The sequence below is a fragment of the Streptomyces sp. NPDC058470 genome (assembly GCF_042721055.1).
GTDB lineage: Bacteria > Actinomycetota > Actinomycetes > Streptomycetales > Streptomycetaceae > Streptomyces.
The window spans coordinates 1-115,343 of sequence record NZ_JBHXMF010000025.1 but is presented as its reverse complement, the minus strand read 5'-3'; the positions used below and the strand labels follow the sequence as shown (position 1 = coordinate 115,343).

Annotated in this window: 90 protein-coding genes, 3 tRNA genes, 3 pseudogenes and 1 riboswitch (1 of these 97 running past the window's edge); of the genes and pseudogenes, 45 read left to right on the top strand and 51 right to left on the bottom strand. The window is 70.3% G+C overall.

Going from position 1 to position 115,343, the window contains the following annotated elements:
• The 4 genes from ACFWP7_RS20075 to ACFWP7_RS20060 all read left to right on the top strand — a co-directional run.
• A protein-coding gene (locus ACFWP7_RS20075) for a YbhN family protein (protein WP_384382882.1) crosses the window boundary here: on the top strand, positions 1-524 show its 3' portion. The gene continues 463 nt to the left of window position 1, outside the view; only the last 524 of its 987 coding nucleotides appear in the window; its start codon lies beyond the left edge, outside the window; the stop codon is at positions 522-524.
• A 74-nt stretch (positions 525-598) separates the two neighbouring features.
• Complete coding sequence (locus ACFWP7_RS20070) at positions 599-1,375, top strand: crotonase/enoyl-CoA hydratase family protein (protein WP_384382881.1); 777 nt, start codon at positions 599-601, stop codon at positions 1,373-1,375.
• 375 nt (positions 1,376-1,750) lie between these two features.
• Positions 1,751-2,896, top strand: coding sequence for a mechanosensitive ion channel family protein (locus tag ACFWP7_RS20065; protein ID WP_384382880.1), 1,146 nt, complete (start codon positions 1,751-1,753; stop codon positions 2,894-2,896).
• 290 nt (positions 2,897-3,186) lie between these two features.
• A complete protein-coding gene (locus tag ACFWP7_RS20060) occupies positions 3,187-5,406 on the top strand; it encodes an NADP-dependent isocitrate dehydrogenase (protein WP_384382879.1) in 2,220 nt (739 codons plus the stop codon).
• A 458-nt stretch (positions 5,407-5,864) separates the two neighbouring features.
• Here the strand turns inward: ACFWP7_RS20060 and ACFWP7_RS20055 are convergent, their stop codons facing one another.
• On the bottom strand, positions 5,865-6,038 hold the full coding sequence (locus tag ACFWP7_RS20055; RefSeq protein WP_384382878.1) for a hypothetical protein: 174 nt from the start codon (positions 6,036-6,038) through the stop codon (positions 5,865-5,867).
• Between the two features lie 8 nt (positions 6,039-6,046).
• On the opposite strand from ACFWP7_RS20055, the gene ACFWP7_RS20050 reads away from it, so the two are divergent.
• On the top strand, positions 6,047-6,289 hold the full coding sequence (locus ACFWP7_RS20050) for a hypothetical protein (RefSeq protein WP_384382877.1): 243 nt from the start codon (positions 6,047-6,049) through the stop codon (positions 6,287-6,289).
• A gap of 59 nt (positions 6,290-6,348) precedes the next feature.
• Here ACFWP7_RS20050 and ACFWP7_RS20045 read toward each other — a convergent pair.
• The 5 genes from ACFWP7_RS20045 to ACFWP7_RS20025 all read right to left on the bottom strand — a co-directional run bounded on the left by ACFWP7_RS20045 (position 6,349) and on the right by ACFWP7_RS20025 (position 11,525).
• Positions 6,349-6,422: transfer RNA gene (locus ACFWP7_RS20045), tRNA-Pro, on the bottom strand.
• Positions 6,423-6,585: 163 nt separating this feature from the next.
• The gene (locus tag ACFWP7_RS20040; protein WP_384382876.1) at positions 6,586-7,353 is read right to left on the bottom strand and encodes an NPP1 family protein; all 768 of its coding nucleotides are present in this window, start codon (positions 7,351-7,353) and stop codon (positions 6,586-6,588) included.
• A gap of 474 nt (positions 7,354-7,827) precedes the next feature.
• A complete protein-coding gene (locus ACFWP7_RS20035) occupies positions 7,828-8,910 on the bottom strand; it encodes a maleylacetate reductase (RefSeq protein WP_384382875.1) in 1,083 nt (360 codons plus the stop codon).
• Positions 8,907-9,770, bottom strand: a complete 864-nt coding sequence (locus ACFWP7_RS20030; protein WP_384382874.1) for an intradiol ring-cleavage dioxygenase — start codon at positions 9,768-9,770, stop codon at positions 8,907-8,909. The genes ACFWP7_RS20035 and ACFWP7_RS20030 overlap by 4 nt, the downstream gene beginning before the upstream one ends.
• An 18-nt stretch (positions 9,771-9,788) precedes the next feature.
• A complete protein-coding gene (locus ACFWP7_RS20025) occupies positions 9,789-11,525 on the bottom strand; it encodes an FAD-dependent oxidoreductase (RefSeq protein WP_384382873.1) in 1,737 nt (578 codons plus the stop codon).
• A gap of 335 nt (positions 11,526-11,860) precedes the next feature.
• Between ACFWP7_RS20025 and ACFWP7_RS20020 the strand changes: the two genes are divergently transcribed.
• Positions 11,861-13,102 (top strand): glycoside hydrolase family 71/99-like protein, encoded by a 1,242-nt coding sequence (locus ACFWP7_RS20020; RefSeq protein WP_384382872.1) that lies wholly within the window; start codon positions 11,861-11,863, stop codon positions 13,100-13,102.
• 57 nt (positions 13,103-13,159) lie between these two features.
• Here ACFWP7_RS20020 and ACFWP7_RS20015 read toward each other — a convergent pair whose 3' ends face one another.
• The 6 genes from ACFWP7_RS20015 to ACFWP7_RS19990 all read right to left on the bottom strand — a co-directional run bounded on the left by ACFWP7_RS20015 (position 13,160) and on the right by ACFWP7_RS19990 (position 22,595).
• The gene (locus ACFWP7_RS20015; RefSeq protein WP_384382871.1) at positions 13,160-15,373 is read right to left on the bottom strand and encodes an ROK family protein; all 2,214 of its coding nucleotides are present in this window, start codon (positions 15,371-15,373) and stop codon (positions 13,160-13,162) included.
• Positions 15,366-18,407: an alpha-mannosidase gene (locus ACFWP7_RS20010; RefSeq protein ID WP_384382870.1), complete on the bottom strand. Its 3,042-nt coding sequence runs from the start codon at positions 18,405-18,407 to the stop codon at positions 15,366-15,368. Before ACFWP7_RS20010 ends, ACFWP7_RS20015 begins: the two co-directional genes overlap by 8 nt.
• 221 nt (positions 18,408-18,628) lie before the next feature.
• Positions 18,629-19,708 carry a Gfo/Idh/MocA family protein gene (locus ACFWP7_RS20005; protein ID WP_384382869.1) on the bottom strand — a complete coding sequence of 360 codons (1,080 nt, stop codon included), beginning with the start codon at positions 19,706-19,708 and terminating at the stop codon, positions 18,629-18,631.
• Positions 19,693-20,379 (bottom strand): ThuA domain-containing protein, encoded by a 687-nt coding sequence (locus ACFWP7_RS20000; protein ID WP_384382868.1) that lies wholly within the window; start codon positions 20,377-20,379, stop codon positions 19,693-19,695. Before ACFWP7_RS20000 ends, ACFWP7_RS20005 begins: the two co-directional genes overlap by 16 nt.
• Complete coding sequence (locus ACFWP7_RS19995; protein WP_384382867.1) at positions 20,376-21,671, bottom strand: enolase C-terminal domain-like protein; 1,296 nt, start codon at positions 21,669-21,671, stop codon at positions 20,376-20,378. The genes ACFWP7_RS20000 and ACFWP7_RS19995 overlap by 4 nt, the downstream gene beginning before the upstream one ends.
• 138 nt (positions 21,672-21,809) lie before the next feature.
• On the bottom strand, positions 21,810-22,595 hold the full coding sequence (locus ACFWP7_RS19990) for an IclR family transcriptional regulator (protein WP_384382866.1): 786 nt from the start codon (positions 22,593-22,595) through the stop codon (positions 21,810-21,812).
• 162 nt (positions 22,596-22,757) lie between these two features.
• On the opposite strand from ACFWP7_RS19990, the gene ACFWP7_RS19985 reads away from it, so the two are divergent.
• Genes ACFWP7_RS19985 through ACFWP7_RS19965 form a run of 5 tightly spaced genes read left to right on the top strand, consistent with a single transcriptional unit; the run spans position 22,758 to position 27,960 of the window.
• Entirely contained in the window at positions 22,758-24,146 is a 1,389-nt protein-coding gene (locus ACFWP7_RS19985; RefSeq protein ID WP_384382865.1) for an ABC transporter substrate-binding protein, read from the top strand.
• Positions 24,143-25,138 carry a carbohydrate ABC transporter permease gene (locus tag ACFWP7_RS19980; RefSeq protein WP_384382864.1) on the top strand — a complete coding sequence of 332 codons (996 nt, stop codon included), beginning with the start codon at positions 24,143-24,145 and terminating at the stop codon, positions 25,136-25,138. Before ACFWP7_RS19985 ends, ACFWP7_RS19980 begins: the two co-directional genes overlap by 4 nt.
• Positions 25,135-26,004 carry a carbohydrate ABC transporter permease gene (locus ACFWP7_RS19975; RefSeq protein WP_384382863.1) on the top strand — a complete coding sequence of 290 codons (870 nt, stop codon included), beginning with the start codon at positions 25,135-25,137 and terminating at the stop codon, positions 26,002-26,004. Before ACFWP7_RS19980 ends, ACFWP7_RS19975 begins: the two co-directional genes overlap by 4 nt.
• The gene (locus ACFWP7_RS19970; RefSeq protein ID WP_384382862.1) at positions 26,004-26,852 is read left to right on the top strand and encodes an NAD-dependent epimerase/dehydratase family protein; all 849 of its coding nucleotides are present in this window, start codon (positions 26,004-26,006) and stop codon (positions 26,850-26,852) included. Before ACFWP7_RS19975 ends, ACFWP7_RS19970 begins: the two co-directional genes overlap by 1 nt.
• A 1-nt stretch (position 26,853) precedes the next feature.
• Complete coding sequence (locus ACFWP7_RS19965; protein WP_384382861.1) at positions 26,854-27,960, top strand: glycoside hydrolase family 99 protein; 1,107 nt, start codon at positions 26,854-26,856, stop codon at positions 27,958-27,960.
• Between the two features lie 46 nt (positions 27,961-28,006).
• On the opposite strand, the gene ACFWP7_RS19960 is transcribed toward ACFWP7_RS19965, so the two are convergent.
• A complete protein-coding gene (locus ACFWP7_RS19960) occupies positions 28,007-29,059 on the bottom strand; it encodes a right-handed parallel beta-helix repeat-containing protein (protein ID WP_384382860.1) in 1,053 nt (350 codons plus the stop codon).
• A 363-nt stretch (positions 29,060-29,422) separates the two neighbouring features.
• Positions 29,423-29,887, bottom strand: coding sequence for a MarR family winged helix-turn-helix transcriptional regulator (locus ACFWP7_RS19955; protein WP_384382859.1), 465 nt, complete (start codon positions 29,885-29,887; stop codon positions 29,423-29,425).
• A 168-nt stretch (positions 29,888-30,055) separates the two neighbouring features.
• Between ACFWP7_RS19955 and ACFWP7_RS19950 the strand changes: the two genes are divergently transcribed.
• Together ACFWP7_RS19950 and ACFWP7_RS19945 are read left to right on the top strand one after the other, a co-directional pair.
• Positions 30,056-30,247, top strand: coding sequence for a ferredoxin (locus ACFWP7_RS19950; protein WP_384382858.1), 192 nt, complete (start codon positions 30,056-30,058; stop codon positions 30,245-30,247).
• A 43-nt stretch (positions 30,248-30,290) separates the two neighbouring features.
• Entirely contained in the window at positions 30,291-31,508 is a 1,218-nt protein-coding gene (locus tag ACFWP7_RS19945) for a cytochrome P450 (RefSeq protein ID WP_384382857.1), read from the top strand.
• Between the two features lie 69 nt (positions 31,509-31,577).
• On the opposite strand, the gene ACFWP7_RS19940 is transcribed toward ACFWP7_RS19945, so the two are convergent.
• The 3 genes from ACFWP7_RS19940 to ACFWP7_RS19930 form a co-directional block, all read right to left on the bottom strand.
• Complete coding sequence (locus tag ACFWP7_RS19940; protein WP_384382856.1) at positions 31,578-35,870, bottom strand: discoidin domain-containing protein; 4,293 nt, start codon at positions 35,868-35,870, stop codon at positions 31,578-31,580.
• Positions 35,871-36,110: 240 nt separating this feature from the next.
• Positions 36,111-38,324: an MMPL family transporter gene (locus ACFWP7_RS19935; protein ID WP_384382855.1), complete on the bottom strand. Its 2,214-nt coding sequence runs from the start codon at positions 38,322-38,324 to the stop codon at positions 36,111-36,113.
• A gap of 165 nt (positions 38,325-38,489) precedes the next feature.
• On the bottom strand, positions 38,490-40,097 hold the full coding sequence (locus ACFWP7_RS19930; protein ID WP_384382854.1) for an MFS transporter: 1,608 nt from the start codon (positions 40,095-40,097) through the stop codon (positions 38,490-38,492).
• 377 nt (positions 40,098-40,474) lie between these two features.
• Here ACFWP7_RS19930 and ACFWP7_RS19925 point away from each other — a divergent pair, with 377 nt between their 5' ends.
• Both ACFWP7_RS19925 and ACFWP7_RS19920 read left to right on the top strand, forming a co-directional pair.
• Positions 40,475-41,209, top strand: a complete 735-nt coding sequence (locus ACFWP7_RS19925) for a DUF2993 domain-containing protein (RefSeq protein ID WP_384382853.1) — start codon at positions 40,475-40,477, stop codon at positions 41,207-41,209.
• Positions 41,210-41,458: 249 nt separating this feature from the next.
• Positions 41,459-42,133 (top strand): TetR/AcrR family transcriptional regulator, encoded by a 675-nt coding sequence (locus ACFWP7_RS19920; protein WP_384382852.1) that lies wholly within the window; start codon positions 41,459-41,461, stop codon positions 42,131-42,133.
• Between the two features lie 128 nt (positions 42,134-42,261).
• Here the strand turns inward: ACFWP7_RS19920 and ACFWP7_RS19915 are convergent, their stop codons facing one another.
• Both ACFWP7_RS19915 and ACFWP7_RS19910 read right to left on the bottom strand, forming a co-directional pair.
• Positions 42,262-42,477, bottom strand: coding sequence for a hypothetical protein (locus ACFWP7_RS19915; protein WP_384382851.1), 216 nt, complete (start codon positions 42,475-42,477; stop codon positions 42,262-42,264).
• Positions 42,474-43,232, bottom strand: coding sequence for a dienelactone hydrolase family protein (locus tag ACFWP7_RS19910; protein ID WP_384382850.1), 759 nt, complete (start codon positions 43,230-43,232; stop codon positions 42,474-42,476). Before ACFWP7_RS19910 ends, ACFWP7_RS19915 begins: the two co-directional genes overlap by 4 nt.
• Before the next feature lie 161 nt (positions 43,233-43,393).
• On the opposite strand from ACFWP7_RS19910, the gene ACFWP7_RS19905 reads away from it, so the two are divergent.
• The 6 genes from ACFWP7_RS19905 (at position 43,394) to meaB (ending at position 52,945) form a co-directional block, all read left to right on the top strand.
• A complete protein-coding gene (locus tag ACFWP7_RS19905) occupies positions 43,394-44,293 on the top strand; it encodes a helix-turn-helix domain-containing protein (protein WP_384382849.1) in 900 nt (299 codons plus the stop codon).
• A 298-nt stretch (positions 44,294-44,591) separates the two neighbouring features.
• Complete coding sequence (locus tag ACFWP7_RS19900; protein WP_384382848.1) at positions 44,592-46,442, top strand: protein kinase; 1,851 nt, start codon at positions 44,592-44,594, stop codon at positions 46,440-46,442.
• 91 nt (positions 46,443-46,533) lie between these two features.
• The gene (locus ACFWP7_RS19895) at positions 46,534-47,853 is read left to right on the top strand and encodes a lanthionine synthetase LanC family protein (RefSeq protein WP_384382847.1); all 1,320 of its coding nucleotides are present in this window, start codon (positions 46,534-46,536) and stop codon (positions 47,851-47,853) included.
• 144 nt (positions 47,854-47,997) lie between these two features.
• A complete protein-coding gene (locus ACFWP7_RS19890; RefSeq protein ID WP_384382846.1) occupies positions 47,998-49,806 on the top strand; it encodes a methylmalonyl-CoA mutase family protein in 1,809 nt (602 codons plus the stop codon).
• The gene (gene scpA / locus ACFWP7_RS19885) at positions 49,806-51,968 is read left to right on the top strand and encodes a methylmalonyl-CoA mutase (protein ID WP_384382845.1); all 2,163 of its coding nucleotides are present in this window, start codon (positions 49,806-49,808) and stop codon (positions 51,966-51,968) included. The genes ACFWP7_RS19890 and scpA overlap by 1 nt, the downstream gene beginning before the upstream one ends.
• Entirely contained in the window at positions 51,965-52,945 is a 981-nt protein-coding gene (gene meaB / locus ACFWP7_RS19880; RefSeq protein WP_384382844.1) for a methylmalonyl Co-A mutase-associated GTPase MeaB, read from the top strand. Before scpA ends, meaB begins: the two co-directional genes overlap by 4 nt.
• A 176-nt stretch (positions 52,946-53,121) precedes the next feature.
• Here meaB and ACFWP7_RS19875 read toward each other — a convergent pair whose 3' ends face one another.
• The 5 genes from ACFWP7_RS19875 to ACFWP7_RS19855 form a co-directional block, all read right to left on the bottom strand.
• Entirely contained in the window at positions 53,122-53,880 is a 759-nt protein-coding gene (locus ACFWP7_RS19875) for a CbtA family protein (RefSeq protein WP_384382843.1), read from the bottom strand.
• Between the two features lie 20 nt (positions 53,881-53,900).
• A complete protein-coding gene (locus ACFWP7_RS19870; protein ID WP_384382842.1) occupies positions 53,901-54,122 on the bottom strand; it encodes a CbtB domain-containing protein in 222 nt (73 codons plus the stop codon).
• 35 nt (positions 54,123-54,157) lie between these two features.
• A riboswitch (cobalamin riboswitch) is annotated at positions 54,158-54,299 on the bottom strand.
• A gap of 150 nt (positions 54,300-54,449) precedes the next feature.
• The gene (locus tag ACFWP7_RS19865; protein ID WP_384382841.1) at positions 54,450-55,289 is read right to left on the bottom strand and encodes a hypothetical protein; all 840 of its coding nucleotides are present in this window, start codon (positions 55,287-55,289) and stop codon (positions 54,450-54,452) included.
• A gap of 112 nt (positions 55,290-55,401) precedes the next feature.
• Positions 55,402-55,878, bottom strand: a complete 477-nt coding sequence (locus ACFWP7_RS19860; protein ID WP_384382840.1) for a hypothetical protein — start codon at positions 55,876-55,878, stop codon at positions 55,402-55,404.
• A 211-nt stretch (positions 55,879-56,089) separates the two neighbouring features.
• A tRNA-Pro gene (locus tag ACFWP7_RS19855) sits at positions 56,090-56,163 on the bottom strand.
• Between the two features lie 100 nt (positions 56,164-56,263).
• On the opposite strand from ACFWP7_RS19855, the gene ACFWP7_RS19850 reads away from it, so the two are divergent.
• The 3 genes from ACFWP7_RS19850 to ACFWP7_RS19840 all read left to right on the top strand — a co-directional run bounded on the left by ACFWP7_RS19850 (position 56,264) and on the right by ACFWP7_RS19840 (position 59,799).
• Positions 56,264-56,788 carry a DUF309 domain-containing protein gene (locus tag ACFWP7_RS19850; RefSeq protein WP_384382839.1) on the top strand — a complete coding sequence of 175 codons (525 nt, stop codon included), beginning with the start codon at positions 56,264-56,266 and terminating at the stop codon, positions 56,786-56,788.
• A 70-nt stretch (positions 56,789-56,858) separates the two neighbouring features.
• On the top strand, positions 56,859-57,629 hold the full coding sequence (gene cobF, locus ACFWP7_RS19845) for a precorrin-6A synthase (deacetylating) (RefSeq protein WP_384382838.1): 771 nt from the start codon (positions 56,859-56,861) through the stop codon (positions 57,627-57,629).
• Between the two features lie 82 nt (positions 57,630-57,711).
• On the top strand, positions 57,712-59,799 hold the full coding sequence (locus ACFWP7_RS19840) for an MDR family MFS transporter (protein WP_384382837.1): 2,088 nt from the start codon (positions 57,712-57,714) through the stop codon (positions 59,797-59,799).
• 8 nt (positions 59,800-59,807) lie between these two features.
• Here the strand turns inward: ACFWP7_RS19840 and ACFWP7_RS19835 are convergent, their stop codons facing one another.
• Both ACFWP7_RS19835 and ACFWP7_RS19830 read right to left on the bottom strand, forming a co-directional pair.
• Positions 59,808-60,554: a cobalt-precorrin-6A reductase gene (locus ACFWP7_RS19835; protein ID WP_384382836.1), complete on the bottom strand. Its 747-nt coding sequence runs from the start codon at positions 60,552-60,554 to the stop codon at positions 59,808-59,810.
• Between the two features lie 74 nt (positions 60,555-60,628).
• Positions 60,629-60,895 (bottom strand): annotated as a pseudogene (locus ACFWP7_RS19830) (amidohydrolase family protein); the annotation flags it as partial.
• On the opposite strand from ACFWP7_RS19830, the pseudogene ACFWP7_RS19825 reads away from it, so the two are divergent.
• Both ACFWP7_RS19825 and ACFWP7_RS19820 read left to right on the top strand, forming a co-directional pair.
• Positions 60,835-61,245 (top strand): annotated as a pseudogene (locus ACFWP7_RS19825) (hypothetical protein); the annotation flags it as partial. The pseudogenes ACFWP7_RS19830 and ACFWP7_RS19825 sit on opposite strands and share 61 nt — an antisense overlap.
• Before the next feature lie 28 nt (positions 61,246-61,273).
• Positions 61,274-62,401 carry an NAD(P)-dependent alcohol dehydrogenase gene (locus ACFWP7_RS19820; RefSeq protein WP_384382835.1) on the top strand — a complete coding sequence of 376 codons (1,128 nt, stop codon included), beginning with the start codon at positions 61,274-61,276 and terminating at the stop codon, positions 62,399-62,401.
• Positions 62,402-62,594: 193 nt separating this feature from the next.
• On the opposite strand, the gene ACFWP7_RS19815 is transcribed toward ACFWP7_RS19820, so the two are convergent.
• Together ACFWP7_RS19815 and ACFWP7_RS19810 are read right to left on the bottom strand one after the other, a co-directional pair.
• Positions 62,595-63,368, bottom strand: coding sequence for a sulfite exporter TauE/SafE family protein (locus ACFWP7_RS19815; RefSeq protein WP_384382887.1), 774 nt, complete (start codon positions 63,366-63,368; stop codon positions 62,595-62,597).
• 193 nt (positions 63,369-63,561) lie between these two features.
• Entirely contained in the window at positions 63,562-64,119 is a 558-nt protein-coding gene (locus ACFWP7_RS19810; RefSeq protein ID WP_384382834.1) for a MarR family winged helix-turn-helix transcriptional regulator, read from the bottom strand.
• 193 nt (positions 64,120-64,312) lie between these two features.
• Between ACFWP7_RS19810 and ACFWP7_RS19805 the strand changes: the two genes are divergently transcribed.
• The gene (locus ACFWP7_RS19805; RefSeq protein WP_384382833.1) at positions 64,313-64,864 is read left to right on the top strand and encodes a YceI family protein; all 552 of its coding nucleotides are present in this window, start codon (positions 64,313-64,315) and stop codon (positions 64,862-64,864) included.
• Positions 64,865-65,004: 140 nt separating this feature from the next.
• A complete protein-coding gene (locus ACFWP7_RS19800; protein ID WP_384382832.1) occupies positions 65,005-65,541 on the top strand; it encodes an NUDIX hydrolase family protein in 537 nt (178 codons plus the stop codon).
• A 52-nt stretch (positions 65,542-65,593) separates the two neighbouring features.
• On the opposite strand, the gene ACFWP7_RS19795 is transcribed toward ACFWP7_RS19800, so the two are convergent.
• Both ACFWP7_RS19795 and ACFWP7_RS19790 read right to left on the bottom strand, forming a co-directional pair.
• Entirely contained in the window at positions 65,594-67,408 is a 1,815-nt protein-coding gene (locus ACFWP7_RS19795) for an ABC transporter ATP-binding protein (protein WP_384382831.1), read from the bottom strand.
• A gap of 488 nt (positions 67,409-67,896) precedes the next feature.
• Positions 67,897-69,234 (bottom strand): hypothetical protein, encoded by a 1,338-nt coding sequence (locus tag ACFWP7_RS19790; RefSeq protein WP_384382830.1) that lies wholly within the window; start codon positions 69,232-69,234, stop codon positions 67,897-67,899.
• A 114-nt stretch (positions 69,235-69,348) separates the two neighbouring features.
• On the opposite strand from ACFWP7_RS19790, the gene ACFWP7_RS19785 reads away from it, so the two are divergent.
• The gene (locus tag ACFWP7_RS19785; protein WP_384382829.1) at positions 69,349-70,581 is read left to right on the top strand and encodes a molybdopterin-dependent oxidoreductase; all 1,233 of its coding nucleotides are present in this window, start codon (positions 69,349-69,351) and stop codon (positions 70,579-70,581) included.
• Positions 70,582-70,915: 334 nt separating this feature from the next.
• On the opposite strand, the gene ACFWP7_RS19780 is transcribed toward ACFWP7_RS19785, so the two are convergent.
• Genes ACFWP7_RS19780 through ACFWP7_RS19770 form a run of 3 tightly spaced genes read right to left on the bottom strand, consistent with a single transcriptional unit; the run spans position 70,916 to position 73,127 of the window.
• Positions 70,916-71,740 carry a class I SAM-dependent methyltransferase gene (locus ACFWP7_RS19780; RefSeq protein WP_384382828.1) on the bottom strand — a complete coding sequence of 275 codons (825 nt, stop codon included), beginning with the start codon at positions 71,738-71,740 and terminating at the stop codon, positions 70,916-70,918.
• 38 nt (positions 71,741-71,778) lie between these two features.
• Entirely contained in the window at positions 71,779-72,396 is a 618-nt protein-coding gene (locus ACFWP7_RS19775) for a DUF2064 domain-containing protein (protein WP_384382827.1), read from the bottom strand.
• Positions 72,393-73,127, bottom strand: coding sequence for a glycosyltransferase family 2 protein (locus tag ACFWP7_RS19770; RefSeq protein WP_384382826.1), 735 nt, complete (start codon positions 73,125-73,127; stop codon positions 72,393-72,395). The genes ACFWP7_RS19775 and ACFWP7_RS19770 overlap by 4 nt, the downstream gene beginning before the upstream one ends.
• Before the next feature lie 111 nt (positions 73,128-73,238).
• Here ACFWP7_RS19770 and ACFWP7_RS19765 point away from each other — a divergent pair, with 111 nt between their 5' ends.
• Complete coding sequence (locus tag ACFWP7_RS19765; protein WP_384382825.1) at positions 73,239-74,012, top strand: response regulator transcription factor; 774 nt, start codon at positions 73,239-73,241, stop codon at positions 74,010-74,012.
• A gap of 191 nt (positions 74,013-74,203) precedes the next feature.
• Positions 74,204-75,316, top strand: coding sequence for a sensor histidine kinase (locus ACFWP7_RS19760; RefSeq protein ID WP_384382824.1), 1,113 nt, complete (start codon positions 74,204-74,206; stop codon positions 75,314-75,316).
• 21 nt (positions 75,317-75,337) lie between these two features.
• Here the strand turns inward: ACFWP7_RS19760 and ACFWP7_RS19755 are convergent, their stop codons facing one another.
• Positions 75,338-76,333, bottom strand: coding sequence for an NAD-dependent epimerase/dehydratase family protein (locus ACFWP7_RS19755; protein WP_384382823.1), 996 nt, complete (start codon positions 76,331-76,333; stop codon positions 75,338-75,340).
• Positions 76,334-76,834: 501 nt separating this feature from the next.
• Here ACFWP7_RS19755 and ACFWP7_RS19750 point away from each other — a divergent pair.
• From ACFWP7_RS19750 to ACFWP7_RS19740, 3 genes are all read left to right on the top strand, one after another.
• Positions 76,835-79,675 (top strand): carbohydrate-binding protein, encoded by a 2,841-nt coding sequence (locus ACFWP7_RS19750; RefSeq protein ID WP_384382822.1) that lies wholly within the window; start codon positions 76,835-76,837, stop codon positions 79,673-79,675.
• A 2-nt stretch (positions 79,676-79,677) separates the two neighbouring features.
• Positions 79,678-81,840 carry a ThuA domain-containing protein gene (locus ACFWP7_RS19745; RefSeq protein ID WP_384382821.1) on the top strand — a complete coding sequence of 721 codons (2,163 nt, stop codon included), beginning with the start codon at positions 79,678-79,680 and terminating at the stop codon, positions 81,838-81,840.
• Positions 81,841-82,121: 281 nt separating this feature from the next.
• Entirely contained in the window at positions 82,122-82,394 is a 273-nt protein-coding gene (locus ACFWP7_RS19740; RefSeq protein ID WP_384382820.1) for a hypothetical protein, read from the top strand.
• 43 nt (positions 82,395-82,437) lie between these two features.
• Here ACFWP7_RS19740 and ACFWP7_RS19735 read toward each other — a convergent pair whose 3' ends face one another.
• Positions 82,438-85,188 carry a carbohydrate-binding protein gene (locus ACFWP7_RS19735; RefSeq protein ID WP_384382819.1) on the bottom strand — a complete coding sequence of 917 codons (2,751 nt, stop codon included), beginning with the start codon at positions 85,186-85,188 and terminating at the stop codon, positions 82,438-82,440.
• A 602-nt stretch (positions 85,189-85,790) separates the two neighbouring features.
• Between ACFWP7_RS19735 and ACFWP7_RS19730 the strand changes: the two genes are divergently transcribed.
• Positions 85,791-86,006, top strand: coding sequence for a hypothetical protein (locus ACFWP7_RS19730; RefSeq protein WP_384382818.1), 216 nt, complete (start codon positions 85,791-85,793; stop codon positions 86,004-86,006).
• Between the two features lie 269 nt (positions 86,007-86,275).
• Positions 86,276-87,159, top strand: a pseudogene (locus ACFWP7_RS19725) (GAF and ANTAR domain-containing protein); the annotation flags it as partial.
• A gap of 110 nt (positions 87,160-87,269) precedes the next feature.
• Here ACFWP7_RS19725 and ACFWP7_RS19720 read toward each other — a convergent pair.
• The 3 genes from ACFWP7_RS19720 to ACFWP7_RS19710 all read right to left on the bottom strand — a co-directional run bounded on the left by ACFWP7_RS19720 (position 87,270) and on the right by ACFWP7_RS19710 (position 92,108).
• Positions 87,270-88,103 carry a DUF1206 domain-containing protein gene (locus ACFWP7_RS19720; RefSeq protein WP_384382817.1) on the bottom strand — a complete coding sequence of 278 codons (834 nt, stop codon included), beginning with the start codon at positions 88,101-88,103 and terminating at the stop codon, positions 87,270-87,272.
• 213 nt (positions 88,104-88,316) lie between these two features.
• The gene (locus tag ACFWP7_RS19715) at positions 88,317-89,177 is read right to left on the bottom strand and encodes a ribonuclease BN (protein WP_384382816.1); all 861 of its coding nucleotides are present in this window, start codon (positions 89,175-89,177) and stop codon (positions 88,317-88,319) included.
• Positions 89,178-91,238: 2,061 nt separating this feature from the next.
• On the bottom strand, positions 91,239-92,108 hold the full coding sequence (locus ACFWP7_RS19710) for a UbiA family prenyltransferase (protein ID WP_384382815.1): 870 nt from the start codon (positions 92,106-92,108) through the stop codon (positions 91,239-91,241).
• Positions 92,109-92,258: 150 nt separating this feature from the next.
• Here ACFWP7_RS19710 and ACFWP7_RS19705 point away from each other — a divergent pair, with 150 nt between their 5' ends.
• From ACFWP7_RS19705 to ACFWP7_RS19695, 3 genes are read left to right on the top strand one after another with little or no spacing between them, the layout of a single operon-like run.
• The gene (locus ACFWP7_RS19705; RefSeq protein WP_384382814.1) at positions 92,259-93,317 is read left to right on the top strand and encodes a type III polyketide synthase; all 1,059 of its coding nucleotides are present in this window, start codon (positions 92,259-92,261) and stop codon (positions 93,315-93,317) included.
• Positions 93,318-93,362: 45 nt separating this feature from the next.
• Complete coding sequence (locus ACFWP7_RS19700; protein ID WP_384382813.1) at positions 93,363-93,902, top strand: isoprenylcysteine carboxyl methyltransferase family protein; 540 nt, start codon at positions 93,363-93,365, stop codon at positions 93,900-93,902.
• Positions 93,899-94,912: an NAD(P)/FAD-dependent oxidoreductase gene (locus tag ACFWP7_RS19695; protein ID WP_384382812.1), complete on the top strand. Its 1,014-nt coding sequence runs from the start codon at positions 93,899-93,901 to the stop codon at positions 94,910-94,912. The genes ACFWP7_RS19700 and ACFWP7_RS19695 overlap by 4 nt, the downstream gene beginning before the upstream one ends.
• An 82-nt stretch (positions 94,913-94,994) precedes the next feature.
• On the opposite strand, the gene ACFWP7_RS19690 is transcribed toward ACFWP7_RS19695, so the two are convergent.
• Positions 94,995-95,579, bottom strand: coding sequence for a TetR family transcriptional regulator (locus tag ACFWP7_RS19690; RefSeq protein WP_384382811.1), 585 nt, complete (start codon positions 95,577-95,579; stop codon positions 94,995-94,997).
• A 178-nt stretch (positions 95,580-95,757) separates the two neighbouring features.
• Between ACFWP7_RS19690 and ACFWP7_RS19685 the strand changes: the two genes are divergently transcribed.
• Both ACFWP7_RS19685 and ACFWP7_RS19680 read left to right on the top strand, forming a co-directional pair.
• Positions 95,758-97,050 carry an alpha/beta hydrolase gene (locus ACFWP7_RS19685; protein ID WP_384382810.1) on the top strand — a complete coding sequence of 431 codons (1,293 nt, stop codon included), beginning with the start codon at positions 95,758-95,760 and terminating at the stop codon, positions 97,048-97,050.
• A gap of 120 nt (positions 97,051-97,170) precedes the next feature.
• Positions 97,171-98,754 carry an MFS transporter gene (locus ACFWP7_RS19680; protein WP_384382809.1) on the top strand — a complete coding sequence of 528 codons (1,584 nt, stop codon included), beginning with the start codon at positions 97,171-97,173 and terminating at the stop codon, positions 98,752-98,754.
• Between the two features lie 246 nt (positions 98,755-99,000).
• On the opposite strand, the gene ACFWP7_RS19675 is transcribed toward ACFWP7_RS19680, so the two are convergent.
• A tRNA-Pro gene (locus ACFWP7_RS19675) sits at positions 99,001-99,074 on the bottom strand.
• Between the two features lie 153 nt (positions 99,075-99,227).
• On the opposite strand from ACFWP7_RS19675, the gene ACFWP7_RS19670 reads away from it, so the two are divergent.
• Both ACFWP7_RS19670 and ACFWP7_RS19665 read left to right on the top strand, forming a co-directional pair.
• Positions 99,228-99,929 (top strand): transketolase, encoded by a 702-nt coding sequence (locus ACFWP7_RS19670; protein WP_384382808.1) that lies wholly within the window; start codon positions 99,228-99,230, stop codon positions 99,927-99,929.
• Positions 99,930-99,982: 53 nt separating this feature from the next.
• A complete protein-coding gene (locus tag ACFWP7_RS19665) occupies positions 99,983-100,894 on the top strand; it encodes a transketolase family protein (RefSeq protein WP_384382807.1) in 912 nt (303 codons plus the stop codon).
• A gap of 456 nt (positions 100,895-101,350) precedes the next feature.
• Here ACFWP7_RS19665 and ACFWP7_RS19660 read toward each other — a convergent pair whose 3' ends face one another.
• From ACFWP7_RS19660 to ACFWP7_RS19610, 11 genes are all read right to left on the bottom strand, one after another.
• Complete coding sequence (locus tag ACFWP7_RS19660) at positions 101,351-102,730, bottom strand: MFS transporter (protein WP_384382806.1); 1,380 nt, start codon at positions 102,728-102,730, stop codon at positions 101,351-101,353.
• A gap of 108 nt (positions 102,731-102,838) precedes the next feature.
• Positions 102,839-103,198, bottom strand: coding sequence for an MmcQ/YjbR family DNA-binding protein (locus ACFWP7_RS19655; RefSeq protein WP_384382805.1), 360 nt, complete (start codon positions 103,196-103,198; stop codon positions 102,839-102,841).
• Positions 103,199-103,411: 213 nt separating this feature from the next.
• Positions 103,412-104,314, bottom strand: a complete 903-nt coding sequence (locus ACFWP7_RS19650; RefSeq protein ID WP_384382804.1) for a LysR family transcriptional regulator — start codon at positions 104,312-104,314, stop codon at positions 103,412-103,414.
• Positions 104,315-104,383: 69 nt separating this feature from the next.
• Positions 104,384-105,577: a glycine C-acetyltransferase gene (locus ACFWP7_RS19645; RefSeq protein WP_384382886.1), complete on the bottom strand. Its 1,194-nt coding sequence runs from the start codon at positions 105,575-105,577 to the stop codon at positions 104,384-104,386.
• Between the two features lie 203 nt (positions 105,578-105,780).
• Positions 105,781-106,809, bottom strand: coding sequence for an L-threonine 3-dehydrogenase (gene tdh / locus ACFWP7_RS19640; RefSeq protein ID WP_384382803.1), 1,029 nt, complete (start codon positions 106,807-106,809; stop codon positions 105,781-105,783).
• A 164-nt stretch (positions 106,810-106,973) separates the two neighbouring features.
• Entirely contained in the window at positions 106,974-107,591 is a 618-nt protein-coding gene (locus ACFWP7_RS19635; RefSeq protein WP_384382802.1) for a GAF domain-containing protein, read from the bottom strand.
• Between the two features lie 52 nt (positions 107,592-107,643).
• Positions 107,644-108,243 (bottom strand): ATP/GTP-binding protein, encoded by a 600-nt coding sequence (locus ACFWP7_RS19630; protein ID WP_384382801.1) that lies wholly within the window; start codon positions 108,241-108,243, stop codon positions 107,644-107,646.
• Positions 108,221-108,592 carry a DUF742 domain-containing protein gene (locus ACFWP7_RS19625; RefSeq protein ID WP_384382800.1) on the bottom strand — a complete coding sequence of 124 codons (372 nt, stop codon included), beginning with the start codon at positions 108,590-108,592 and terminating at the stop codon, positions 108,221-108,223. Before ACFWP7_RS19625 ends, ACFWP7_RS19630 begins: the two co-directional genes overlap by 23 nt.
• A 2-nt stretch (positions 108,593-108,594) precedes the next feature.
• Complete coding sequence (locus ACFWP7_RS19620; RefSeq protein ID WP_266835426.1) at positions 108,595-109,029, bottom strand: roadblock/LC7 domain-containing protein; 435 nt, start codon at positions 109,027-109,029, stop codon at positions 108,595-108,597.
• Positions 109,030-109,109: 80 nt separating this feature from the next.
• Entirely contained in the window at positions 109,110-111,389 is a 2,280-nt protein-coding gene (locus tag ACFWP7_RS19615) for an ATP-binding protein (RefSeq protein ID WP_384382799.1), read from the bottom strand.
• Positions 111,390-111,782: 393 nt separating this feature from the next.
• Positions 111,783-113,018: an MBL fold metallo-hydrolase gene (locus ACFWP7_RS19610; protein ID WP_384382798.1), complete on the bottom strand. Its 1,236-nt coding sequence runs from the start codon at positions 113,016-113,018 to the stop codon at positions 111,783-111,785.
• Positions 113,019-113,359: 341 nt separating this feature from the next.
• Between ACFWP7_RS19610 and ACFWP7_RS19605 the strand changes: the two genes are divergently transcribed.
• Positions 113,360-114,538 (top strand): Glu/Leu/Phe/Val dehydrogenase dimerization domain-containing protein, encoded by a 1,179-nt coding sequence (locus ACFWP7_RS19605; RefSeq protein WP_384382797.1) that lies wholly within the window; start codon positions 113,360-113,362, stop codon positions 114,536-114,538.
• 83 nt (positions 114,539-114,621) lie between these two features.
• Entirely contained in the window at positions 114,622-115,242 is a 621-nt protein-coding gene (locus ACFWP7_RS19600; protein WP_384382796.1) for a TetR/AcrR family transcriptional regulator, read from the top strand.
• Positions 115,243-115,343: the final 101 nt, after the last annotated feature.

The following is a 115,343-nucleotide window of genomic DNA, read 5'->3' as shown; positions in this document are numbered from 1 at the left end:
TCGCCTTCCCTGGCGCGCTGCGGCTCGGCGGTCTCCTTCCCGACGGTGCGGTCGCTCCGTTGCTGCTCGGCGGCGCCGTGATGCTGTGCGTCGCTGCGCCGGCTCTTCTGCTGGTACGGCGGCTGCGTGCGGCCGTCTTCACCTTCCTGCGTACCGCGCTCGGCGAGGCGCGTTCGGTGCACACCCGGCCGATGCGCGCGCTGGCCCTGTGGGGCGGTTCGCTCGCCTTCCCCACGCTCCAGGCGGCCGGACTGGTCGCCGTGGGAATGGCGTTGGGGCTGCCGGTGCCGCCCGCGCACATGGTGGTCGCCTATCTCGCGGCGACGGTCGCGGTCGCGCTGGTGCCGACACCGGGTGGGGTCGGCTCGGTGGAGGCCGCGCTGATCATCGCGCTGGTCGCGGCGGGCGGCCCGGTCGCCGTGGCGACGGCGGTGGTGCTGGCGTACCGGATCATCACGGTGTGGGTGCCGTTGCTGCCCGGGGCACTGACGTTGGGGGCGCTGGTCCGTCTGAAGGTGATCTGAGCTCACGCATCCTGTGCGCGGTCGCGAACCCGGGGATAGCCTCGAAGGACAGCAGTCCGGGGAAGGGGTCAGCGATGCCGGTCCGGACCGAACGACAGGGTTACGTCACCACGGTCGTCCTCTCGCGTCCCGAGGCGCGCAACGCGGTGGACGGGCCGACTGCCGCCGAACTCGCGGACGCCTTCCGGACGTTCGAGGCCGACGAGTCGGCGCGGGTTGCGGTGCTGTGGGGCGAGGGCGGCACGTTCTGCGCGGGCGCCGACCTCAAGGCCATCGGCAGCGAGCAGGGCAACCGGGTCGCCGAGGACGGTGACGGGCCGATGGGCCCGACCCGGCTGCGCCTGTCCAAGCCGGTGATCGCGGCGGTCGCGGGGCACGCGGTGGCCGGAGGCCTGGAGCTGGCGCTCTGGTGCGATCTGCGGGTCGCCGAGGAGGACGCGGTCTTCGGGGTCTTCTGCCGCCGCTGGGGAGTACCGCTCATCGACGGCGGTACGGTACGGCTCCCCCGGCTCATCGGTGCCGGCCACGCGATGGACATGATCCTCACCGGCCGTCCGGTGCCGGCCTCCGAGGCCTTCCAGATGGGGCTCGCCAACCGTCTCGTACCGACCGGCCGTGCCCGCGCGGCTGCCGAGGAACTGGCCGCCGACATCGCCGACTTCCCCCAGGAATGCCTGCGCGTCGACCGCGCCGCCGTCCTGGACCAGGACGGCCTGGTCGAGGCCGCGGCGATGCGTGTCGAACTCCGGCGCGGCATGGGCGTGTTGGCCGAGGGTCTGGAGGGCGCGGCGCGCTTCGCGTCGGGAGCGGGGCGGCATGGCGCGTTCGGTGAGTCCGGCGCGGTCCGGTGAGTCGTGAAAGCACGGGCTCCGTCCGGTGAGTTGTGAATGCACCGGCGCGGTCCACTGGGTCGTGAACACGCCAGCGCGGTCCGGTCAGTCGTGAACACAGCAGTGCCGTCCCTGCGTTGCGAACACAGCAGTGCCATCTCTGAGTTGTGAACACAGCAGTGGGTCCGCCGAGTTGTGAACTCGGTGGGTTGCGAGCCGGATCTCACCACGACTGGTGAGGGGCATACCCGCTGATGCGGCAGGATGAGCGCTCGCCCCGGATGACGAACACCAGTCCGGGCATGATCGCGCATTCCCGGATTCGAGCAGGTGGCAAGTGACAACACAGCACATCCGGCCCACGGGCCTTCCCTCCGGCCACAAGGGAGAACGCCGATGAACCGCTCCCTCACCCTGGACGACTGGATGCTCGCCGGAATCGCCGTGGCCGCGGGCCTCATCGCGGCGTTCCTGTCGCGCATGCTGCTGCGCTGGCTCGGCAAGCACGCGCTGCGCACCAACTGGAGCGGCGACGACCTCATCGTCGCCGCCCTGCGAACCCTCGTACCCGCGGCGGCTGTTGCCGGCGGAATCGCGTCGGCGGCGGCGGTGCTCCCGCTGACCTCGTCGGTCGGGCACAACGTCAACCGGACCCTGACCGTGCTCCTGATCCTGGTCTCGACCATCGCCGCGGCCCGGTTCATCGCCGGCCTCGTCCGGTCACTGGCCCAGTCCCGGTCGGGCGTCGCCGGGTCGGCCACCATCTTCGTCAACATCACCCGGGTCGTGGTGCTGGCGATGGGCTTTCTCATCATGCTCCAGACGCTGGGCATCTCCATAGCCCCGCTGCTCACCGCCCTGGGCGTGGGCGGTCTTGCGGTCGCGCTGGCTCTCCAGGACACCCTCGCCAACCTCTTCGCGGGCGTGCACATCCTCGCCTCGAAGACGATCCAGCCCGGCGACTACATCCGCCTCAGCAGCGGTGAGGAGGGCTATGTCGTCGACATCAACTGGCGCAACACCACGGTCCGTCAGCTCTCCAACAACCTGGTCATCATCCCCAACGCCCAGCTCGCGGGCACCAACATGACCAACTTCAACCGCCCCGAGCAGCAGATGACGCTCCTCGTCCAGGTGGGCGTCGGCTACGACAGCGACCTGGACCACGTCGAGCGCGCGACCACCGAGGTCGTCGCCGAGGTGATGAGGGAGATCACCGGTGCCCTCCCCGACCACGAACCCGCGGTCCGCTTCCACACCTTCGGTGACTCCCGCATCAGTTTCACCGTGATCCTCGGCGTGGGCGAGTTCAGCGACCAGTACCGGATCAAGCACGAGTTCATCAAGCGCCTGCACAAGCGGTACCGGGAGGAAGGGATCCGGATCCCGGCGCCGACCCGGAGCGTGGCTTTGCACCCGGCGGGAGCGGCGCTGCCCGAGTCGGCGCTCATCGAGGCGGTCATGCCGCAGCAGGCGGGCATTCCGCAGCAGCGGGAGGGGAGCATCTCGGTGCAGCAGCCTCCTACGGCTTCTCGGGGCTGACCAGGTCGACGACGCTCGGGTGGGGGTGGCGGCTGGGCCATGAGGTTTCGCCCCCTCCGCCCCTTCCCGTCCCTTGTTCCTGGAGGGGGCTACCGCCCCCAGACCCCCGCTTCGGCCTGGACGGCCTCGTCCTCAAACGCCGGACAGGCTGAAAAGCTCCAGCTGGGCCAGCAGGAATTCAGCCCTCAGACCTTCGCGGAGCGGGGCGAACGCAGACCCCTGTCGAGCCCGGGTCGCTCAGGAGATATCTTGATGTCGAGCAATGTTGCAGACGTGGAGCGGAGCACCCGGTGACTGACTCGACCATCATTTACACGCACACTGACGAGGCCCCGGCCCTGGCGACGTATTCGTTCCTGCCGGTGGTCCAGGCGTACGCCTCGCAGGCGGGTGTCACTGTGGAGACCCGTGACATCTCGCTGGCCGGGCGCATCATCGCCCTCTTCCCCGAGTTCCTGGAGGAGGGTCAGCGCATCCCCGACGCGCTCGCGGAGCTCGGTGAGCTGGCGAAGACGCCCGGGGCGAACATCATCAAGCTGCCGAACGTCTCGGCCTCGGTCCCCCAGCTCAAGGCGGCGGTCGTCGAGCTGCAGGGGCAGGGCTACGCGCTTCCGGACTACCCGGAGGACCCGAAGTCGGACGAGGAGCGCGACATCCGCGCCCGTTACGACAAGGTCAAGGGCAGTGCCGTGAACCCGGTGCTGCGCGAGGGCAACTCCGACCGCCGCGCCCCCGCGTCGGTCAAGAACTACGCGAAGACCCACCCGCACCGCATGGGCAAGTGGTCGTCCGAGTCGAAGACGAACGTCGCGACCATGGGCGTCGACGACTTCCGCTCCACCGAGAAGTCCGCGGTGATCTCCACGCCGGGCTCGCTCCGTATCGAGCTGACCGGTGACGACGGCTCCACCACCGTGCTGCGTGAGTCCGTACCCGTGCTCGCGGACGAGGTCGTGGACGCGTCCGTCCTGCACGTCGCGCCACTGCGCGAGTTCCTCACGGCGCAGATCGCCCGCGCCAAGGCCGAGGGCGTGCTGTTCTCGGTGCACCTCAAGGCCACGATGATGAAGGTCTCGGACCCGATCATCTTCGGTCACGTCGTGCGTGCCTTCTTCCCGAAGACGTTCGCGAAGTACGGCGAGACCTTCGCCGCCGCCGGTCTGACCCCGAACGACGGTCTGGGCGGCATCTTCAAGGGCGTGGAGTCGCTGCCCGAGGCCGCCGAGATCAAGGCGTCCTTCGACGCCGAGCTCGCCGAGGGCCCGGAGCTGGCGATGGTCGACTCCGACAAGGGCATCACCAACCTGCACGTGCCGTCCGACGTGATCGTCGACGCGTCCATGCCGGCGATGATCCGCACCTCCGGCCACATGTGGGGGCCGGACGGCCAGGAACAGGACACCCTCGCGGTCCTGCCGGACAGCAGCTACTCCGGTGTCTACCAGGTCGTCCTCGACGACTGCCGCGCCAACGGCGCCTTCGACCCGGCCACGATGGGCACGGTCCCGAACGTCGGTCTGATGGCGCAGAAGGCCGAGGAGTACGGCAGCCACGACAAGACCTTCGAGATCGCGACCACCGGTACGGTCCGTCTCGTCGACGAGGCCGGGAACGTCGTCCTGGAGCAGACCGTCGCCGCCGGCGACATCTTCCGCGCCTGCCAGACCAAGGACGCCCCGATCAAGGACTGGGTGAAGCTGGCCGTCACCCGCGCCCGCGCCACCGGTGACCCGACGGTGTTCTGGCTGGACGAGACCCGCGCACACGACGCGGTGATCATCGAGAAGGTCAAGCGGTACCTTCCGGAGCACGACACCGAGGGCCTGGACATCCGCATCCTGTCTCCCCAGGAGGCGACCAAGCTCTCCGTGGAGCGCATCCGCCGCGGCGAGAACACGATCTCCGTCACCGGCAACGTCCTGCGCGACTACCTGACCGACCTGTTCCCGATCCTGGAGCTGGGCACCAGCGCCAAGATGCTGTCGATCGTCCCGTTGATGGCGGGTGGCGGCCTCTTCGAGACGGGCGCGGGCGGCTCCGCGCCGAAGCACGTGCAGCAGCTGGTCAAGGAGAACTACCTGCGCTGGGACAGCCTGGGCGAGTTCCTCGCGCTGGCGTCCAGCTTTGAGCACCTCGCGACGACCACGGGCAACGCACGCGCCCAGGTCCTCGCCGACACCCTCGACCGTGCGACGGCGACCTTCCTCAACGAGGACAAGTCGCCGACCCGCCGCGTCGGCGGCATCGACAACCGCGGCAGTCACTTCTTCCTGTCCCTGTACTGGGCGCAGGAGCTGGCGCAGCAGACGGACGACGCGGACCTCGCCAAGGTCTTCGGCCCGCTCGCCGAGACGCTGAGCGCGCAGGAGCAGACGATCGTCGACGAGCTGAACGCGGTCCAGGGCTCCCCCGCCGACATCGGCGGCTACTACCAGCCCGACCCCGCCAAGGCCGCCACGATCATGCGCCCGTCGGCCACCTGGAACGACACGCTCGCGACCCTCGCCTGACGCACCGTCCGCGGACCCCGGTCCGCGACCTGAGCCGCCCCGGCCGGATCCTTCCGGCCGGGGCGGTGCCGTTCCGGCACCCACGGGCCACACCCCGAAGCAAAGAGACGTCCTCCACGCAAGTGCGTCAGCTGCCGTACGGCGGCGCCGGCTCGGGTCCGAGCTGCGAAGCGCGCGTGAGCATGCGGGCAGGAAGACCGAGGAGGTCGCAGCCCAAGCCCACCTCGACTGCTCGAGTCCGGACTTGACGCCGGCCACGTCCGTGTAGCCGCCGAGCAACAGGCACGGGGCCTGGCGCACCGGTTCGGCGGACGGCGGCTGCGCTCCGGCACCGAGCAGGCGGCGCTCCTGACCGCGGAATCGTCGCGGTCAGGACAGCTGGACCCGCACCCTGCGCCGGGCGGCCGCCGCCACCGAGATGCCGATGAGTCCGGTGCCGACGACGGCCAGGGTGCGGTTCACGACACGGCCCCCGTGGTGGCCGCCGTTGCCGCCGTCGGTTCGGTCCGCAGGCCCGCGGTGACGGCCGCGGCCGGCCGGTCCGGGCCCGCCCCGATCCGGTCCGGCGTCAAGGTGCTGATCGACAGCCGCAGTTGGCGGGACCCGGTGCCGACGCCGTAGAAGTGGTGCACACGCGCCGATGCTGCGCCCGACCGGCACCAGCAGCGCGACGGCCGCCGCTCTCCCCGCCATTCCGGGATCGGTGCCCACGGCGGACATCCGCGCGACGCAGCTCACGCCGCTGGGCACGGGGCATTCCTGTCCGCACTGCGGCCGGCACCCGACCGTCGTCAACTTCCTGCTCGCCGACCACGAGTCCACCGCGGAGGCCGACACCGCCTACGACCGGGGCACGGCCGAACTTCCACCGCCCACCGGCTGAGCGGCCGGCATGGGAAAAGGGCCCCCACAGGCTCTCGCCCGCGAAGACCCTTCGCACCGTCGGGACGACAGGATTTGAACCTGCGACCCCTTGACCCCCAGTCAAGTGCGCTACCAAGCTGCGCCACGTCCCGATGCGTTTCACCCGGAGTCACCCCCGTGTTTACGCAGGTAGACCCTACCTCACGCGCGTGGCCGGACTCACACTGGCGGTCACCGTCCCGTCGCACAGGGGAGGGTCACGGGGCTGAGGCCGGGGAGCGACGATGTGCCGGGCGCCCCCCGGGGTTCAGTTCGTCAGGCGTTGGGGTCGAACGCGATCCCGTCAGGCTTCGCCAGGTCGAGGTGGTAGTTGAAGTTGCCGTCCTTGAGGCCGAAGACGGCGCTGCCGAAGTTGTAGGCGTTCAGCTTGTCGCGCAGACCGGCCGGGTAGCCGTCCCAGCCGACCAGGCGGGGGAACTGCCAGGTTTGCTGGTGGTTCTCCGGTGGCTCGTCGCCGGAGGTCGCGGGGCGGAAGCAGTGCGTGCTGATTCCGTCCTTGTGGTAGACGATCTTGGGGTGCGTTCCGTCCCAGCGGATCTGGTCGCTGCTGTAGGTGTTGAAGTCGCCGTGGGCGGAGGTGGAGACGTACTTGGCAACGTTGTCCTGCACCCACACGACGACGTGCTCCCAGTCGTTGCGGTGCCCGCCGAGGCTGCTGCCGGCCACCGCCTGATCCTTCTCGAAGTAGAGGCCGTACATGATCGCGCACCAGCCGTTGTTGCACTTCTCCCGCGAGTACCCGTTGGTGTTGGCCAGGTCCCATGAGTCGCGGCACGAGCCGTTGAGCGCACCGGCCGGGTTGAGGCCGGGGTTGATGGTCCCGTCGGGACCGATGGCGGGGGTCGGGTAGCAGCCGTCCGTGTCGTAGTCGTAGGCCGGCTGGAACGTCTGCTCCAGCCCGTTCGCGTTGGCCGGCAGGGCCGACGGCGGGTCGGCGAGGGCGATGCCCGGAAAGGCAACGACCAGCGCCACGGCGCTGCCGAAGATGAGGGAGACCTTGCCGATGCGCGACTTTACTTTCACTGCGTCCTCCTGATCGACCGCGGTGTGGGGGCAGTTCGGGGCGGTCTATTGGCATGCCCAGGTCATCCTTTCGGGGCGTGCCCGAAAACGCCAGAGTCAGGAGGTGTCCGAGTGATGAAAGGTCAGCCAATCCATGTCGACCGATCAGGCGGAAGAGGAGCCGGGGTCGCCCCGCAGCCGGCGTGAGTACGAGAACCGATGCGGCGAGCGCGGGCAGGCCGGGCGCTTGCGCCAACTCCCCCGGACATGGCCTTGGTTGAAGGACCACCGTTGACCGCGTCAAGACAGGCCGGTCAAAACAGACCGCGTCAAGACAGACCGCGCCGAGACAGGGCGTGTCGACGGACTCGGACCGGCTCACGCCATGCATCGTGCGCGAGCCCTGCCCTGCCCTGCCCGGTCACTTGCTGCCGCCGCGGTAAGGAACCGCGTGCTGCCCCCGGGACAGCGGTCGACCGCCCTCCTCGGCGCCCCCTAGAAGGCGTCGCTCCGTGGCTCCCAGCCTTCGTACGCCGCGGTCAGCAGGCCGAGTACCCCGCTCGCGGTGACCTCGCGGGGGTTGGGATACGCCGTCGTCGTGGCCTGTGCGGCGGCGACCGCCAAGTCGGCCTCCTTCAGGCCGAGTTCGGCGAGCGAGCAGGGAGCCCCGAGGTTTCCGGCCAGGTCGTGGAGGGCGCGGGGGACGTCGTCGGTGCCCAGGGCGCGGGACAGGGCGGCGATCGCGTCGGGGGCGGCGGACGCGTTGTACGCGAGAACGTACGGGAGGACCACCGTGTGGGTCTCGGCGTGCGGCAGGCCGAAGGTGCCGCCGAGTACATGGCACAGCTTGTGGTGCAGGCCCATGGTGGTGGCGCCGAGGCAGGCTCCGCAGAGCCAGGCGCCGTAGAGGGCGCGGCCACGCGCGTCGAGGTCGCCGGGGGCGGCGGCCACCCTGGGAAGGGCCCCTGCCATCGCCCGTACGCCCTCCTCGGCCATGAGGGAGACGAGGGGCGAGGCGTCGGGCGCGTACAGGGCTTCGGCGGCGTGCGCGAGCGCGTTGACTCCGCTGGTGACGCTGAGGGGGACGGGCAGCCCGAGGGTGAGTTCGGGGTCGTAGACGACGCTTCGGGGCTGGACGACGGCGTCACGTCCGGTGCGTTTGGCGCCGTGTTCGGTGAGGCCCCAGACGGGGGTCATCTCGGAGCCGGAGTAGGTGGAGGGCACGGCGATCAGCGGCAGTCCGGTGCGTAGCGCGATCGCCTTGCCGAGGCCGATCGAGGAGCCGCCGCCGACCGCGACACAGCCGTCGGCGCCGAGGGCCCGCGCCACCTCGACCGCCCGGTCGGCGACCGCCACGGGTACGTGCATACGGGCCTCGGCGTGCAGCCCCGCACAGGAGTCGCCCAGCGCGTCGGCGACCGCCCGCGCGACCTCCGAGCCCCGGCTCCCGCAGACCACGAGCACCCTGCGCAGTCCGAGCCGGGCGACCTCGCCCGGTGTCGCGCTCACCGCAGCGCCGGGCCGGAAGACGACCCGCCCGGGCCGGCTCTCGTAGGAGAAGTCGAGCGCGGTGGTCATGCCGCCTCCAGTACGAGGTCGAAGTGCGCGTACCGGAAGGGGTTCGGGACGCCGAACTTCCGTGCCAGGGACGGGTCGTCGGTCTCGGCGAAGTCCTGGATCAGGCTCTCCTTGACGGCGAACACCGCGTCGGAGTCCAGGTACGCGCTGCCCGCCACGAACATGTGCGTGGTGACCGGGTCGTGGCCCGCGGCCGAGGCGATGAAGTGGATGTGGGCAGGGCGGTAGGGATGGCGGTCGGTCGCTTTCAGGAGCTCGCCGACCGGGCCGTCCGTCGGGATCGGGTACGGGCTCGGTACGCAGGTGCGGAACCAGAAACGGCCTTCGACGTCCGCCGTGAAGAGCCCCCGTCCGTTGCCGGCCGGCTGGATGTCCGGCCGCTGCACGTCGTAGAAGCCCTCGGGGTCGGCCTGCCAGACGTCCAGAACGGCGCCGGGCAGCGGGGTGCCGTCCGCCGACAGCACCCGGCCGCTGACCACGCTCGGCTCGCCGCTGCCCACCAGGTCGATGTTCGCGCCGAGTTCACGGACCGGCGACTGGGTCATGTGGAAGGGGCCGAGGACGGTCGACTCGGTCGCACCAGGATCGCGGTGACCGTTGACGGTCTCCACGAGCATCGAGACGCCGAGCACGTCCGACAGGAGGATGAACTCCTGCCGGGTGTCCGTGCACATCTGCCCGGTCGCGGTGAGGAACCCGATGGCCCGTTCCCACTCCTGCATCGTCGGCTCCGTCTCGCGGACGAAGGCGTGGAGGTGGCGGGTGAGCGCGGTCAGCAGCTCGCGCAGCCGGGGGTCGGCGGTTCGCCGGAAGCTGTCGACGACCTCGTCGGTGAGATCGGTCGTGTATTCGGTGCTCATTTCACTCTCCTGGTCCCGTCAGGCATGTCCGAGGATCCGTCGCAGCGCCGCCGCCAGCAACTCCTCGGCGGCGTCGGAGGCCGCCGGGCGCCGGAAGGCGACAAATCCGTCAGGTCGTACGAGCAGGGCGCCGGCGTCGGCGATCTCGCTCAGCCGCGCCCAGTCCCCGTAAGGGTCCTCGTACTCCTGGCCGGGACCGATGACGACGGTGGCGACCGCGACGTCGAGCGCCCCGGCCGCGCGCAGCCAGCCCTCGCCGCCGATGCCCGTGACCAGGGTGAAGCGGCCCCGGCCGACCGTGTCGAGGGTGGACAGGGTGCGGGTCCCGGAGGTGATCCAGGCGTGCGGGAGCTTGGCGCCGGGGCGGGAGGAGGGCTGGTGGTGGAGCTCCGGGTCGCGCGCGAAGCCGGGATCCGCCGAGCCGTCGGGGACGATCGCGTCGGAGGCGTAGCGCTGGTTGAGGTCGACGCCGTGCGCGTTGAACTCGTACACCTTGAAGGCGATCGCCTCGCGCAGTGCCTGCCGTTGCTTGGCGGCTGCCTCGGTGGCGTCCTTGCGGGCGGCGATGTTGGCCCAGAGCTGTTCGGGGGTCTGCGGGGAGAGCCCGTCGAGGGCCTCGAAGATGGGGGCGGTCTCGCCGATGGACTTGTTGGCGCGGGTGACGATCTGTCTGCCGATCGGGGCGCGCTCGGCGGTGTACGTGTCGAGCAGCTTCGGTGCCGCCGTGCCGTCGAGGACCACCTTGAGCTTCCAGGCCAGGTTGTAGGCATCCTGGATCGAGGTGTTGGAGCCGAGGCCGTTGGACGGCGGGTGGCGGTGGGTGGCGTCGCCGGCGCAGAAGACGCGGCCGTTGGAGTACGTCTCGGCGTACATCTCGTTGACCGTCCACGCCGAGGACGACTTGATGGTCACCGGGATCTCGTCGTCGCCCACGAGCTGCCGGACGACCGACTCCGCGTACTCGGTGGTCAGGTCGGGGGCGCCCGCGGTGACGTCGTACCCCCAGACGATCATCCACTCGTTCCAGGGGCGGACGTTGCGCACCAGGCCCGCGCCGATGCCGCCGACGGTGGCGCCGGGGGCCAGCACCCAGTAGAGGGTGGAGGGCCGGTGCGCGGTGTACTGGGCCAGATCGGCGTCGAAGACGACGTTGATGCTGCCCGCGACACCCATCTGGCCGCCCATCGGCAGGCCCGCGTCCTCGGCCACCTTGGAGCGGCCGCCGTCGGCGCCGATCAGGTACTTGGCGCGGATCTCGTACGTGTCTCCGCGCAGCCGGTCGCGGACGGTGGCCGTCACCCCGTCGGCGTCCTGGGTGTGCGAGAGGTACTCGGTCTCGAAGCGCAAGGAGGTGCCGCGCGCGACCGCCGCGTTGACCAGTACCGGTTCCATCAGGTGCTGCGGCATGTCGCACATGCGGGTGGGGCTGGCGAGTTCGTGCGCGGCCTGGACGAGCGGGTCGTTGCCCCAGGAGCGGACCCGGCCCAGTTCCTCGCCGGCGAGGCTGGTGCAGAAGGTCGTGTTGCCCATCAGGTGCTGCGGGGTGGCCTGTGCGATGACGTCCCTCTCCACGCCGAGGTCGCGGAGCACTTCCATCGTGCGCTGGTTGGTGATGTGCGCGCGGGGGGTGTCGGAGAGGCGGGCGTAGCGGGTCGCGACGATGTTGGGTACGCCGTACGTGCTCAGGGCCAGCGCGGCCGCGGCACCCGCGGGGCCGCTCCCGATGATGAGTACTTCGGTCTCGACGGTCTGCACAGGAAGGCTCCTGAGGGTGTGAACGAGCACCTGCCACTCTTGATCATGCGGTGTGCGGTGGGGGTTCGGGTGTCTCATTGCGAGACATTCACGCTACCCGGGGCAGGGGCCGGGGCCCGGCAGTCGGGGTCGTGGTCGGGCCCGGCGTACATCATGGTTCGTAGCCGATGAATCCGTTCCGAGGGCGCTTCACAATTCGGTGGAATCGGAAGTCGGAAAATAAGAGGCCTGACAAATCAATTGTCGGGCCCCCTCGATATATTCACTTCCGGCAGCTTGTAGCGGAGTGCGGAATTCCCCTACTTTCGGAGAACCCCCACAAGGAGGAATTCTCCGTGAGCATCACAAGACGAACTCTTCTCGGTACTGCGCTCGCCGCCACGGCGGGAGTCGGTACAGGCGCATTCCAGCAGGCGGTCGCCGCGCCGGCCGCGAGCCCGCCGGGCGACGTCGTCGGCAAGATATCCGTCGGTTATCAGGGCTGGTTCGCCTGTAAAGGCGACGGCGCCCCGATCGACGGCTGGTGGCACTGGAGCCAGGACATGAGCCGTCCGCCGTCGTTGTCCAACACGACCATCAAGTCGTGGCCCGACATGCGCGAGTACAGTCGCGGGTTCGCCACCGACTATCCGAATTTGACCGGCGGCGCGGCCGCGACCCTGTTCACCTCGTGGGACCAGCAGACGGTCGACACGCACTTCCGCTGGATGCGGGAGAACGCGATCGACACCGCCGCGCTGCAACGGTTCAACCCGTTCGGCTCGGAAGGTCCGACGCGGGACGCGATGGCGCAGAAGGTGCGGCAGGCCGCGGAGGCCAACGGCCGCAAGTTCTACATCATGTACGACGTCACGAGCTGGACGTCCATGCAGTCCCAGATCAAGGAGGACTGGACGTCGAAGATGCAGGCGCATACGTCGTCGGGTTCCTATGCGCGGCAGAACGGAAAGCCGGTCGTGTGTATTTGGGGCTTCGGCTTCAACGACTCGGGGCGCCCCTTCGAGCCGGCTCCCTGTCTGGACGTCGTCAACTGGTTCAAGGCCCAGGGCTGTTACGTCATCGGAGGCGTGCCCACGCACTGGCGCACCGGCACCGAGGACTCGCGCGCCGGGTTCTCGGACGTGTATCACGCGTTCAACATGATCTCGCCGTGGATGGTGGGCCGGATCTCCAGCGCCGCCCAGTCCGACCAGTTCTTCACCAGCGTCAACACACCCGACCAGGCGGACTGCAACGCCCATGGCATCGACTACCAGCCGTGTGTGATGCCGGGCGACCTCCAGGAACGCCATCGCGCGCATGGCGACTTCATGTGGCGGCAGTTCTACAACATGGTCCGCGTCGGCGCGCAGGGCATCTACATCTCGATGTATGACGAGTTCAACGAGGGCAACCAGATCGCCAAGACCGCCGAGACCGGCGCCTCCGTACCCGCCGGTTCGGGCATCTGGGCCCTGGACGAGGACGGCACGCGCTGCTCCGCGGACTACTACCTGCGGCTGACGGGCGACGGCGGCCGCATGTTGAAGCAGGAGATCGGGCTGACCGCCACACGGCCCACAGCGCCAACCCTGTGAGCGTGAGCCTCGGACACCCTGTGCCCAGGAGCCTCAGGCACCCTGTGGCCCGGAGCCTCAGGCACGGTCCCGGCCGCGCAGCCGGGGCGTGAACGCGGCATGGAACAGCGTGGAGGCCGCTCCCACCGCGGCGGCCTCCGCGCTGAGCACGGAGCGTTCCACCTCGACACGGCGCAGCCGGCGCGCGGTGGGAAAGTCGTTGACCGCGCGGCCGATCTCGTCGAGGTAGAACTCCGCGACGTCGTCGGTGAAGAACGGGCCGCCGAGCACGATCAGGTCGATGTCGAGCAGGTCGACGAGCCCGAGTGCGCCACCGCCGACCGCCCGTGCCACCTCCCGTACCGCGCTGACCGCGGCGGGGTCGCCGGCGGCTGCCGCCCGTCCCACGGCTCGGTAGGCGGCGGTGCTGCCGCCGCCGCCCGGCACCTGCAGACCGAGCCTGGCGGCGAAGTCCCGTACGGACACGGGTGGGTTGCACTCCGGCAGCAGCTCCGGACGGCCGTCGGCCGCGATCCGCCCCAGCGCGATCGCGCACAGCTGCCCGAACTCGCCCGCGTTGGCGCTCACCCCGCGGTAGAGGTCGCCGTTGAGGTACAGCCCGGAGCCGACGCCTGTGCCCAGATACAGGTAGGCGAAGTCCCTGGCCCTGCGGTCACGTCCGATCCACCGCTCCCCTGCCGCCGCCGCGAGCGAGTCCTTCTCGATGAGCACCCGGCAAGGGAAGTGGTCCTTGAGGAGGTACAGCAGCGGCAGATCGTCCCAGGCCGTCATGAGTGGCGGGTTGAGTACGGTGCCGGAGGCGATGTCCACCGGCCCCGGTACGGCCACGCCCACGCCGAGCAGACCGTCCTCGCGGACCGCGCCCTGCGCCTTCTCCAGGGTTTCGTGGCCCAGCGCGACGACCTGGGCGACGAACTCGCCGGGGTCGATGTCGGCACTGACCGGTCTCGTACAGGTACAGACGATCGCGCCGTCGAGGTCGATGACCACGGCCGTGAGCAACTCGGGGTCGATGTGCAGGCCGAGGGCGTGCGCGGCGGTACCGCAGAGCCTGACCGGGGTGCGCGGCTTGCCGGAGGTGGCGCGCCGTTGGGCGTCCTCGACCAGGATGCCGCGGTCCAGGAGGGAGCGGGCGATCCGGGAGACCGACTGCTGGGTGAGGCCGGTGCGGTGGGCTATCTCGCCGCGGGTGATGCTGCCGGAGAGGCGTACGGACTCGATGACCACACACTCGTTGAAGGAGCCCAGGTCGATCTGGTTGACGCCCCTGAACGAGGCCGGGTGGGAGGGGAGTTCGCCCCGGTGCGGTGCGCGCAGGTGCTCGGCGACGTTCTCGCGCAGCCAGTGGACGGGTTCCGTGGGCGTCCGGTGGGTGGTCCGTCGCAGGGCGGCGACCAGGTCGAGGTACACGCGCCGGGAGGACTCGGGGTGGCTGGTGCTGTCCAGCGCGATCATGGCGCGCAGGAAGCCGCGCCAAGTGGTTCTGGCCGGCAGGTCGTGGAAGGTGACGGGCGAATGGGCCCCGCGGTGCTCCTGCGCGGGCCGGGGGGCTCCGCTCTCCCACAGCACGATGGAGTGCAGCGCGATGTCCGGGTGGTGCTCGGCCGCGGCGGTCAGGTACGCGAGCAACGTCCGGTCGGCGTCGCCGCCGGGGTCCGCTCCGGAGGCGGTGGTGGTCGCGGCACGGAGCGTGGACAGCGCCTGGTCCACGCCCTCCAGGACGTCCTCGCCGATCACCGTCGCGGCCGGGGCGGCCCGGGGTGCCTGGGGCCGGGTGCCCGCGAGGAGGACGGCGCGCGTTTGGTCGACGTACAGGCCCATGACCCAGATGTCGGCCCCGGGCAGGGGCGGCCGGGTCGGCACATACGGCGCGGGTGACTCGTCGGGCGGTAGTTGCCAGCGGCGGCGGATCGAGGCCACCGTCGCGTGGGAGAGGCCGAGTTCGCGGGCGATGGCCCGGCTGGCGCCGCTGCCGCCGGGGGCCAGCAGGGCGCGGGTGATGACCTCGGCCTCGTCGACCGTCGCGGGCCTGCCGGTGCGCGGGCGCTGGCGCAGGCCGGGCAGTCCCGCGCTGTGCCAGCGGTGGCGCCAGCTCCCGACGGTCTGCCGTGACACCCCGAGGCGGCGGGCGATGTCGGCGTCGCGGAGTCCTTCCGAGGCGAGCAGGACGACATGGGCGCGGGTGGCGAGCGGGCCCTCGCTGCCGGCCCAGCCGCGCAGCACGGCAAGGGTTTCGGGCGCGAGGCCCACGTCGGGGTGTGGTTCAGGCACCGCTGCTGTCCTCCTGGCGTCGGCCGGCTCGCAGGAGCCGCAGCGTGCGGATCTGGAACGGTCGCAGGGTGAGCGGGACACGGCCGTGGAGATGGGGGCGGGGTGTGGGGTGCTCCTCCAGGAGGTCGGTCTCGTGGACCGCCTCGATGGCGAAGTCCGCGGAGAGCACTGCGCGGGTTCGGCCGCCGCGGGCTTCGTAGAGCCGTACGACGACGTCGCCGCTGCGGTCGTCGGCCAGTTTCACGGTCTCCACGACGACATCGGGGTGGTCGACATGGACGAGCGGTCTCTGCGGGCCGGTGGCCGGGCCCGGGCGGAGCGGGAGGTTGACGGCGTATCCCTCGGTGATGGCGTCGCCGAGGGTGGCGCCGGGGCGCAGGGTGTGCCGGAAGCGGTGGAGGCCGCGGTCGGCGTGCGGGTCGGGGCCGTTCGGGGCGTGCAGCAGCGTGTGCCGTACGACGGTGGTGGTGCCGCCGCCGTCGCGGGTGTGCCGGGTGACGTCGTGGCCGTAGGTGGAGTCGGTGGCCAGGGCCACGCCCCAGCGGTGCTCTCCGACGTGGACCCAGCGGTGGGCGGCGAACTCCGGGGAGCTCCCGTCGGCGCTCTCGTGCGTGGGACGGGCGACGTGCCCGAACTGCACGTCGGCATGGCCGAGTTCGGCGTGCACGTCGAGCGGCCAGGCCAGTTTGAGGACGGTGTCCCGCTCGCGCCAGTCGACTTCGGTGTCGACTGTCAGGGCGTGGCTTCCGGAGGTCAGGGTCAGGTCCTGGACGAACGTCGAGCGTCCCGTGCCGCGTCGCACGCGCACGGTCGCCAACAGGGGCCCGCACGCATGCAGTTCGACCTGATCGGCTTCGAGCAGGTCCCGACCCTGTTCGCCGCGCAGGAGTTGGAGGAGGTTGCCCGCACCGTCGGGGGCGAGGGTCTCACGTCCGGTGATCAGGTCGACGGCCGAGCGGACGAGACCCGCCGCGTCCACCCGCACCCTCAACAGGCCGTTGTCCAGGATGTGTTGGCCGTCGACCGTGGTGTGCGCGGTCACGCGTGCGGTGCCGTCGAGGGGAAGGCCGGTGGGTCCGGCGCCGAGTGCGGGTGCGTCGGCGAGTACGGCGAGACGCCCGTCGGGCAGGACCTGAGCCGTGTCGGATGCCTGGCCGGTGCCCGCGGCGAGGATGACGACCTCGCGGCGGGGGTGCGGCGCGGCGTTCCAGACACCGGCGCCGTCGGGTTCGCCGACGGCGCGTCGCACCAGGCGGGTGAGCCGGCGGTGCAGATCGCGGTGCTCGTGTTCGGCGTCCTCGTGGACCCAGGCGATGGAGCTGCCCGACAGAATGCGCCGGCTCTGCTGGAGCAGTACGCGCCGCCACAGGGCGTCGAGTTCGTCGTACGGGTAGGGGACGCCGTGGCGCACGGCGACGGTCGTCGACCACAGTTCCGCCTCGTGCAGCAGGACTTCGCTGCGGCGGTTGCCTTGCTTGGTGCGGGCCTGGCCGGTGTACCTGCCGCGCTGCGGGGCGAGGTCGAGCCCGCCCCGCCGGACGGGCGGGTGCGGGTACTCCTCCCGTGCCTCACGGAAGAACTGCGCCGGGTGGCGCATGGCGACGCGCGGTGACCCGTCCAGGTCGGCGAGCCTGCGGGCTCGCTCCAAAGTGCCGCGGCCTGGTCCCTCGGTCGCGCGGCCGAGGGGCAGCAGGGAGCGGGTGGTGGTCGTCCCGGAGTCGGTCTCGGGGCCGGTGAGCGCCGCGGTGTCGGGCGCGAGGTGGGTGAACAGCGTGGTGCCGTCGATGCCCTCCCAGCGGAAGGTGTGGTGGGGTGGCGCCGCCTGGTGGCCGGCGGCAGGGCGCCTCGTCAGGAGCCAGCGCGCGCCCGCGAGCGCGGCGATCTGCGGAAAGGCGGCCGAGGCGCCCCTCGCTCCGGGCAGCCAGGCGCCTTCGCTGTCCGCGCCGAGTTCGTCGCGGAAGAAGCGGCGGCCGAGGACGAACTGGCGCACCAGGGCTTCGCCGCCCGCCAGTTCGAGGTCCGGCTCGACCCAAGTGCCGCCCACGGGGATCCAGTTGCCGTCGGCGACGGCCTTGCGCAGCCGCTCGAAGACGTGCGGCTGCTGGTCCCGCATCCAGGCGTAGTGCTGGGCCGACGCGGCCCCGACGACGAGTTCCGGGTACTCCTCGGCGAGGGTGACCAGCGTGCTGAAGGTGCGGGCACAGCCACGGACCGTCTCGCGCAGCGGCCGCAGGCCCCCGGGGTCGAGAGGGGCGTACCCGACGCCCGCGAACGTGTGCGCCGACGCGTGGGCGCGCTCCGCGAGTGCCGGCGCGAGGACACGGCGGGCCGCCGCGGCGGTGCGGGCGACGGCGCAGGGGTCGACGGCGTCGACCGCCTGCTCCAGGGCGATCCGTATCCGGTGGCGGCGCGGAAGTTCGGCGGGCAGGGCGCGCATGAGGCCGTCGAGCGTCTCCATGTCGTGCAGCAGGTGCCATACGTCGTCATCGCGGACGGCGAGATCGGCGCGCCGGAACCGGTACAGGGGCGCGTCCCCGGCGGTGACCGGGTCGCCGTAGCGGACGCCGCTGCCGGTGGCCGCGTCGATGAACGGGTTGGCGGCGGCTTCGAGAAGGAGGCGGACGGGTTCGCCGCCACGGGCGGAGGCCGTGACGGGGACGGCGCCGGTGTGCGCGTGCAGGCCGTGCAGCGGGATTCCGTGTTCGTCGTGGACAAGGGCTTCGGCCTGACAGCCGCCGGTGGGGCCGCGGTCGCCGCCGAGGTCGATGAGGGCTTCGACGCGGCGACCCGCCCACCGCGCCGGAACGCTCGCGCCGACGCGGAACCAGCTCGTCGACCACGGGCTGCCCCAGGGCTCCCCCACCGTGAACGGCGCGTACTCGGCGCGCAGCGCGACGCCCACGGGCACCGGTTCTCCGGGAATGTGCCAGGCGCCGATGTCCATGGGCAGCCGCTGCGGATACAACGCGGGGCGGAGCCGTTCGCTGAGGAATGCGGCTATGCGCTCTTCGCCGGACTTACTCCGGTCATGCATCGAAAGCCCTTCCTGTCCAGCCAGTAACCGCCATGTAAAACCATGTGTGTTATCAAGTCAACGCCTCTCACTCGTTCCTTCTTCTTGCAGATCGCAACGTAACTGCGGGAAATTGTCAGGGGAATTCAGAACCGCGAAAGGACGTTCGCGTCAATTAACTGGAATGACAATCCGGGCGCGTGTGAAGGCGGCAGGAGGTGCCTGCCGCCGTCGGTCGGGAGCTACTGCTCCACGCGCTCGGGCCGCTCGCACGTCGTGTTCACCGGCAGGGACCGTCCGCCGTGGGCGGCGTCCAGCAGGGTGAGCATCACGTCCAGTACGTGGTGGGCGAGTTGGGCCGACGCGCGGTGCGGACGCCCGGTGGCGATCGCCTCGGCGAGGTCACCAAGTCCCGTGCCACGTCCGGCTGTCGGGTATCCGGCCGAGACGGGGAGGGGTTCCCAGCCGCCGCCGCGGTGGAGTTCGACGAGCCCTTCGAAATTGTTGGGGTCGGGGACGGAGAGCGAGCCCTCGGTGCCGTGGACCTCTATGCGGGGCAGCCGGGCGGCGCGGACGTCGAAGCTCATGACGAGGGTGGACAGGGCGCCTCCGGCATGTTCCAGGATGCCGGTGATGTGGGTGTCGACCTCCACCGGGAAGCGTGTTCCCGCCCGCGGACCGCTGCCGATCTCGCGTTCGGCGCGGGGCCGGGACGCGGCGCCGGTGACGCGTACGACGGGGCCGAGCAGGTGCACGAGGGCCGAGAGGTAATAGGGGCCCATGTCGAGAAGGGGTCCGCCGCCCGGCCGGTAGTAGAACTCGGGGTCGGGGTGCCAGGGTTCGGGCCCGGCCGAGGCCATGAACGCGGTGGCCGCGACCGGCCTGCCGATGAGTCCGTCGTCGACGGCCTTGCGGGCGGTCTGGGTGCCGGTGCCGAGGACGGTGTCCGGCGCGCAGCCCACCCGCAGTCCGGCGGCCCGGGCGGCGGCGAGCACCGACTCGGCCTCCTCGCGGGTCGCCGCCAGGGGTTTCTCGCCGTAGACGTGCTTGCCCATCGACAGCGCGACGAGGGCGACTCCCGCGTGGGCCGCGGGGATCGTGAGGTTGAGGACGGCTTCCACGTCGTCCCCGGTCACGAGGTCGACGACGGACGCGGCGACCCGCACGTCGCCCGATGCCCGGACAGCCGCTTCCTTCGCGCGGTCGAGGTCGAGGTCGGTGACGGCGGTGAGCCGTACGCTGTCGAGGCGGGCCAGCGTGTCCAGGTAGGCCCCGCTGATCTTGCCCGCGCCGACCATGCCGATCCTCAGCGGCTCGCCCACAGCAGTCCCCTCTCGGTGAGCGCCCGCACCTCGGGCACGTCGAAGTCGTCCGGCTTGTGGCCGACGGTGGACACGAACACCCGGCCCGCGCCCCAGTTCCTGGTCCACACGGCGGGCATGACGACGGCTCGGTCCCGTCCCTCGCCGGGCTCGAACGTCGTCGTCGCCAGTACGTCGATCAGCGGGTCGGTGGCCACCCAGTACTGCTCGGTGTGGACGCGGAAGTCACTCAGGCCGTGGACGACGGGGTGGTCGGCGCGCTCGGGCACCAGGTGCACGTCGTGGTCGTGGAAGCCGGGCGGGTGCATCAGGAACTGCCCGCCGGTCAGGAGCTGGTAGCCGACGTCGGCGCGGAAGGAGTCGACGATGCCGCCGTGCCAGCCCGCGAGGCCGGTACCCGCGCGCACGGCGGCGACGAGGCCGTCGCTCTGCTCACGCGTGATCTCGCCCATGGTCCAGCACTGCACGATCAGGTCGGTGGTCGCGAGAAGGTCCGCGTCCTCGTAGACGTCGAGGGACTCGGAGGTCTCGACGGCGTAGCCCTGGTCCTTGAGGAACGGCAGGAACAGGTCGGTGATGGTGAGCGGCTGATGGCCCTCCCAGCCGCCCCGGACCACGAGCGCCCGTCGCGGTGCGTTGTTCGCGGGTACTCGTCGCAGTGCGTCTGTCACGGTCGTTGTACGCTCCCGTCGGTGTTGCGCAGCAGGGCCCAGCGGTCATGTTCCAGCGGTTCCGGCACGGGGTGGCGGCGGGCCGCCACCTCGTCGAAGTCGACACCGTGGCCGGGGACTTCGGGCGGCACGAGGAAACCGTCGCGTGCGAGGACCGTGCCGGGGAAGACCTCGGCGACAGCCGGTCCGAAAGTCGCCGCCTCCTGCACCCCGAAGGCGTGACTGGAGACGTCCAGGGCGAGGGTCGCCGCCTGGGCGACGGGACTGACGTCGGCGGGCCCGTGCGGGGCGAGCCGTACACCGCGCAGCTCGCACAGTGCGGCGATCTTGCGGGCGGGGGTGAGTCCGCCGAGCGTCGGGACGCGCAGCCTCGCGAAGTCGATGTCGGGTCCGCCGAGGAGTGCCGTGAACTGGGCGCTGTCGCTGAAGAGTTCACCGACCGCGAGCGGGACCGGGGAGGCCGCGTGCAGGCGGGCGAAGTGCCCGGCGTCCTCAGGGGCGAGGAGGTCCTCGACGAAGTAGAGGCCGGCGTCCTCGACGCGCCGGAGGAAGTCCCGTGCCTGCCGCGGATCGAGCCGTTCGTGCACGTCGTGCAGCAACTCGACCTCGTCGCCGACGAGTTCGCGCACCCGGGTGAGGATCTTCGGAACGGTCCTCACATACGCGGCCGAGTCCCAGGGGACGCGCCGGGCCCGTACGGCGGCCGGATCGACGGCCGCTCCCCCGGCGCCGTAGGTGTCCGCGCCGGGTACGGCCGCCTGGACGCGGACGTGCCGGTACCCGCGCTCCCGGGCCGCGGCCACCTGGTCGGCGATCTCCCGCTCGTCGGCACCGTCGACGTGCGTGTAGGCCTCGGCGCCGGCGCGTACCCGGCCGCCGAACAGCGAGTACAGGGGCGCCCCGAGACGCTTGGCCTTGAGGTCCCACAGGGCGACGTCGACACCGCCGAGAGCGTTCCCCGTGACCGAACCTCCGCGCCAGTAGGCGCTGTTGAGGAGCAACCGGTGGATGTCCTCGATGTCGTCGGGGTCCCGTCCGATGAGCAGCGGGGCGAGGTAGTCGTCGAGGACGGAGCGGACGGCGAGGGTGCGCTGCGGATCGCTGGCGCAGCCAAGGCCATAGAGCCCCGGCTCGTTGGTCTCGACCCGTACGACGAGGTGCGGGCAGCCGTGCGGGGCGGTGAGGAACGTGACGACGGCGGTGATGCGGATCTTCGCGCCGCGTTCCTCGACCCAGGGAGCCGGGGCGAGGACGGGAGTCAGGACGGGCGTGCGGGCAACAGGCTGAGCCATGCGAACTCCCGCGTACAGATAGCAGAATGACGTACTGCCATCCGAACGTACGAAGCGCCCCGTGGGTTTGTCAACGGGCCTGTCAAATATGACATCGAGGTGGCCGGAACGCCATCCCCCGGGGGCGTAAAGGACCTCTCAGCGCTGCCCGATCCGCTTCAGGAGAGTCCGCAGGGAGTGCGCCGCCTCGGTCACGGCCTGCGCCACCTCCTCCATGCGCGCGTCGTCCATCCTGCTGCGGGGCGCCGAGCAGCTGATCGCGTCACCGCCGTCCGGGGTGACTCCGAGCGCGACGGCCACGCACCGGATGTCCACCGCGTTCTCGCCGTCGTCCACGGCCCAGCCGCGCAGCCGGGTCCGGGCGAGCTGTCCGAGCAGGGCGTCCGGCTCGACGACCGTGTCCGGGGTCAGCCGCTCCAGTGGCCAGTCGAGCCGGCGCTGCACCTCGGCCGGGTCGTACTGGCAGAGCACCGCCTTACCCAGGGCGGTGGCGTGCGCGGGGAGTCTGCGACCGACCGCCGAGTACATCCGCAGGGCGTGCCGGGACTCGCGTTTGGCCAGGTAGACGATGTTCGTGCCGTCGAGTCTGCCGAGGTGGACGGCCTCCCCCGTCTCCTCGGCGAGGGCGTCGAGGACGGGCCCCGCGAGGCTCGTGACGTCGTCGCCCTCCAGGTAGGCGGTGCCGGTCAGCAGTGCCTTGAGACCGAGGCTGTAGCGGGTGCCGGAGGCGTCGACGTCCACCCAGCGGCGCGCCTCCATCGTGCGCAGGATCGCATGCAGGCTGCTCTTGGGCACCGACATGGCGCCGGCCATCTCGGCGAGCGAGAGCCTGGCGCCGTCCTGCCCCAGGAGCTCGAGCACTTCGAGCACCCGAGCGGCGGACTTGACCTCTTCGACCTTGCGCCCGCGCGCTGTCGCTGTCACCGATTCCACTGGCCCTCCGCCTCCCCGCCCCGGCGCCCCTCGGCTGACCGGTCAACACCTCATCGCGGCATGCATCTTGACGCTATATCACAACGACTCTAAGTTCAGTCACTCCAACGCCATTCGGCCTTCTGAACGGTAGACCACCCTAGGTAGGGGCCCATGCGGATACCTGTTGCACGAAAAGCCCGGCTTCTCGCGGCGGCCGTGGCCACGGCGCTCTCGCTCACCTCCCTCACGGCCTGCGGCGGCTCCTCCGGCTCGGGGGACTCGAAGTCGCTGGAGATGTGGACGTTCAAGCAGTCCCATGTGGGCGCGCTGCGGGCTGCCGCCAAGGAGTTCGAGAAGGAGACCGGCATCTCGGTCACCGTCGAGGCCTACACGCCCGACGACGCGTACACGACCAAGATCCAGAGTGCGGCGAAGACCGGTGACCTGCCGGATCTGCTGGAGGTGCACTCCGATGGTGGTGACCGCGTCCTCGGCGCCGCCGGGATCCTGTCGGACATCAGCTCCGACTTCAAGGGCGAGTGGTCCGACCGTATTCAGCCGGCCGTGCAGGACTCCGGGCTCGTCACGGACCTGATCTACCAGAACTCCCTGAACAAGGAGTCCAAGGAGAAGGGCATCGAGAACGGCGCCCGCTACAGCGTGCCCCTCACGATCGGCACCTTCGGCATCGTCTACGCCAACAAGAAGATGCTCGCCGACGCCGGCATCACCAAGGCGCCCGCGAACTGGGCGGAGTTCCTCGACGCGCTCAAGGCGACCAAGGCGCAGGACCCGAAGAACGGCGGCCTCTCACTGGGCCTGAAGGTGCAGGCCACGGGGCTCACCTGGGTACTCCAGCCGCTGGCTTTCGCCCAGTTGGGGCAGCAGGACTACGAGAAGCTGTGGGGCAAGGACGGGGCCACCGACTTCGGCTCCCCCAACGGCGTCAAGGTCCTGTCGATGTACGACCAGATCACCCCGTACTGGATGCCCGGCACCCAGACCCTGACGATCGACCAGGCCGACCAGGCGTTCGCGCAGGGCAAGGCGGCCTTCGCCGTTGGCGGCACGTTCACGCTCGCGTTCCTCAAGCAGAACGGTGTGAACCCCGACGACGTACTCGCCTTCGGGCTGCCCGCTCCCGCGGACGGCGCCGTGCCCGACCGGGGCCTCGGCCCGCTCGCCCTGACGGGCGTCAGCGTGACCTCGACGAGCGAGCAGCCCGACAACGCCAAGAAGTGGATGGAGTTCCTCTCCCAGCAGGACGTCGCCACCCAGTTCGCCAAGGACTCCCTGGACCTGCCCGCCACCGAACTCGGCGCCGACTCCGACAAGGTCCTCGGCCCCACGCTCAGCGCCATGGTCGACAGCTTCGAGGGCACACCCGAGACGACGTACGACCCCAGTCGCGGCGACGAGTTCCGCCCGATCGGGTACGAGCAGGACGACGCGGGCACGATCCTCGCGGATCTGACGCCGCTCAACGAGTCGTCGCCCGAACAGACCGGTCAGAAGCTCAGCGACCTCATCCAGTCGTACTGGAAAGCGGCAGGCCAGTGACCACCGCTCCCCGTCGGACCGTGCCGAAGGCGGTGGGCAGGCGCGGCGGCACCCGCCCGGTGAGAACCGCGGCCCCTCCCCCGCCGTACCGCCGTTGGCGCGGGTACGAGGCCCTGTCCGGGTATCTGTTCGTCGCCCCGGCCGTGGTGCTCTTCGCGGTGATGGGCCTGTACACCGTGGGCTACGGCTTAGCGCTGTCCTTCGCCACCTGGAACGGCTTCTCGCCGAACTGGACCTGGGTCGGCCTCGACAACTACGCCGATCTGCTGTGGCGCGACCCGATCTACGCTCCCCGGGTGCGGCACGCCGCGCTCAACACCTTCTGGGTGATGCTCGCCGCGCCGGCCCTGACGGTCCTGGTGTCGTTTCCACTGGCCGTACTGCTCAACCAGGTCAAGCGGTTCCAGTCCGTGCTGCGGTCCGTGTACTTCCTGCCGTACGTCACCAGCGGCATCGCCGTCTTCTTCGCCTGGCAGTACATCCTGCAACCGGACGGCGCGGTCAACGCCCTGCTCGGCAGCGTCGGCCTGGGTTCGCTGGAGCAGCCGCAGGGCTGGCTCGGCAATCCTTCCACCGCCATGGCGACGATGATCGTTGTGATGGTCTGGGGGCACGTGCCGGTCGCGATGCTCCTGTATCTCACCGGACTTCAGGGCATCGACCGCAGTGTCCTGGAGGCGGCCCAGCTGGACGGCGCGGGGTGGTGGCGCACCAACCTGTCCGTCGTCTGGCCGCTGGTGCGCCCCATCACGGCGATCGTGGTGCTGCTGAACCTGCGCGAGTCCTTGCAGGGCTTCCAGCCCTTCCTGGTCATGACCCTCGGCGGACCGGGTGACCACACGAACGTCCTCGGCCTGGAGGCGTACCGCCTGGCGTTCCTCAAGAACCTCGCGCCCACGCTCGGCCTGGCCAGCGCGCTCGGCTGGCTCCTGTTCGCAGCCGCCCTCGTCCTGGCCCTGATCAACCTTCGAGCGCTGCGGAGCAGGACATGACAGCTATTTCCCTGGCCCGTTCCGGTGCCCGTACACCGGGCGGCGCCCGCAAGGTCGTGGCCCGCGCGGTCGTGGGCGTGCTGCTGGCCGCGTACGGCCTGGTCAGTGTCTATCCGTTCCTGTGGATGGTGTCGGCCGCCTTCAAGGACCAGATCGAGGTCGTACGCGGCGGGCATCTCATCCCCGACAACCCCACGTTCCAGACGCTCGCCGACACCTGGAGCGAGCTGCACTTCTTCGACTTCTTCCTCAACAGCCTGCTGGTGACCGGGTACACCGTGGTCCTCACCCTGGTGGTCTACGCGGCCGCCGGATACGCCTTCGCGGTCCTTCGTTTCCCGGGACGCGGATTCCTGCAGAAGCTCTTCATCTCCCTGCTGTTCGTGCCGGGGATCACGGTGATGCTGCCGATCGTGCTCCTGGAGAACAAGCTGGGCATCCTCGGCACGCACTGGGGGCTCGTCCTGCCGTTCGTCAACGGCGGTGCCCCGCTGTCGATCCTTCTCATGACCGGCGCGTTCCTGGCGGTGCCCGGCGAACTGCGGGACTCGGCCCGGGTGGACGGCGCGAGCGAGCTGCGGATCTTCACCAGGGTGTATCTGCCGCTCACCCAACCCGCCCTGATCACCGTGGCGTTGCTCACCGCCATCCCGACGTGGAACGAGTTCCTGCTCACCCGGGTGTCCCTGAACGATCCGTCGACGTACACGCTTCCCCTCGGTCTGCAGACGCTGTCCGCCGAGAACGTGCCGCACTACAACAACCTGATGGCGGGCGCCCTGATCGTCGTCATCCCGGTGATCCTGCTCTTCCTCAGCCTCCAGCGGTACTTCGTCAACGGGCTGGTCGGGGCGGTGAAGGGCTGATGCGCGTCCTGGTCACCGGGGCCGCGGGCCACATCGGGCAGCACGTCCTGGCCAAGCTGTTCGCGGCCTCGTACGACGTCGTGGCCACCGACCTCGTACCGTTCGAGGCGCCGTCGGCCGAGCGCGTGCACATCGGTGACCTCCAGGATCCCGACCTGGTACGCAAGGCGGTCGACGGGGTGGAGGCGGTCGTCCACCTGGGGGCGATACCGCACCCCAACACGGATGATCCCAGTGCCCTGTTCGCCACCAACTGCCTGACCGCGCATCGCGTCCTGGACGAGGCGGGCCGCGCGGGCGTCCGCCGGATCGTGGCCGCCTCCAGCCTGGCGGCGGTCGGGCTTGCCTGGTCGCCCGTCCCGGTCTCCCCCCTCTATGTGCCGCTGGACGAGGAACACCCCTTGCTCATCCGCGATCCCTACGGCTTGTCGAAGGCCGTCCTTGAGGAGACCGCCCGCAGCACGCACCGCCGCTGGGGCACGGACATCGTCTGTCTGCGCTTCCCGTTCACCGGCAGCGGGGAGCGGCTGCGCGGTCAGCTCGCCAGGGTCGCGGCCGACCCGGGAGCCCACCGGCACGACCTGTGGGGCTGGCTGCACACACGGGACGCGGCGGCCGTGGTGCACCAGGCCCTACGGGCGGACTTCACGGGCTGCCACGTACTCAACGTCGCCGCCGCCGACACCTCCTCGCCTCTTCCCTCGGCGGAGTTGATGGACCGCTACCACCCGGGCGTGCCGACCTTCTCGTCGCTGCCCGGCCGCACCTCCCTGTTCGACACGACGGCCTGCACCGAACTGCTCGGGTTCGTCCCGCGGTACGGCCGGCCCGGCAACCAAGGAGAGTGACATGAACGTTCCCCGGTACCCCGGCTCCCTGTCCCGAAGAGGGTTACTCGCGGGCGGAGCGGCCGTCGGCGCCGCCGCGCTCGCCGCCGGTACGGCACCCACCGCCTCGGCCTCCGCTCGCCCCAGGGGACTCTCCGCGAACGCGCACATCTTCTACTACCCCTGGTACGGATCCCCGAAGGTGAACGGCGAGTGGCGGCACTGGCAGCAGGGCGAGCTCACTCCGCCCGACAACATCAGTGCCAACTACTTCCCGGTGCTCGGCGCCTACGACTCCGGCGACCTGCGCGGGGCGGTCGCCCGGCACATGCGCTGGCTGCGACGGGCAGGCATCGGCGTGCTGGTCAGCAGCTGGTGGGGGCAGGGCAGTTACGAGGACCGGATGGCGCCCGTCGTCCTGGACGCGGCCGCCGCCGAGGGGATCCAGGTCGCCTGGCACATCGAGCCGTACCAGGGCCGGGACGCCGCGTCGGTGGTCGCGGACGTCCGCTATCTGACCGGCCTCTACGGCGATCACCCCGCCTTCCACCGCGCCGAAGCGTACGGCGGCCGGTGCGCGTACTACGTGTTCAACAGCCTGCTCACCGTCGACTGGTCGGCGCTGCACGAGGTCGACGACATCGCCATCGTCATGGCGCAGACCTGGGACCTCTCCCGCATCGGCGACTTCGGCGGCGTCTACACCTACGACGCCATCGCGACCGCCAACCGCCCCGACTGGACCGCGGTCGCCGCGTTCTGCGCCGAGCGCGGCATACCGTGGGCGCCATCGCTCGGCCCCGGCTATCTGGACGACCGGGCGGTCCCCGGCAACACGAGCCCCACCCTGGACCGCGCCGACGGCCGCATCTACGACCTGGAGTGGGAGTACGCGCTGGAGAGCGGCCACGGTGACGCCCCGCCGGACTGGGTGAGCATCACCTCGTTCAACGAGTGGCACGAGGGCACCCAGATCGAACCGGCGACGGCGCGTACGCCGGGCACCCTCGACTACCTCTCCTACGAGGGTGCCTACGGACGGCGGGGCGCACGCGCCGAGACGGCCTATCTGGACCGAACAGCCCAGTGGGTGGCCCGCTTCGAGGCCGCGCTGGCCGCCGGCCGCTGACGCCGGGTCACCGACACGGCGGCAGGGGCCACCCGTTGGAGCGGTGTCACCCGCTGACGGTGATGTTCGTCAGGCCCTTGCCGCCGCTGGAGGTGTTGGAGGGCGCCACGGTGTTCTTGGTAGCGCAGCCGCTGTTGTCGGTGACGTTGATGCCGTAGCCGGGCGCGGAGCCGAGCGTGAACTTGTTGCTGGTGAACTTGTTGCCGCAGCCGTAGGGGTCGTAGACGTTGTGGACCTGGAAACCGTCTGTGTACGGGGTGGACACGGTGTTCGCGTCGATGACGTAGTTGTCACCCTTGACGTCGATCGTGGAGTCGCCGGAGTTCTGGTTCTTCTCGCCGGTTCCGTCGAGGGTGTTGCCGCGGACCGTGCCGCCCTTGGTGCCTTCCTTGATGTCGATGCCTTCGGCGGCGACATTGGGGCCGATCTTGTTGTTGAGGACCTGGACGTAGTCGGAGGCGTCGACGCCGGTGGGGCCGGCGTACTGGTCCCAGTTGCTGTTCGCGGAACCGATGTAGACGCCTTCGCCGTACGAGGGCTGGGTGGTGCCGATGTCGTGGATGTTGGAGTTCTGGATGATCCCGTGGTCGCTGCCCGAGCGGAAGTGGACGGCTTCGTAGCCGATGTCGTGGACGTGCACATCGGTGAGGGTGGCGTACGGGGAGGCGTCCAGCACGATGCCCTTGACGGAGTCGTCGACGGTGATTCCCGTGACCTTCCAGTAGGGCGCGGAGCTGAGCCACAGGCCGTAGCCGTTGCCGCCGTTGGACTTCAGCACCGCCTTGCTGCTTCCGGTCAGCGTGATCGCGGAGGTCGAGGTGCCGTCTGCGGTGGCCTTGAACTGCCCCTCGTACACGCCGTCGGCGAGCTGAATGGTGTCGCCCGCCTTGGCGTCGGCCAGCGCCGCGGTGAGCTGCGCGGCGGTGGAGACACTGACCGTGCGGACGGCGGCGGCAGCCGAGGCGGACCCTGGCAAGGTCGCGAAGGCAAGCCCGCCCACTGCCGCGGCCGCAACCACCGAGAGGGTCAGAAAACGGCGGGTGCGCCGCCTGTGGCTGCCGGTGGGGTGGGGGAACGTATCCGCACGGGACTCTTGCATGGGGACGACTCCGGGGGACGTGGGGGGACTTGGCCAGGGGCGACCGACTCAAGCCGACGATTAGGAAACGTTCCTAACTTCGACCGGGGAACAGAGTGTTTGCCATGGTGAACCCGTGTCAAGGTCCCTGAGAGAGATCTTTGCAACGACTTCAACGCCGTGTATACGGTCGCGGGCACCGCCGAAGGCGCTCTCGGGCACCCGTCGTTCGACTCCGACGGCTCCGCGGGCACCCGGCGTTCGGCTCCGATGGCCTCGCCGACACCCGCCCTTCCACACCGACCGCCCCGCCGACACCCGCCCTTCCACACCGACCGCCCCGCCGACACCCTTCCACTCCGGCGGCCTCTCGGCGGTCGCAGATCAGGGGTGCCGATAGGCATCGACGATCCGGTCGATGACGGCTGCCGTGATGCGCACGTCGCTCGCCGAGAAGCCGCTCAGCGCCTCAGCGAGCCACTGCCCGCCCGTCGTCTCGGTGCGGGCCACCGCTTCTCGGCCATCTTCGGTGGGGGCGACCCGGCGTGCTCGCTGGTCGCCGGGTTCGCGGGTGGTTTCCACGAGGCCCAGTTCTTCCAGACGGCGGACCTCCCTGGTGACGTGCGGGGCTTTCACCATCAGCGCTTCCGCGAGTTCCCGCAGCAGCAAGGGCGACGGTGACGCCGAGAGCACTCGGAGCACGGCGAGCGAGGCGCGGTCGATGGTGACACCCGACTCTCGGCGCAGCCGCGCGTGGGTCTGATTGCCGCTCATGGCGTAGGACAGCGCGGACAGGGCCGTCTGCAGACTGCCCAGCGCCGTGCGGTCGGAGGGTTCGGTGAGTTCCACCCACCGATGATGCAACACGCACCGCTGCGCCCGTGGCCAGAAATATGCCCCCTACATGCAGCTCCCGATTGTCCGCCGCCGAGCGGAGCGCTAGCCTCCGCATGAGTCAACTTACTTACGGTAAGTAATGGCAAAGTCGTTGTGGCGTTCTCCCAGAGGAGTTGAGACATGCAGATCACCGTGGACACCGACAAATGCTGCGCAGCCGGCCAGTGCGTACTGGCGGCCCCCGAGGTCTTCGACCAGCGCGACGAGGACGGGATCGTCGTCGTCCTGGACCACCGGCCGTCGGCCGGGCTGCACGCCGCGGTCCAGGAGGCAGCCCACATCTGTCCTGCGGCGGCGATCACCCTCTCCTGACACCGATCCGACCACGCATACCCCCCACTCCGGAAGGAAAGCGATGACCGAGACCCCCACCGCACCGCCTGCCTACAGCACACCGCGCGCGCCTGGTTGCCCCTTCGACCCTCCCCCCGAGCGCGCCCGGCTGCTCGAGGAGGCGCCGGTGTCCCGCGTCAGCCTGTGGAACGGACAGATCGCCTGGCTGGTGACCCGCCACGCGGACCAGGTCACGTTGCTGCGCGACGAGCGGATCAGTTCGGACATCACACAATCCGGCTTCCCCTTCTCCAGCGCAGGCGCCCAGGCGCAGATCGCCGAGAGCCAGACGTTCATCTCCATGGATGATCCCCAGCACAGCGAGCAGCGGCGCCGGTTCACGGCGGACTTCACCGTCAAGCGCACCGAGTCGCTGCGGCCGCGTATCGGGGAAATCATCACGGAGCTGCTGGACGCCATGGAGAAGGCAGGACCGCCGGTCGATCTGGTCACCGCGTTCGCGCTGCCGCTCCCCTCGCTGGTGATCTGCGAACTGCTAGGCGTCCCGTACGAGGACCACGAGTTCTTCCAGCGCACCAGTGCCGTCCTGGTCAACACCCGGAGCACCCCGCAGGATGCCGTCGCCGCCACGCGGGAACTGCTCGACTACCTGGGCCACCTGGTCGAGGGCAAGGCCGACCGCCCGACCGACGATCTGCTCAGCCGCATGGCCACGCAGTACCTGCGGACCGGTGTCAGCACGCGTGAGGAGTGCGCCAAGCAGGCCTTGCTGTTGCTGGTGGCGGGTCATGAGACGACCGCCAACATGATCGCGCTCGGCACCGCCACGCTCCTCCAGTACCCCGATCAGCTGGCCGCGGTACGCGACGGAAGTCCGGCACGTGTCGCGGGGGCGGTGGAGGAACTGCTGCGGTACCTGACCGTCGTGCACCTGGGACGGCGCCGTGTGGCTCTGGAGGACATCTGGATCGACGGGCAGATCATCCGTGCGGGTGACGGCGTGATCTGCGCCGCCGAGATCGGTAACCGGGATCCTGAGATCTTCGAGGATCCCGACCGCTTGGATGTGGACAGGCCGCAGGCCCGTCGCCATCTCGCCTTCGGTACCGGGACCCACCAGTGCCTCGGCCAGAACCTCGCCCGGATGGAACTGCAACTCGCCTACCCCGCCCTGCTGCGGCGCTTCCCCGGACTGCGCATCGACCGGCCACTGGACGAGGTTCGCTTCCGTACCGACATGGGCGTCTACGGCGTCCACGAACTGCCCGTCGCCTGGTGAACGACCCGGGTGGCGGGGCCCGGAAGCCCCGCCACCCGGTCATGCCAGGCCCTCGGCGCACTGAGTGCGCTAGGGCAACAGGTTGATCTTGAACGTGGACGTCGTGTTCTTCACGTCCAGCGCGTTGTCGCTCAACTTCAGGTTGTGGAAGGTGACTTCACCGACGGCGGGCCCTTGGCCGGCCTCCGGCAACTCATTGGCCCACAGGCCGAACCCGGACTTCGCGTCGTAGGCGTCGCCGCTCTTGTGCGCGCCGGAGATCGTCACGTCCGTGAGGATGGTGTCCTTGATCGGGAACTGAGGCTGTCCTCCCACGTAGTTGGTCTGGAACATGATGCCGCTGTACGTCGGATCGACGATGTCGACGTTGTTGACGCGGATTCCCTGGAAGACCTTCGACGCGGAGAACATCCAGATGCCGGGGAAGGTCTGCGCTCCCCAGAAATGGCCGCCCGCGCGGACGATCGAGATGTTCTCCAGGGTCGTCGGTTCCGTCCCGAAGCCGTTCATCGGGTAACCGAAGTCCAGCGAACTGACGGTGATGCCGGAGTAGACCAGCGTGTCGGCGATGTGGATGTTGCGGAAGGTGTTGTTGAAGCCGCCGTAGACGGCGATACCCGCCGCGCGCCACGTCAGGATCGTCGTGAGGTTCTCGTAGAGGTTGTTCTTCTCGTCGGCCCCGCCGGCGTCGATCGCGGAGAACAGCGCGAAGCTGTCGTCGCCGGTGGCCCGCGCCTCGTTGTTGACGACGTGGTTGTCCGTGCTGCCGTTGGTCATGTTGACACCGTCGGCGAACATGTCGCGGATCCGCGAGTTCTTGATGGTGATGTTGTCGGTGTTGGCGCCCCAGTAGAGGCACACCATGTGTTCGTTCCAGATGTTGTCGATGGTGATGTCGGAGACGCCTGAGAAGTCGAACACCTTGCCCGGACCGTCGATGCGGGAGGTGTAGTTGCCGAAGTACGCGAAGTTCGCGAACGACGACCCCTTCGCGGTCCCGTCGGCTCGGAAGCCGATGTCGGTGTTCTCCTGCGAGGACGGTGCGCGGAAGCGCGTGAACCAGGGCCCGGCGCCGACGACCTTGACCGCCTTGCCGTACACCTGGAACTTGCTCGACGTCTCGTAGTCACCGGCGGGCAGATAGACGCCGACGAGCTTGCCGGTGGTGTCCATGCGCACCTTGTCGAGCGCGTTCTGCACGTCCTGGTGTGCGAATCCGGTCGGCACGACGTACGTCGCCGGGTCCGGGTTGGGGGTCGCCGTAACCTGCTCCAGGCTCACGAAGTCGATCGCGTAGGTGGAGGAGTTCGCGGCGTCCTTCTGGAGCCGGATCTTGCTGCCGGCCGGGACTGTCTGGCCGAGCAACAGGTTCGCCTCGTCGTAGATGTGCCGGGGCGCGCCCGAGCCCGGGGAGTTGCCGGGGCCGGCCTCCGCCCCGTACAGCCAGGCGTACTTGGACGTCAGGTCGATGGCCTTGAGGAACGTGCCGTTGACGTAGACGTTCAGCGTGGAGTTGGTGCCGCCGCCGGACGCGGAGTCCGGGATGGAGAAACGGGTCACCAGGGTGTTGGTGCTGGCCTTGGTGGTCCATTCCACGTAGTTGCCGGTGTTGTTGAGCGTGACGGCCTTGCGGCCCGAGGCCTCGCCGGCGATGTCGCCGACGGTGCGGTTGGGTCCGACCGTCTGGGCGCCGCCGCCCACGGTGCCGTCCTCGGCCTCGTAGTTGTCGAACGGCATGCTGGCGCCGCGGCCGACGAACAGCGACTGGCTGCTGGTGTTGTTGGCGCGCTTGACCTCCAGTTCGTTGGCGTCGGGGTCGATCACCGTCTTCACGGTGAACTTGCCGTTGCCCGCGGTCCAGGTGCCCAGGTTCACCGGGGCGGCGGTGGCGCCTGCCGCGATCGCACCGCTGTAGGCGCCGGTGAGGGTCTTCACCGTCGCGCCGGAGGCGTCGAGCACGGTGAGGGTGATGCCGTGGCTGCCTGTTGCGGTGGCCACCGTGCCCTGGTTCTTCAGGGTGGCGGAGAAGGTGACCGTGTCGCCCTCGCCGGGCGAGCTCGGCGACCAGCTGACGGGGGAGGCCACCAGGTCGGAGCTGGACACCGGCTTGACGACCAGGGCGGTGGGGCTGGTGTAGGAGTTGTTGGCCTCGTTCTGTTCGATGACCTTGTTGTCCGGGTCGGCGATCGCGCTGACCTGGTAGGTGCCGGCCTCGCGAGCGCCGATGTCGGCGGTGACCGTCGCCGAGGCGCCCACTGCGAGCGCGCCGACGGCTGCGGTGCCGACCTTGGTGCCGCCCAGCTGGAACTGGACGTCGGTGGCGGCCGACGCTTCCGTGCCCGCGTTGCGCACGGTCGCCGTCAGCTTCACGGCGTCGGACTCGACCGGACTGGCCGGGGCCGAGGTGATGCCGGTGACCTGGAGGTCCGGGTTCGGGGCGGGTGTGCCAAGGACCTGGAACTCGGCGACCTGTCCGGCGGGTGCCCCCGAGTTGGCGGTGAACACGAGCTGGACGTCCGCGATGCGGCCCGTGACAGCGATCCGCACCGTGTTGGCGCTCGTCGGGTTGAACGTGTAGTCCTGCGCGGCGACCAGGCTGGTGAACGCGGTGGCGTTCTGCTCCCGGCCGAGCACCTGGATCCGCTGGGTCCGCGTGGCCCAGGCGGCGTCCGGACTCAGCTTCAGGACAACGGTGTTGACGTCGGCGTTGGCGCCGAGCTTCACCGTCAGGCTGTTCGGGTAGCCCGCACCGCCCTCCCAGTACGTGCTGGTCTTGTCGTCGTTGGCGTTCGTCGCGACGAACGTGTAGACGGAGGACGACGCCGTGATGGCCTTGCCCACGGCGAGGTTCGCGTCATCGGTCGTGGAGCCGTTACGGGTGACGGTGTTGCTGTTGGCGGACTGGTTGCCCGCCGCGTCCTTCGCCCGCACGTAGTACGTCACCGTGGCCGACGCGGTCTGGGTGTCCGTGTAGGTCAAGACGGTGCCGGCGACACTCTGGCGCAGCGTGCCGTTGGCGTAGACGTCGTAGCCGGTGACCGCCACGTTGTCGGTGGACGCCTGCCAGGTGAGCTTGACCTGACCGCTGGTGGCCTCCGTGAAGGCCAGGCCGGCGGGTGCGGTCGGGGCCTGCACGTCGCCCGAATCTCCCGTGCGGGTCACCGTGTTGCTGTTGGCGGACTGGTTGCCCGCCGCGTCCTTGGCCCGCACGTAGTAGGCGACGGTCGCCGAGGCGGGCTGGGTGTCGGTATACGTCGTGGCGGCACCGTCCACCGAGGCGCGCAGCACGCCGTTGGCGTAGATGTCGTAGCCGGTGACGCCGACGTTGTCGGTGGCGGCCGTCCACGTCAACCTGATTTGCCCGGTGGCGGGTTGGGTGTAGGCCAGCGCGGTGGGCGCTGTGGGTGCCTGGGTGTCACCGGTGGTCGGCCCATAGACCTCCAACTCCGCGAGCTGGCCCGCGGGTTGACCCGTGTTGGCCGTGACGAGGACTCGGACGTAGCGCGTGGTGGTGGCGTTGAAGCTCAGGGTCTGCGACTGGTCGTTCGTCGCGTTGAAGGCGAGTGCCTGCGAGGCGGTGAGGTCGCTGAAGTCCGAACCGGTGGTGCTGCCCTGGAGCTTGAGGGTCTGGGTGCGCGCACCCCAGTTGGTCGGCAGCCGCAGCGTCACGCGGTCGACGCGTACGGATGCGCCGAGGTCGACCTGGACCCACTGCGGAAGAGCGTTGTTGCTGCTCTCCCAGTAGCTGGCCCGGTTGCCGTCGCCCGCGTTCGCCGCGATGTACGTCTGTGTCGAACTGCTCGCGGTGAACTGCTTGCCGGCGGCCAGGTTCCCGGAGGAGTCGGTCGCACCGTGGACCTCGAGTTCGGAGAGCTGCGCGGCCGCCCATCCGGTGTTCGCGGTGATGTTGACGCGCACGAAGCGGGTCTGGGTGGCCGGGAACGAGATGGTCACCGTGTTCGCGGCGCCCGGCGTGAAGGCGTACGACGCCGAGGTCTTGATGGTCTCGAAACTGGTGCCGTCAGCGCTGCCCTGCACGGCGAGCGTCTGGTTGCGGCTCTCCCAGGAACCGGGGAGCTTCAGGACCACCTCGTCCACGCGGACGCTGGTGCCGAGGTCGGTCTGGGCCCACTGGGGGAAGCTCGATCCCGAACTCTCCCAGTACGTGGCGGCGTTGCCGTCCGTGAGGTTGGCGGCTCCGTAGCCGGAATTGGAGCTGCTCGCGGTGGCGGTCTTGCCTGCGGCGAGGTTGGGTCCGCCGGCCGCGGTCGCGGTCGTGGTCAGCGCCGGGAGCCCTATGAGGGCCAGCGCGGTGGTCAGCAGAGCGGCCAGCAGGCGGCCTCTCCAACGATGTCTGTTCATGGTTCCCCTGCCCTTGAGCGGTGTCGTCACGGGGGACGCGGAAGACTCACAAGAGAGCGAGAATCGAGTTTTTGCGTTCAGTTATTGCAGATTTGCATGGTGATGTTGTTGAGTCCACAGTCTGTGCAGAGATAGTTGCTCACTGCTGTTGAGAAGGGCACAGCAGAACCGCGACAGACCGTGTCTGTCGCGGCAGTTGCTGCTTGTCGGCGTGGCCGCCGACCTCGATCGAAGGCGGCGCTAGACCTGGGCCGCCCGCTCGTCCGAGGGCCGGTCGGGGCCGTGATCCTCGAACTCGTGCTGGAGACGGTCCCCCTCGATGTCGAGGTCGGGGATGTAGGAGGCGAACCACTTCGGGTGGTACCAGATCTTCGCGCCGACGATCGCCATGACGGCGGGCACCAGGGTGAGCCGGACCACGAACGCGTCGAGGAGCACACCGACGGCGAAGCTGAAGCCGATGGCCTTGATGGTCGGGTCGTCGGTGAACATGAAGGCCACGAAGATGCTGAACATGATCAGTGCGGCAGCGGTCACCACGCGCGCCGACTGCCCGGTGCCGCGTTCCACGGCCTTGACGGCCTCACCGTTCTTGGTGAAGTCCTCCTTGATCCGGGAGACGACGAACACCTCGTAGTCGCTGGAGAGTCCGAAGATGATCGCGAGCATCAGCAGGGGCAGGAAGCTGATGGTCTGGCTCGGTGTGATGCCGAACAGGTGCTCTCCCCAGCCCCATTGGAACATCGCGACCTGCGCGCCGAACGCCGCGGCCACCGACAGCAGGAACCCGATGATCGACTTGATCGGCACGAGAATCGTGCGAAAGGCCAGCGTCAGCAGAAGGAACGCCAGGCCGACCACGACGACCAGGAACACCGGGAGCGCGGCGGAGAGTTTGCTCGACACGTCGATGTTGGAGGCGGTGGTGCCGCCGACCAGGATCTGGGCCCCGGAGTCGCCCGCGACCGCGGCCCGGTCGTCCCGGATCCCGTTCACGAGATCGGTGGTGGCGTCGTCGTTGGGACCGGTGCTCGGGGTCACCCGGATGACGGCGACGCCGTTGTTCACCGCCATCGGCGCGGCGGCCACGACGCCGGGGACCTTGGCCAGCCGGTCGGTGATCGGGGTCGCCGCCGAGTCGCCGGAAACACCGTCGGCGACCACCAGGAGCGGGCCGTTGAAGCCCGCACCGAAGTTGGCCGTGGTCAGGTCGTAGGCCTTGCGCGCGGTGTCGCTCTTCGGCTTCGACGATGCGCCGGGCAGCCCCAGGTCCATCCTGGTGACGGGCAGCGCGAGCACCACGAGGAAGGCGACCCCGCCGATGAGCAGCGGCACCCGCCAACGCACCACGAACCGTGCCCAGCCGGCCCCGAAGGTGCTTGCCGGTTCGTTGGCCGCGATCTGGGCGACGTTCTCGTGGTGGTCCGGGCGCAGTGGCGTACGGATGAAACTCGCCACCTTGTTCCCGGCGAAGCCCAGCATGGCGGGCATCAGCGTCAGGGCGATGAGCAGGGCGATCAGTACGGCCCCCGCGGCGGCGAACCCCATCACGGTGAGGAACGGGATGCCGACCACGGCGAGCCCGCAGAGCGCGATCATCACGGTGAGCGCGGCGAAGACGACCGAGCTGCCCGAGGTGCCGGCGGCCAGGGCGACCGAGTCCTCGATGCTCATGCCGGTGAGCAGGTTGTTCCGGTGCCGGGCCAGGATGAACAGGCCGTAGTCGATGCCGCAGGACAGTCCGAGCATCGTGGCCACGGTCGTCGAGGTCGAGGCGATCGTCATGACCGAGGCCAGGGCGGACACGCTCATCAGGGTGACGACCAGGCCGATAATGGCGGTGAGGATCGGCAGCCCGGCGGCCACGAAGGCTCCGAACGTGATCGTCAGGATCACGAAGGCGACCAGCAGGCCGATGAGTTCGGGCAGTTCCGAGATCGTCTGGTTCCAGCCCGGGTAGACACTTCCGGAGTACTCGACGTCCACGCCCGCATTCCGCGCCGGGACCACGGCGGCCTTGACCGCGTCCAGGGTCGATCCCTTCACGTCGGTCGGCTGGGCGTCGTACTGCACCGAGCCGAGGGCGACATTGCCGTTCTTGGAGATCGCCTTCGAGGCGAAGGGGTCAGTGACCAGGCCTACTTGCGGCACCTTCTTCAGCCCCTCGATCGAGGCCTCGATGCCTGCTTTGTAGGAGGGGTCGGTGACCTTGGTGTCCCCGTGGGTCGCGAACACGATCTGCGTCTGGCCACCGCTCAGCGCGGGCAGCTTCTCCTTGAGGAGGTTGGTGGCGCGCTGCGACTCGGTCCCGGGGACCGTGAAGGTGTTGTCGGTCTTGCCTCCGCCGACGACCGAGAGGGTGATCGCGGTCCCGGCCGCCAGGATCCACAGGGCGAGGACGAGTCGGCGACGCCGGAACGCCCATCGGGCCAGGCGGAACAGATAGACGGACACGCTTGCTCCCGGACGTGAAGGACCGGTCTCCGCCGAGGGGCGAAGGGCTCGGCCGTTGCGCGCAGTGAGTCCCGCTGATGGGCGGAGAGCCCGGATCCGCGCTCTCCGCCCACTGTCGACTCACCCTCGGCCCACCGCGAGGAGAGGAGTCCATCCGGGGGAACGTCAGCCCAGCGCCACGGGAGTCCTGTCGCTCTCGCTCTCCGGGGCCGATTCGAGCCGGGCCCTGTTCTTGCGGCCGGGCAGCAGCGCGAGGACGATCAGCGTGCCGGCGCCCATGATGACGGCGGCGACGATGCTCGTGGTGGCCAGGGCGTCGGAGAACGCGCTGTCGGCCGCCGAGACGAGGGCCTGTGCCTGGGCGGGACCCGCCGCCGGACTCTGGGCGATCTGTTCGGCGACGGCGAGCGCCCCGCCGATGGAGTCACGCGCGACATCGAGCGCCTCGGGGGGCAGCGCCTTGCCCACGGAGTCCGTCAGATTGTCGCGGTACGAGGTCGCCAGCAGGGAGCCGAGGATCGCGATGCCGAGCGAGCCGCCGAGTTCGAGCGCGGTGTCGTTGACGCCGCCGCCCACTCCCAGTTCGTTCTCCGGGAAGGCGCCCATGATCGTGTCGGTGCAGGGCGAGACGCTGAGCCCGACGGCGAACCCGAGCAGGATGAACGGGGCGAGGAAGCTGCTGTACGTGGAGCCCGAGTCGACCTGCGTCAGCAGGAGGACCGCGAGGGTGCCGATGGACATGCCCGTGACGACCATCGTCCGCAGACCGAGCCGCGGTGTGAGACGCCCGGTCACCACGGCACCGACGCAGACGCCCCCGGCGAGCGGCAGCATCCGGAAACCGGTTTCGAGGGGGCTGTAGCCCAGGACGAACTGCAGGTGCTGGGTGATGTAGTAGATGGCGCCGAAGGTGCCGAGGAAGAACAGCAGGACCGCGATCGTCGAACCGCTGAACGTCCGGTCACGGAACTTGCGCACATCGAGCACGGGGTGCGGGTGGCGGAGTTCCCAGAGGACGAAGGCGAGAAGGCCGAGGACCGCGACAACAGCGGCGGCGATGGGACCGGCGGTCCATCCGAAGTGCGGCCCCTCGATGATCGAGTAGACCAGCGCACCGATGGCGACGATCGACAGCAGACCGCCGACCAGGTCGATCCTGCCCATGCCCTGCGCGCGGGATGGCGGAACCAGCAGGAAGGTCCCCACGATTCCGGCGAGCGCGATCGGCACGTTGATGAGGAAGGTCGAGCCCCAGGCGTGGTCCTCAAGGAGCCAGCCCGCGATGAGCGGGCCGAAGGCGACACCGAGTCCCGAGGTGGCGGTCCAGGCGGTGATCGCCCGCGCACGTTCGCTGCGGGGGAAGGTCGCCACCAGCAGGGAGAGCGTCGCCGGCATGATCATCGCGGCGCCCACTCCCATCACGGCCCGGGCCACTATGACGGCGCCCGCGGAGTCCACCAGGCTGCCCGCCACGGAGCCGCCCGCGAAGACGGCGAGGCCGAGCACGAGCGCGCCGCGACGGCTGTACTTGTCTCCCACCGCGCCCAGCAGCAGCATCAGTGCCGCATAGGGAACGGTGTATGCGTCGATGACCCACTGCAGCTCACTGCTGTCCAGGCCGAGGTCACGGGTCATGTCCGGTGCGGCCACGATCAGCGCGGTGTTCGCCATCACGATGATCAACAGGCTCAGGCACAGGACCAGCAGCGCCCACCACCGCTTCGAGTAGGGACCGTTCATGCGGTCGACAGGGGTCGACACAAAGAGACGCATGCCAGCTTCCTTCGTGGATCAAAAGCACTTACTTGCTCAGTCACGTGCAGACTAGCTTCTTGCTCATCGCCGTGCAAATATGGAGACAGGTTCCGGCGGCGCGCCACGTACAGGGCATGACCGCGCATCCGGAACGCGCGCCCGTGGGGACGGGCACGCACCGGGATCCGAAGCCTGGCGAGGCTGCAGGGCACCGGAGTCGCATCGGCCTCACCGGCCGGGCGGCGCGAAAGCCGTGACCCGGCGGCACCCACTCCGCCGCCGGGCCGCGGCCGACCTCCACCAGCCACACCATCTATTTGCACATATACGAGCAGCGAGCTAAGTTGCCCAGCCACTGGCAAGTACGTGCGCTACAACGCAGGGGGACGCCACCGATGCCCAGCACAGACCCGACCGGCCGCCCCCGTCAGTTCTGGCGACGGCGCCGCGTCCTCGTCCCGGCGCTCGCGGCCATCCCGCTGCTGACCGTCGGCGCCGATTTCACGGCACTCAAGTTCACGGAGTGGCAGACCGCCCAGGCCTTCGACGACGCGACCGGCGCCACGTCACAGGTCGAGATACAAGGCCGCCCCGTCATCCCTCAGCTGGCCCGCGGCACTCTCGACCGCGTCGACATCTCCGCGAAGGACATCCCGGCGGACTCGGCGAACCCGATCGCCGTGGCGGAGCTGGACGTCCACATGACGCACCTCAAGCGGAACTCGGACGCGGACACCGCTCAGGCCGGCTCCACCACAGCGACGGCACTCGTCACCTACCGCGACATTTCCGACGCGCTGGGCATCGAGGTGAAAGCGGGTGCCACGCCCGGGCGGGTCGCCGCGACCGTGGACGCGCCGCTGGTGGGGCAGTTCGAGGTCAGCGCAAGGGTCGCCAAGGGAGGACCCACCAGCATCGCCTTCGAGGATCTGACCATCGATTCGGATCAACTGCCCGACTCTGCACGGAAGTTGATCAATGACATCTTCGCCAGGCCGATCCCTCTGCAGAACATCCCGCGCGGACTTGCCCTGGACAGCCTCTCCACGAACTCGTCGGGTCTCACCGCGAGACTGTCGGGCCGCGACGTCACCTTCAGGATGGACGGCTCGTCGGAGAGCGACACCTGACGGCCGGGGACAGCCGGCCAGGTGAGCCCTGAGGGTCGGGGACGACCAGGCAGGTGAGCCCTGAGGGTCGGGACGGCCGGGCTGACGACCTCTCCCGGCCGGGGGCGACTGGGCACGCGACCTCCGGCGTCAGGAGGCGGCGGGAGGCGGATTGCCCGATTGCCCAGTGATGCGCAGAATTGCGAGTGATTGATCATGTGCCTGCGGAATCCGTCCGCCCGGGCACGCACCGACCATAAAGGTTCCGCCATGGCCACGACCGCCGCTCCCGAACCCAGCCGACGCAACGCCCGCGCCAACCGCGAGCGCATCCTGGCCGTCGCGCGGCAGGAGCTGGGCAAGAACCCGGACGCCACGATCGAGGAGATCGCGCAGGCCACCGGCGTGGTGCGGCGCACCGTGTTCGGGCACTTCCCGGGACGCCTCGCGCTCCTGGAGGCGGTGGCGGAAGAGGCGTCGCAGTCGGTGCGCGAGGCGGTCGAGCGAGCGGACACGCCGAGCGAGCCGCCCGAACGTGCCCTGGCCAGATTCGTCCTGGCGATCTGGACGGTCGGCGACCGCTATCGGATGCTGATCGGGCTGGCGCGACGCGACCTGGGCGCGGAACGCGTGTCCGAGGTACTGGCCCCCGCCCGTGAGGCGGTCACCGCCATCCTGGAACGCGGCCAGTCCTACGGCGCATTCCACACCAACGTCCCGCCGCCCGTGCTGAGTTCGGCCTTGGAGGCGCTGTGCCTGGCGCTGCTGGAGAGCGTCAACTCCGGTGCCTGGCAGGACGACGGCACGGCGACGGCGATCGCGGCGCTGACCGCGGCTGGCGTACCGGCCGGGCGCGCGGAGGCCGAACTGCGCGAGCTCTCGGCCCTGTTGGCCTCCCGCAGGACCGAGACGGCGGTCGCATCGTCCGCCACGGAGGCGGGCTGACGGCCCCTCCTCCACGTTCCGGCAAGGACGGCGGTGAAAGACGCGGCATACGGGCGCCGCCGCCCAGCCGGGCCGTACGGCCGCCTCCGCATCGTGTGAGGCGGAGGCCGCGAGGCCGAACGCCTTCCTCATGATCGGTGCCGGCGGCTCGTCCCGTGCTCCTGGTCGTACACGGGGGCGCCCAGCGCCCGATGCGCGGCGGCGGTGGTGGTGGTGCGGCCCGAGGCGACCCGGGCGAAGTCGGCACGCGCCCTGTCGACGGCGGTGGCAGATCCGGCGATCACCGGTAAGGCGACCGCGGTGACGGCCACCGGCGCGGCCATGGCCGTACGTTGCACGTTCATGAGCCTCCTTCGAGATGGGCGTGGAAGAAGGTCTCGATACGACGCCAGGCTTCATCCGCCGCGGCGGGGTCGGGCCCGATGCCCGCCACCCTGAGCAGTGGCCGCAGGACGCGTGGCCCATTGGGTGCGGAGTTGAGGAAGCTGTGCCCGGCGCCCGGGTACTCCTTCACGTCGTGCACGATCCCGGCACCGGTCAGGGCGGTCTCCAGGGTGGCGGCGGCGCCACGCAGTGGCCGGTCCCGGCCGCCGTAACTGGCGACCACGGGGCAGGCGCCGGCGATCCGGGCGTCCAAGTCCTTGGGCGGGAACCCGTAGTTGACCGATGCGGCGTCGAAGCCGTACCCGGCAGCGGTCAGCAGGGCGAAGCCGCCGCCGAGACAGAACCCGATGACTCCGATACCGCCCGCCTGATCCGGCGACCGGCCCAGCCACTCACGCCCGGTGCCGATATCGGTGAAGGCCCGCCCCTCGCCCCGGTTCAGGGCGCGGATGGTCGACACCAGACAGCGGCGGACACCTCCCGCGCTGAACAGGTCCACCGCGAGGGTCAGAAAACCCGCCGCGGCGAGACGCTCCGTCTGTCCCTTGGCCTGCTCGTCCAGCCCGAAGGCCTCGTGCACCACCACGACACCGGGCCAGGGCCCGGGGCCGTGTGCGTCCTGCGACGGCCGCGCCAGGTAGCCGCGCAGCGGCTGCGAGCCACCACGCCCGGCGCTGAGCTCGCCCAGATCGATGTCCTGGGTCGTCGTCGGCATGTCGCGCCGCCTTTCCGCGTCCTTGTCCGTCCCGACGCGCCGGGGACCGGCCGCCGGGATGACGATCAGCCTAGACAGGCAGCACCGCTGTGTCGTGTCCCACCAAAGGGTGGTAGCCGCAGGGCTACGCACACCAGGAGGCGACTGTTTACGCTGGTGGAATGGATGCATCGGAAGGAAGCCAGGGCCCGGGAGGCCAGGACCCCGGCCCGCTGGGCGAGTACCTCCGCGCACGGCGGGCGCAGCTGCATCCGGCGGAGTTCGGGCTGCCCGACCTGTCCCGCAGGCGGGTTCCCGGCCTGCGCCGCCCGGAAGTAGCGCTGCTGGCCGGCATCAGCACCGAGTACTACATCCGGCTCGAACAGGGCCGGGACCGTCACCCCTCGGCGCAGGTCGTCGACGCCCTCACCGGTGCGATGCGGCTCGACGCCGACGCCACAGCCCACCTGCACCGGCTCGCCGCGCACACGCCACTCAGGCGCAGGCCCTTCGGTACGGAGCCGGTGCCCTCGGGCATCAGGCAGCTCGTGGCGTCCTGGACCATGTCACCCGCGCTCGTCATCGGCCCGGTCGGCGATGTCCGGGTGGCCAACCCACCGGCCCAGGCCCTCTCCCCGGCCCACCGCGAAAGCGTCAACCTGCTGCGCGAGACGTTCCTCAACCCGGCCGTCCGTGACCTGCACCGGGACTGGGACGACCTGACGGTGAGCCTGACCGCCGGGCTGCGCGCCTACGCCGGTACGAGTGCGGACGACCCGCGGCTGGAAGCCCTGGTCGGTGAACTGTCTGTACACAGCGAGACGTTCCGCCGTCTGTGGGCACGCCACGATGTCCGTCCCAGGTCCGGCGGCACCGCCCTGATCGACCATCCGCAGCTCGGACCGCTGGACCTCCGGCTGGAGAAGCTGGCCGTCGCCGGCACCAGCGGCCTGATGCTGCTCGTCTACCACGCCGAGCCCGACAGCCCCTCGGCCCACGGACTGGCCCTGCTGGGCAGCCTGGCGGACCATCAGAAAGTGCCGCAGGGACGAGCGCCTGCCCAGGGCAACTGGATGCTGTAGGACAGAGAACGCGTCCAGGGTCGACGAGCAACCTCGATCAACCAGTCCCGCAAGGACCCGGAAACAGGAGCCGCGATCCCTCGCGACCTGCCGCTCTCACCCCGCTGGGCGCCGTACCCGGTGCCGTGGAGATCCCTCTTGCTGTGGAAGCGGGCCAACTCGCCTATCGCACAGGTGTACTGCGCTAGTCTCGCGATCACACGCGCCACGCCAGAGACCGGGAACCCCCATGCGAGATCTCGACCTCAGCCGGTCCGAAACCATGGCCTATGCGGCAGCCGGTATGGAGCCGCCACCCGTGGTCCCACTCCGGAAGAGCGATCCGCGGCAGGCGGGCCCCTACAGGTTGGAGTCGGTGCTCGGCAGCGGTGGCATGGGCCGGGTCTATCTGGGCCGGAAGACCACCGGCAGGTCGGGTCTGGCGGCGGTCAAGGTGATCCGGCCCGAGTACGCGGAGGACCCGCTGTTCCGGAAGCGCTTCGAGCGCGAGGTCGGCGCCTTGGACCGCGTCAAGGGGGCGCACGTCGTGCGGCTGATGGGCAGCGGCTGCGACGAGGACCTGGTCTGGGTCGCCACCGAGTACATACCCGGGCCCACTCTCGCCGAAGTCGTCAGCGAGCGCGGCCCCATCGACTCCGCGGCGGCATGGCGCCTGCTGGCCGACGTGGGCCGTGCGATCGAGGCCATCTGGCGCGTGGGGCTGGTGCATCGCGACCTCAAGCCGTCGAACGTGATCCTGGGGTCCGACGGCGCCCGCGTCATCGACTTCGGCGTCGTCCAGACCACCGACGGCACCACGATCACCGCCACGGGTCAGAACGTGGGAACCCCCGCCTACATGTCCCCGGAACAGGTCAGAGGCAGGGAGGTGACCGCCGCCTCCGACATCTTCTCGCTGGCCTCCACCCTCACCTACGCGGTCGCGGGGCAGGCGCCGTTCGGCGAGGGTACGGGCGTCGACGTCCTGCACCGGGTGGCCTTCGAACCGCCCCGGGAGGATGCCCTCGACAAGGTGAAATCCGTGGACGCGGAACTGGCCGCGTTCATCCGTACCTGTCTGGACAAGGATCCCGAGCAACGGCCGGTGCCTGAGGCCCTGTTCAGGACCGCCATCGGGCACCAACTGTCCGCACCGGCCGGCAGCCCACCCCGGTTCACCCGGAATCGCGCACCCGCCCCCGCCGAGCCGCCCGCCGTGCCCGGCAGCCCTGCCGTCTCCGCCTCCAGGAAGCGCGGAAGGCTGGCCGTGGGCGCCGCCGCGGTGGCGGCCGTCGTCGTCGCCGGAGGCATCACCGTGGCAGCGCTGCAGGACGGCGCCGCCCCACCGACGGCCGGTCCCTGGCCCCAGACGTCCCCGGCGCCGCCCGGAGCGCCGACCACGACACCGGGCAACTCGCCGCCGCCCACGGCTTCGCCCTCGCAGGCCGACGACGTCGACCAGGCAGACCAGACGGCCGAGAAGACGCCGGCTCCGTCGACACCCGACATCCGGTCCGACGCGTGCCCCGCCGAGATCGTCTCCGGGGCCCACGGCGACTGCGTCAGCGCCCTGCAGCTCCTCCTCGTCGGCTACGGCCTGCACGTCACGGCCGACGGGCAGTTCGGCACGGACACCCTCGCCGCGGTGAAGGTCTTCCAGACCGAGGCCGGGACGGTCGTCAACGGCAAGGTCGACGCACGGACCAAGACGCTTCTCTACGGTCAGCCGCGCGGCCCGGTCAAGTTCGGCACACTCGCCGTGACCGAGAGCGTCAACGCCGTCCAGGTCGCGAGGTGTCTCGACGTCGCCACCGGAGGCGTGTACGCGGAGGTCTGGACGTGCACGGGCACGGCCACTCAGCAGTGGGCGCTGCACCGGGTGCCCGGACAGGACTCCCAGTACATCGTCGTCAACCAGGGCAGCCACCGCTGCCTGGACGCCGGCGCGGCCGACCGGTCCGACCAGACGGTCCAGGCAAGGAACTGCAACGGGCTGAGCACCCAGAGGTGGCGGCTCGGCACCTCCGGCTCATCCGGCGGCAACACACTCGTCAGCGTCCCGAACGGCTTCTGCCTCGACGCCGAGGCCGCCACCTCCGGACAGGACGGTCAGCAGGTCCAGGCGTGGGGATGCGCGGGCAGCACCAACCAGGTGTGGAAGTGGTCCTGACGCACACCGAGCCGACTGGCCCGCCGTGCCCGTGGCCGTGGTGACCGCTGGATTCCGGACGAGGACCCACCTGTAGCGTAGCGGAGTGACAGTGAGCGGCGATTATCGGGAACTGGGCGAGGCCGCCTGGTCGTGGGTGTTGGACCAGGTGCGGGACGACGAGGGGCCGTGGCTGCCGGAGACGGTGCCGGATGCCGCCAAGGACGAGGGGCCGACGGAGGACCGCGACACCCTGTACTCGGGCATCGCGGGCCTGGCCCCCGTGCTGGCGGAGATCGCGCGGTACCGGGAGCTGAGCGAGCGGGAACGGAGCCTGGCGGCCGGAATCGTGTCCAGGCTGTCGGCCTTGGCGCAGGACAAGACGGAGCCCTCGCTGTACGACGGTCTGGCGGGCGATGTCCTGGCGCTGAAGCTGCTGGACCCGGGCCGGGAATCGGTCGCGCTGCGCCGGCTCTCCGCCCTGACGACTCCCGAAGGCTGGAAGACCACAGTCGAGTTCGAACCGGATTCGGACGCGCCCCTGAACGACATCATCATGGGCACCGCGGGAGTGGTGCTGACCGCGGTCTGGGCGGGCGGTGACTTCGCGGAGGGGATCGCGGCGACGGGCTGCGAGGCCCTGCTGCGGGTGGCGCACCGCACGGAGGCGGGCCTGGACTGGGGAATCGGGGCGACCACGGAGTGGCGGGCGCCGAACTACTCGCACGGCACCGCCGGGGTGGCCTCGGCGCTGGCGGTGGCCGGAGCGGCGCTCGGCCGGGAGGACTTCGTCGAGGCCGCGGTGGCGGGAGCCCAACACGTCCTGTCCGTGGGCTCGTTGGAGGACGGCGGTTTCATCGTCCCGCACACCATCCCGCCGTCCAAGCGGGAGGTGGAACCGGTGACGTACACGTGGTGCCACGGCCCGGCGGGCACCTCTCACCTGTTCTCGGCCCTGTCGCACGCGGGCGTGAGCAAGGTGGCGGGCTTCGGAGTCGACGAGTTGCGGCAGCGCTGCCTGACGTCGATCCTCGCCTCGGGAGTCCCGCAGCGCCTGCGCCCCGGCTTCTGGGACAACGACGGCCGCTGCTGCGGAACGGCGGGTGTGGGAGACATCCTTCTGGACGCGGCGCAGGACTGCGACGGGGCAGCGCGGGCGGAGACCCTGATACAGGCGGCGCGCGGGATGGGTGACGCGCTGGTGGAACGGGCGGTCAGAGACGAGGCGGGTGCCCGCTGGCGCTTCGTGGAATACCGTCAGGACCCTCCCCTGCTGCCGCCCGGCACGACGTGGATGCAGGGCGCGGCGGGCATCGCCGCATACCTCCTGCGCCTCGACCGGTTCCTGGAGACGGGCCCGAACGCCGTGGTGGTGGACCGCCCGGACCAGTGGTGGGCCGTACCGGCACACCTGCGGAGCACGGCGGCGTGAGGTGAGGTGAGCGGACAGGCCCGCGCTGTCCGGCCGACGCCGCACCGGTCATGATCGGTGAGACCGGGGTCACAGATCGAGCGAGGGCAAGGTCACAGCCTCGGCCTCTGCTCCCTCTCAAGCGATCTGACCTAGCATCCGAGCATGACAGTCCTGCCCAACGACGGGCTATCGCTCGCCGCCGAGTTCCCTTCCGCGTCCCATGAGCAGTGGCAGAGTCTCGTGGAAGGCGTGCTGCGCAAGTCAGGCAAGGACGTCTCGGGAGCGGCGGCCGAGGCCGCGCTGTCCACCCCGCTGGAGGACGGACTCACCACCCGTCCCCTGTACACCGCGCACGACGAAGCTCCGGGTCCCGGCTTTCCGGGATTCAATCCCTTCGTACGAGGCGGCCGGCCCGAGGGAAGCACGGTCGGCGGCTGGGACGTACGGCAGCAGCACTCGTCGCCCGACAGCAGTGCGGTCCTCGCGGATCTGGAGAACGGCGTCACCTCGCTCTGGCTGGTCGTCGGCGGGACCGGCATCCCCGTGTCCTCCCTCGGCAGCACACTCGACGGCGTCTACCTCGACCTGGCGCCCGTCGTCCTCGACGCCGGACGTGAAGTCGAGTCCGCGGCGCGGGAGTTGCTGCGGCTGTACGAGGAGCGGGGCGTCGCCAAGGACGCGGCGCGCGGCAGTCTCGGCGCGGACCCGCTGGGTCACGAGGCCCGGACGGGCGAGGTGTTGGACTTCGCATCGGCCGCGGATCTCGCGCGACTGTGCGCCGAGGAGTATCCGGGGCTGCGGGCGCTGACGGTGGACGCCCTGCCGTATCACGAGGCCGGCGGCTCAGCCGCGCAGGAGCTGGGTGCCTCGCTGGCGACGGGTGTCGCGTATCTGCGGGCGCTGACCGAGGCGGGACTGACCTCCGAACAGGCCGGTGGCCAGCTGGCGTTCCGGTACGCGGCCACCGCCGACCAGTTCCTGACCATCGCCAAGCTCCGCGCGGCCCGCCGACTGTGGGCCCGGGTCGCCGAGGTGTGCGGCGCGCCGGGCGCGGGCGCGCAGGTACAGCACGCGGTGACCTCGCCGGTGATGATGTCGCGCCGCGACCCGTGGGTGAACATGCTGCGCACGACCATCGCCACGCTCGCCGCCGGGGTCGGCGGCGCCGACGCCGTCACCGTGCTGCCCTTCGATCACGCGCTGGGCCTGCCGGACGCGTTCGCGCGCCGTATCGCCCGCAACACCTCGACGATCCTGGTCGAGGAGTCGCATCTGGCGCGGGTGATCGACCCGGCGGGCGGCTCCTGGTACGTGGAGCGGCTGACGGACGAACTCGCCCACGCGGGCTGGGAGTTCTTCCAGGAGATCGAGCGCACGGGCGGCCAGGCCGGCGCCCTGCGCTCGGGCCGTCTCGGCCAGGACCTCGCGACGACCTGGGCGGCGCGCAGCGCGAAGCTGGCCAAGCGGCGCGAACCCATCACCGGCGTCAGCGAGTTCCCGAATCTCGCCGAGCGCCTGGTGGAGCGCGAGCCCGCCCCCGAGCCGCCGTCCGGCGGACTCCCGCGAGTGCGGCGCGACGAGGCGTACGAGGCCCTGCGCGCCCGCTCCGACGCCCACCTCGCCACCACCGGAACCCGGCCGCGGGTGTACCTGGCGGCCATCGGGCCCGCCGCGGCCCACACCGCTCGGACGACGTTCGCCGCCAACCTGTTCCAGGCCGGCGGCATCGAGCCCGTCTCGGAGGGCGCCTTCGAGGACAGCGGCGCCACCGAGGTCTGTCTGTGCTCCAGCGACGCGCTCTACGAGGAGAGGGCTGGGAGCACGGCCCAGACCCTCCGGGCCGCGGGCGCCCGGCATGTGTTCCTGGCCGGCCGGCCTGGGCAGTACACCGATGTCGACGCGTACGTCTTCGCGGGCTGCGACGCCGTCGCCGTGCTCTCCGCCACCCTCGACCGCATGGGAGTGTCCTGATGGGAATCCCCGACTTCTCCGGAATCGAACTGGGGACGCCCACCGCTGACGGCAGCGCGGAAGAGTGGCGTAAGTCGCTCGGTGGGGACGAGACGTTCTGGGAGACTCCGGAAGGCATCGCGGTCAAGCCGCTGTACACCGGAAGCGACCTGGAGGGCCTGGACTTCCTGGACACGTATCCGGGCATGGCCCCGTATCTGCGCGGGCCGTACCCGACGATGTACGTCAACCAGCCGTGGACGATCCGCCAGTACGCGGGATTCTCCACGGCCGAGGAGTCCAACGCCTTCTACCGGCGCAACCTGGCGGCGGGCCAGAAGGGTCTGTCGGTCGCGTTCGACCTGCCCACCCACCGCGGCTACGACAGCGACCACCCGCGCGTGACCGGTGACGTCGGCATGGCGGGCGTGGCCATCGACTCCATCTACGACATGCGGCAGCTCTTCGACGGCATCCCGCTGGACAAGATGACCGTGTCGATGACGATGAACGGCGCCGTGCTTCCCGTACTCGCCCTCTACATCGTGGCGGCGGAGGAACAGGGCGTGCCGCCCGAGAAGTTGGCCGGGACCATCCAGAACGACATCCTCAAAGAGTTCATGGTCCGCAACACGTACATCTATCCGCCGAAGCCGTCGATGCGGATCATCTCCGACATCTTCGCCTTCACCTCGCAGCGGATGCCGCGCTACAACTCCATCTCGATCTCGGGCTATCACATCCAGGAGGCGGGCGCGACGGCCGACCTGGAGCTGGCGTACACGCTCGCGGACGGTGTGGAGTACATCCGGGCGGGGCGCGAAGTCGGCCTGGATGTGGACGCGTTCGCACCTCGGCTGTCCTTCTTCTGGGCGATCGGCATGAACTTCTTCATGGAGATCGCCAAGCTGCGGGCGGCACGCCTGCTGTGGGCGAAGCTGGTCAGGCAGTTCGATCCGCAGAACGCCAAGTCCCTTTCGCTGCGCACCCATTCGCAGACCTCCGGCTGGTCGCTGACGGCGCAGGACGTGTTCAACAACGTCACGCGTACGTGTGTGGAGGCGATGGCCGCCACCCAGGGCCACACCCAGTCGCTGCACACCAACGCGCTTGACGAGGCACTCGCCCTGCCCACCGACTTCTCGGCGCGCATCGCCCGCAACACACAGCTGCTGATCCAGCAGGAGTCGGGCACGACCCGGGTGATCGACCCGTGGGGCGGCAGCGCGTACGTGGAGAAGCTGACGTACGACCTCGCCCGCCGGGTTTGGCAGCACATCGAGGAGGTCGAGGCGGCCGGCGGCATGGCCAAGGCCATCGACGCGGGCATCCCCAAGCTGCGCATCGAGGAGGCCGCGGCCCGCACCCAGGCCCGGATCGACTCGGGCCGCCAGCCGGTCATCGGCGTCAACAAGTACCGGGTGGAGACGGACGAGAAGATCGATGTCCTCAAGGTCGACAACTCCTCCGTACGGACTCAGCAGATCGAGAAGTTGCGGCGGCTGCGGGCGGAGCGCGACGAGCGGGTCTGCCAGGACTCGCTGGAGGCGTTGACGCGGGCGGCCGGGGGCGAGGACAACCTGCTGGAGCTGGCGGTGAACGCGGCGCGCGCCATGGCCACCGTCGGGGAGATCTCCGACGCCCTGGAGAAGGTGTACGGGCGGCACGCGGGACAGATCCGTACGATCTCCGGTGTGTACCGCAACGAAGCCGGCGAGTCCCCGTCCGTGGACCGCACGCGCACGCTCGTGGACGCCTTCGCGGAGGCCGAGGGGCGCCGCCCGCGCATCCTGGTCGCCAAGATGGGCCAGGACGGTCATGACCGCGGCCAGAAGGTGATCGCCACCGCCTTCGCCGACCTCGGCTTCGACGTGGATGTCGGCCCGCTGTTCCAGACCCCGGGCGAGGTGGCCCGCCAGGCCGTCGAGGCGGACGTGCACATCGTCGGGGTGTCCTCGCTGGCCGCGGGCCATCTCACCCTCGTACCGGCGCTGCGGGAGGAGCTGGCGGCGGAGGGCCGCGAGGACATCATGATCGTCGTGGGCGGGGTGATCCCTCCGCAGGACGTGCCGACCCTGCTGGAGATGGGTGCGGCCGCCGTGTTCCCGCCCGGGACGGTGATCCCGGACGCCGCGTACGACCTCGTCCAGCGGCTCTCGGCCGATCTCGGGCACGACCTGTGATCGAGCTCGACACCTACGTCAAGGGCGTACTCGACGGGAAGCGCGCGCTCGTCGCGCGCGCCGTCACCCTCGTCGAGTCCACCCGGCCCCAACACCGGGCGCTCGCCCAGGAGTTGCTGACCGAGCTGCTGCCGCACAGCGGCCGGGCGCGGCGGATCGGCGTCAGCGGCGTACCGGGCGTGGGCAAGTCGACGTTCATCGACGCCTTCGGCACGATGCTGACCGCGCTCGGCCACCGGGTGGCGGTGCTGGCGGTGGACCCGTCCTCCAGCCGTACGGGCGGTTCGATCCTGGGCGACAAGACGAGGATGGAACGCCTGGCCGTCGACCCGGCGGCCTTCATCCGGCCCTCCCCCACCGCCGGCACGCTGGGTGGGGTCGCCAAGGCGACGCGTGAGTCGATCGTGGTGATGGAAGCCGCGGGCTACGACGTGGTGCTGGTGGAGACGGTCGGTGTCGGTCAGTCCGAGACGGCCGTGGCGAACATGGTCGACTCCTTCCTCCTGCTGACCCTCGCCCGCACCGGCGACCAGCTCCAGGGCATCAAGAAGGGCGTCCTCGAACTGGCCGACGTGATCGCCGTCAACAAGGCGGACGGACCGCACGAACGCGACGCGCAGGCAGCCGCACGGGAGTTGGCGGGCGCGCTCCGGCTCATGCACGGCAGGGACGCGGCCTGGACGCCGCCCGTACTGAGCTGCAGCGCCCGCGAGTCGGCCGGCCTGGACACCGTCTGGGACCGCCTGGAACAGCACCGCACGCTCCTCGACTCGTCCGGCCGGCTCGCCGCCAAACGCCGTGACCAGCAGGTCGACTGGACCTGGACGATGGTCCGCGACGAACTCCTGGGCCGTCTGCATGCCGATCCGGCCGTACGAGCCCTCGCACCTGCCCTCGAACAGCGGGTCAGGGACGGCGAGTTGACGGCCACACTCGCCGCCGAGCGCATTCTCAGGACCTTCGGCGGCAAGGACTAGCGGCTGCCGGATTCCCGTTGCCTCAGACGTCGGGCTCCCGGCGGCGACGTAACAAGGCCGCTATCGCGCAGCGCAGACAGTCATCGCCCTCGAGGGCTGTCTCTGTCTCCGGGTGGGCGGTACGCGAGAGGGCCCCCGGATGGTTCCGTGGGCCCTGGCTCGCGTGGCGGGTCATCTCAGTGGGGAGCGGCGACCGGTCGTCCCGCCGTGGCCGTCGCAGGCTTGGGATGGAGCAACCGCTCGGCCAGTTCGCCGAACACCAGCCCGAAGCCACCCCACAGGGTGATCTGTATGGCCAGCGCCGAGACGCGGAAGCGCCACAGCACGGTGGCCGGGAAGTCGGCCGGCACCTCGTTGATGACGGGCAGGAACGCGTACGCCAGTCCGATCGCGACGGCGAAGGCGGCCACCGCCGAGACGGTGGCATACCAGGTGCCCACCTTCGGGGCGAGCCGCTTGCCCAGAATGGTGGCGGCGATGGCGAGGAGCACGCTGAGCACCATCATCAGCAGGTACAGGGTGGTCCGCTTGCCGATGGTGTCGCCGTTGCCGACCGCGGGCGGGTTGGCCGGGTATTTGAGGAACGGCACGACGTACACGGCGAGCAGCGCGCTCCCCGACAGGAGCAGCGCCGTCGCCCGCGCACCGAAACGGCCCACGCGGCCGAGCGCGAAGCAGAAGGCGAGGGCGGCGATGCCGCCGAAGGCGACCCCGTAGATCAGCACACCGGTGGCGAGGCCTGCGGTGGACTGGAGGCTGCGGGAGACGAGTTCGACCTCGTGCTCGTGGCCCGAGGCATGGGCTTCCTCGAAGCTGATCGCGCTGTCGACGCTCGGCTCACCGAGGAAGTAGGCGACGATCAGGGCGAGCACGCCGGCACCGAGGCCGGCGAGCATGCCCCGCACGAGAAGGTTTCTCACTGTTGCGGAGTTCATGAGGTGCGCGGCGTCCTTCGTCAGTGGCAGGGGAAGCCGAGGAGATGGCGGGCGTCGTGCACCCACTCGTGGACTTCCTCGCCGGAGACGACGGAGGTGGCGCCCTGCTCAGCGCCGACGAAGTACAACAGGACCAGCATCAGGATGCCGAAGAAGACCGCCCAGGGGGCGATGTCCTTGAGCGGCAACTTGGCCGGTATGACGGGGATGGTGGTTGTCGGCTGGGCGACATGCTGCGCCATGGCAGGGCCTCCTCTGGGAGTTCGCGTCCCATCTCGGTGGTGCAGTGGACGACGGCCACGGGTCTGACTTGGGAAGCACCCCAAGGGCGTCCTCTTCACAGTGGCGCGACCGTGCCGGATTCTCACCAGCTTCCGTCTCGCCGTCGTCGATATCGGACCGACGGTACCGTGTGTCGCGTGCATGGCCAAGACCGCGTCACCTGGCGTGATCTTCCTCTCCTGCCTGGTGACGCGGCCGGTGCGACCCGTGGGTCACCGGTGACGGAACTCTTGCGCCCGCTGACAACGAGAGCGTCCATGCCCACTTCGCGACCGCCGACCCGAAGGTCAGGCCTTGTCCGTCTCCAGATGGCGCTGTTGCATGCGCGCGATGACGCGCTCCCGTCCCAGGCTCTTGGCCTCGCGGAGCTTGCCTTCCGCGGCGAGCAACGGAATCCAGAACAACCAGCCCCACAGGCTGTATTCGACCACTCCGCTCCACACCAGCGTCTTGTTCAGACCGAACGACAGGACGAACGTCAGCACATACGCGGCGACCCGATGGGCGAGCAGCAGGCGCAGCGGTGCGTTTCGGGGCCCCTGCAGGAGCTCGACCGCCGCGGCCAGTTCGGCGGCCCGGAGGTCTTCTCCGTCACCCTCGCCGGACTCCCCGCGGGCGGCTCGCCGCAGCGCCTCGGTGACCAGCACGCTCTGTTCCGCGACGGCTTCCTGATGAGCCTGCCCCTGAACGGCACTTGACTTCACGTCGTCCCAGTAACCGCGGCCGGCCCAGCCGGTCGCGGCATCGACGCGCTCGCGTTCGGGCGAGCCGGGCGGCGCCAACTCCTCGACCCTGGCCTGCAAGGGCACCGCACGGGCTGCACGCCCCGAGTAGGCGAAGGCGTCGGCGCGAAGGCACAACTCCAGATACGACACCAGGAGCCCGAGATCGTCCGGCGCGAGCGCGAGGCCCTGGCGATACGCGGCCTCGGCCTCGGCGTCGTGGTCGTCCTCGTCCTCCGCGGCGTGCGCCTGCCCGAGCCAGCGGAAGAGAACGGGATCCGGCCCGCACTCCTCGAGCCCCGCCTCCGCAGTTGTCCTCACAGCGGCGAATCCACCCACCGCGAAAAGCTCCGAGCACCGCTCTGCGTACTGCTGCCGTTCCACGTCGTACCGCTGCCGTTCCACGTTCCCACCCCAGTCGTCCGAACATGCACCTTCCGTAGTGATCAGTACCGTTGTCAATATCGGCTTGATCACGATGCGCAGGTCAGCGACGTACGGCGTGGATGTTCGCGAGCTACGACGAGCTGAGGGTGGGGCCCATGCCGCGCAGTTGCTGGATGGTTCCGCCGAGCTTCGCGCGGAACGGCTCGAGCATCTCCTCGGGCGCGGTGACGACCCAGCGCGAGCCGACGAGGTACTTGCCCCCGTACATGCTGGCGGTGTTCAGCCACGTCAGCTTGTACTTCTCCTCGGGAAAGGTCGTGATGGCGTAGTCCGCGTTCTCGGTGTGACAGACACCCACGCGCAGTTCATCTGCGTCGGTGCGGATCTGCACCTTGCACCCGGTCAGGTTGGCGATCACCTCGACCTTGGCCGGCGCCACGACCGCGGCCGAGGGGGCGGCGATCTCCGCCTGCCCACGATCCGCCGCGGCGTCGTCCTCGCCGCTGCCGCAGGCCGTGGCCAGCGGCAGAAAGGCCAGGCTTGCGGCGAGTGCGGCGCCACGTGCCAGGTTGCGTCCGGTGCGTCCTCGCGCTTGCTGCCGGTGCACGTCGCCTCTCCGTCTCGGGACCGCTCCCGCCCGCCCACAGGTGCGGACAGACGCATTCGACGAGGGGTACGGACGCAGACCGCCGACCGTTCAGCGCGGCCCGGGCTCCGAGCGAAGGTGCCCATGAGCGGCGCGCTCAGCCCCAAGGACCGGAATGCCCCACACGAAAAGGGCCCCCACAGGCTCTCGCCTGCGAAGACCCTCCGCACCGTCGGGACGACAGGATTTGAACCTGCGACCCCTTGACCCCCAGTCAAGTGCGCTACCAAGCTGCGCCACGTCCCGATGCGTTCGACCCACGGTGACCCGCGTGATCGTGCGAACAGAACTTTACCCCACCCCAGGGGCTGCTCCGTTAATTGCGCAAGCGCGCGACAATCAGGGTATGAGCGGGGCATCTGAGGTTCGGCAGGGCGGCGGGCGGGACCGGGACCCGGACGGGCGGGCGCGGAACGCCCGGCCGCGTGACGGACTGGGGCGGCCGTTGCCGTACGGCGCGGCCGGTGTGGAACGGCAGCCGGAGGGCCTCGTACGCAGCCCCGAGGAGACCGTCGCCGAGGCACAGGCGCTGCTGGACGGCGGAAGACCGTTCCACGCGCACGAGGTCTTCGAGGATGCCTGGAAGGCGGGCCCCGAGGAGGAGCGTGCGCTGTGGCGGGGGCTCGCCCAGCTCGCCGTGGGGCTCACTCACGCGGCAAGGGGCAACACGACGGGCGGGGCGCGGCTGCTGCGGCGCGGGGCCGGGGCGGTGGAGGAGTGGGCTTCGGGGACCGGCCGGGCACGCCCCTACGGGATGGTGCTCGTGGAGCTGGGCTCCTGGGCAAGGGAGTTGGCGGGAGCCGTCGAGCGGGACGGTACGGCGATCAGCGCGACGGCCTGGGCGCCGCGGCTGCGCGGACGGCGAGGGTGACGAAGCCGCGCGCCCTCCCTCCGCCGGGTGCGGTGGAGCCACTGTCAGTGGTGTGCGGCAGACTCTGGGTGTGCGAAAGATTCATGTCATCGGGATCGGGGCGGGTGACCCCGACCAGCTCACGCTTCAGGCGGTCAAGGCGCTGAGGGACACCGACGTGTTCTTCATCCTGGACAAGGGCGAGGTGAAGGCCGACCTCGTCCAGCTGCGCCGTGACATCCTCGACGCGCACCTACCCGAGGGGACGTACCGGCTGGTCGAGGCGCGCGACCCGGACCGCGACCGGTCCGCCGGGGGCACGGCGTACTCGCCGGCGGTCGGGGACTGGCGCAGCGCCCGAGCCGAGATCTACCAGCGCCTGATCTCCGAGGAGCTGGGCGAGCAGGAGAGCGGCGCGTTCCTGGTCTGGGGCGATCCCTCGCTGTACGACAGCACGCTCGGGATCCTGGAGGAGATTCTGGAGCGGGGTGCGGTGTCGTTCACGTACGACGTCGTACCCGGGATCAGCAGTGTGTCCGCGCTGGTCGCCCGGCACCGGACGGGCCTCAACCGGGTCGCCCGGCCCGTCCAGATCACCACCGGCCGCCGCCTCGCGGAGGGCTTCCCGGACGGCGTCGACGACGTGGTCGTCATGCTCGACGCCCATCAGGCCTTCCGGCAGTACGCCGACCAGGACATCGACATCTACTGGGGCGCCTACATAGGCACTCCCGACGAAATCCTCGCCTCGGGCCCCATTGCCGAGGCGGCTCCCCGCATCGAGCGTCTGCGCGCCGAGGCCCGGGAGCGCAAGGGATGGATCATGGACACGTACCTGCTGCGCAGGCATCCGAAGGGGTAGCACGCTCAGTAGGGGCTGGGCCCGTACGCCGGGCGGGTCGTCCCGCATGCACATGGCGCACTCCGGTGTGAAAGTGACGAATGTGACGACCACCGAGGAAACCGTGCCGCCCGCCGCGGAGGCGGCAGCACCGCCGGTGCTGGACAAGCGGCGCCGCAATGTCGTCTTCGTGACGATCATGCTGGGCATGCTCCTCGCCGCCCTGGACCAGACGATCGTGGGCACCGCTCTGCCGACGATCGTGTCGGATCTCGGCGGCGCGGCGCACATGTCGTGGGTGGTGACGGCGTACCTGCTGGCGGAGACCGTCGCCACGGTGCTGGTCGGCAAGTTCGGTGACCTGTTCGGCCGCAAGGTGGTCTTCCAGGCCTCGGCGATCATCTTCATCAGCGGTTCCTTCCTGTGCGGCCTCTCGCCGAACATGACGATGCTGATCCTCTGGCGGGCGGTCCAGGGCATCGGCGCGGGCGGTCTGATGGTGACCGCCATGGCCCTGATCGCGGATGTCATTCCGCTGCGGGAGCGCGGCAAGTACCAGGGCGCGATCGGTGCCGTCTTCGGTGTGGCCACCGTCATCGGGCCGCTCCTCGGCGGTCTGTTCACGGACCATCTGACCTGGCGCTGGGCCTTCTACGTCAACGTGCCGATCGCGATCGTCGTGGTCATCGCCGCGGCCCGCACCATTCCCGTCGTGAAGTCGGTGGTCCGCCCCGTCATCGACTATCTGGGCATCGCGTTCGTCGCGATCGGTGCCAGCGCCCTGATCCTGGCGACCAGTTGGGGCGGCAACGAGTACGCGTGGGGCTCGGGCATGATCATCGGCCTGTTCGTCGGCGGTGTGGTCGCGCTCGGCCTGTTCTGCTGGGCCGAGACCCGCGCGGCCCAACCGACCCTCCCGATGCGCCTGTTCGCCAACCCCGTCTTCACGGTCTGTTCGATCCTCAGCTTCATCGTGGGCTTCGCGATGCTCGGCGCGATGACGTTCCTGCCGACGTATCTGCAGTACGTCGACGGCGACTCGGCCACGGTCTCCGGCGTCCGTACGCTGCCCATGGTCATCGGCCTGCTCATCGCTTCCGTCTTCAGCGGCAATGTGGTCAGCAAGACGGGCCAGTACCGGATCTTCCCCATCGTCGGCTCGCTGGTGATGGCGGTGGGGCTCTATCTGCTCTCGCTGATGGGACCGGACACGAGCACCTGGCTGGCGTCGCTGTACATGTTCGTGCTCGGCGCCGGGATCGGCCTGTCCATGCAGGTGCTGACGATCGCCGTGCAGAACACCGTGCTCTACACCGACCTCGGCACCGCGACCTCCGGCGTCACCTTCTTCCGTACGCTGGGCAGCTCTTTCGGGACAGCTGTCTTCGGCACGATCTACACCAACTCCCTGAAGCCGAACCTCACCGACGGGGTCGCGGCGGCCGCCCGCACCGGCGCCGCGGATCCGGCCACGATCGCCCAGGCCTCACAGAGCCCGGAAGGGTTGAAGAGACTGCCGTCGGCGGCGGCCGAACCCATCATCAAGGCGTACGCCGACACGCTCCAGACGGTCTTCCTCTGGACGGTCCCTGTCGCGGTCCTCGGCTTCATCGTGGCCCTCTTCCTCAAACAGGTGCAGCTGCGCGACAGCGCACGCATGGGCTCGACCGACATGGGTGAGGGCTTCGCGTCCCCGTCCAGCGCCGATTCACAGCGGGTCCTGGAAGCCGCCGTCGGAAAGATCATCGGCGGTACGGAGCTGGACACCGCGCGCCGGATCGTCACCGATTCCGACACCCGCCTCGACGTGGCCGGGGCGTGGGCCGTGATGCAGGTGGAGCTGTTCACCCGGATGGTCGGCCATGCGAGTCTCGGGCTGATCGCCGCCCGGCGTCGGCTGCCCCCGGAGGTCCTGGTACCGGTCTTCGACCGTATGGTCGAGGAGGGCTACCTCACCCGCGACGGCTCACTCCTCTCGCACACCGCGGCGGGCGAACGGGAGGCGCAGGTCCTCGGCAAGGCGTGGGGCAGCTGGCTCGCCCAGCGTGTGGAGCAGGACATCGGCCGCCCGTCGGGCGAGGACCTGCGCGCCGCCGTCGACTCCATCGCCAAGCGGCTGCTGGTCGAGGACCTGTCCAACGGCCTGCCGTCCGGCCGGCAGCTGAAGTCGGCTGCCGGCGCTCCCGGCTGACGCGCCCGTCAGCGCGCGCCGAGGTCCAGCCGGGCCAGGACCGACGCGACGTCCGGGACCGCGCTCACGCCGTCCGGAAGGGGCGGACGGCGTACGACGACAACCGGGAGCCCGAGGTCACGTGCGGCCGCCAGCTTCGCCGCCGTCGCCTCTCCCCCGCTGTCCTTGGTGACCAGGACGTCGATGCGATGCTCGCGCAGCAGGGTTCTCTCGCCGTCCACCGTGAACGGACCGCGCGCCAGCAACACCTCGACGTCCGGGGGCAATGGCGGTTCGGGCGCCTCCACCGACCGTACGAGAAAGTGAAGTTCGGACAGCTCCGCGAAGGCGGCGAGGCCCAGGCGGCCCGTGGTGAGGAAGGCGCGGCGGCCCCACTCCGGGAGCAGCGCGGCGGCTTCGGCCAGGGAGGCCACCGAGTGCCAGCGGTCGCCGGGGCCTGGACGCCAGCCGGGGCGGCGCAGCACCATGGCCGGAACGCCGGTCGCCGCCGCGGCCCGAGCCGCGTTCGCCGTGATGCCTGTCGCGAACGGGTGCGTCGCGTCCGCCACGGCGTCCACCCGATGCTCGTGCAGCCACCGGGCCAGACCGTCCGCCCCGCCGAATCCCCCGATCCGTACCTCGCCATCGAGCGCTCCGGGCCGGGAAACACGCCCGGCCAGCGACGTGGTCACCCGCACTCCGGGGCACGCCGCCAGCCGGGCGGCGAGTTCTCGCGCCTCGGTGGTGCCGCCGAGGACCAGGACGTGGGGGGACATGGGGTCGAGCGTACGGGGCACGCCGCTCTCCGACGCGGTCGGCCGGTCAGGCAAAGCTCGGGACGTGAGGGCTGTCAGGCGAAGCGGGGGAACAACCTCAGAGCGTTGTCGCGCTCCACACCTCGCAGTTCCCCCTCGGTGAAGCCGTCGAAGCCCGTGAGCTTGTCGATGTTGCGGACGACCGTGGGCTCCGGGGCCGCCGGCCAGTCGGTGCCGAACAGGATGTGGTCGGCGGAGGTCACTTCGAGCGTCGGCAGCAGGGAGTTGCCGCGGGCATCACCACGTTTCCCAGGCCAGGCATCACATCCACACCGACGACTGGAAGCACTTCGTGGACGGGAAAGCCGACGACGCCGTACGCGCCAAGGTCGCTCCGCTGCACGACATCGCCGTGCTGCGGGAGGGCGACACAGTCTCGCCGTACGACTGGCTGCGTCTCGTACACGCGCCGGGACACACACCGGGCGCCTCGGTCGCACTGATCGAGTCACAGGGGCAGAGCCTCGCCCTCGTCGGTGACCTGTTCCACCACCCGGCGGCGCTGGACCACCCGCACTGGCGCTGCGGTTTCGACTGGGACGCACCGGCCGCGGCGGCCACCCGGGCGCTCTGGCTGGAGACGCTGAGCGCCACGGGAACGCCGCTGGTCGGACCGCACTTCCCCGAACTCCGGCCGGTCACGCTCCGATGAACCGGCCGCATTCTCCGAAAGGCTCGCCATGAGCAGCGTGAAACTCGCCATGAGCAGCGTCAAAGCGGCGGTCTGCCGACCCGACAGTGACGAACCCTTCGTGCTGGAGGAGCTGAGCATCGGCGATCCCCGCCCGGACGAGGTGCTGGTGCGCTTCACCGCGGCTGGGCTGTGCCATACGGATCTGGACGTGGCGGCCGGACGTATGCCGACCCCTCTCCCGGTCGTCGCCGGGCACGAGGGAGCCGGTGTCGTCGAGGCGGTCGGCTCCGCCGTCACCGGGTTCGGGCCCGGCGACCGGGTGGTGGCCGGCTTCAGCTTCTGCGGCAGCTGCCGGAACTGTCTGAGCGGACAGCCCGCGTACTGCCCCCTCCACTTCCCGCTGAACTTCGGTGCCCAGCGCGCCGACGGCACCGTCGGGCTGTACGACTGTGCGGGCGAGCCCGTGCACGACCACTTTTTCGGGCAGTCGTCCTTCGCCGGGTACGGGCTGTGCCGCCCCAGCAGCCTGATCAAGGTCGGCGGGACGGACGTACCCGATCATGTGCTCGCTCCCCTCGGGTGCGGCATCATCACCGGCGCCGGGGCGGTCTGGAACCAGCTGAAGGTCACGCCGGGCAGCACAGTGGCCGTGTTCGGGGCCGGGGCCGTCGGGCTGAGCGCGGTCATGGCGGCCGCGGCGGCCGGCGCCGCGCGGATCATCGTGACCGACCCGCACGCCTCGCGGCTCGACCTCGCCGCGCATCTCGGCGCGACCGACGTCATCGACGCCACGGACGGCCTCGCCGTCGAAGGGGTACGGGAGCTCACCGGCGGCGCGGGCGTCGAGTTCAGCGTGGAGTCCACCGGCGTACCCGAGGTGATGTCACAGGCGGTGGCCGCGCTCGCCCCGCTGGGAAGTGCGGCGATCCTCGGTGTCGCTCCGGACGCGGACCTGCGGACCAGCGCATTCGCGCTCCTCGAAGGACGGACCGTGAGCGGTTCGATCGTCGGGCACCAGGCCCCGGCGGTACTCGTTCCACGCATCCTCGACCTTCATGGCAAGGGCCGCTTTCCCCTGGAGGCCGTGATCCGCACCTACGCACTGGACGACATCAACAAGGCCGTCGACGAGGTGCGTTCGGGGACCGCCGTCAAGGCCGTCCTCATCCACTGAACCGACCGACTCGACCGAGCCGCTCTCCCTCAAGCAAGGACGAAAGACATGTCAGGGATTCGTCTGTCCGAGGCCTGTGGCGCTTCGCTCCGCTCGCCCGGGTGCCCGGGAACCTGACGCGGGAGACCCTGCGCCGGAACGTCACCGGCGTGGCCGGGTGGATCGACCACGTCAAAGAACAGGGCCCGCCCGGTCAGCGCAGCAGCAGCTGCGCCCCGCCCAGCACCGTCGCCGCGATCACCAGCCGCTCGAAGAGCCGCTGGTTGATCCGGTGCACGGCCCACTTGCCAAGGACGGCCCCCGGCAGCACGAAGGCCGCCAGCGCCGCGTCCAGCAGCAGCGAGTTCCCGTCGATCAGGCCGAGGCCCACACTGAACGGCACCTTCGACACATTGACGATCAGGAAGAAGAAGGCGGAGGTGCCCAGGAAGCCGAGCTTCCGGAAGCCCGCCGACAGGAGATACATGGACATCACGGGGCCGCCCGCGTTGGCGACCATCGTGGTGAAGCCGCCGAGCACGCCGTACGAACGGGCCTTGACCCGGCCACTCCGCGTCGCCACCGAGTCGGGTTCCTCGTCCTTCTTGGCGGCCCGCCTGCGCCACAGGGTGACCGCCGCCATCATCAGCAGGATCGCGCCGATCGAGGTGCGGACGACCCCGTCGTCGGCCCACACCAGGAACAGCGTGCCGAGGACGACTCCCGCGGCGACCGCCGGGAACAGCCGCCAGAGCGTGGGCCAGTGGGCGTGCCGCCGGTAGGTGAGCACCGCGAGTACGTCCCCGACGATGAGGATGGGCAGCAGCACCCCCGTCGAGGCGCGGGCGGGCAGCACGGCGGCGAAGATCGCCAGGCTGACCGTGTTGGCCCCGCTGACGGCGGTTTTCGAGAAACCGACGAGCAGGGCCGCGGCGGCGAGCGCGGCGAACTCCCAGACAGATATGTGCCAGAGCGTCATCGTGTTCATGCGGGAACCGATGCTATGCCCACGCATCTCGTGAGCGTAAGGACCGTCTCGCCCATTGGCCCCTGGGGTGTCCTCGGGACGTACGGCGGACCGGGTCAGGGCGCCCCTCAGCCTCGCCGGCGCTTGACCGTGGGCCGCCGCCGATGGATTCGCCATGACCTCGGTACACGGTGCGCCGGACGGGTGTCCGGCGTCAGCAGTCCCCCGTCGCCCCGCCTGCGGCGCACGGATCGTCCGCGAGTCCCAGTCTCACGAAGGCGCCGGCGAACGACGCGAAGCCCTTCTCGCCCAGCGGTTCCACCACACGGCGGCGCACCGAGTCGGCGAACACCCTGGCCGCGGCCGTGGCGGTCTCGCGGCCCTGGGGCGTGAGCGCGGCGTAGGTCACCCTGCGGTCCGCACTCGACGGCCGGCGCTCGACGAGCCCCGCGACGGCCAGCTTGTCGACCACTCCGGTCGTCCCGGCGGTGGAGAATCCGAGCGTCTGGGCGACCAGTCGCATCGGGGCCGCCTGCTCCGGAGTGGTGGCCAAAAAGCACAGCACTTCGAGCATCGACGGCGGCAGCCCGATCTCGCGCTGCGCGTCGCCGAGGAGCTGGTCCGAGAGCTCCCGGAATCCGGTCGCCAGAGAGTTCCAGCGCTGGAGCAGTTCGGCCTCCTCGGCGCTGGGGGACCCTGCCGCGCCGGCACTGGGGCACTCCATCGAGGCAGGCCACTCCACCCGCCCCGCCGCTTGCTGCGACTCCCCCATGCACTGGCTCCCATCCACCGATCCACGTCCCGGCCCGCTTGCCGAGGATACCCCGCCCAGCTATTATCTCGCTAACTATCTAATAGCTGGCAACATATTGAGCCTTCAAGCGGCCAGCGTGGAACAGCATGCGTTCCGGCGCCTGGATCACCGCGAATTCCCTCCGGATCACTCACGAAAGGCCCGACCGATCATGTCCAACACCACCTCGAACTCCCACTCCTCCGGTTCACTCACGGACGTCGGTCCGGGCCGCTGGACGCTCGACCCGGGCGGTACGTCGGCCCGCATCCAGAACAGGACGATCTGGGGCCTCGTCAACGTCAAGGGTGTCTTCACCAAGGTCAGCGGCGAGGGCGAGGTGCTCGCCGGGGGCGGTGCGCACGGCAGCATCACGATCGACGCCGCCTCCCTGGACACCAAGAACACCAAGCGTGACGTGCACCTGCGCTCCGCGGACTTCTTCGATGTCGACAAGTACCCCTCGATCGTCTTCACCGCCACCGGCGTCACCCCGGTCGGCGACGGCACCGTCCAGGTAACCGGCGAGCTGACCGTGCTCGGCGTGAGCCGCGCGCTCTCCTTCACTGCGGAGGCCGCCGAGATCTCGACGGACGCCGTCACCCTCAGCGCCGAACTCCCGGTGGACCGCAAGGAGTTCGGCATGACCTGGAGCCAGGCCAACATGATCAAGCCCCTGACCCTCGTCACGCTCACCGCGCGCTTCGTACGCCAGTCCTCCTGACGCTCCCTTCGCATACAGGTGCGCGCGGCTCGAGGGACCCCGCTCCGCGGCTGGGGAGTGGTGCGAGTCACGGTCGACCCGGAGGGTCTGACCTGGAGCGGCGCGCACCAAGCGGGAGTCATGGAAAGTACGATCAACGAATGGCTGACACGACCGAAACCACGCCCGGCTGGCTGAGTACCGACGATCTCGAGCTGGCGCGCGCACGTATGCCGATCCTCTACGTCGAGGCCGTGCCGGTGCGCGTCGACGACAACGGCGAGGTGACCAGCATCGGACTGCTGCTGCGCATCGGCCCGGAGGGCACGGTGAGCCGTGCCCTCGTCTCCGGCCGGGTGCTGCACCACGAGCGGGTCCGGGACGCCCTCATGCGTCATCTGGAGAAGGACCTCGGCCCGGTGGCACTGCCACGGGTCCCGGCCTCCCCGCAGCCCTTCACGGTCGCGGAATACTTCCCGACGCAGGGGACGACGCCCTTCCACGACCCCCGCCAGCACGCGGTGTCGCTCGCCTACATCGTGCCGGTGGCCGGCGACTGCCGCCCCCGGCAGGACGCTCTCGACCTGGTCTGGTTCAGCCCGGAGGAGGCTTCCTCGCCCGTCGTCCAGAACGAGATGCCGGGCGGACAGGGAGTCCTCCTCAAGCAGGCCCTCGCGCACGTCGGCTGCCTGTCCTGACCGAGGTCGTTCGGACCGCGGCCACCCGTGGAGTGACCCCGCATGCGCTGCTTCAGTGCAGATCCGCGCGCGCGGGGCTGTCGTCGAGGAAGCCGCCCGACTGGTGCTGCCACAGCTTCGCGTAGGCGCCTTCCGACACGAGAAGCTCCTGGTGGGTGCCCTGTTCGACGATCCGTCCGCGGTCGAGGACGACGAGCTGGTCCATGGTGGCGACCGTGCTCAACCTGTGCGCCACCACGAGCGCCGTCCGGCCTTCCATGAGCCGCCACAGCGCCTCCTGGACGAGGACCTCGCTCTCGGAGTCCAGGGCGCTGGTCGCCTCGTCGAGCAGCAGGATCGGCGCGTCGCGCAGGATCGCCCTGGCGAGGGCGACCCGCTGGCGCTGTCCGCCGGACAGCTTCACACCGCGCTCGCCCACCATGGTGTCGAATCCGTCCGGCAGCGCTTCGGCGAACTCCGTGACGTGCGCCGCCTCGGCCGCGCGGCGGATCTCGGCGTCGGTGGCGTCCGGCCGGGCGAACGCGATGTTGTCCCGCAGCGAGCGGTGGAACATCGCGGGGTCCTGCGGCACGTAGGCGGTCAGGCTGCGCAGGTCCGCCTGGCGCAGCCTGCTGATGTCCTGCCCCCCGATCAGGATCCGGCCGCCGTGGATGTCCGTCATCCGCAGCAGCAGCCGGGTGAGCGTGGTCTTGCCTCCGCCGGACCGGCCGACGAGACCGATCCTCGCTCCGCTGGGCACGGTCAGGTCGAGTCCCTCGAAGAGCGGTTCCGCGCCCGCGTGGGCGAAGGTCACCTCTTCGAAGCGGACGTCGGCGGCCCGGGACCGCAGCGGCTCAGGCGATGCCGGGTCGAGCACGGTCGGCGGCGTCAGCAGCAGTTCGGTGAACTGGGCGGCCTCCGTCATCGAGCTCTCCACGCGACGGTAGATCTGGTTGAACTCGAACATGATCCGCGTCGCGTTGGTGTAGTACATGAAGGCGACCACCACCGACTCGACGCCGTTGCCGCCCCCGCCGAGCGCGACCGCGAGCAGCAGGCCCAGCGCGTTGGTCAGTACGGACATCGGCGCGACCAGCGTGTCGATGCGCAGGTTGCCGTAGTCCCAGGACCTCAGTGTGAGCCGCCGCGACACCGCGACGCGTGACCGGTGCTCGGCGGCCTCACGCTCCTCCGCGGCGAACGCCCGGACCGTGTCCATGTTCATCAGGCTGTCGGCGACGTGCCCCGACACCCGGGCGATCGCCTCCTCACGCTGGTCGACCAGGGCCTGGCGGCGCCGGATGAGAGGCACCACGCACAGCACCGTCAGCGCGATCATCACCAACAGCCCTACGACGAGCAGCGGTTCGTACAGCCACAGCACCACCGATCCGAATACCAGCGGCACGAAGCTGCCCACGATCTGGAACGTCATCGTGTCGACGAAGTCCTCGAAGCGTGAGGCGAAGCTCAGCACCCGCTTGGTCAGCGACCCGGCGAAGTTGTCGTGGAAGAACGCGGCGTCCTTGGCGAACAGCTCGTCCATGCCGATCACATACAGGTGCTCGATGCCGAGGGCGTCGACGCGGTTCAGGCAGTGCAGGCCGATGCGCCACAACGTCTCCGCGAGCAGCAGGACACCGGCGAAGGCAAGGACGTAGGGCAGTGTCGAGCCGATGGCGATATCGGCGTCGTCGGCGATTTCGCCGACGAGCTTCGCGATGATCAGCGGCGTGATGTAGTTGATGCCGATGTTGCCCAGCGCGGGCAGCAGCATCGCGGGCACCGTCAGCCGCCGGAGCCGGACCAGCTCCCGTCCGTAACAGCGAAGCGCGAGGAGTACCGGGCCCTTGCCGGGTAAAACCCCACGCGATTCAGTCGTTGCCATCCCTACCTCGCTCGGACCGGTCCCCGAGGGACGGGGCACGACGACGGAGCCTCCGCGCGGCTCTCGGCGACGCCGATGTGCGAGTACGGGCAGGCCAGGACTCGAATTGTCCTGTGACACGGACTGTGGAGTCCAAGCGTTTTTCTCAGCCAACGGTGCGTCAGCCGACGGTTCTTGAGACGGGCAGCACCGTCGTGATCGAACCGAGCGAGCCGACCCCGCTCACCGGGAAACGGTTCATGGACGAGGTCGGTGGGGTGACGGAGAGGATTACACCACCCTCGCCCACCCCGCCAGCCGGCGCCCGGCCCGTCGAGTCCGCCCGAACTCGAAGGTTTCCGCGCCCCGCGCATGCGCGCCAAGACCGTCGAGCTCGACTCGAGCCACCGGTCGATCGGCGCACCCCGATGCGATCGCGCAGCTGATCCTGGACGCCGCCGCCCACACGGCCCCCGGCCCCTGGCCCGGACACCACCCGCGGGCCGCTCTCACCAGCCGGTCAGCAGAAGGTGATTGAGGAGCAGGGCGAGAGCGGCCTGTGCAGTGAGCCAGGCTCGGGGACGGGTCAGGAACGCGCAGGCCGGCAGCAGCCACACCACGAACGGCAGCCAGATGCGTTCCGTCTCCGCCTTGCTCATGCCGGAGAGGTCGGCGACGAGGAGGGCGAGCAGGGCGGCGAGGACGAGCAGGGCGAGACGGGATCCGGGAGCGGGTGCGCGGAGGCGGGCACGGACGTCCTCGCGCACCGGGGCCGCGCCGACCCGCCGCAGGCCCGCCACCGTCGCCGGGCCCGCGATCAGCACCGTGCACGCGAGGTTCGCCCACACCCAGTACCCGTACGGCCGGACACCTCCGGCCCCCTGGTAGTAGCGGGTCACCAACAGGCGGTACGCCTCCCACCAGTCGAAGCCGGCGAAGGTGAACACGATCGGGACGACGAGGGCCCCGGCGACCACGTACGGGAGGGGACGCAGCCGCCGCGTTCCAAGCAGCAGAACGGCCACGGCGATGACCGCGATCAGCGTCAGCCCGTACGAGAGATACATCGTGAGGCCGAGGAGGAGCCCGGAGACGAGGCCGGTCGCCCGCGGCCGGTACCCCGTGACCGCGAGGGCGAGGAACGCGAGGGCCCAGGCGGCGACCGCGGCGAAGTACCCGTCCGCGGAAGTCCCCATCCAGACGGCGGCCGGGGCCAGGACGAGGAAGGGCGCGGCGCGGCGAGCGAGCGCCTCCCCGGACAGCGCTCGTACGGTGACGAGCACCGCGACCGCCGCCGTCGCTCCGACGGTGATGCACCAGACGCCCGCCCAGGCCCCACCGCCGAACCCGATCCGGTCGAGCAGGACGAACGTGAGGGTGGCCGCCGGAGGATGTCCGGCGACGTGCGCGGGCCAGTGGTCGGGGGATCCGATCAGGATGTGGTGCGTGAAGTCCCGCAGGGTGTGCGGGATGTCGTGGAAGCGGTCGATGACCTGGAGGTACTCGTACCTGGTCGTCAGCCGCTGGGCGATCCCGCGCTGCCAGCCGTCGACCAGGGCGAGGGAGAACGTCCACGCCAGGCCGGTGCCCCAGATGCTCAGCAGCAACGTGCGCCAGGGCAGCCGGGCGGCGACGAGCGGGCCGTAGGCGACGACCGCGACGGCCACCACGATCGCGGCCGGGGTGCCGGGGCCGACGTGCGGATCCCACCGCGAGTACAGCGGCGGCCAGCCGACGTGGAGTGTTCCGTCGCGGTGCTCGACGGCGGTGCCGACCAGCGCGGCGGCCAGCACGAGGAGCGCGGCGGCAAGGGCCGCGGACAGGTCACGGAGAAGATCGCGGTTCACACCAGCACGTTAGGACGGGGTCCGGTCTCCGCGGCCCCCCACCAGGGCGAACGTCAGAGTTTCGTCATGGTTCACGGACCCTTTCGTGGGCTGTCCCGCACCTACGGTCGAGGCATGCCACGGTCCCCGTCCTCCCCCGCTTTCTGGCGCAGTCCGCTGCGCGGCCCCTGGTTCACCTCCGTGCTGGGCGTCGTCCTGCTCGGCGGGATCACGCTGCTGTTCGTGACGGGTCTCCTGTCGTACGCCGCCTACAACCCGGGCCTGTCCGGGGTGAACGACATGACCCCGGACAAGGGTCTGCTCGGCCTCTATCTCTTCTCCTGGCCGACCGATCCGCACTGGCTGTACCGGCTCACGCAGGGCGTCCACGTCACGCTCGGCATCACCCTGATCCCCGTACTGCTGGCGAAGTTGTGGTCGGTCGTGCCGAAGCTGTTCGCGCTGCCGCCCGCCCGGTCCCTCGCGCACGCGCTGGAGCGGATCTCACTGCTTCTGCTGGTCGGAGGCGCCCTGTTCGAGTTCATCACGGGCGTACTGAACGTCCAGCTCGACTACCTCTTCCCGGGCTCCTTCTACTCGCTGCACTTCTACGGAGCCTGGGTGTTCTTCGCGGCGTTCCTGACGCACGCGGTGCTGAAGATGCCGACAGCCCTACGCAACCTGCGCCAAATGCGGGAGGAACACCCCTCGCAGGACGGGGAGTTGGTGTCCCCGGATCCGGCCGAGCCCACCGTCTCGCGGCGTGGCGCCCTCGGCTTCGTCGGCGGCGGATCGCTGCTGCTGTTCGCCACGACGGCGGGCCGGAGCTTCGACGAGCCGCTGCGGGAAACGGCCCTGCTGGCGCCGCACGGCGGCCCTGAACCGGGTTCCGGGCCCGGCGCGTTCCAGATCAACAAGACCGCCCGGTCACGCGGGATCAGCGCGACGGAGACGAGCGCGGAGGCCTGGCGGCTGGTCGTCGAGGGACATGGCCGGACGGTCCGCCTGAGCCGGGCCGAGCTGCTCCGACTCCCTTTGCACAGCGCCGCTTTGCCCATCGCCTGTGTGGAGGGCTGGTCAACCTCCGACCAGATGTGGCAGGGGGTGCGGCTGCGGGATCTGGCGCGGCTCGTGGGCTATGAGCAGGCACTCGACGTCCTGGTGGAGTCACTCCAGCGGCACGGGGCTTTCCGCCGCGCTGCCCTGCGTGACAACCAGGTGCGTGACCCGGATTCCCTGCTCGCCCTACTCGTCAACGGCGCGCCGCTCACCCCCGACCACGGGTACCCGGCGCGGATCATCGTCCCCGCGGCACCCGGCGTGCTCAACACCAAGTGGGTGGCCCGGCTGACGTTCGGAAACCTGTGAGGAGAACTGAGATGCGGCAACGGTTCAAGGTGAGTGTCATCGGCAGTCCGCTGCAACTCCTGCTGCTCGCCTGCTCGTTCGCGCTCGCCGGTTACGCGGGAGTGCGGCTGCCCGCGGGCGACTGGTTCGGGGTTGTCCTGTGGTTCGTGGGTGCGGCGTTGCTGCACGACCTGGTGCTGCTGCCGCTGTACGCGGGGGCGGACCGGGCACTCTCAGGAGCGCTGGGAGCGGTCGGCCGCCGGGAGTGGACGGTATTCGTCCGGGTGCCGGCGGCGCTCTCCGGACTCCTGCTGCTGGTGTGGTTTCCGCTGATCAGCGGGCAGGTGGCGGGCCACTACCGGTCCGCGACCACCCTGTCCGGCGACGGGTTCCTGTCCCGCTGGCTGCTGATCACGGCCGCGCTGTTCGGCGGCTCCGCGGTACTGCTGGTGCTGCGGTTGCGCAGGGCGACGAAGGAACGGCCGCCCGCCTCCCACTGACCGTCCGGGCGCCAGCCCGCGCGCACCGCGTGCCTCAGCAGGGCCGGCGTACCGAGACGGGCCCAGGGGAAACCCGGACCGGCGGCGCCGGGGGCGTCGGTGACGCGGACGACATGGACGTGGACGCGTTCGTCGACGTCCATGTCCGGGACCGCCTCGACGATCAACAGACCTCCGGGGGCGAGGAGTTGGGACATCCGGAGGAGCAGGGCGGCCGGGTCGCCGCCGATGCCGACGTTGCCGTCGATGAGGAGGGCCGTGTCCCACCGGCCCTCACCGGGAAGCGGTTCGAAGACGGACCCGCACAACGCCTGCCCACCCAGCCGCACGGTGTGCGCGACAGCCGCCTCGCTGACGTCGATGCCGAGCGCGGGCCGGCCCCGCGCCGCGAGCTCGGCGACGAGCCGCCCCGGCCCGCACCCCACGTCGAGCACGGCGCCTTCACAGCGCCGCAGGGCCTCCAGATCGGCCGCGTCGGCACGTGCGCACCAACGCTCGATGTCCAGGGGGAGCAACCAGCCGTCGGGGCGGCGGAGGTAGAGGGGGCCCTGGCCCGTACGGAGTGCGTCGGAGTACGGGTCGGCCGACCAGGCGGTGGACGGACTCGCGGCTCTGTGGGGCGCTTGGGCGCGAGCCCGTTCAGGCTGGGAGCGGAGTCCCCCACCGACGGGAACAGGCATGCGTCCAGCGGGCGCGGCGTGAGCGCCGGCTCCTGCGCTCATCGGCGGCTCACCGCCCGCACCCGGGCCAGCTCCGCGGCGAACCGGCCCTGCGGTGCCAGCGCCGCGACCGCCTCCGCGTCGGACGCGGTGTCGACGTCCCGGAGCCGGGGCAGATCACGTACCCGCAGACCCGCAGCGGTCAGCCGGTCCCGTTGTACGGCGCCCGTGGTCGGCGTCGACATCGCTACACCGCGCAGCAGTTCGGGGTCAGGAACGGCGAGGCCCAGCGCCCAGAAGCCGCCGTCCTCGGCGGGTCCGAAATACGCGTCGCAGTCGGCGAAGTCCACGGTGAGCAGTGCGGGCGTCACCTGAGGCGTGTCCATGCCGATGAGCAGCGTAGGCCCTTCGCAGCCCGCGAAAGCGGCGGCCAGCCGCTCGTCCAGACCTCCCGCGCACTGCGGTACGACGTCGAAGCCGGGCGGCAGCCACGGGCCGGGGGTGCCGTCGAGCACCAGTACACGGCGCCGCGCGGGCGTCGCCGCCACCGTACGCAGGGTGTCCGCGAGGGCCGTCTCGGCGAGCAGTGCCGCTTCCCGGGGTGTGAACGGCGGCGTGAGCCGGGTCTTCACCCGCCCCGGTCGCGGCTCCTTGGCGATGACGAGCAGAGTGCTCACTGGGCGGTTCCTCCTGGAGAGGTGGCGGGCGCCTCGACCGGCGCCGGTGGTTCGGCCAGAACGCGGCGCATGTCCCGTACCGCCTGCCAGCTGCCGCGCCAGGTGCCGGTGACCTTGGAGGTGCCGGTGCGCGGCAGGTACGGCACGTCGCGCTCGGTGACGCGCCAGCCGGCGTCGGCGGCACGGACGACCATCTGGAGTGGATAGCCGCTGCGGCGGTCCGTGAGGGTGAGGTCGAGCAGCGGTGCGCGGCGGGCGGCCCGGAGCGGGCCGAGGTCGTGGAGGCGTAGCCCCGTACGGCGGCGCATCAGCCGGGCCAGCGCGAGGTTGGCCGCCCGGGCGTGCGCGGGCCAGGCGCTCCGGCCCTGCGGGCGACGCCGCCCGAGCACGAGGTCCGCCTCGCCGTCCCGTACCTCCCGTACGAAGGGGACGAGCAGGGAGGGGTCGAGCGAGGCGTCGCAGTCGCAGAAGCACACGAACTCCGCGGTGGCGGCGGTCAGTCCGGCGTGACAGGCGGCGCCGAATCCGCGGCGTGTCTCACGCACGACGGTCGCGCCGAGGCTGCGGGCCAGTTCCGCCGAGCCGTCCGTGGACCCGTTGTCCACGACCAGCGCGCGCCAGCCCGGCGGGATGCGGGCGAGTACCCAGGGCAGGGCCGCGGCCTCGTTCAGACAGGGGAGGACCACGTCGACTTGCGGGTCCTTTGCGGGAAGGGCGGGATGTGCGGTCACGGCTTCACCCTACGAACACGAAAGGGGCATATCTGGCTTGGCCTCCTTACGAAACACGGACGTCGAGCGGCACTCGCGGCACGGGGGCGGGGCCGGTGGGAGGCTGGACGCATGCAGCAGCCGTACGAATCCACAGGTACCGGGCGTGTGCCGAGCGGGCAGGAGGACACGGCCCCAGGTGGGTCCGGGGCCACGACGCGCGTTCTCGTCGTCGACGACGATCCGACCGTCGCCGAGGTCGTCTCCGGCTACCTCGACCGCGCGGGGTACGTCGTGGACCGTGCCGCGGACGGGCCCGCCGCGCTCGCCCGGGCCGCCGCGCACTGGCCGGACATGGTGGTGCTGGATCTGATGCTGCCGGGGATGGACGGCCTTGAGGTGTGCCGGCGCTTGCGGGCGCACGGTCCCGTGCCCGTCATCATGCTCACCGCCCGCGGCGACGAGGACGACCGGATCCTGGGCCTGGAGGTCGGCGCCGACGACTACGTCACGAAGCCGTTCAGCCCCCGGGAACTGGTGCTCCGGGTGGAGTCGGTCCTGCGCCGCGCGCGGCCTGCCACCGGCACCCGCCCCCTCCACGCGGCCGGTCTCACCGTGGACCCTGCGGCCCGCCGTGCCACCAAGAACGGTGACGAACTCGCCCTCACCATCCGTGAGTTCGACCTCCTCGCCTTCTTCCTCCGCCATTCCGGCCGAGCCTTCAGCCGCGAGGACCTGATGCGCGAGGTCTGGGGCTGGGACTTCGGCGACCTGTCGACGGTCACGGTCCACGTACGCCGGCTTCGGGGGAAGGTCGAGGACGACCCCGCGAGGCCCCGGCTGATCCACACGGTGTGGGGCGTCGGCTACCGCTTCGACGGCACACCACGCGAAGAGGCGGTCTGACCATGCTCGACACCACACCCCTGGAAGGGTCGGTCTGACCATGCACGGCACGACACCCCGCAAAGAGGCGGTCTGACCATGCTCGACACCACGCCTCGCCAAAGGGCGGCCTGACCATGCTCGACACAACACCCCTCGAAGAAATGGTCTGACCATGCTCGACGCGACGCCCTTCGAAGAGATGGCCTGACATGCGCGACATGCTGCTCATCGCCCTCTACGCCTTCCTCGGCGCCGCCACGGCCGGGCTGCTCGGCGCGGGTGCGCTCCGGCTGGTCCGGCGGCGGTCGCTGACCGCGTCCCTCGCCGTCGTGGCCGCCGTGGCCGTGGCCGCGATGCTCGCCGGGACGCTGGCCGTGGCCTGGGCGATGTTCCTGTCCTCGCACGACCTGACCGTGGTGACGACGGTCGTCGCGATGGCTGCCGTCGTGTCCCTGGCGACCGCTCTCCTCCTCGGCCGCTGGGTCGTCTCCCGCAGCCGGGCGCTCACTCTCGCCGCCCGCTCCTTCGGCGACGACGGCGACTTCGCGGCCCCCGAGGGCCCCGCCATTGCCGAACTCACGGCGTTGAGCCGGGAGTTGGCGGCCACCAGCGCCAAACTCGCCGAGTCCCGTACCCGTGAGCGCGCCTTGGAGACCTCGCGCCGCGAACTCGTGGCGTGGATCTCGCACGACCTGCGCACTCCGCTCGCCGGGCTGCGCGCGATGTCGGAGGCCCTGGAGGACGGCGTCGCGGCCGACCCGGACCGCTACCTCCGCCAGATCCGCACCGAGGTCGAACGCCTCAACGACATGGTCGGCGACCTCTTCGAACTGTCCCGCATACACGCCGGGACACTCGCCCTCTCCCCCTCCCGGATGTCGCTGTACGACCTTGTCGGCGACGCCCTCGCAGGAGCGCACCCGCTCGCCCGCGAACTCGGTGTACGGCTGGTCGGCGACCGGATCGAACCGGTGCCCATCGAGGTGGACGGCAGGGAGATGAGCCGCGTCCTGGGCAATCTGCTGGTCAACGCGATCCGGCGGACGCCCGCCGACGGCACGGTCGCGGTGGCGGCCGAGCGGTCGGACGAGGGGGTCGTGCTGTCCGTCACCGACGGCTGCGGAGGCATCCCGGAAGAAGACCTCCCGCGTGTCTTCGACACCGGCTGGCGAGGCACGCACGCGCGGACACCTCCCGCGGGCGCGGGGCTCGGCCTCGCGATCGTCCGGGGCATCGTGGAGGCCCACCGGGGACAGGCCGCCGTGCACAACGTCCCCGGCGGCTGCCGCTTCGAGGTCACGCTCCCCGCGGCCGAGGCCTGAGCGGAGGCACCCTGCGAAGGGCTACTCCCCTCGCAGCTTCGCCGACGCGAACTCCCGCATTCCCTCGGCGAACCCGACCTCGGCCTTCCAGCCCAGCTCGGCCCGCAGCCGGGACGAGTCGGCCGTGATGTGGCGCACATCGCCGAGCCGGTACTCCCCGGTCACGACGGGGTCGGGCCCGCCGTACGCGGAGGCCAGAGCGCGCGCCATCTCGCCGACCGTGTGAGGCTCCCCGCTCCCGGTGTTGTACGCCGTCGACGCCCCCTCCCGGGGCTCGGCCTCCAGCGCGGCCACGTTGGCCGCCGCCACATCCCGTACGTGCACGAAGTCCCGTCGCTGACCGCCGTCCTCGAAGACACGTGGGGCCTCGCCGCGGGCGAGCGCGGACCGGAAGAAGGAGGCGACACCCGCGTACGGGGTGTCGCGCGGCATCCCGGGCCCGTACACGTTGTGGTAGCGCAGCGACACCGCCGAACCGCCCGTGGACCGTGCCCACGCCGCCGCCAGATGTTCCTGGGCCAGCTTGGTCGTCGCGTACACGTTCCGCGGGTCGACCGGAGCGTCCTCACCGACAAGGCCGGACGTCAACTCCTCACCGCAGCGCGGACACCGGGGCTCGAAACGCCCCGCGTCCAGATCGGCGACGGCCCGGGGCCCGGGCCGCACCGTCCCGTGCCACTCACACGCGTACGCGCCCTCGCCGTACACCACCATCGACCCCGCGAGCACCAGCCGCCGTACCCCCGCGTCGGCCATCGCGGCGAGCAGCACCGCCGTACCGAGGTCGTTGTGGGACACGTACTCGGCGGCGTCGCCGAAGCCCTTCCCCAGCCCGACCATCGCTGCGTGGTGGCACACGGCGTCGACGCCCGGCAGGGCGGACGCGACCGCCTCGGTGTGGCGCACGTCAGAGCCGTGGCGCAGGTCGTACCCGACCGGCTCGTGCCCCCGCGCGATCAGTGCCTCGACGACATGGGACCCGATGAACCCGGCTCCGCCGGTGACCAGTACTCGCATGGGCGAAAGGCTAGGACCACGAGGACGCCGTGCGGCGGCACCGGACGGTCACGTCACGAGTCCGTAAGACCCCGGCGAACCCGGTCGGTCGTCGGCGGCGCACTCGGCCGCGTGCCTTCCCTCATGAAAATCCATCGCTTTTATTTACGTCAACAGGCGTGCGCCCTACAGTGCCGTGAGGTGCGGGGACGACGGAACGAAACGGTCGATCACTCCCGGGACGGCGGCGCACAGCTCGCCACTTGAGGTCCGTAAGGCCAGTACTTGAGGTTCGTAAGTCCAGAAGATGGACATACGGGACGGAGTTTTGACAGGCGCTTGACAAACTCGGCGCGCTTCACGAGTATGCAAAACATCTGCAGATGACTGCAAATATCGAATTGCAGTACGCAATTACTGATCTCTGCCTACAGTTCGCATCCCAGTACGGCTGATGCACGCGGCAAGCGCGGCCGGAACGCGCCCATGCCTGACAACCCGCACGTCAGGAAGGAACCCCCCATGTCTCGGCGCCCTCGCGCAGGGCTGAGAATGCTCACTGCGCTCGCACTCATCCTGGCCGGTGCCGCCACGGCGGCACCGTCGGCCACCGCGTTACCGGCGGATCTCCCGCCGGCCGACTACCAACAGGTTCAACTCGCCTCGGGAGCAGCCGAGATGGGCCAGCCGATGTCGCTGACCGTGCTCCCCGACCGGTCCGTCCTGCACACCGCGCGCGACGGCACGATCCGCTACACGGACGCCGCGGGCAACACCAAGCAGGCCGCCAAGCTGGACGTCTACACGCATGACGAGGAGGGTCTGCAGGGCATCGCGGCCGACCCCGGGTTCGCCACCAACCGCTACGTCTACGTGTACTACTCCCCCAAGCTCAGCACCCCCACGGGCGACGCCCCGACCACCGGAACCGCCGCCGACTTCGAGCCCTGGAAGGGGCACCTGAACCTGTCACGGTTCACGCTGAAGGCCGACGGCACCCTCGACACGGCCAGCGAGAAGGTCGTCCTGGAGGTCGCCAACGACCGCGGACAGTGCTGTCACGTCGGCGGCGACATCGACTTCGACGCGGCCGGGAACCTCTACCTGACCACCGGCGACGACACCAACCCGTTCGACTCCTCCGGCTACGCGCCGCTCGACGAACGCACCGACCGCAACCCGCAGTTCGACGCCCAGCGCAGCTCCGGCAACACCAACGACCTGCGCGGCAAGCTGCTCCGTATCAAGCCGACCGCCGACGGCGGCTACACCGTCCCGTCCGGCAACCTCTTCGCACCCGGCACCGCGAACACCCGCCCCGAGATCTACGCGATGGGCTTCCGCAACCCGTTCCGGATGTCCGTCGACCGCGCCACCGGAGTCGTCTACCTCGGCGACTACGGCCCGGACGCGGGCACCACCGACGCGACCCGCGGCCCCGGTGGCCAGGTCGAGTTCGACCGCGTCACCGCGCCCGGCAACTTCGGCTGGCCGTACTGCACCGGCACCAACACCACCGGTGAGACGTACAACGAGTACACCTTCCCGAGCGGCCCCTCCGGCGCCAAGTACGACTGCGCGGGCGGACCGGCCAACAACTCCTTCCGCAACACCGGACAGGCCCAGCTGCCCCCGGCGAAGCCGAGTTGGATCAAATACGGTCTGGACGGCTCGCCTCCCGAGTTCGGCACCGGCTCCGAGTCCCCGATGGGCGGCGAGGTCTACCGCTACGACCCGGACCTGGACTCGGACGTCAAGTTCCCGCAGTCCCTCGACGGCCGGTACTTCGCCGCCGAGTACGGACGGCAGTGGATCAAGGCCATCGAGGTCAAGAGCGACGGTTCGTACGGAACGATCGAGGACGTCCCCTGGGACGGCACCCAGGTCATCGACACCGACTTCGGACCCGACGGCGCGCTGTACGTCCTGGACTACGGGACCGGAAGCGACAACCAGGGCCTGTACCGCATCGAGTACATCGCGGGCAGCAACCGCAACCCGATCGCCCAGGCCTCCGCCGACAAGACCTCCGGCGGGCTCCCGCTTACCGTGCAGTTCTCCTCCCAGGGCAGCTCCGACCCCGAGGGTCAACAGCTCACCTACTCCTGGGACTTCGGGGACGGCTCGACGTCCACCCAGGCCAACCCCAGCCACACGTACACGACCGCGGGCACCTATCAGCCCACCCTCACCGTCAAGGACCCCGAGGGCCTCACCGGCACCGCCAGCCTGGTGGTGACCGCCGGCAACACCGCCCCGACGGTCACGCTTCAACAGCCCCTGGACGGGCAGCTGTTCTCCTTCGGTGACACCGTCCCCTTCAAGATCCAGGTCAGCGACCCCGAGGACAGCACGATCGACTGCTCCAAGGTGAAGCTCACCTATCTCCTCGGCCACGACAGCCACACCCACGCCATCACCTCCACCACCGGCTGCACGGGCACCCTCACCGTGCCCGCCGACGGCGAACACGACAGCGCCGCCAACCTGTATGGCGTCTTCGACGCGGAGTACACCGACTCCGGCGGTCTGACCACGCACTCCACGCGTACCCTGCAACCCCGCCATCGCCAGGCCGAGCACTTCTCCGCCCAGTCAGGCATCCAGGTCGCCGGGCACGTCCCGGCCGAGGGCGGCAACACGGTCGGCTTCACCGACGACGGCGACTGGATCTCCTTCAAGCCGTACGCGCTGAACGGGGCCAACCGCTTCTCCGCCCGCGTCGCCTCCAACGGGGCAGGCGGCACCGTCGAGATCCGCGCGGGATCCACGACCGGGACGCTGCTGGGCACGGTGACCGTGCCGGTGACCGGCGGCTGGGAGACGTACACGGACGTCTCGACCTCACTGTCCGCGGTCCCCTCCGGCAGCACCGAACTGTTCCTCGTCTTCCACGGTCCCACCGGCCAGGGGAACCTCTTCGACGTCGACGCGTTCACCTTCAGCACCAGCACTCCCACGTACACGACGCGGGAGGGCGAGTCCTACAGCTCCGGCTCCGGCGTACAGGCCGCGGCCCACGCACCGGCCAGCGGCGGAAAGACGCTCGGCTACATCCACAACGGCGACTGGGCCGGATACGCCTCCGCGCCCACCGCGGGCGCCTCGTCCTTCTCCGCCAAGGTCTCCTCGGCGGGCGCGGGCGGCACCATCCAGATCCGCTCCGGCTCACAGACCGGGACGGTGCTCGGCTCGGTGGCGGTGCCGGTGACCGGCGGCTGGGAGACCTTCAGCACCGTGACCACCACGCTCAACGGCACCGGGTCGGGGCCGCTGTTCCTCACCTTCACCGGCGGAGGCAGCGGATACCTCTTCGACATCGACACCTTCACACTCGGCGCCTCGGCGCTGAAGGGGCGCTGACCATGACCACCCTGATGCGGCGACTGCGCCGCGGCCCGGCGTTCCTCGCCATGGCACTGACCTGCGCACTGCTGACCCCCTTCGGCCAGGCCCAGGCCGCCGCCGACCGGCAGGCCGCACCCTTCGACGTCCTCGTGTTCTCCAAGACCGCCGGATTCCGGCACGACTCGATCCCGGCCGGCATCAGCGCCCTGCAATCCCTGGGCCAGCAGAACGACTTCACCGTCACCGCCACCGAGGACGCGGCCGCCTTCACCACCGCCAACCTGTCCGGGTACGAGGCGGTGGTCTTCCTCAGCACCACCGGTGACGTCCTCAACGCCTCCCAGCAGACCGCCTTCCAGTCCTACGTCGACTCAGGCGGCGGCTACTTCGGGGTGCACGCGGCCGCCGACACCGAGTACGACTGGCCCTACTACGGCCAACTCGTCGGCGCCTACTTCCAGAGCCACCCGGCGATCCAGCAGGCCACGGTCAAGAACGAGGACCGGGGCCATCCGGCGACCGCGCACCTGGGTGCCACCTGGACGCGCACCGACGAGTTGTACAACTACCGCACGAATCCACGCCCCAACGTCCGCGTCCTGCAGACCCTGGACGAATCCACCTACACCGGCGGCTCGATGGGCGCCGACCACCCCATCACCTGGTGCCACAACCAGGGTGAGGGCCGCTCTTTCTACACCGGCCTCGGGCACACGATCGAGTCCTACAGCGACCCGGCCTTCCGTTCCCTGCTGCTCGGCGCCGTGCGCTACACGGCCGGCCAGGTCGCGGCCGACTGCTCCGCGGCGCCCAGTGCCGGACCGGTCGAGGCCGAGTCCTTCACGTCGGGCTCCGGCGTACAGGCGGCGGGCCACGCGCCGGCCAGCGGTGGCCAGACCCTGGGCTACATCGACAACGGTGACTGGGCCGGATACGCCTCCGTATCCACCGCGGGCGCCTCGTCCTTCTCCGCCAAGGTCTCCTCGGCGGGCGCGGGCGGCACCATCCAGATCCGCTCCGGTTCGGCCACCGGCACCCTGCTCGGCTCGGTGACGGTGCCGGTGACCGGCGGGTGGGAGACCTTCACGACGGTCTCGACGACCCTGACCGCCACCGCCTCCGGCCCGCTGTTCCTGAGATTCACCGGCGGGAGCGGATCCCTTTTCGACATCGACACCTTCACGCTCGGCACCAAGCCCGCGTCCAGTGAGCTGTCCCCGAACGTGCACCTCTTCTACTACCCGTGGTATGGCAGCCCGGCCGTCAACGGCAGCTGGCGGCACTGGCAGCAGGGTGGCCGCACCCCGCCCGAGGACATCGGCGCCGACTTCTACCCGGCACTCGGCGCCTACGACTCCGCCGACTACGCCGGCGCCGTCGCTCAGCACATGAAGTGGGTCGCCCGGTCCGGTGCCGGTGTCATCGTCTACAGCTGGTGGGGCCAGGGCGGTTACGAGGATCAGCTCGCCCGGGGTGTCCTCGACGCGGCGCAGAAGGAAGGCGTCAAGGTGGCCTGGCACCTGGAGCCGTACTCCGGCCGCACCGCCGCCTCAACCGTCGCCGACATCCAGTACATCAACAGCACCTACGGCAGCCATCCGGCCTTCTACCGCTCCGCCGAGCACGGTGACAAAGGGGCGTTCTACGTCTTCCAGAGCCTGAACATCACCGACTGGGCGGCGCTCGACCAGGTCACGGACACCAGCATCGTGCTCGCTCAGACCACCGACACCACCAAGATCGCGCACTTCTCCGGCCTCTACACCTACGACGGCATCGCGGGCGCCACCGCTCCCGGCTGGAAGCAGGCCGGCGACTACGCCCGCGCGAACAACCTGATCTGGGCCCCGTCCGTCGCTCCCGGTTACCTCGACGACCGCGCGGTGCCGGGCAACACGACACCCACCGTCGAGCGCGCCGACGGGGCGGCGTACGACAGGCAGTGGTCCAACGCCCTCGACCCCGCGATCGGCGGCTCGCCGACCTGGGTGTCGGTCACCTCCTTCAACGAATGGCACGAAGGGAGTTCCATCGAACCGGCCGACTCCACCCCGCCCGCGGGCCAGGGCTACCGGACGTACGACGGCGCCTACGGCCTGACCGGCGAGGCGGCGCAGACGGCCTACCTGGACCGCACCGCGTACTGGGTGGGCCTCTTCCGGACGGCACTGCGCGACTGAGACGGGAACGCCTCTCGCGCGGGGCGTTCCGGGCAGGGCGCCCGACCTGGCATGGGCCGGGGTCGGGCGTCCTGTCACGTTCGGGGACCGGAGGTCGACACGGCCGGATCCCGGGCCCGGGTATCGCAGCACCGGGACCGCCTGACCTGGACCAGGGTCCGGCCGTCGACCCGCCCGAACTGCCGGGCTGGGGGAGTGTTCCGCCACGTGCGCGGCTCAGCCCGTACAAGTTCGCCCCCGGGCGCGCGCCGGTGAGCAGCCGGCCACCGGCGTGGTGCACGGTGGGCGATCCGCGTCGGCCGGGCGACTGCGCCACGGCCACCCTGCTCGACGCCGGCACCATCGTGTTCGGCGGGCTGCTGTGGCCGCGGATGGCCGAGCCGTTCCTCGCGGTGATCGAGCCGATGGTCGCCTCGTCCCCGTTCGTGAAGGCGGTCGACACCACGACCGTGAGGACCACCCCTGTCGGCGAGCACGTCACGGCGGTCGGCGCCGCCTGCCTCGTACTCGATCACGTCAGGGCGGCACAGCCGGAAAGCCTGCTGCCGCCCTGACGTGATGTCAGAACCACCGAACGGCGGGGCGTGTGGCCCTGGTTCAGCTGGTGATGAGGGCGAACGACTCCCAGGGCCCGATCGCGGTGCGGTTGGCGATCAGTGGCGAGGCGCCGGCGTCCTCGGCGCAGACGTACATGCCGTTCGCCTGTGCTCTGAGGCTGATCGTGCCGTCGGGGTTCTTGACCTCCTGGAAGGTCTCCCAGGCGCCGATCGTGTCGCGGTTGGCGATCAACGCCGAGGCGCCGGCGTCCTCGGCGGTGACGTATTTGCCGTTCGCCCGCGCCTTCAGAGCGATGTTCCCGTTGCCGAGGTCCACCCGGTCGAACGACTCCCCGTTGGCCGCCACCGTCCGGTTGGCGATCAGGGGCGAGGCGCCGGCGTTGACGTACATGTTGTTGGCGCGAGAGAGCAGGCTGACCGTGCCGGACGGGGCCGTCGAGGTCCGCAGGCCCAGCGTGGAGGCGGTGCCGCTGAGGGCCTTCGCGTCCTGGTTGGCGGTGCCGGTCAGCCGGGTGGAGGTGTACGAGGACAGCGGCTTGGCGGTGCGCTCGACGACGTAGACGGTGTTGGCTGCCGTGGCGAAGGTGATCTCTGCGCTGGAGCTCGTGGTGAGGATCGCCCCGTCCGACACCCGGCGGACCTGCACCTGCTGGCCGCTCCACGGGTTGACGACCGTCGCCTGCTTGCCGTAGAGGCTCTTCACCCCGACGTACTTGACCTCGCCGGCCTCGCGCTCGGAGCTGACCTGGAAGCCGTCCTTGGCCAGCAGCGTGAACTTGCCGACGAAGGACGAGTCGCCGGGCACGGCCGGGAACACCCGGATCTTGCCGTTGTAGCTCTGCAGGAGCGACTCGTTCAGCGCCGTCAGGTGCACGCCGAGGTACTCGAAGACGCCGTTGGTGTTGTTGGTCATGCCGTTGGGGTAGTTCTGGTACTTCTGCAGCATGGTCTTCATGCCCTGATACGCCTGGTCGCCCAGGCCCAACCGGGCGGCCTGCACGGCGTCGTTGGACCACACGTTGCCGTAGGGGAAGGGCCGCTGGTTCCAGGTGTTGACCGCCGTCTGGTAATCCGGGGAGCCGATGCCGGTCAGGTCGTAGGGCCAGATCAGCTCGGCCGAGACGTTCTCGTTGTTCCTGGTCTGGGAGATGGGCGGCTGGTGCGGCTGGTAGGCGCCGCCCGAGACGACATACGGCGTCAGGTTGTCGAGCACGTTCTGCCAGGTCGCGCGCAGCCCCGCGTCGACGCCGAGCTGCTGACTGACCTGGATCGCCAGCGGGAACATGCTGCGTACGGCGGCCAGGTCGGTGATCGCGTCCTGGACGTTCCAGTACGTCTCGTGGGAGTTGGAGTTGGCCATGTGATATTTGCCGGTGGCAGCGTCGCGGGTCAGCATGGCCGAGTAGAACTTGGCGGTCTCCCGCATGAACGGATAGGCCACGTTCTGCAGGTAGTTGGCGTCGTTGGTGTACCGATAGCGCGTGTACATGCTGTAGGCGGCTTCATAGCCGGTGGAGAGGACGTTCTTGGTGTAGTCGCTGTTGATCGTGCCGCGCGCGTTGCCGTCCCAGCCCATGGTCTCCGGTACCCACAGACCGTCCACGCCGTACCGCGTCTGGGTGTACGTCTTCAGCGCGGCGTAGTTCCGGTTGTACAGGTTGTTGTGCCGGTCGATCAGATCCGTGTGGTTGGAGGCGAAGAACGAGAGGTAGACGTCTCTCTGGTTCCAGTACCAATAGGCGTTGCTCCACTTGGAGTTGTCCTGTGTGGCACGGAAGACACCGTTGATGAAGTGCGACGGATAGTTGCCGAAACCGCCCGCCGCGATCATGTACGTGGACAGGTAGTAGACGTTCTCCAGGTAGTCGGCGTCACCGGAAAGACCCGAGTACTGCACGAACGACTTGGCCCAGAACGCGTGCCACCAGTTCTTGTAGTTGGTCAACGTGGTGCTGTAGCCGGTGGACTTGACCGAGCTCAGCTGACTGCGGGCCTGGGCCACCGAGTCGTGGTTCGGGGCGTTGATCCGGCTCGCGGCCGTGAACCAGATCGTGTAGCTGGAGGTGGGGGTGATGGTCACCCGAACCGTCCGTGAGTCGACCACCTGCGTGGTGAATGCGGCGCCCTCCACGGTGGCCGCCAGCGTGTACCCGAAACCGTTCGGGTCCGCCTGGCCGCGGCTCAGCCCGGCGACGCTCGCGTCGGCGAACGTGGAGATCGTCTTCCAGGTGTTCAGGTCGGGCACGTCGGCGATGTTGGTGACGGTGGCCGGGTCCCACATGCTCAGGTTGAAGGACACACTGGACACCCCGCTGCGCGAGTCGTCCACGTGGATGCCCATCACCTCCGAGTTGGGCGAGCCCATGACGGTCACGGTCCGGTTGGTGTCGTACTTGGTCACCAACGTGCCGTCGTACAGCGACAAACGCTGCTGGTATGTGGAGTACCCGGTGTCCATCGCCGGGCTGGTGGTGAGGTTCACCAGACCCGCCGCGTACGCCGACTGCTCGGCCAGGTCGACTCCGGACGTCTGCATCGTCAGGCCGTTCTGGCTCCAAGCCATCCCGCCGGTACGGCCGTTGCCCACGGGCAGACCGTACGAGGCATTGGTGTTGGGCCTGTTGTAGACGATGTCATGCTTGGCCAGATAGCTCGCGTAGTCGACGTTCAGCGCACCGCTGGTCTGACTGAACGCGGCGTCCGTCGTCGAGGCGAGCGCCGGAGTGGCGGTTCCGCCGGCCAACAGCCCCCCAAGGAGCGCGAGTAGCGGCAGCGATCGCAGGAGTCTCATCACCATGAACACCCTTTCGGCGTACTGAGGCGCGCGAATTCCCGCACGGCGAAAGCAGAATGGGATTGTCATGCGCATTTAACAATGGTCGTTTTCCCGCGTCAAGAGTCGTGGTGCGAATCCGTTAATCGAGCTGGGCCGAGCGGGCAGAGCCGTGTTCGGAAAAGCCGAATTGGAAAATAAGGAGCCTGACAAAACGGCATCCCTTTTCCAGGTCAGTGAATGAGCTCGCGCCCGACGTCACGTGACGCATTCCCCGCGTGGTCACCCCGGCGTTCTGTCGGCCGCCTGCCGAAGTGCCCGGCCCCGGGCAAGCATCTTCCAGGCCTCGACGCGGCTGGCGCGAACCCGCTGCCCGGCATCGCCGTGCGGAGCATCCCGCGGGGCCACAAGGGCGGCCGCGAGCTTGGCCCGCCCCCGGCTCAGCCCACTGCGCACCGTACCGACCGGAACCCCACAGGCATCCGCGTTCACTGCTTCGCCGCCGCACTCGCGCTCCAGTCTCGCCGTCGATTCCGGCGGCGCGGGCGGCGCGGGCGGCGTACGACTGAACGACGTCTCCCGGGGACCCTGGTGGACAGCGGCGCAGCCACCGGGGTCACGTGTGGTTCGCCGTCCATCGGCGGGGGTACACGGATGCCGGCATTCCGGCGGCCGCGCTCTTCCTCATAGCCTTCCTCATCCACGCAACAGAGACGTCGACCGAGGCGATCTTCAGCTCGACGAGCCTCATGCTCGTCGGACTTGCCTTCCTCGCCGCGCACTTGGCCGGTGTGGGGTCGGGCTGGTCCACCCGGAGAAGCGGTAGTCGCCGCTGAGCTGGGCGAGGCTCTGGTGGACCGGTCCTGGCTGGCTTCTGGCGTGCCCTCCTGACACCGTGCACTTCTTGAGATGGGCGGCTTCGAGCCGACCCGCGCACCAGGCGACGACTATGCTGCTGTACGGACGTCCCGGACACCGGCGGCTTTGTCGATGCTCGACACAGATGGCGCTGGTAGTGGACTTGGGATCCGTAACCCGGCGCATCCCTGGGGGAATTGGGTGGGTGGCGCGGTTGAGGTCCGACAGCCGGTCGGCCAGGATCCAGGTGCTGGTCGCCGAACAGGCTGCCCTGCGTGGTGCCCGGGTCGGCGTGGTGGACGTGTGCACCGCTGCCGTGGCCGCGCTGCCGGTCGGCGGCGCCGGGCTGTCCGCGATGTCCAGGGCCGCGCCGAGCCATCCGTTGTGCAGCACCGACGCCATCAGCGAGCAGCTGGAGGAGTTACAACTCACGCTGGGCGAAGCGCCATGCGTGGACGCCTTCACCCACGGCTCGACCGTCCTGACGACCGATCTGCTGAGCGGCGCACTGCAGGATCGCTGGAGCCTGTTCGTGCTCGATGCGAGCGCCGCCGGGGTGCTGCTCGCCGACCGGGACGGCGAACTCCGTGTCACGGCCGCCTCCGAGGAGCAGGTACGCCTCCTTGAGCTCATCCAGCTCCAGAACGACGAAGGCCCCTGCTTGGAATGCTTCGACACCGGTACGCCGATGGTCGTCCCCGACCTGACCCGGGAGGTCGCCCGCCGACCGCGCTTCGTCACGGCGGCCCACCCCGCGCCGGCTTCGTAGCGGTCCAGGGTCCGCCCATGCGGCTGCGGGACGAGACCGTCGGCGCCCCGAACCTGTTCCACACCGCACCCGGCCCCTTCGACCCGGCGGACACACGCATCGCCCAGGGCCTGACCGACGTAGCCACCATCAGCCTGTTACAGCAACGCTCCAGTCAACGCAGCACGGTCCTCGACGAACAGCTGCAGACCGCGCTGAACAGCCGGGTACTGATCGAACAGGGCAAGGGCAGACTCGCCGAACGCCAGACCATCGACATGGAACAGGCCTTCGCCGCGCTGCGCGGCCACGCCCGAGCCCACAACCGCCGTCCGTCCGACCTGGGCCGCGCCTTCATCGACAACTCCGAACCCCTCCCCGGGCCTTGTGCCCTGACAGCGATGGCGGAGCGGTGGCTGAGCAGTGGCGACCAGCCCGAGAGCCAGTGTGAACCAGTCAGTCGTCCGGCAGGTCGGGCGGCTCGGGTCGCCGTTCACAGGCGGCGCCAGCGCGCCGAGGCGAAGGAGAAGACGCCGAAGAGGATCAGCCCAATCGCAATGGCAACCAGGAGCCATGGCCCCATCGGTGTCTGTGTGAAGCTACGCAGCGTTGCGTCCACGCCCTTGGCCTCGTCCGGGTCGAAGCGGATGGCTGCCACCAGGATGAAGATCCCCGCCGCGGCGAACACCAGGCCACGTGCCACGCCCCCGCCCACACCCAGACCGGTGACGACCTGCTTCGTACGGTGGCTCATGGCGCCGGTGTTGAGCTGCCGCAGAAATCGCCGCATCGCTGCCCGGACGGCGAGCACCGCACCGATGCCGATCAGCAGGCAGCCCCCGGCGCCCACCAGTACCTGGCCGTACGGCAATTCGAGCACCGATGCCGTCCAGTCCTGCGACTGCGAGTTGCCGCTGGAGCCCTGGCCGCCCCCGGCGGCATACGTCGCCGTGGCCCAGCAGACGGCGGCGTAGAAGACCGCCCTTCCGCCGTCAAGGACTCGCGAGGCGGCCTTGCGCCGAGGCCCCCTGCCCAGGACCGCGCGGGACCCCCGCCACAACGCCATGCAGCCGAAGCCGACCACCATCGCCCACAGCATCACCTTCCCGAACGGCTGTGCCGCCACCTGGGCAAGTGCGCCCTGCCGGTCGGCCGACTCCCCGCCGCCGCCGAGGGCGATCTGAATGGCAAGGGCGCCGATCAGGACGTAGACGACGCCCCGCGCGACAAATCCCGCTCGTCCTGCGGCAGTCAGCGTCTCGTTCTGGGTGGTACGGGCCGCGGACTTCGCGGACCGGCCACGCCCTTGTGTGTGAGACGAGGTCATGATGTCCTCCCCATGGCGTGGACGCGCGGTACGCGTCCACCGCTCTCCAGTGCCCCCGGCATGGGATTTGATGCGCGGCAGTCGAGGAGCGACGGCCGGAGCCGAACGGACCGGAACGGGCCGCTCGTCGGCTCGGTCACCAGGCACCAGGCACCAGGCACCAGACACCAGACACCAGACACCAGACACCAGACATCGGTCATCGGTCATCGGTCATCGGTCATCGGTTGGTCGTATCCGCCGGGCCCGCTGTTTCACCGCCTTTGTCACGCCGGGGAGTTCCTCGTGCACGAGGCGGCCGACCAGTGCACCGCCGAAGACGACGACCCCGACGCCGACCAGCCAGGACTGGACGACGAGGACGGTTCCGAAGGGACCGTAGGCGACGGCGCTGGAGGCGATCAGCGGTGAGAAGACGAGACGGGAGAAGACCCGCAGACCGAGCAGTCCGATCGCCGTGGCCACCGCGCCGGGCAGCAGGGCGCTCCACGCGACCCGCCCGCCGAGCAGCATCCGCTGCGACCACCAGAAGAACAGGACGGCGCTCAGCGCAGCGCCGAGCGCGCCTGCCGGAGAATGGCGCCACAGCGTGGTGGTGGCGGTCAGGTAGAGGGTGCCGACGAGCACGCCGAGCCACAACACGTGGCGCCATCTTGCGTACCAGCGGGCCGAGGGCAGCTCCCAGACCTTCTCGTAGCCGGTCTGCACGGCCGCCCCGAAGGTCAGCCCGAAGACAGCGAGGGCGGCAAGCCCGAAGGCGGTCGTGGTCTCCAGCACCTGACCGGGCCGGGCGAACAACTGCCCGATCTGACCCTTGGCGGCCCTCGACACGCCGAGTCCGTCCCCCAGCCACTGCGCGAACCCCCGTCCGTGCTCCGGATCCGCCGCGGAGACAACGATCAGCAGGGGCACCAGCGTGAGGAATCCGAGCGCCGAAAATCCCAGCGACCTCGGCCCCAGTTCGATCTCTCGGCTCCGCCGCCATCCGCGCTCGAACGGCGAGTCGCGGATCAGTCGGCCCAGCCGTACCGACACAGACGATCGGTCCGCGGCACCGGAAGGCTTCTTCGGCATGCACGTCGATTATCACACCCTGCGAGGACCCGTCACTGGCACCGGAGGAACGGAAACGGTTGATCGTGGAGCCTGCTTCACCAGCTGACGGTGGTGGGCCGCACTCCCGGTCCTCGGTGTGGGAGTTGCCCCAGTGCACGCCGCATCGGCCAGCAGAGCAGTGCATGGCCTCTGCCTCTTTACGGTCTTCGCGCGTCCGGAGCGGCCGAAGGCGCTCCCGGAACCTGTGGATGCCTGGCTGTCAGGGCCAGTTCATCGGTCACCCGCGGCGTTCGCGGTCCCGTCGGTCCTCGCGCGTCCAGCGCGCCAGGGGCTGACGGCTGTAGCGGCGTTCCCAACGGTTCTGACACTCCCGGCGGTTCCGGTAGTCCCCGTACCCCCCTTCTCCCCCTTCTCCCCGAATGGGAGGCCATGGTCGAAGCCCAAAGCCTCTTCGAGGCACTGGCACCGAACGAGCAGTCGACTTCGACCGGCACACTCGCCGTCTCCGACTGCCATTTCCACGCACCGCAGGCCCTGAACCGACGCCGTACAACCGACCTTGTACGTGGGGACAAGGCACCCTCGCAGAACAGCCTCGCGCCCTGCCTTGCAACCCGGCAGGACCAGGACGCCGATCGCCGGACAGCGGGACGTCGGAGCCGGCCTGTCACCACCGTGTAAACATCCTGCTGCTCCTCTCCGCGGCCGACCGCCGGACCGGCCTCCCGACTATGCTGAACGTGGACGTCCCGGACCTCGGCGAGCGACGACTGCTTGGCTCACATGCCTGCACAGAGCGGATCATTCGTCCGCTCGCCCCGCGCATCGCATCGCATCCCCAGGGGAACCGGCTGCGTCCCAGCCCCGGAACATCGGCTGCAGGATCGGCCATTCACCTGCCTGCCCGCCAGTACGACCGTGCCGGGAGCCCGGCACGGTCTCGTGAACCGAGGCAACCTCCCCATGAGTACCCCACCCATTCCCTTGTCGCACACCGCCGCAGCCGGAGGATCCCTGCAACTGCACTACCCCAGCCCGGCGTTGGAGCGGCTCGTCGCCCTCACCGGCACCGGTTCCCTGTTTCTCACTCTCCCGGATGCCCTCGCCGGGAGCCGACCGCCTCCATGGCCCTCACCCTCCTGGCACACTCCCCAGCACCAGGCCGCGCACCGGTTCCCTCCGGCCATGCCTCCCCTCCCGGGCGGTGTGCTGTGACGGCCCGCCCGGGCCGATACGACCGCGAAGACATGCAGACCGCCAGCCGACGCCCGCCACTGGTACGTCGCCCCTGAACCTGCGCCGGCTCAACCGCGGGCAGGCCGAGGGCCTGCGGGAGGACCTGGCGGACCTGTAAGTCGGAGTCCTGCGCCACAGCGCCCGGTTGGGAGCACCGTGGCCGGAAGGACTTCCTGCGCCGTCTCACGCGGGAGACCCGGCAGTCGGGGTTCGCCATGCTCACCGCGGAGGCACCCGGCTTGGTGGGGTGCGCGTTCGGGATTCCCCGTGCGGCGTGACGGCTCCTGGTGGACCGGATTCCGTGAAGCACTCCCTCAGGACGTCGGGCAACTCACCGCCTCCGGACAGGTCTTCGCCATCAGCGGGATCGTCGTCCCGCCCCTCCGAGCGGTACCGCGACCCGGCCGACCGTTTACAGGAGAGCCTGCTCGCCGAGCACCGGACGCTGCTCGGCGCAGCGCAACCCTGGTGGACCGGACCCATCGTGCGGCCTGTGCCGGGTTCCGGTCACGTGGAGGGCGTGACATCGGCCTGGTCCACCGGCCACCGGGCCCTACGGTGTTGCGGGCGCCCGTCCTTCCTCTCGGAGAGCGGACAGCGTGCAGTTGGGTGCTCGCGCCCACCTGCGCGTCCTCCGGTGAACACCGGAGGACCAGGGGTGAGGCTCGGACCTGACGATCACCGGATGAGCGGTGGGGCGGCCGGTGTATCCTGCACGGACTGGCGGCCCGGCGGAGTACCCCGTGTGTGTGCCGCGACGGTGGCGATGCGGCCGACGGCGCCGCTACCCCTCGACGACGTCAGCGAGTAGCCGTAACACCCGCAGTTCACGCCCGCGCGGGGTCAGCCGATTCCCGTGCCGCGCACCAGCAGTACCGCCACGTCCACCACCGCCACGGCGACCGCCGCCGCGAACGCCAACCTCTCCCAGCGGCGTCCCAGCACCGTCCCCACCGACGCGATCAGTACGGTCACCGCGAGCGCCGCCATTCCCCACCTGCCGGGTGGTCCGGCGGGCCCCAGCACCAGAACCGCGGACGCGGCCACCAACGGCACCGGCAGCAGCAGCCGAGCGCCGTCCGGACCCAGCCGGTGCGGCCATCCCCATACGCCCGTCGCCAGATCCCCTCGGATGTCCGGCAGCACGTCGCCCAGATGGGATCCGACCCCCAGCAACGCCCCGGCGGTGACAACCCACCAGGCCGGCCACGGATGCCCCGGCAGCCCCAGCGCGACGAACGCCGGGAGGCCGGCGAAACCCACCGCGTAGGGCGCCCAGGACCACACTGTCGCCTTGAGCCGCAGGTCGTACGCCCACGCCGCTGCCACGCCGGCCAGGTGAACGGTGCCCGCCCACAGGCCGCAGGCGAACGACAGCGGCACGCACAGCACCAGGGCGGCGTACGCGGCCACCCACACCTCCGTCACGCCGACCGTGCCGTCGACGACGGGTTTGCCCCGGCGGCCGGCTGCGATGTCCCGGCGCGCGTCGAAGGCGTCGTTGCACCAGCCGACGGACAGCTGCCCGGTCAGCACGGCGGCGCCGGTCAGGACACAACGCGCTGCGCTCTGGCCCGCGGTGACGGCCAGCGCGGACATCAGGACGGTGACCGCCACAACAGGCCCGGGGTGGCACGACCCGGCCAGGCCGGCCACCCGGCCGGCCCAACTCACGGGCGGGCCGTCGGCCGTCGACTGCTCAGGAGTGCCCACCCGCCGATCGTAGGCGCGCTGCCCCACTCGCTCGGCGCACCGCGCCCCCGGGACGAGCCGCCGGACGGGCGATCAAGGGTGTCGAAACCCCGGACCGGGGAACACGTGCAAAGCAAGTCAGCCCCATGCAGGAGCCCAGACGGGAACCGTATGACCCGGATCGCAGCTGTCCACGGTGCCCTCGCACCGCACCGTCGCACCCAGCACGAGATCACGGACATGGTGGCCCGCACCTGCCTGCCCGCGAACACCGACCGCCGGGTCCTGGACCGGCTGCACCGCAGCGCGAAGGTCGGCTCGCGCCATATGACGCTGCCGCTCGAACGGTACGGGGAACTGGACGGGTTCGGCGCCTCCAACGATGTCTTCATCGCCGCCGCCACCGACCTGGGCGCCCAGGCCGTCCGGGGCGCGTTGCACGCCGCCGGTCTGACCGCGGCCGACGTGGACCTGCTGATCTTCACCTCCGTCACCGGCATCGCCACCCCCTCGATCGACGCACGGCTGGTCGGCCGCCTCGGACTGCGGCCGGACGTCAAACGGCTGCCCCTGTTCGGCCTGGGCTGTGCGGGTGGCGCCGCCGGCCTGGCCCGGATGCACGACTACCTGCTGGGCCGGCCCGATCAGATGGCGGTGTTGCTGTCGGTGGAGCTGTGCTCGCTCACCTTCCAGCGCAACGACGCCTCGATGGCCAACCTGGTGGCGACGGGGCTGTTCGGCGACGGCGCCGCCGCGGTCGTCGCGTGCGGCGCTGACCGCCCGGACGCGATCGCGGGCCCGACGATCGTGGACACCCGCAGCCACCTGTATCCGGACACCGGGCGCGTCATGGGCTGGGACATCAACAGCACCGGCTTCAAGGTCGTCCTCGACCCGCAGGTCCCCGATGTGGTGCGCCGTTACCTCGCCGATGACGTCGAGGGGTTCCTCGGCGACCACGGGATCAAGCCGAAGGACGTGACCGCCTGGGTGTGCCACCCCGGCGGCCCCAAGGTCCTGGAGGCCGTCACCGAGGCCCTCGACCTGCCCGACGACGCACTCGATGTGACCTGGCGTCATCTGGCCGACGTGGGCAATCTGTCCTCGTCATCGGTGCTCCACGTACTGCGCGACACCCTCGCCGCTCGCCGCCCGCCGCCGGGCACGCCGGGTCTGCTGCTGGCGATGGGTCCCGGCTTCGCCTGCGAACTCGTCCTGCTGCGCTGGTAGTTCAGCCCGTATAAGGACACGAAGGACACAAAGGACAGTGGACACATGATCTGGTACGGACTTCTGGTGGCCGCCGTCGCCGCCGAGCGCGTCGCCGAACTCGTCGTCGCCCGCCGCAACGAACGGTGGAGCACCGCCCGCGGCGCGACCGAGACCGGGCAGGGCCACTACCCGGCGATGGTCGTCCTCCACACCGGTCTGCTGGTCGGCTGCCTGGCTGAGGTGTGGCTGGCCGACCGGCCCTTCGTCCCCGCCCTGGCCTGGCCGATGCTGGCCGTGCTGGTGGGCGCCCAGGCGCTGCGGTGGTGGTGCATCCGCACCCTGGGCCCCCGCTGGAACACCAGGGTGATCGTCGTACCCGGCCTGCCGCTGGTGGCGGGCGGCCCCTACCGGTGGCGGTGGCTGCGGCATCCGAACTATGTGGCCGTCGTCGCCGAGGGCGTGGCCCTGCCACTGATCCACACCGCCTGGGTGACCGCGGCCGTGTTCACGGTGCTCAACGCCGCCCTGCTCACCGTGCGCATCCGCTGCGAGAACCGGGCGCTGGCCGCCGCGACCACGTCGACCGCGGCCGCTCCGGCGTGATCGACGTCCTGGTGGCGGGCGGCGGACCGGCCGGGCTGGCCGCCGCCATTCACGCCGCGCTCGCCGGCCTGGAGACCGTCGTCGTCGAGCCCCGGACCGGGCCCGTCGACAAGGCCTGCGGAGAAGGCGTCATGCCCGGCGGTGTCGCCGCACTGCGAGCACTGGGTGTCGAGGTCACCGGCCGCGAACTGCGCGGCATCCGTTACGTCGACGGCACCGCCCGCGCCGAAGCGCCTTTCCACCGCCACGGCGGGCTGGGGATCCGCCGTACGACACTTCACTCCGCTCTGCACCGGCGCGCTCTCGACCTGGGCGTGCGGATGTTGCAGGGCAAGGTCGGCGAGGTGCGGCAGAGCGCGGACTCGGTCACCGCCGCCGGCACCACGGCCCGTTGGCTGATCGCCGCCGACGGTCTGCACTCCCCGGTGCGCCGCGGCCTGGGGCTGGAGTTGCCGGGCATCGCCCACGGCCGCTACGGACTGCGCCGACACTTCCGGGTCGAGCCGTGGACGGACTTCGTGGAGGTCCACTGGTCCGGGCACGGTGAGGCCTATGTGACCCCGGTCGGCGACGATTTGGTGGGCGTCGCGGTCCTCAGCCGCAGCCGTCGCGGATACGACGAGCACCTGGCCGACTTCCCGGCCCTCGTCGCCTCGCTGCACGGCCCGCCCGCGACGGACGTACGGGGCGCCGGACCGCTGCGGCAGCGGGTGCGGCGCAGAACCGCCGGTCGTGTCCTGCTCGTCGGCGACGCCGCGGGCTACCTGGACGCGCTCACCGGTGAGGGCATCGCCCTCGCGCTGGCGACGGCCGGGGCCGCCGTCCGCTGCCTGGCCGCCGGGCGACCGAACGACTACGAGCGTGCCTGGGCCCGGCTGACCCGACGCCACCGGCTGCTGACCGGGGCCCTGCTGACCGCGAGCCGCCGTCCGGGCACCGCCCGTCTCATCGTCCCCGCAGCGTCCCGGATGCCCCCGCTGTTCTCGGCCGCGGTGCGCGCACTGCAGTAGCTGCCCACCCCGTCCGGGACTGTCGCGCCGGAGGCCGGTCAGCCCTGTACCGGATGCCAGTCAGCCACGTACCAGAGGCCGGTCAGCGTTTGAGCGGGCCGACTCCGTTGAGCAGCGTGTCCACGACCGCGGCGGCCAGCGCGTCCGGGTCGATGTCGCTCACCGCGCGCTCCAGGATCGCCTGCTCGATCAGGGCGTGGTAGGCGCGCTGCGCCCAGGCCAGATCGGCGCCGGGGCGCAACAGCCCGGCCTCCTGGGCGCGTTCGAGGAGGAGCAGGCCCTTGGCGAAGATCCGGTCGTGTGCGGCGACGGCCTCGGGGTCGCGCAACCGGGGCTGGCTGATGGCGAACCGCCACCCGCTCTTGACCTGGATCACGTTCGCGGTGACCTGGTGGAGGGCGACCAGCGGGGGTGCGGTTTCCGGGCGGCCCGCGTCGATGGCCTCCTCGACCTGCCGGAAGGCGTGCGCCGCCATCGCGTCGAGCAGCGCCTCACGCGAGACGAAACGCCGGTGCACGGTGGTGCGCGCCACGCCCGCGGCGGCCGCGATCTGGGCCAGGCTCGCGCCGGGGTCGTCGCTCAGCACGCGCTCGGCGGTCTCCAGGATCGTACGAACGGTGCGCTCGGTGTCTGCGCGCAGCGGTCGCTCTCTCGTGGTGTCCGGCACGGTGTGACCGCCTCCCTGCTTCTCCCAGGTCTCTCCTCGGAACTCGCAACCCCCTCACCGTACATCAGTGTAGCGAGACCACGATTACTTGCATCATCGATGTTGCATCTCCATATTTTCTAGCTACATTAATGTCGCGAGACGCGCAGAACATGCATCTACCAAGGAGCGAATTGTCATGTCGCAGGACCCACAGGGCCGGCCGGACCGGATCGAGACGTACGAGTTCCAGGAGGGCGTCACCGCGAGCGGCCCTGCCGAGTTCCAGAAGGTCGGCGTCCTCAAGATCGGCAGTCCGGACGCCGACCGCGTCCTGATACTGGTCGGTGGCCGTGAGGGCGGTGCGGCCGTCTTCAAGCACGCGGCGCGCAGCCTCACCGGGGCGTCCGAGGACCTGCAGGTGTGGGCGGTCGACCGGCGCGAGCAGAACCTCGCGGACCTCTCCGGGTTCGCCCAGAGCCCCGAGCAGGCCACCGAGTACTACTTGGGCGGGCACTACACGGTGCGGGAACAGGCACAGTCGCCGTTCGCCGCGTCCTGGGGTCTGGAAGTCCTGGTGGAAGACCTGCGCCGCGTGGTGCAGGCCGCGTCGGACGGCGGCCGCCGTGTGGTGATCCTCGGCGGGGTCTCCGTGGGCGCCACCGCCGCGCTGCTCTACGCCGGCTGGGACTTCGACGGCACCCCGGGCTACCGCGACCTCGCGGGTCTCGCGGTCGTCGACGGCGGTGTCCTCAACGCCTACTCGGGCGCGGGTATGGAGTTCGACCTGCCGCTGCCGGCCGCCGAGGGCTGGCTGGGGGCGATCGAACAGGGCGCCGTCTTCGAGGACTTCACGACCACCACCGTCGGCCTGGGCACCCACCCCGAGGACGCCGCCATCTGGTTCCAGCTGGCGGCCGTGTACGCGGTGACCGACCCGGACGCGCCCGCGGTACTGGCCGACCGGCTGCCCGAGACCGTCCGCACCGAGCGCAAGCTCACCAACGCGGGCCTGCTCGGACACCTCTTCGACGCGAAGCACGCCCACCCGTCGTTCTCGGTGAACGCCGGCGCCCTTGAGGACGGCGGCAGTTGGACGGACGGCGGTCCGACGCGCCTGACCACCGTCGCCGAGGCGTTCGCGGGCCCGCAGCCGGGCGCCTGGCTCTGGTACACCCTCAATCGTGTCCTGCTCGACTACGTCGCCGGGATGCCGTTCACCGAGACCGCCGTCACCCGCCGACTGGGACTGCGTCTGTCGCACACCGCCGAGATCGACATTCCCCTGTACGCCTTCCAGTCCGGCCTGACCAACGGCACCACGGGCCAGGCAGCCGCCGCCGTGACCGCCGCCAGCCGCATCCCGGAACTGTCGCTCCATGCGGACGCCGCCCTCTCCCACCAGGACGTCGTCTACGCCGAGTGGGACGACAACCGCTTCCTGCAGACCCTGTCGCAGTTCCTGCGCGACCTCCCGCGCCGCACCCACTGACCGGCGCCCGACGATCAGGACGGCAGGGGGGCGTACTTCCGTCCCCGGCAGTCCTTCTGTCTCCCTCAAATCTCTCCCCCTTCTTTTCCCCTTTTCTTTCCCCTCGGAAGGAGCAGTCGGATGACTGCCGTCACCGCCATCCCTGAGGCACCCCCACGGGCAGGACTGACGATCTTCGCCCTGTGCCTGGCCGTGTTCATCGTCCCGATCGGCCTCAGCAGCGCGCCGGTGGCACTGCCCGCGATCGGTCACGACCTCGACGCGGGTGTCGTACCGCTGCAGTGGGTCGTCAACGCCTACAACGTGACCGCCGCGAGCTTCATGATGGCGGCGGGCTCCATCGCCGATCGGATCGGCCGCAAGAGGGTCTTCTCGTTCGGCGTCGGGCTCTACGGCGTCTCGTCGCTGATCGCCGCCCTCGCCGGCAACGTCATCGTCCTCGACGTCGCGCGCGGCATCTCCGGCGTGGCGGCCGCCGCCATCATGACCGCCGGTGTCTCCGTCATCGCCAACATGTTCCAGGGCGCCGCCCGGACGAAGGCGTTCGCGTACGTGGGCGTCACCATCGGCGCGGGCCTGGCGCTCGGCCCGACGACCTCCGGTCTCCTGGTCTCCGGCCTCGGCTGGCGTTCCGTCTTCTCCGTCCAGGTCGTCATCGCGGCGGCGTCCCTGGTGGGCTTCAAACTGGTCCGGGAGTCGAAGGACCCCGACGCCAACGCCGTCGACTGGCCGGGTACGGTCACCTTCACCCTCGGGCTCTTCCTCTTCACGCTCGGCATCATCGAGGGCCCGCAGTGGGGCTGGGGCAGCGTGACAGTCCTGGGCCTGTTCATCAGCTGCGTGGTGTTCCTCGGCGCGTTCGTCGTCGTCGAACGGCGCCGACAGAAGCCCATGTTCGACCTCACGCTCTTCACCGAGCCCCGCTTCCTGGCCGTCAACCTGCTGGCCACCGCGGTCTCCTTCGGCTTCGTCGGCCTGATGGTGCTGCTGCCGTCATACCTGGTCGGAGCGAACGGGCTCAGCGGCAGCCAGGCAGGCCTGACCCTGCTGCTGCTCACCGCTCCGGTACTGGCGTTCCCGCTGGTCGCCGGGCGCCTCGTGCGGTCCGGCGTCTCCATGCGCTCGATCCTCAGCAGCAGCCTGCTGCTCGTCGCCGCGGGCTGCGCCTGGCTGACGGTGGTCCACCCCGGCATCGGCCTGCTCGGCCTGGCCGGACCCCTGTTCATGGTCGGCGTCGGCATCGGGCTCATCTACGGGCTCATGGACGGCGCGGCGGTCAGCACCGTTCCGCCGACCAAGGTCGGTATGGCCAGCGGCATGTTCAACACGATCCGGCTTGCCAGTGAGGCCGTCGCGGTCGCGGGCATGGTCGCGACGCTCGTCTCGCTGGTCCAAGGCCGCGTCTCCGACGGTCTGAGCCGCTTCTCCCAGGGCACCGATCTCAGCACGCGCGGTGTCGCCGACAGCGTCACCAGCGGCAACGTCACCGGGCCGGCCGAGCAGGTGCCCACCGGCGTGCGCGCTGAGTTCACCGACTTTCTCCGCGAGAGCTACACCCAGGGTTTCCAGGTCGTCCTGTGGTGCGCGGCCGGCATCTGCGTGGTCAGCGCGCTGGTGCTCCACCGCATCCTGACGGACCGAACGGTCGGCCCCGCCGAGGACGCCGAAGCGGAGTCGTCGTCCAAAGCGGGGGCAACTGTCTGAACCGCCCCCGGCCCCGGTGCCTCGGCCGCACCGCGGGCTGACGCCCGAGGCTCCGGGGGCCCGAGCCGGAGGTTTCGCGAATGACCGAGGTCACCTGGGGCGTGCGCTCGTCGGTCCGACAGCCGTCCTGCCCCAGATCCGCGCCCCCGGCCACCATCCCGCCGGGCAGCCAGGAATTGCCCTCACCCGTCCCGCAAACGCAATCAGCGGGCCCGCCGTTTCCGGCAGACCCGCTGATGAACACCGTCGGGACGACAGGATTTGAACCTGCGACCCCTTGACCCCCAGTCAAGTGCGCTACCAAGCTGCGCCACGTCCCGATGCCCGCCTGACCTGGTGTTTCCTCTGGCCGAACGCGCATCGAAACAATACCGCACTCGTGCTGGTGATCGCGCCCTCGTTTCCGGGGGCAGGCGGAGGCCGGCTCACAGCAGGTTGACCTGGAGTTTGGTTGAGGTTGCAGGCTGTTCCGTATGACGAGCACAGCGGAACAGGGTTACGCGTACGCGGATCTGCCCCGGTTGATGGGGCTGCTGACCGGCGATGAGAAGCACGGACCGGCGGCTACGTCCACCTTGGACGCGCTGTGGGTGCTGTACGACCGGGTGCTGCGGGTGGGGCCCGAGCGGATGGACGATCCGGAGCGGGACCGGTTCCTGTTGTCCAAGGGGCACGGGCCGATGGCGTACTACGCGGTGCTGGCGGCCAGGGGCTTCCTGCCCGTCGCATGGCTGCCCGGGTTCGGTTCCTACGACTCACCCCTCGGGCACCACCCGGACCGGCTGCTGGTCCCGGGTGCCGAGATCGGCAGCGGGTCGCTGGGGCACGGACTGCCGATCGCCGTCGGCATGGCGCTGGGGCTGCGGGCGCAAGGGCTCGACGAGCCACGCGTATGGGTGCTGATCGGCGACGCGGAACTGGACGAAGGCAGCAACCACGAAGCGATCGCCTACGCCGGGCCGGCCGGTCTGGAACGGCTGCACACGGTCGTGATCGACAACTCCTCCGCCAGTCACGCCCGGCCCGGCGGAATCGCCGCACGGTTCGTGGCGGCCGGCTGGTCCGCGACGACCGTTGACGGCCGTGACCACGAGGCGCTGTACGCCGCCTTCACCGCCCCTCATCCAGGCCGCCCCCGGGTGGTCGTCGCCCAGGTCGAATCGAAGTTCGCCTGAGGCGGGCTGTGGCCCGGTCTCCCCGCAAGCACGCTGAAAGGACACCAGATCCCATGGACACCATGCGTGACCGTTTCGCCCCGGTCGTCTCCCAGTTGCTCGACGAGGATCCACGTATCGCCGTCGTCCTCGCCGAGATCGGCAGGGACGGCTTCGAGGCGGCTCGGCACAGGCACCCGGAGCGGGTGATCAACATCGGCATTCGCGAACAGCTCCTCGTCGGGGCGGCCGCGGGCCTGGCGCTGACCGGGCTGCGGCCCGTGGTGCACACCTTCGCCAGTTTCCTCGTCGAGCGGCCCTTCGAGCAGGTCAAGCTCGACCTCGGGCATCAGGGCGCGGGCGCCGTGCTGGTCAGCGCGTCCGCGTCCTTCGACTGGCCCGCGGGCGGCTACACCCACATGTCGCCCGGCGACGTGGCCCTGCTCGACACCCTCGACGGCTGGACCGTGCATGTGCCGGGGCATCCGGACGAGGCCGAGACGCTGCTGCGCCACGCGGTCGCCGCCGGGGACGACAAGGTGTACGTGCGACTGTCCGTGCAGGCCAACGCGGAGGGGCTTCCGGTCGACGGGGCGCGCTTCGTCACCGTCCGCGAAGGGCACGCCGGGGTGGTTGTCGCCGTCGGCCCGATGCTCGACGCCACGCTCGCCGCCACGGAAGGGCTCGACGTCACCGTCCTGTACGCGACGACGGTCCGCCCCTTCGACAGGGCCGCGCTACGCCGGGCGACCGAGGCGGCGGGCACCGATGTCGTCCTCGTCGAGCCGTACCTGGCCGACACGTCCACAGCCTCCGCGTCCGGCGCACTCGCCGACGTGCGTCACCGCGTCCTCGGTCTCGGCGTGGGCCGCCGTGAGCTGCGCCGCTACGGCCGCGTCGACGAGCACCTGACCGCACACGGTCTCGACGCGAGGTCGCTGCGTGAGCGGATCGACGGCTTCCTGCGGGCCGGCGTCAGCGTCTGAACCGAGGACGCCGGGGCCACGGGGCGACGGGGCGTCCCCTGGGGCCGGGGCACCATGGAGGGCGTGCGCGGGAGGCCGCACCCGGGGGCGGCTACGTGAGGCCCGGCACCCCCGGCGTCTACGTGAGGCCGCGGCACCGCAGGGCAGGCATCCAAGTGAAGCTGGGGGCACACCTGGGGCGTCTCATGTAGACGCCCCAGCACCCCGTGGCGTCTACATGAGGCCCCGCGGCACCCCGAGGGCCCGCCGCACCCCGAGGTCAAGCATCCACATGAAGCCGACGGCGTGCCCCGAAACCAAGCATCCATATGAAGCCAACGACGTGCCCCAAGAGCGTGCGTCATCCATGTGAGGCCAATGGCACCCCGATGACAAGCATCCGCATACGACCACCACCCACCCCTGCAGCCCGCACGCGCACCTGACCCGCCGCCCCCACCCCTGTCAGCGCGCGCCTCAGCGCTGCTCCCCTCGCGCCGGTTCCGGTATCGCCCCGGTCGCGCGCAGTCCCGCCGCACGAGCGGAAGCCGAGGTGTCGACGCGCACCAGGTCACGTATCGCGGGCACCGACAGCAGGGCCGTCGCGGCTACAAGGGTCATGACGCCGGCGACGAGGAGGACGTTGTCCGCGCCGAGGACCGTCGCGGCCGGTCCCGCCAGGGCCTGGCCGACGGGCATCATCGCCAGGGAGCCCGCGACGTCGTACGCGTGGATGCGGTTGAGGACGTCCGGCGCGACCTGCGTCTGCACGCTGGTGGCCCACATCACTCCCCACACGGACAGGCCCGCTCCCGCTATCACCGCTCCCGCCGACATGGCCGCGACGCCGAGCCCCGCTCCGACGGACGCCGGGAAACAGGCGAACGCGAAGAGGGCGATCGAACCGACCCGCAGCATGCGGCGGGGGCGCAGTCGCAGCGCGATCAGTCCGCCTATGACGGTGCCGGCGCCGAGGGCCGAGTTGACCAGGCCGTAGGCGCGCGGGCCGTACTGCTGGACCACCTCCGTCGCCACCAGGGGGACCGTCGGACCCCAACAGAAGATCATGTACACGCACCAGACGGCGATGACTCCCCAGAGCCAGGTCCGGGCCCTGAACTCCCGCCAGCCCTCGGCGAGTTCGGCCCGGAAGGTACTGCCGTGGCGAACGTGGCTTCCAGGTGCGGCCGGTGGCAACCGGAGCAGCAGCAGGCACAGGGCGCTGAGCGCGTAGGTGCCCGCGTGGGCCGCGAAGACCGCTCCGGCCGACGCGAACGCGACCAGCAGGCCCGCAAGGGCCGGGCCCGCGAGCTGAGCGGCCGACTCGGCGATCCGTATCGCACCGTTCGCCCCCTGTACGTCGGTGGCGAGGCGCGGCACCGTACTGGCGACGCCGGGTTGGAAGACCGCGCCCGCCACGCCGTTGACCGCGCCGATCAGACAGATCTGCCAGAGGACCACGTGGCCGGCGAAGAAGAGCCCGGCCGTGAGGGCCTGGGTGACCAGTCGGACCAGGTCGGCGCCGATCATCAGCTTGCGCGTGCTGAACCGGTCGGCGATGACCCCGCCGAAGATGACCAGCCCGGCGAAGGGGGCGGCCGACGCGGCCATCGCCAGGCCGACCGCGCCCACCCCGTACCCGTACTGCAGCAGTCCCGCGGCCAGTGCCACCGGCAGGATGGTGTCCCCGAGCCGGGCGAGGGCTCGCGCGACGAAGAACAGCGCGAAGTCCCTTGACCAGACAGGCCGTGGGTCCCGCTCGGCAGCCGGGTCGCGGCGGCCACGGGCCTCGCCCGGGCCACGGCCGGAAGCCTCGCTCCGTGCCGTGACCTGCCCGGCCGGTGCTTCCCCGCCCATCCTGCTCCCCCTCCCCGCCGACCGATCCCCTGCAACTCCCCCACGGAGCCCCCGTCCCACTCCTGCCTTCGGATCATGCCACGGCGCACTGACAACGCCTCGGCAGTCTCAGTCGACGGACGGCAGGCCCAACTCCGGGTAGGACTCGAGCAGTCGGGTCGTGGCCGCCTGGCGCCAGGAGTCGGCGAGGATGTCGCGGAGTTCGCCGTCGTCCTCCAGGGCCGCGAGACGGACGCGGACCCAGGCGAAGCCCGCCTCGTGGTCGGCGATCCAGAACTTCGCGGGCTCGGCCCTGGCAAGCTCGTCCCGCTCCTCCTTCGGGCAGCGCACGGCGATGGAGGTCTCGGCCTCGGGCAGTGTGGCGAACATCTTTCCCGCGACCCGGAACGTGGGCATGCTCCAGGCGACCTTCTCCGTCGTGTCCGGCAGGGAGAGGGCGATACGGCGTACGTCTTCGGCATCCGGCATGAGAGGCACCGTAACCAATGGCACCGACAATCGCGCCGGGCCACCGTCCCGCCTTCCGCTCATGCGGCGGACCACGGCCGACGACGCCCTGACCACACCGAACCCCCGGGTCGAGACTCCCCAGGCGCAGGTCCGGCCCACGCCGCAAAGCCGACACATCCTCCAGGAGCGGCAGCTCGGTGCGGCGGGCAGCTCCCACGGCAACGGCCCGCGCTACCCCTCCGCGGCCGCCCCGAGCGCATCCAGCACCGGCCGGATCAGCGGATGCCCCTCCGCTCCCCGCCGTACGGCCGCGAAGACCCGGCGCGTCGGCGCCACCCCGTCGACCGGGCGGACGACCACGCCGGTGAGGTCCATGCCGATCAGCGCCGAGCGCGGTACGAGAGCCACCCCCGCGTCGGCCGAGGCCAGGGCGACCACCGCGCGGAAGTCGTCCGAGGAGTGTTCGAGGCGGGGCTGGAAGCCAGCGCTCTCGCAGGCCAGGACCACCACCTCGTGGCACGGATTCCCGGGGTACGGGCCGATCCACGTGTCCTTGGCCAGCTCGGCGAGCGGCACCTCGTCCACGTCCGCGAGGCGATGGCCGACCGGGACCACCGCGTCGAAGGGCTCGGCGTACAGGGGTACGTGGGTCAGGCGGGGGTCGTCGGCCCGCGGGGCCCCGCGGTACTCGACGGCGACCGCGACATCGACCTGCCGATCGAGGACCATCGGCAGGCTGGCGTCGCCTTCGGCGTCCTGGACGCGGATACGGATGCCGGGCGCCGACGCGGCGAGGCGGGCCACCGCGGGTGCGACGACCAGGGCGATGCCGGTGGCGAATGAAGCGACCGTGACCGTGCCGGCGGCGCCCGAGCTGTAGGCGGCGAGCTCCGCCTCCGCCCGCTCCAGCTGGGCGAGGACCGTGTTGGTGTGGCTGAGCAGGATCTCACCGGCCGGAGTCAGCCGTACGCCTTTCGCGCCGCGTTCCACCAGGCGGTGGCCCGTCTCCTGCTCCAGGGCGGTCAGCTGTTGGGAGACGGCCGAGGGCGTGAGATGGAGCGCGGCGGCTGCCGCCGTGACCGTGCGGTGGTCGGCCACCGCACGAAGGATGTGGAGCCGCCGCGCTTCGATCATGCGACCGATTCTCTCAGGTCGGGCAAACCCGAAAGTCTCTGAGGCCGGGCGAGCCGGAAAGCCTCTCGCTCAGGCGTCCAGCTCCACGCGGGCGGCCACGAACGCGTCCACCGCCCGGTTCACGTCCGCCGTCGAGTGCCCGGCGGACAGCTGCACTCGGATACGCGCCTGGCCCTGCGGCACGACCGGGAACGAGAAGCCGATGACGTACACACCGCGCTCCAGGAGGAGCTCCGCCAGGCGTCCCGCCCTCGCCGCGTCGCCGATCATGACGGGGGCGATCGCGTGGTCGCCGGGGAGGATGTCGAAGCCTTCCTCGGTCATCCGGCGGCGGAACAGCGCGGTGTTCTCCGCGAGCCGGACCCGCAGGTCGTCCGCCGACTCCAGCAGGTCGAGCACCTTGAGGGAGGCGGCGGCAATCACCGGGGCGAGCGTGTTCGAGAAGAGGTACGGGCGGGAACGCTGGCGCAGCAGCGCGACGATCTCGGCGCGGGCGGCGACGTAACCGCCGGAGGCACCGCCGAGCGCCTTGCCGAGCGTGCCGGTGATGATGTCGACGCGGTCCATGACGCCGTGCAGTTCGGGGGTGCCGCGGCCGCCGGGGCCGACGAAGCCGACGGCGTGCGAGTCGTCGACCATGACCATGGCGTCGTAGCGGTCGGCGAGGTCGCAGATCTCGCGCAGCGGAGCCACGTACCCGTCCATGGAGAACACGCCGTCCGTGACGATCAGCCTGCGCCGGGCGCCGCTCGCCTCCTTCAACTGCTGCTCCAGGTCGGCCAGATCACGGTTGGCGTACCGGAAGCGGCGTGCCTTGGAGAGGCGGATTCCGTCGATGATGGAGGCGTGGTTGAGGGCGTCGGAGATGACCGCGTCCTCGGCGCCGAGGAGGGTCTCGAAGACGCCGCCGTTGGCGTCGAAGCAGGAGGAGTAAAGGATCGTGTCCTCCTGCCCGAGGAACGCGGACAGCCGCTGCTCCAGTTCCTTGTGCACCTCCTGCGTACCGCAGATGAAGCGCACGGACGCCATGCCGTAGCCCCAGCGGTCGAGGGCCGCGTGGGCGGCGGCGACGACCTCGGGGTGATCGGCGAGGCCGAGGTAGTTGTTGGCGCAGAAGTTGAGGACCTCGCCGGGGCGCCCGCCCGCGGTGACGCTCACGGTCGCCGACTGCGGGGTGCCGATGACGCGCTCGGGCTTGTGGAGACCGGCGGCGCGGATCTCGTCGAGGGTGGTGCGCAGATCGTCGCGTACGGAATCGAACATCATCAGTTCCTTAAAGCCTTCGTTCCTTGAATCCTGAGTTCGTTGAATCCCTGAGTTCCTTGAAGCCTCGGCTCCTTTGAAGCCTTGGTTCCCTTTGAAGCCTTGGTTCCCTGGAAGCCTTGGTTCCCTGGAAGCCTTGGTTCCCTTGAAGCCTCGGTTTCTTCAAGCCTCGGTTTCTTGAAGCCTTCGGCGGGTCAAAGCCTTCAGAGGGTCCAGTCGAGGATGACCTTGCCGCCGCGGCCGCTCGCCGCGTCGGCGAAGGCCGCCTCGTGGTCGCGGTGGCCGTACCGGCCGGTGATCACCGGCGCGAGGTCGAGGCCGCCTTCGAGGAGGACCGACATCGCGTACCAGGTCTCGAACATCTCGCGGCCGTAGATGCCCTTGATCGTGATCATGGAGGTGACGATCCGGGACCAGTCGACCGGGAACTCCTCGGCGGGCAGGCCGAGCATCGCGATCCGGCCGCCGTGCGTCATGTTGGCGATCATGTCGCGCATCGCCTCCGGACGCCCCGACATCTCCAGGCCGATGTCGAAGCCCTCCCGCAGTCCCAGCTTGCGCTGGCCGTCGGCGATGGTCGCGTCCGAAACGTTGAGGGCGAGGCTCGCGCCGATCTTGCGGGCGAGCTCAAGGCGCTCCTCGCTGACATCGGTGACGACGACGTTGCGGGCACCGGCGTGCCGGGCCACCGCGGCGGCCATCAGGCCGATGGGTCCGGCGCCGGTGATCAGTACGTCCTCGCCGACCAGCGGGAAGGAGAGAGCCGTGTGCACGGCGTTGCCGAACGGGTCGAAGATCGCGGCGATGTCGAGGTCGACGGGGACACGGTGCACCCACACGTTGGCAGCGGGCAGCACCACGTACTCGGCGAACGCGCCGTCGCGGCCGACGCCCAGACCGACCGTGGCGCGGCAGAGGTGCCGTCGCCCGGCCAGACAGTTGCGGCACTTGCCGCACACCAGGTGGCCCTCGCCGCTGACCCGGTCACCGACCTTGATGTCGGCGACGTCGCGACCGGTCCCGACCACCTCGCCGACGAATTCGTGCCCGAGCACCAGCGGCGTCCGGATGGCCTGTTGCGCCCAGCCGTCCCAGGACCGGATGTGCAGATCGGTACCGCAGATCCCCGTCCTGAGGACCTTGATCAGTACGTCGCCGGGGCCGGCCTGCGGCTCCGGAACGTCCACGAGCCAGAGCCCGGGCTCCGCCTTCTCCTTGACCAGCGCCTTCACTCAACGGCTCCTGTGGGTGAGCTCCCGGAGCAGGGCACGCCGAAACGGCCGACCCATGCCGGGAGAGGGGTGAAATCCCCTGGAAATCTGCCGTACGACGGCTCCCTGGTCCATCGAGGATTTCTTAAGCGCGGCCACAGCTCCGCTTCACGCCACCCCGCGCCTCACTCCTCCAGTAGCCGGCCGCTCTCCCGGAGCTCGATCTGCTGGACCAGTTCCGCAGCCATCGACTTGATGATCTCCAGCCCCGCTCTTCCCCAAGGGCGCGGCTCGGTGTCGACGGCGCAGACCGTGCCGAGGGCGATGCCCGTGTGGTCGATCAACGGGGCGCCGAGGTAGGAACGGACACCGATCTCGTCGACGACGGGGTTCCCGGCGAACCGCGGGTAGTCGCAGACATCCTCCAGGACCAGCGCCTTACGTCGGACCACCACATGGGGGCAGAAGCCATAGTCGCGCGTCAGACAGCGGCCCACGCGGAGTCCTGAACCGTCCGACGCGGTGGCGACCGCGATCAGCCGGTCACCCGAGCCGCCGATACCCGGGCCACTGCCGTCCGGGGTGTGCAGTCCCGCGAAGAACTGCCGGTTCTCGTCGATGAAGTTGACCATCGAGTACGGCACGGCGGCGAGCTCGGCGAGCCTGTCCGCGAAGGCGTCGAAGGCGGGCTCCGCACGCTCCCCCAGACCCAGTCGGCGCAGCCGCCGCACCCGGGCGGGGGCATCCTTGTCCTCCGGGGTCAGCAGCAGACGCCCCGCAGGACGCCGGGGCTCGTCACTCATATACGGGCTCCATGCCTTGGGGCATGGGCTCCACCACTACTTGATACGTGCGTCATGTGTGGGCTCCCGTACTCGGTGAGTGTGCCGGCGCGTGTGCGAGGAGATGCCGCACCAGGACGAGCAGGGTCTGCACGCCCGAGCTGGAGATCCGGGCGTCGCAGCGCACGATGGGGATCTCGGGGTCGAGGTCGATGGCCGCGCGCACCTCCTCGGGGTCGTAGCGGTAGGAGCCGTCGAACTCGTTGACCGCGACGATGAAGCCGAGACCGCGCTGTTCGAAGAAGTCGACGGCCGCGAAGCAGTCCTCCAGACGGCGTGTGTCGGCGAGGATCACCGCGCCGAGCGCCCCCTCGGAGAGCTCGTCCCACATGAACCAGAACCGCTCCTGCCCGGGCGTCCCGAACAGATACAGCACGTGTTCCGGATCGAGAGTGATCCGGCCGAAGTCCATGGCCACGGTCGTCTCCACCTTGTTCTCGACGCCGTCGAGACTGTCGGTGGCGGCACTGACCGTGGTGAGCAGCTCCTCCGTACTGAGCGGCGCGATCTCGCTCACCGCGCCGACGAAGGTCGTCTTGCCTACCCCGAACCCTCCCGCCACCAGGATCTTCAGCGCGGTGGGGAAGGGGTCAGAGCTGTCGTCGTAGTCCATCGAGCACTGCCTCCAGAAGAGACTGGTCAGTGGGGTTGTGGTCGAACACGGGAGGCTTCGTCGTCAGCGCCCCGCAGTCGACGAGGTCGGACAGCAGCACCTTGGTGACCGCCGCCGGCAGCTTCAGGTGTGCGGCGATCTCCGCGACCGAGATGGGGACCCGGCACAGTTCGAGTGCCTGGGTGTGCTCGGGCCCGAGGTAGCCGAGGGGAGTGGCGCCGGTGGCCATCACCTGCGACAGGAGGTCGAGCGCGGTGGTGGGCCGGGTCCGGCCGTTGCTGACCGTGTAAGGGCGCACCAGCCGGCCGGCCGCGTCGTCGAGCCAGGGCCCGTCGCCGGCGGCGGCCACGCTCAAGGCCTCATCGCCGAGGGTTCGGCCGCGGGCTGCCGGGGTGCGGTCATCAGATACGGCCGGACGCTCTTGACCAGCATCGCCATCTCGTAGCCGAGCACCGCCGCGTCGGCCTCACGCCCGGCAAGTACGGCGAGACAGGTGCCGGAGCCGGCCGTGGAGACGAACAGCAGGGTCGAGTCCAGTTCGACGACGACCTGACGTACGTCGCCGCCGTCGCCGAAGCGGATGCCCGCGCTGCGGCCCAGGGAGTAGAGGCCGGAGGCCAGCGCGGCCATGTGGTCGGCGCTGTCCGTGTCGAGGCCGTGGACCGACTTCACGAGTCCGTCGCAGGACAGGAGCACCGCGCTCGTGGTGTGCGGCACGCGCTGCACGAGGCCGCTCATCAGCCAGTCGAGATCGGATACATGGCCGGTCGGCGCATCGCTCGCCATGGTGGATCGACTCCTTGAGGTACGCAGGTCTGCGAGAGCGGAGGGGGTGGAGGTGCTGGTGGGGGTGGAGAAGCCACTGGTCATCCGGCCGGTGCGCTCCCGTCGTGCCGGGTGGTGAATCCCTGTCCGGGCGCAGGCGCGGGCGCGGCGTCGCGCGCCCCCTGCACCTCGTGCGGCGCGGGCGCATGGGCCGTGTGCACCTCGACTATGTGCGCCGCATCGCTGGGCACTCCGGGCGGCCCGTCCGCCTGCGGTCCACCCGCCTGCGGCCTACCCAACTGCGGCGCGTCGGCCGGGCGTACATCCATCGGCCGTACGTCCATGGAGGCGACGCCCGCGGACGTCACCCCGTCGACTCGGGTCACCCCATCCACGTGCCGCTCATCCATATGCAGCTCATCAATATGCGATCGCTCCATATGTGATCGCTCCATGTGCGAGGCATCCACGTGTGGTTCCTCCACGTGTGGTTGCTCTCTGCGGGAGTCCCCAGGAGCATCCGCGTGGGCGTGACTCACGTGGGCGTGCCCCATATGGGCCACGCCCACGACCGGCGCATCCACCCGAACAACCTCCAGCGGCGGCAGCGTGGACGAGCCGCCCAGAGGCCAAGCCTCCGCATCCGAGGGCTCCACGCGCGCCGATTCCGCCTGCGCCACCTCCGCGAGCCCGATCCCGCGCTGGAACGCCGCCATGAGGCCGGGGTCATGACCGGGGACGTACTCCGTCTCGCGGCGGGGTGCGGGCCCGTCGCGCAACTGGGGGGCGATGTGTTCCTGAGCGCGTCTCGTGGGCAGTTGGGGCTTGCCCATGGTGCCGCGGACGGCGCTGCCCCGCGCTGTTGGCGGCAGCGCCGCGTTGTCCGTCACCCCGTGCCCGTCGTCGGGACGGATGCCGGGTACGGCCTCGGCCGGGTTGGGCCGCGCCACGCGGGTTCCGCGCATGGGCAGCGGCGCCGGACCACCGCGCCCCGTGGTCATCGCACCCTTCGGCGCCTGGTCCCGCTGCGTCTGCCGAGGCATGGGGGAACCCGCCCCGCTCCCGGGCGGCGCGGAGACCGGGGCCGCCTGCACGCCCCCCGGACCCGCCGACGGGCGCCGGTGCCCCGCCGCCTGCTGGGGCTGCCCCCGCGTCACACCTCCGGGGTCGCCCTGCGCCGTCCCCAACAGTGCCTGCGGCACGACGAGTACGGCTTGGACACCGCCGTAGATATTGGTCTGCAGCCGTACGTGGATGCCGTGCCGGCGCGCGATCTGCGAGACGACGAACAAACCGATGCGGCCGTCCTGAAGCAGGCTGGCGACATTGACCTGATCGGGGTCGGCGAGCAGGGCGTTCATCTTGTTCTGTTCGCCCAGCGGCATGCCGAGGCCCCGGTCCTCGACCTCGACGGCGAGTCCGGAGGTCACGAGGTTGACGCGCAGTAGCACTTGCGTGTGCGGGGCCGAGAACACCGTGGCGTTCTCGACGAGTTCGGCCAGCAGATGGACGACGTCGGCGACGGCGTGTCCGCGCAGTGTGCCGTCGATAGGAGGCACCAGTTTGACCCGCGAGTACTGCTCGACCTCGGCGATCGCGGATCGCAGTACCTCGGTCATGGAGACGGGGTTGCTCCACTGACGGCGCGAGACGGCGCCACCGAGCACGGCGAGGTTCTCGGCGTGCCGCCGGATGCGGGTGGCGAGGTGGTCGATGTGGAAAAGGCCCTTGAGCAGATCCGGGTCCTCGATCTCGTTCTCGAGCTCGTCGAGGATCGAGATCTCGCGGTGCACGAGGGACTGGAGCCGCCGGGCCAGATTGACGAAGACCTCGACCTTCTGCTCGCTGCCCGCATGACTGGAGAGCTGCGCGGCCTGTACGACGGCCGTGATGGCGCCGTCGTGGGCGCGGGAGAGATCGGCGGCGAGCAGCTCGAAGTCGTCGGCGTCCGCGGGCGGCTGGCGGCGCGCCTTGCGGGCGGGCGGACTCTCGCCGCGGCGCAGCCCTTCGACGAGGGCGCGCAGGTCGCCCTCGGTGCGGGCGCTGGTGCGGCGCAGGGCACCTATCCGGTCCCGTACGGACGTGGCGGCGCGGTCGGCGGCCACGGCGGCTATCACGATGCCCGCGAGCGCCACGCCCAGCGCTCCCGCGAGCACGGCCCACAGCGTGAGGCCGGGCCGTGCGCCGGTGGAGCGGACGGTGAACAGCACGGCCGCGGACGCACTGAGAGCCACTGCGGTCGGCGGCAGCACCGCCAGGCGCAGCAGTTGGGGCCGTAGGTGGGTTTCGGGCAGCGAGGGGGCTGTGTGGGCGACCGGCCGTCCGTGCCGTCCGCCCTCACGGCGGTCTGCGCGTGCGGCCGGTGCGCGAAGCTGAGACATCGGCGTCCTTGTACTGGTACGTCGGGGGTAGGGGACTGACGGGTCGGACATCCCCTGGGGCTCCCGCGGGTCTGCTCGACTCGGTCGGGCGTCATCGCGGTGCCGGTCGAGAAGAGCCGAAGAATTCGGCCCCTCGTCGCCCGACGGCAACTGACAGTAGTCGGCAACGCTTCATGTGCGGTGGGCAGTTGACAAAGTCAGACGGGCAGGGTCCCGCTCTGGTATGATCCTTCGTACGACAGACCGATAACACCCTCGGACGCGCGTTCCCGTAGAGCACGGTTTCGATCAGAGCTGTTCAGAAGCGGTCAGCGACAAACGGCGAGGGCCGGGGAGCAATGTGCTCCCCGGCCCTCGCCGTTGGTCGAAAACGTGGTCCCCGGGATCGGGATTTCAGCCCGCGGGCACCGTTTCCGGTTCGCCTGTGCCCTCCGTGGTCCCCGCGACGACGTCACCCGGTGTGTTGGCCGCGGTCTTCTGCACGGCGGGCCATCCGGCCTCCGGTGTGACGGCCACGGCGCGCCACCAGGGCTCGGACGGAACGGTTTCGGCCGTCGGTTCGAAGGGCTCGCCGGGGCGCGGCAGCGCGACGCGCGCACCGACCGCGTCTGCGGCGGCGACAGTCCCCTCGCCGGGCTCCGCCCAGGGGTGGGCCGCCAGATTGAACGTCGCCCAGTGGATCGGCATCATGACGCCGCCGGGCCGACCACCCTCCAGCCCCCGTCGCCCGCCCTGAAGATCCAGATGGGCGCGCATGCCCTCCTCGGGCGTCATGTGGATGTCGGGCCAGAACTCGCTGTACGCGCCGATCTGGATCATCGTGGCGTCGAACGGTCCGTGCTCGGCGCCGATGTCCTTGAAGCCCTCGAAATAGCCGGTGTCACCACTGTGGTAGATCCGGTGGTCGGCACCGGCCACCGCCCAGGACGCCCAGAGTGTGTGCTGGGTGTTGCGCAGACCCCGGCCGCAGAAGTGGCGGGCGGGTGTGGCAGTCAGGGAGATGCCGCCGACCTTCGTGGACTCGTTCCAGTCCAGCTCGCGCAGCCGGTCCTGCGACACGCCCCAGTGCTCCAGGTGGGCGCCGACACCGAGCGGCACCGCGAACACCGTGTCCGTGCCGGCCAGGGCCTTGATCGTGGGCAGGTCGAGGTGGTCGTAGTGATCGTGCGAGATGACGACCACATCGACGGGTCCGAGCGCGGCCAGCGGCAGCGGTACGGGGTGCAGCCTCTTGGGTCCGGCGAAGTTGAACGGAGAACATCGTTCGCCCCAGACCGGATCGAAGAGCACCCGGTGCCCGTCGATCTCGGCGAGCACACTGGAGTGCCCCATCCAGGTGAGCCGCAGCCCGCTCGGCGCGGGCCTGGCGAGGTCGGCGAGCGTCGTGGCGTGCACCGGCACCGTGCCGGCCGGGGCGCGCCGGACACGCTCTTCCTTACGGAGGTAGGCCTTCGCGGCCTCACGCATGGCGCCGTCGGGCCGGGGGGTACCCGCCGGGTTCGTGAAGACACCGTCCGCGAAGTTGGGCGATCTGCGGATGCGCTCCAGTCGCTCACCGCTCGGATCCGCGCCGAAGGCGGCGGGCCGCAGCGCGCGGAGCCCGGAGCTCAGGGGACGGAAACCGGTCACAGTACCTCCAGGTGGAGTCAGTCAGGCTTTCATTATGGTCGCCGCATCCGACAGCGCCGGGGCGGACCCGTCACAGCGCGATGTCCGTGACCGTACGGCCTGTATCTCCTCAACCCCATGGAGCGCCCCCTTCTTCCTAACCCCGGGGCGGGTGTGTGCCCCTTTCCGTCACCAGGAGCTCAATTACTGACTGCCTGTTCAGTACGCGTACTGTGACCGTCCGGCCCCGCCCGTCCGGCCGCCTTTGGGGACACCATGTACCGAGGGCTCCGACACCCCCACGGCGGTGGACCTCGCGCCGGTCGGCCGACCCCCTGATCGCCGTATACCGAGGAGACCCCGTGACCGCCCCCCTGATGACGCTCACCTGGACCGACCACGTCACCGGCCACCAGGGCTTCCTCGTGGTCGACCGGCTCGTACGAGGTGTCGCCAGCGGCGGACTGCGGATGCGGGCGGGCTGCACGCTCGACGAGGTCGCCGGGCTCGCCCGCGGCATGACCATGAAAGAAGCCCTGCACTACCACTCCGAGGGCCGCTACATCCCGCTCGGCGGCGCCAAGGGCGGCATCGACTGCGACCCCCAGGACCCGGCGGCGTACGGACTCCTGGTGCGCTACCTGCGCGCCATGCGCCCGTACATCGAGAGCTTCTGGACCACGGGCGAGGACCTCGGTCTCACCCAGGACCTGGTCGACCGGGCCGCCGAGGAGGCGGGGCTCGTCTCCTCCATCCAGGCCGTGTACCCGCTGCTCGACGACGAGGTGACCGCGAGACGGCGGCTCGCGGACGCGTTCGCGGTCGAGGTGGACGGGATCGGACTCGACGAGTTGGTCGGGGGCTGCGGTGTCGCCGAGTCGGTGCTCGCGGCCCTGGACCGCGCCGGGATGCCGTACGCGGGGACGCGCGTCGCCGTGCAGGGGCTCGGCACCATGGGCGGGGCCACGGCACGCTTCCTCGCGCGCGCGGGACTCACGATAGTGGCCGTCGCCGACATCAAGGGAACGATCGGCAACCCTGACGGCCTCGACGTCGACGCGCTGCTCGCGGCGCGGGACGCCTACGGGACGGTCGACCGCTCGGCGCTGCGCCCGGCCGACCGTGAACTGCCGGGCGACGCATGGCTGTCGGCCTGCGCGGAGGTGCTGGTGCCCGCGGCGGTCTCCTATGCGATCGACACCGTGAACCAGCAGTTGATCAGCGCCCGCTGGATCGTCGAGGCGGCCAACATGCCCCTTCTGGCCGAGGCGGAGGAACTGCTCGCCGCGCGCGGAGTCACCGTCCTGCCGGACGTCGTGGTCAACTCCGGCACGAACGCCTGGTGGTGGTGGACGCTGTTCGGCGACATCGGCGCGGACGCGGACGAGGCCTTCGCCTACATCCGGCGCTCCATGCGCGCCCTCATCGACCAGATGCTGGCCCGCGCGGAGGCCGACGGGAGCACGCCGCGAGCCGCCGCGCACGCCATCGTCGCCGACCGACTGCCGGTGATCGCCGAGCGGTTCGGCTGGTACGGATGACCACGCTGGGCCACCCGCATCCCCGGCGCGACCTGGGAGACCCGACGCCGACACGCCCTCTGGCGAGGGATTAGGGTTGCCGCGTGGCAAGAGTGCGGTTGAACGTGGCGGAACGGCGCGAGGAGTTGCTGCGCGCCGCGGTCGAGCAGATCGAGGCGCGGGGTGTGGCGGCGGTACGGATCGCCGATGTGGCCTCGGCGCTCGGGGTGAGCAACGCGCTGGTGCTGTACCACTTCTCGACCAAGGAGAAGCTGCTCGCGGAGGCGTTCGCCTACGCCGCCGAGGACGACCTCGCCCATCTGCGCAAGCTGCTCGGCCGTCGCACCTCGGCGCTGCGCCGACTGCGGGCCGCGGTGCGCTGGTATGCGCCGACCGGGCAGGCCAAGGGGTGGCGGCTGTGGATCGAGGGCTGGGCGGCCGCACTGCGCGAGCCCGCGCTCAGAGAGGTCACGTGCTATCTCGACAAGCAGTGGAAGGCCGCGATCATCGAGGTGATCGCGGAGGGCGTGGCCGCGGGTGAGTTCCGCTGCCCGGACCCCACCGGCACGGCCCTTCGCCTGACAGCGCTGCTCGACGGGCTCGCCGTGCAGATGACCGCGTACGAGGGTGCGGTGTCGCGGGCTCAGACCCACGAGTGGGTGGACGAGGCACTCGCGCGCGAACTCGGCCTTGAGCGGGAGGCGTTGACGGCGGCGGTGCGCTGAGAGGCATACCGTCCCAGGCGTTGTGCCCCCTTCACCTCGTACGCCCGAAGGCTCTCCCGGCAGACGCCGAGGGGTGGTGCGCGGCGCCGGAACCCCGGCGC

Bases quoted from the DNA above. Each gene is read 5' to 3' on its own strand.
- ACFWP7_RS19820 (WP_384382835.1), top strand. From the start codon at position 61,274: ATGAGCAGCGTGAAACTCGCCATGAGCAGCGTCAAAGCGGCGGTCTGC.
- ACFWP7_RS19940 (WP_384382856.1), bottom strand. From the start codon at position 35,870: ATGAACAGACATCGTTGGAGAGGCCGCCTGCTGGCCGCTCTGCTGACC.
- ACFWP7_RS19785 (WP_384382829.1), top strand. From the start codon at position 69,349: ATGCCACGGTCCCCGTCCTCCCCCGCTTTCTGGCGCAGTCCGCTGCGC.
- ACFWP7_RS19810 (WP_384382834.1), bottom strand. From the start codon at position 64,119: ATGGGGGAGTCGCAGCAAGCGGCGGGGCGGGTGGAGTGGCCTGCCTCG.
- ACFWP7_RS19750 (WP_384382822.1), top strand. From the start codon at position 76,835: ATGTCTCGGCGCCCTCGCGCAGGGCTGAGAATGCTCACTGCGCTCGCA.
- ACFWP7_RS19665 (WP_384382807.1), top strand. From the start codon at position 99,983: ATGGACACCATGCGTGACCGTTTCGCCCCGGTCGTCTCCCAGTTGCTC.
- ACFWP7_RS19745 (WP_384382821.1), top strand. From the start codon at position 79,678: ATGACCACCCTGATGCGGCGACTGCGCCGCGGCCCGGCGTTCCTCGCC.
- ACFWP7_RS19915 (WP_384382851.1), bottom strand. From the start codon at position 42,477: ATGAACGTGCAACGTACGGCCATGGCCGCGCCGGTGGCCGTCACCGCG.
- ACFWP7_RS19705 (WP_384382814.1), top strand. From the start codon at position 92,259: ATGACCCGGATCGCAGCTGTCCACGGTGCCCTCGCACCGCACCGTCGC.
- ACFWP7_RS19780 (WP_384382828.1), bottom strand. From the start codon at position 71,740: ATGCCTGTTCCCGTCGGTGGGGGACTCCGCTCCCAGCCTGAACGGGCT.
- ACFWP7_RS19965 (WP_384382861.1), top strand. From the start codon at position 26,854: ATGAACGTTCCCCGGTACCCCGGCTCCCTGTCCCGAAGAGGGTTACTC.
- ACFWP7_RS19720 (WP_384382817.1), bottom strand. From the start codon at position 88,103: ATGACCTCGTCTCACACACAAGGGCGTGGCCGGTCCGCGAAGTCCGCG.
- ACFWP7_RS19765 (WP_384382825.1), top strand. From the start codon at position 73,239: ATGCAGCAGCCGTACGAATCCACAGGTACCGGGCGTGTGCCGAGCGGG.
- ACFWP7_RS19975 (WP_384382863.1), top strand. From the start codon at position 25,135: ATGACAGCTATTTCCCTGGCCCGTTCCGGTGCCCGTACACCGGGCGGC.
- ACFWP7_RS19815 (WP_384382887.1), bottom strand. From the start codon at position 63,368: ATGAACACGATGACGCTCTGGCACATATCTGTCTGGGAGTTCGCCGCG.
- ACFWP7_RS19680 (WP_384382809.1), top strand. From the start codon at position 97,171: ATGACTGCCGTCACCGCCATCCCTGAGGCACCCCCACGGGCAGGACTG.
- ACFWP7_RS19660 (WP_384382806.1), bottom strand. From the start codon at position 102,730: ATGGGCGGGGAAGCACCGGCCGGGCAGGTCACGGCACGGAGCGAGGCT.
- ACFWP7_RS19985 (WP_384382865.1), top strand. From the start codon at position 22,758: ATGCGGATACCTGTTGCACGAAAAGCCCGGCTTCTCGCGGCGGCCGTG.
- ACFWP7_RS19890 (WP_384382846.1), top strand. From the start codon at position 47,998: ATGACAGTCCTGCCCAACGACGGGCTATCGCTCGCCGCCGAGTTCCCT.
- ACFWP7_RS19910 (WP_384382850.1), bottom strand. From the start codon at position 43,232: ATGCCGACGACGACCCAGGACATCGATCTGGGCGAGCTCAGCGCCGGG.
- ACFWP7_RS19805 (WP_384382833.1), top strand. From the start codon at position 64,313: ATGTCCAACACCACCTCGAACTCCCACTCCTCCGGTTCACTCACGGAC.
- ACFWP7_RS19800 (WP_384382832.1), top strand. From the start codon at position 65,005: ATGGCTGACACGACCGAAACCACGCCCGGCTGGCTGAGTACCGACGAT.
- ACFWP7_RS20070 (WP_384382881.1), top strand. From the start codon at position 599: ATGCCGGTCCGGACCGAACGACAGGGTTACGTCACCACGGTCGTCCTC.
- ACFWP7_RS19635 (WP_384382802.1), bottom strand. From the start codon at position 107,591: ATGAGTGACGAGCCCCGGCGTCCTGCGGGGCGTCTGCTGCTGACCCCG.
- ACFWP7_RS19685 (WP_384382810.1), top strand. From the start codon at position 95,758: ATGTCGCAGGACCCACAGGGCCGGCCGGACCGGATCGAGACGTACGAG.
- ACFWP7_RS19905 (WP_384382849.1), top strand. From the start codon at position 43,394: ATGGATGCATCGGAAGGAAGCCAGGGCCCGGGAGGCCAGGACCCCGGC.
- scpA (WP_384382845.1), top strand. From the start codon at position 49,806: ATGGGAATCCCCGACTTCTCCGGAATCGAACTGGGGACGCCCACCGCT.
- ACFWP7_RS19870 (WP_384382842.1), bottom strand. From the start codon at position 54,122: ATGGCGCAGCATGTCGCCCAGCCGACAACCACCATCCCCGTCATACCG.
- ACFWP7_RS19995 (WP_384382867.1), bottom strand. From the start codon at position 21,671: ATGGCTCAGCCTGTTGCCCGCACGCCCGTCCTGACTCCCGTCCTCGCC.
- ACFWP7_RS20035 (WP_384382875.1), bottom strand. From the start codon at position 8,910: ATGACCACCGCGCTCGACTTCTCCTACGAGAGCCGGCCCGGGCGGGTC.
- ACFWP7_RS19650 (WP_384382804.1), bottom strand. From the start codon at position 104,314: ATGATCGAAGCGCGGCGGCTCCACATCCTTCGTGCGGTGGCCGACCAC.
- ACFWP7_RS19835 (WP_384382836.1), bottom strand. From the start codon at position 60,554: ATGTCCCCCCACGTCCTGGTCCTCGGCGGCACCACCGAGGCGCGAGAA.
- ACFWP7_RS19715 (WP_384382816.1), bottom strand. From the start codon at position 89,177: ATGCCGAAGAAGCCTTCCGGTGCCGCGGACCGATCGTCTGTGTCGGTA.
- ACFWP7_RS19670 (WP_384382808.1), top strand. From the start codon at position 99,228: ATGACGAGCACAGCGGAACAGGGTTACGCGTACGCGGATCTGCCCCGG.
- ACFWP7_RS19645 (WP_384382886.1), bottom strand. From the start codon at position 105,577: ATGTTCGATTCCGTACGCGACGATCTGCGCACCACCCTCGACGAGATC.
- ACFWP7_RS20030 (WP_384382874.1), bottom strand. From the start codon at position 9,770: ATGAGCACCGAATACACGACCGATCTCACCGACGAGGTCGTCGACAGC.
- ACFWP7_RS20050 (WP_384382877.1), top strand. From the start codon at position 6,047: ATGCTGCGCCCGACCGGCACCAGCAGCGCGACGGCCGCCGCTCTCCCC.
- ACFWP7_RS19795 (WP_384382831.1), bottom strand. From the start codon at position 67,408: ATGGCAACGACTGAATCGCGTGGGGTTTTACCCGGCAAGGGCCCGGTA.
- ACFWP7_RS19970 (WP_384382862.1), top strand. From the start codon at position 26,004: ATGCGCGTCCTGGTCACCGGGGCCGCGGGCCACATCGGGCAGCACGTC.
- ACFWP7_RS19620 (WP_266835426.1), bottom strand. From the start codon at position 109,029: ATGGCGAGCGATGCGCCGACCGGCCATGTATCCGATCTCGACTGGCTG.
- ACFWP7_RS19700 (WP_384382813.1), top strand. From the start codon at position 93,363: ATGATCTGGTACGGACTTCTGGTGGCCGCCGTCGCCGCCGAGCGCGTC.
- ACFWP7_RS19850 (WP_384382839.1), top strand. From the start codon at position 56,264: ATGAGCGGGGCATCTGAGGTTCGGCAGGGCGGCGGGCGGGACCGGGAC.
- ACFWP7_RS20010 (WP_384382870.1), bottom strand. From the start codon at position 18,407: ATGCATGACCGGAGTAAGTCCGGCGAAGAGCGCATAGCCGCATTCCTC.
- ACFWP7_RS19630 (WP_384382801.1), bottom strand. From the start codon at position 108,243: ATGGACTACGACGACAGCTCTGACCCCTTCCCCACCGCGCTGAAGATC.
- ACFWP7_RS19930 (WP_384382854.1), bottom strand. From the start codon at position 40,097: ATGCGTCTCTTTGTGTCGACCCCTGTCGACCGCATGAACGGTCCCTAC.
- ACFWP7_RS19960 (WP_384382860.1), bottom strand. From the start codon at position 29,059: ATGCAAGAGTCCCGTGCGGATACGTTCCCCCACCCCACCGGCAGCCAC.
- ACFWP7_RS19755 (WP_384382823.1), bottom strand. From the start codon at position 76,333: ATGCGAGTACTGGTCACCGGCGGAGCCGGGTTCATCGGGTCCCATGTC.
- ACFWP7_RS19875 (WP_384382843.1), bottom strand. From the start codon at position 53,880: ATGAACTCCGCAACAGTGAGAAACCTTCTCGTGCGGGGCATGCTCGCC.
- ACFWP7_RS19655 (WP_384382805.1), bottom strand. From the start codon at position 103,198: ATGCCGGATGCCGAAGACGTACGCCGTATCGCCCTCTCCCTGCCGGAC.
- ACFWP7_RS19760 (WP_384382824.1), top strand. From the start codon at position 74,204: ATGCGCGACATGCTGCTCATCGCCCTCTACGCCTTCCTCGGCGCCGCC.
- ACFWP7_RS19945 (WP_384382857.1), top strand. From the start codon at position 30,291: ATGACCGAGACCCCCACCGCACCGCCTGCCTACAGCACACCGCGCGCG.
- ACFWP7_RS20065 (WP_384382880.1), top strand. From the start codon at position 1,751: ATGAACCGCTCCCTCACCCTGGACGACTGGATGCTCGCCGGAATCGCC.
- ACFWP7_RS19920 (WP_384382852.1), top strand. From the start codon at position 41,459: ATGGCCACGACCGCCGCTCCCGAACCCAGCCGACGCAACGCCCGCGCC.
- ACFWP7_RS19735 (WP_384382819.1), bottom strand. From the start codon at position 85,188: ATGAGACTCCTGCGATCGCTGCCGCTACTCGCGCTCCTTGGGGGGCTG.
- ACFWP7_RS19950 (WP_384382858.1), top strand. From the start codon at position 30,056: ATGCAGATCACCGTGGACACCGACAAATGCTGCGCAGCCGGCCAGTGC.
- ACFWP7_RS19615 (WP_384382799.1), bottom strand. From the start codon at position 111,389: ATGTCTCAGCTTCGCGCACCGGCCGCACGCGCAGACCGCCGTGAGGGC.
- ACFWP7_RS19925 (WP_384382853.1), top strand. From the start codon at position 40,475: ATGCCCAGCACAGACCCGACCGGCCGCCCCCGTCAGTTCTGGCGACGG.